Source organism: Pantoea rwandensis, from assembly GCF_002095475.1.
Taxonomy (GTDB): Bacteria; Pseudomonadota; Gammaproteobacteria; order Enterobacterales; family Enterobacteriaceae; genus Pantoea; species Pantoea rwandensis.
Genome location: NZ_MLFR01000005.1, coordinates 115344 through 200415, shown reverse-complemented (window position 1 = coordinate 200415; position 85072 = coordinate 115344). Strand labels below are relative to the sequence as shown.

The 85072-nt window shown below is 52.3% G+C and carries 74 protein-coding genes, 1 pseudogene and 1 riboswitch (1 of these 76 running past the window's edge); of the genes and pseudogenes, 31 read left to right on the top strand and 44 right to left on the bottom strand.

All coding sequences use genetic code 11. The features are described from left to right. Positions 1-362: 362 nt before the first annotated feature. Entirely contained in the window at positions 363-1271 is a 909-nt protein-coding gene (gene gcvA / locus HA51_RS08465; protein ID WP_084934091.1) for a transcriptional regulator GcvA, read from the bottom strand. Positions 1272-1451: 180 nt separating this feature from the next. Here gcvA and HA51_RS08460 point away from each other — a divergent pair, with 180 nt between their 5' ends. The 4 genes from HA51_RS08460 (at position 1452) to HA51_RS08445 (ending at position 5635) form a co-directional block, all read left to right on the top strand. Beyond that, positions 1452-2534 carry a Gfo/Idh/MocA family protein gene (locus HA51_RS08460; protein WP_084934090.1) on the top strand — a complete coding sequence of 361 codons (1083 nt, stop codon included), beginning with the start codon at positions 1452-1454 and terminating at the stop codon, positions 2532-2534. Between the two features lie 320 nt (positions 2535-2854). Then, positions 2855-4045 carry an MFS transporter gene (locus HA51_RS08455; protein ID WP_084934089.1) on the top strand — a complete coding sequence of 397 codons (1191 nt, stop codon included), beginning with the start codon at positions 2855-2857 and terminating at the stop codon, positions 4043-4045. 19 nt (positions 4046-4064) lie between these two features. Beyond that, a complete protein-coding gene (locus HA51_RS08450) occupies positions 4065-4742 on the top strand; it encodes a gamma-glutamylcyclotransferase (protein WP_084934088.1) in 678 nt (225 codons plus the stop codon). An 11-nt stretch (positions 4743-4753) separates the two neighbouring features. Then, complete coding sequence (locus tag HA51_RS08445) at positions 4754-5635, top strand: LysR family transcriptional regulator (RefSeq protein ID WP_084934087.1); 882 nt, start codon at positions 4754-4756, stop codon at positions 5633-5635. A gap of 32 nt (positions 5636-5667) precedes the next feature. On the opposite strand, the gene HA51_RS08440 is transcribed toward HA51_RS08445, so the two are convergent. Then, on the bottom strand, positions 5668-6714 hold the full coding sequence (locus HA51_RS08440; RefSeq protein ID WP_084934086.1) for an SDR family oxidoreductase: 1047 nt from the start codon (positions 6712-6714) through the stop codon (positions 5668-5670). Positions 6715-7045: 331 nt separating this feature from the next. Here HA51_RS08440 and HA51_RS08435 point away from each other — a divergent pair, with 331 nt between their 5' ends. Next, positions 7046-7504 (top strand): Lrp/AsnC family transcriptional regulator, encoded by a 459-nt coding sequence (locus HA51_RS08435; RefSeq protein ID WP_084934085.1) that lies wholly within the window; start codon positions 7046-7048, stop codon positions 7502-7504. Positions 7505-7538: 34 nt separating this feature from the next. On the opposite strand, the gene HA51_RS08430 is transcribed toward HA51_RS08435, so the two are convergent. From HA51_RS08430 to HA51_RS08385, 10 genes and pseudogenes are all read right to left on the bottom strand, one after another. Further along, entirely contained in the window at positions 7539-7829 is a 291-nt protein-coding gene (locus HA51_RS08430; RefSeq protein ID WP_084934084.1) for a hypothetical protein, read from the bottom strand. Next, positions 7826-9172, bottom strand: coding sequence for a branched-chain amino acid transport system II carrier protein (gene brnQ / locus HA51_RS08425; RefSeq protein ID WP_084934083.1), 1347 nt, complete (start codon positions 9170-9172; stop codon positions 7826-7828). The genes HA51_RS08430 and brnQ overlap by 4 nt, the downstream gene beginning before the upstream one ends. Positions 9173-9209: 37 nt before the next feature. Beyond that, the gene (locus HA51_RS08420; protein WP_084934082.1) at positions 9210-9500 is read right to left on the bottom strand and encodes an AzlD family protein; all 291 of its coding nucleotides are present in this window, start codon (positions 9498-9500) and stop codon (positions 9210-9212) included. Further along, positions 9497-10234 carry an AzlC family ABC transporter permease gene (locus HA51_RS08415; protein WP_084934081.1) on the bottom strand — a complete coding sequence of 246 codons (738 nt, stop codon included), beginning with the start codon at positions 10232-10234 and terminating at the stop codon, positions 9497-9499. The genes HA51_RS08420 and HA51_RS08415 overlap by 4 nt, the downstream gene beginning before the upstream one ends. Before the next feature lie 321 nt (positions 10235-10555). Beyond that, positions 10556-11151: pseudogene (locus tag HA51_RS08410) on the bottom strand (recombinase family protein). 567 nt (positions 11152-11718) lie between these two features. Next, positions 11719-12093, bottom strand: a complete 375-nt coding sequence (locus HA51_RS08405) for a DUF6232 family protein (RefSeq protein ID WP_169718776.1) — start codon at positions 12091-12093, stop codon at positions 11719-11721. Between the two features lie 383 nt (positions 12094-12476). Further along, on the bottom strand, positions 12477-13244 hold the full coding sequence (locus HA51_RS08400) for a 3-oxoacyl-ACP reductase (protein WP_084934079.1): 768 nt from the start codon (positions 13242-13244) through the stop codon (positions 12477-12479). Positions 13245-13269: 25 nt separating this feature from the next. Beyond that, entirely contained in the window at positions 13270-14721 is a 1452-nt protein-coding gene (locus HA51_RS08395) for an acyl-CoA reductase (protein WP_084934078.1), read from the bottom strand. Further along, positions 14718-15800 carry a LuxE/PaaK family acyltransferase gene (locus HA51_RS08390; RefSeq protein WP_084934077.1) on the bottom strand — a complete coding sequence of 361 codons (1083 nt, stop codon included), beginning with the start codon at positions 15798-15800 and terminating at the stop codon, positions 14718-14720. The genes HA51_RS08395 and HA51_RS08390 overlap by 4 nt, the downstream gene beginning before the upstream one ends. Before the next feature lie 105 nt (positions 15801-15905). Further along, positions 15906-16033, bottom strand: a riboswitch (TPP riboswitch). An 81-nt stretch (positions 16034-16114) separates the two neighbouring features. Then, positions 16115-18802 carry a cation-transporting P-type ATPase gene (locus HA51_RS08385; RefSeq protein ID WP_084934076.1) on the bottom strand — a complete coding sequence of 896 codons (2688 nt, stop codon included), beginning with the start codon at positions 18800-18802 and terminating at the stop codon, positions 16115-16117. 753 nt (positions 18803-19555) lie between these two features. Between HA51_RS08385 and HA51_RS08380 the strand changes: the two genes are divergently transcribed. The 3 genes from HA51_RS08380 to HA51_RS08370 are packed head-to-tail and all read left to right on the top strand — an operon-like array spanning position 19556 to position 24665. Further along, positions 19556-20641, top strand: a complete 1086-nt coding sequence (locus HA51_RS08380) for an efflux RND transporter periplasmic adaptor subunit (protein ID WP_084934075.1) — start codon at positions 19556-19558, stop codon at positions 20639-20641. Then, positions 20641-23697 carry an efflux RND transporter permease subunit gene (locus HA51_RS08375; RefSeq protein WP_084934074.1) on the top strand — a complete coding sequence of 1019 codons (3057 nt, stop codon included), beginning with the start codon at positions 20641-20643 and terminating at the stop codon, positions 23695-23697. Before HA51_RS08380 ends, HA51_RS08375 begins: the two co-directional genes overlap by 1 nt. 2 nt (positions 23698-23699) lie before the next feature. Further along, a complete protein-coding gene (locus HA51_RS08370; protein WP_084934073.1) occupies positions 23700-24665 on the top strand; it encodes an acyltransferase in 966 nt (321 codons plus the stop codon). Here HA51_RS08370 and HA51_RS08365 read toward each other — a convergent pair. Next, on the bottom strand, positions 24652-26145 hold the full coding sequence (locus HA51_RS08365) for an alpha/beta hydrolase (RefSeq protein WP_084934072.1): 1494 nt from the start codon (positions 26143-26145) through the stop codon (positions 24652-24654). The two genes, HA51_RS08370 and HA51_RS08365, sit on opposite strands and share 14 nt — an antisense overlap. Continuing rightward, positions 26135-26692, bottom strand: a complete 558-nt coding sequence (gene pagP, locus HA51_RS08360; protein WP_084934071.1) for a lipid IV(A) palmitoyltransferase PagP — start codon at positions 26690-26692, stop codon at positions 26135-26137. Before pagP ends, HA51_RS08365 begins: the two co-directional genes overlap by 11 nt. A 296-nt stretch (positions 26693-26988) precedes the next feature. On the opposite strand from pagP, the gene HA51_RS08355 reads away from it, so the two are divergent. The 5 genes from HA51_RS08355 to fhuB all read left to right on the top strand — a co-directional run bounded on the left by HA51_RS08355 (position 26989) and on the right by fhuB (position 33754). Continuing rightward, complete coding sequence (locus tag HA51_RS08355; RefSeq protein ID WP_084934105.1) at positions 26989-27492, top strand: RNA polymerase sigma factor; 504 nt, start codon at positions 26989-26991, stop codon at positions 27490-27492. Continuing rightward, positions 27489-28526, top strand: coding sequence for a FecR family protein (locus HA51_RS08350; RefSeq protein WP_245840199.1), 1038 nt, complete (start codon positions 27489-27491; stop codon positions 28524-28526). Before HA51_RS08355 ends, HA51_RS08350 begins: the two co-directional genes overlap by 4 nt. Positions 28527-28605: 79 nt before the next feature. Further along, complete coding sequence (locus HA51_RS08345; protein WP_084934070.1) at positions 28606-30954, top strand: TonB-dependent siderophore receptor; 2349 nt, start codon at positions 28606-28608, stop codon at positions 30952-30954. Further along, complete coding sequence (locus HA51_RS08340; protein ID WP_084934069.1) at positions 30954-31838, top strand: ABC transporter substrate-binding protein; 885 nt, start codon at positions 30954-30956, stop codon at positions 31836-31838. The genes HA51_RS08345 and HA51_RS08340 overlap by 1 nt, the downstream gene beginning before the upstream one ends. Then, positions 31835-33754 (top strand): Fe(3+)-hydroxamate ABC transporter permease FhuB, encoded by a 1920-nt coding sequence (gene fhuB / locus HA51_RS08335; RefSeq protein ID WP_084934068.1) that lies wholly within the window; start codon positions 31835-31837, stop codon positions 33752-33754. Before HA51_RS08340 ends, fhuB begins: the two co-directional genes overlap by 4 nt. Here the strand turns inward: fhuB and HA51_RS08330 are convergent. Next, the gene (locus HA51_RS08330; RefSeq protein WP_084934103.1) at positions 33747-34754 is read right to left on the bottom strand and encodes a helix-turn-helix domain-containing protein; all 1008 of its coding nucleotides are present in this window, start codon (positions 34752-34754) and stop codon (positions 33747-33749) included. The genes fhuB and HA51_RS08330 overlap by 8 nt on opposite strands. 117 nt (positions 34755-34871) lie before the next feature. On the opposite strand from HA51_RS08330, the gene HA51_RS08325 reads away from it, so the two are divergent. Then, the gene (locus HA51_RS08325; RefSeq protein WP_084934067.1) at positions 34872-36350 is read left to right on the top strand and encodes an MFS transporter; all 1479 of its coding nucleotides are present in this window, start codon (positions 34872-34874) and stop codon (positions 36348-36350) included. Positions 36351-36491: 141 nt separating this feature from the next. Continuing rightward, a complete protein-coding gene (locus HA51_RS08320) occupies positions 36492-38039 on the top strand; it encodes a sensor domain-containing diguanylate cyclase (protein ID WP_342744875.1) in 1548 nt (515 codons plus the stop codon). 54 nt (positions 38040-38093) lie between these two features. On the opposite strand, the gene HA51_RS08315 is transcribed toward HA51_RS08320, so the two are convergent. Together HA51_RS08315 and HA51_RS08310 are read right to left on the bottom strand one after the other, a co-directional pair. Further along, complete coding sequence (locus HA51_RS08315; RefSeq protein WP_158087364.1) at positions 38094-39464, bottom strand: MFS transporter; 1371 nt, start codon at positions 39462-39464, stop codon at positions 38094-38096. A gap of 267 nt (positions 39465-39731) precedes the next feature. Beyond that, positions 39732-40481 carry an IclR family transcriptional regulator gene (locus HA51_RS08310; RefSeq protein WP_084934065.1) on the bottom strand — a complete coding sequence of 250 codons (750 nt, stop codon included), beginning with the start codon at positions 40479-40481 and terminating at the stop codon, positions 39732-39734. A gap of 248 nt (positions 40482-40729) precedes the next feature. Here HA51_RS08310 and HA51_RS08305 point away from each other — a divergent pair, with 248 nt between their 5' ends. Genes HA51_RS08305 through HA51_RS08295 form a run of 4 tightly spaced genes read left to right on the top strand, consistent with a single transcriptional unit; the run spans position 40730 to position 46142 of the window. Continuing rightward, positions 40730-42073 (top strand): NAD(P)/FAD-dependent oxidoreductase, encoded by a 1344-nt coding sequence (locus HA51_RS08305; RefSeq protein WP_084934064.1) that lies wholly within the window; start codon positions 40730-40732, stop codon positions 42071-42073. A gap of 9 nt (positions 42074-42082) precedes the next feature. Continuing rightward, positions 42083-43639, top strand: a complete 1557-nt coding sequence (locus tag HA51_RS08300; protein ID WP_245840198.1) for a hydantoinase/oxoprolinase family protein — start codon at positions 42083-42085, stop codon at positions 43637-43639. Next, on the top strand, positions 43590-44138 hold the full coding sequence (locus tag HA51_RS27500) for a hydantoinase/oxoprolinase family protein (protein WP_245840197.1): 549 nt from the start codon (positions 43590-43592) through the stop codon (positions 44136-44138). The genes HA51_RS08300 and HA51_RS27500 overlap by 50 nt, the downstream gene beginning before the upstream one ends. Before the next feature lie 12 nt (positions 44139-44150). Next, complete coding sequence (locus HA51_RS08295; protein ID WP_084934063.1) at positions 44151-46142, top strand: hydantoinase B/oxoprolinase family protein; 1992 nt, start codon at positions 44151-44153, stop codon at positions 46140-46142. Positions 46143-46197: 55 nt separating this feature from the next. Here HA51_RS08295 and HA51_RS08290 read toward each other — a convergent pair whose 3' ends face one another. Beyond that, complete coding sequence (locus HA51_RS08290) at positions 46198-47598, bottom strand: YfcC family protein (RefSeq protein ID WP_084934101.1); 1401 nt, start codon at positions 47596-47598, stop codon at positions 46198-46200. Continuing rightward, positions 47585-48724 carry a M20 family metallopeptidase gene (locus tag HA51_RS08285; protein ID WP_084934062.1) on the bottom strand — a complete coding sequence of 380 codons (1140 nt, stop codon included), beginning with the start codon at positions 48722-48724 and terminating at the stop codon, positions 47585-47587. The genes HA51_RS08290 and HA51_RS08285 overlap by 14 nt, the downstream gene beginning before the upstream one ends. Before the next feature lie 111 nt (positions 48725-48835). On the opposite strand from HA51_RS08285, the gene HA51_RS08280 reads away from it, so the two are divergent. Then, positions 48836-49759, top strand: a complete 924-nt coding sequence (locus tag HA51_RS08280; RefSeq protein WP_084934061.1) for a LysR family transcriptional regulator — start codon at positions 48836-48838, stop codon at positions 49757-49759. Positions 49760-49878: 119 nt separating this feature from the next. Here HA51_RS08280 and HA51_RS08275 read toward each other — a convergent pair whose 3' ends face one another. Next, positions 49879-50094, bottom strand: a complete 216-nt coding sequence (locus HA51_RS08275) for a hypothetical protein (protein WP_084934060.1) — start codon at positions 50092-50094, stop codon at positions 49879-49881. A 237-nt stretch (positions 50095-50331) separates the two neighbouring features. Between HA51_RS08275 and HA51_RS08270 the strand changes: the two genes are divergently transcribed. Beyond that, positions 50332-50895 carry a YbhB/YbcL family Raf kinase inhibitor-like protein gene (locus HA51_RS08270; RefSeq protein ID WP_084934059.1) on the top strand — a complete coding sequence of 188 codons (564 nt, stop codon included), beginning with the start codon at positions 50332-50334 and terminating at the stop codon, positions 50893-50895. Here HA51_RS08270 and HA51_RS08265 read toward each other — a convergent pair. After that, on the bottom strand, positions 50892-51902 hold the full coding sequence (locus tag HA51_RS08265; protein ID WP_139810655.1) for a helix-turn-helix transcriptional regulator: 1011 nt from the start codon (positions 51900-51902) through the stop codon (positions 50892-50894). The genes HA51_RS08270 and HA51_RS08265 overlap by 4 nt on opposite strands. Positions 51903-51954: 52 nt before the next feature. Between HA51_RS08265 and HA51_RS08260 the strand changes: the two genes are divergently transcribed. Next, positions 51955-52110, top strand: a complete 156-nt coding sequence (locus HA51_RS08260) for a hypothetical protein (RefSeq protein ID WP_211282920.1) — start codon at positions 51955-51957, stop codon at positions 52108-52110. A 39-nt stretch (positions 52111-52149) separates the two neighbouring features. Here the strand turns inward: HA51_RS08260 and HA51_RS08255 are convergent, their stop codons facing one another. Beyond that, complete coding sequence (locus HA51_RS08255; RefSeq protein ID WP_084934100.1) at positions 52150-52890, bottom strand: SDR family NAD(P)-dependent oxidoreductase; 741 nt, start codon at positions 52888-52890, stop codon at positions 52150-52152. Positions 52891-52960: 70 nt separating this feature from the next. Between HA51_RS08255 and HA51_RS08250 the strand changes: the two genes are divergently transcribed. The 3 genes from HA51_RS08250 (at position 52961) to HA51_RS08240 (ending at position 55917) form a co-directional block, all read left to right on the top strand. Then, positions 52961-53881 (top strand): LysR family transcriptional regulator, encoded by a 921-nt coding sequence (locus tag HA51_RS08250; RefSeq protein WP_084934057.1) that lies wholly within the window; start codon positions 52961-52963, stop codon positions 53879-53881. 457 nt (positions 53882-54338) lie between these two features. Further along, complete coding sequence (gene ssp4, locus HA51_RS08245) at positions 54339-55316, top strand: Ssp4 family T6SS effector (RefSeq protein ID WP_084934056.1); 978 nt, start codon at positions 54339-54341, stop codon at positions 55314-55316. Between the two features lie 130 nt (positions 55317-55446). Further along, the gene (locus HA51_RS08240; protein ID WP_245840196.1) at positions 55447-55917 is read left to right on the top strand and encodes a hypothetical protein; all 471 of its coding nucleotides are present in this window, start codon (positions 55447-55449) and stop codon (positions 55915-55917) included. A 251-nt stretch (positions 55918-56168) separates the two neighbouring features. Here HA51_RS08240 and HA51_RS08235 read toward each other — a convergent pair whose 3' ends face one another. From HA51_RS08235 to HA51_RS08205, 7 genes are read right to left on the bottom strand one after another with little or no spacing between them, the layout of a single operon-like run. Then, positions 56169-57131 (bottom strand): oligopeptide/dipeptide ABC transporter ATP-binding protein, encoded by a 963-nt coding sequence (locus HA51_RS08235; protein WP_084934055.1) that lies wholly within the window; start codon positions 57129-57131, stop codon positions 56169-56171. Next, positions 57124-58110, bottom strand: a complete 987-nt coding sequence (locus HA51_RS08230) for an ABC transporter ATP-binding protein (protein WP_084934054.1) — start codon at positions 58108-58110, stop codon at positions 57124-57126. The genes HA51_RS08235 and HA51_RS08230 overlap by 8 nt, the downstream gene beginning before the upstream one ends. Further along, a complete protein-coding gene (gene ddpC / locus HA51_RS08225; protein WP_084934053.1) occupies positions 58110-59003 on the bottom strand; it encodes a D,D-dipeptide ABC transporter permease in 894 nt (297 codons plus the stop codon). The genes HA51_RS08230 and ddpC overlap by 1 nt, the downstream gene beginning before the upstream one ends. Further along, entirely contained in the window at positions 59000-60022 is a 1023-nt protein-coding gene (locus HA51_RS08220) for an ABC transporter permease (protein WP_084934052.1), read from the bottom strand. Before HA51_RS08220 ends, ddpC begins: the two co-directional genes overlap by 4 nt. Before the next feature lie 58 nt (positions 60023-60080). Next, on the bottom strand, positions 60081-61643 hold the full coding sequence (locus tag HA51_RS08215; RefSeq protein WP_425435711.1) for an ABC transporter substrate-binding protein: 1563 nt from the start codon (positions 61641-61643) through the stop codon (positions 60081-60083). Continuing rightward, positions 61640-62224, bottom strand: a complete 585-nt coding sequence (ddpX, locus tag HA51_RS08210) for a D-alanyl-D-alanine dipeptidase (protein WP_084934051.1) — start codon at positions 62222-62224, stop codon at positions 61640-61642. The genes HA51_RS08215 and ddpX overlap by 4 nt, the downstream gene beginning before the upstream one ends. An 18-nt stretch (positions 62225-62242) precedes the next feature. Further along, positions 62243-63109: a MurR/RpiR family transcriptional regulator gene (locus tag HA51_RS08205; RefSeq protein ID WP_084934050.1), complete on the bottom strand. Its 867-nt coding sequence runs from the start codon at positions 63107-63109 to the stop codon at positions 62243-62245. Positions 63110-63680: 571 nt separating this feature from the next. Here HA51_RS08205 and fic point away from each other — a divergent pair. Continuing rightward, complete coding sequence (gene fic / locus HA51_RS08200) at positions 63681-64757, top strand: protein adenylyltransferase Fic (RefSeq protein ID WP_084934049.1); 1077 nt, start codon at positions 63681-63683, stop codon at positions 64755-64757. A 67-nt stretch (positions 64758-64824) separates the two neighbouring features. Here the strand turns inward: fic and HA51_RS08195 are convergent, their stop codons facing one another. From HA51_RS08195 to HA51_RS08165, 8 genes are all read right to left on the bottom strand, one after another. Beyond that, positions 64825-66471: a GMC family oxidoreductase gene (locus HA51_RS08195; protein WP_084934048.1), complete on the bottom strand. Its 1647-nt coding sequence runs from the start codon at positions 66469-66471 to the stop codon at positions 64825-64827. Then, on the bottom strand, positions 66468-66998 hold the full coding sequence (locus HA51_RS08190) for a sugar dehydrogenase complex small subunit (protein WP_084934047.1): 531 nt from the start codon (positions 66996-66998) through the stop codon (positions 66468-66470). Before HA51_RS08190 ends, HA51_RS08195 begins: the two co-directional genes overlap by 4 nt. Continuing rightward, positions 66988-68397, bottom strand: a complete 1410-nt coding sequence (locus tag HA51_RS08185) for a c-type cytochrome (protein ID WP_084934046.1) — start codon at positions 68395-68397, stop codon at positions 66988-66990. Before HA51_RS08185 ends, HA51_RS08190 begins: the two co-directional genes overlap by 11 nt. 116 nt (positions 68398-68513) lie before the next feature. Beyond that, a complete protein-coding gene (locus tag HA51_RS08180) occupies positions 68514-69221 on the bottom strand; it encodes a hypothetical protein (RefSeq protein ID WP_084934045.1) in 708 nt (235 codons plus the stop codon). Between the two features lie 51 nt (positions 69222-69272). Next, complete coding sequence (locus HA51_RS08175; protein WP_245840200.1) at positions 69273-70211, bottom strand: lactonase family protein; 939 nt, start codon at positions 70209-70211, stop codon at positions 69273-69275. Further along, positions 70153-70422, bottom strand: a complete 270-nt coding sequence (locus tag HA51_RS27495) for a hypothetical protein (RefSeq protein WP_245840195.1) — start codon at positions 70420-70422, stop codon at positions 70153-70155. The genes HA51_RS08175 and HA51_RS27495 overlap by 59 nt, the downstream gene beginning before the upstream one ends. Positions 70423-70454: 32 nt before the next feature. Beyond that, on the bottom strand, positions 70455-71093 hold the full coding sequence (gene otnC / locus HA51_RS08170) for a 3-oxo-tetronate 4-phosphate decarboxylase (protein WP_084934044.1): 639 nt from the start codon (positions 71091-71093) through the stop codon (positions 70455-70457). A gap of 10 nt (positions 71094-71103) precedes the next feature. Continuing rightward, positions 71104-72408: an MFS transporter gene (locus HA51_RS08165; RefSeq protein WP_084934043.1), complete on the bottom strand. Its 1305-nt coding sequence runs from the start codon at positions 72406-72408 to the stop codon at positions 71104-71106. Positions 72409-72672: 264 nt separating this feature from the next. On the opposite strand from HA51_RS08165, the gene HA51_RS08160 reads away from it, so the two are divergent. After that, positions 72673-73707, top strand: coding sequence for a LacI family DNA-binding transcriptional regulator (locus HA51_RS08160; RefSeq protein ID WP_084934042.1), 1035 nt, complete (start codon positions 72673-72675; stop codon positions 73705-73707). Here the strand turns inward: HA51_RS08160 and HA51_RS08155 are convergent. Both HA51_RS08155 and HA51_RS08150 read right to left on the bottom strand, forming a co-directional pair. Then, a complete protein-coding gene (locus tag HA51_RS08155; RefSeq protein ID WP_084934041.1) occupies positions 73704-74393 on the bottom strand; it encodes a substrate-binding domain-containing protein in 690 nt (229 codons plus the stop codon). The genes HA51_RS08160 and HA51_RS08155 overlap by 4 nt on opposite strands. A 2-nt stretch (positions 74394-74395) precedes the next feature. Then, entirely contained in the window at positions 74396-75643 is a 1248-nt protein-coding gene (locus HA51_RS08150) for an alpha-hydroxy acid oxidase (RefSeq protein ID WP_084934040.1), read from the bottom strand. 204 nt (positions 75644-75847) lie between these two features. On the opposite strand from HA51_RS08150, the gene HA51_RS08145 reads away from it, so the two are divergent. Genes HA51_RS08145 through HA51_RS08135 form a run of 3 tightly spaced genes read left to right on the top strand, consistent with a single transcriptional unit; the run spans position 75848 to position 78298 of the window. Beyond that, positions 75848-76513: an aspartate/glutamate racemase family protein gene (locus HA51_RS08145; protein WP_084934039.1), complete on the top strand. Its 666-nt coding sequence runs from the start codon at positions 75848-75850 to the stop codon at positions 76511-76513. Then, positions 76507-77796 (top strand): 3-oxo-tetronate kinase, encoded by a 1290-nt coding sequence (otnK, locus tag HA51_RS08140; RefSeq protein WP_084934038.1) that lies wholly within the window; start codon positions 76507-76509, stop codon positions 77794-77796. The genes HA51_RS08145 and otnK overlap by 7 nt, the downstream gene beginning before the upstream one ends. 43 nt (positions 77797-77839) lie before the next feature. Next, positions 77840-78298 (top strand): OsmC family protein, encoded by a 459-nt coding sequence (locus HA51_RS08135; protein ID WP_084934037.1) that lies wholly within the window; start codon positions 77840-77842, stop codon positions 78296-78298. Here HA51_RS08135 and HA51_RS08130 read toward each other — a convergent pair whose 3' ends face one another. From HA51_RS08130 to HA51_RS08110, 4 genes are all read right to left on the bottom strand, one after another. Beyond that, complete coding sequence (locus HA51_RS08130; RefSeq protein ID WP_084934036.1) at positions 78299-79375, bottom strand: diguanylate cyclase; 1077 nt, start codon at positions 79373-79375, stop codon at positions 78299-78301. A 392-nt stretch (positions 79376-79767) separates the two neighbouring features. Then, positions 79768-81603 carry a methyl-accepting chemotaxis protein gene (locus tag HA51_RS08125; RefSeq protein ID WP_084934035.1) on the bottom strand — a complete coding sequence of 612 codons (1836 nt, stop codon included), beginning with the start codon at positions 81601-81603 and terminating at the stop codon, positions 79768-79770. 137 nt (positions 81604-81740) lie between these two features. Beyond that, a complete protein-coding gene (locus HA51_RS08120) occupies positions 81741-82382 on the bottom strand; it encodes an aspartate/glutamate racemase family protein (protein WP_084934034.1) in 642 nt (213 codons plus the stop codon). Between the two features lie 810 nt (positions 82383-83192). Further along, complete coding sequence (locus HA51_RS08110; RefSeq protein ID WP_084934032.1) at positions 83193-84104, bottom strand: LysR family transcriptional regulator; 912 nt, start codon at positions 84102-84104, stop codon at positions 83193-83195. A 111-nt stretch (positions 84105-84215) separates the two neighbouring features. Here HA51_RS08110 and HA51_RS08105 point away from each other — a divergent pair, with 111 nt between their 5' ends. After that, positions 84216-84656: an ester cyclase gene (locus HA51_RS08105; protein WP_084934031.1), complete on the top strand. Its 441-nt coding sequence runs from the start codon at positions 84216-84218 to the stop codon at positions 84654-84656. Between the two features lie 85 nt (positions 84657-84741). Here the strand turns inward: HA51_RS08105 and HA51_RS08100 are convergent, their stop codons facing one another. Next, positions 84742-85072, bottom strand: the 3' portion of a protein-coding gene (locus HA51_RS08100) for a DUF2268 domain-containing putative Zn-dependent protease (RefSeq protein ID WP_084934030.1). Its footprint extends 305 nt past the window's final position; only the last 331 of its 636 coding nucleotides appear in the window; the start codon falls outside the window, past its right edge — the gene reads right to left on this strand; the stop codon is at positions 84742-84744.

The window sequence follows — 85072 nt, the reverse complement described above, 5'->3', positions numbered from 1 at the left end:
GCCAGGAGCGGACATAAGCTGAATGTAAATTAGATGTAATGTGTTTTAGTGGGAACAACGCCATGCCCTATGAACGAACGAAACTATGACATTTAGGTTATGACAATAACACCATGGCATATAGGTGATGACATTAGGCGTTTTCAGGCACGATTTACCCTATGACATTTAGGTATACTTTGATGTCACAGATGGTTCTGGTTAATTCTGTCTGCAACAGCCAAGTTACAAAGCTGACTAAATTCATGCACCATCATTATGATGCCGACCTATCTCTCAGAATTCTCAGACTGTAATGATGTGATGGACGCCCCTTCCGAAGGCTGTCAATGCCATACTTTTTCTATTGTGCTATACATCGTTCAGTAGTTTTCCAGACTCTTCATGAAACTCTTGGCTTCATCATGAATCCAATCCCGGAAGATATTCAGGCGGTCGGAGTTAATCAATGCATGTGGACATATAAACCAGTATGACCAATGGCTGGCGACTTTAATTTGAGTTAATCGAACCAGAGTGCCTTCCTGGATCGCTTGCATCGCCAACGATTGCCTTACAAGTGCAATCCCCTGCCCATCTATCGCCGCCTGGATCTGTTGCGATGCGTCTTTATACAGTACGCCCTTCTGTGGCTCCTCAGCACCGCTAATGCCCGCTTCGAGAAACCAACTTTTCCACATAGCGTAATCATTTCGCAGCAGCTTATGGCTGAGAAGAGATTCAGGATCTTTTGGCAAAGAACCTTGATTGTAAAAAGGAGAGCATACCGGAAAGAAAACGTCATTCATGACCGGTTCAACAAAAAGCTCTGTCGCACCCGTTTCATTAAAACGGATCACCACGTCCACGTCATCGCGACTGAAGTCCGTCATCGTATTGGTCGATTGAATATCCACGTCAATTTCTGGATAGCGATCAATGAAACTTCCGATTCGGCCTAACAGCCAGCGAGAAGCAAAAGAAGGCAAAACACTTATGACTAAGCGCCTTCCTCTTTCTTCCGATCGCAAAAGTTCACTTGCCTCAGAGATTTCAACTAGCGCGGAGCGGATTTGTCGTGCGTAGATTTCTCCCGAAGGGGTTAACGTGACGCGTCTGCCATCTCTTTTGAACAACTGAACGCCCAAATCGGCCTCAAGTGCGCGAATCTGGTGACTGACCGCGCTGTGCGTAACACACAATTCCTCCGCAGCCCGTGAAAAACTGTTGAGACGCGAAGCAACTTCAAAAAACCGTACCGCTCCGAGGTTAGGCAGCTTTTTTATCATCATTTCTTTGTATGACCATATCTAGTCAAATAAAACTAACAATACGTAAAATTATCATCGTTTTTTAATTAATGAAGAATTTTTTAATCTCCTCATCAGCAGGCGTTTATTCACAACTCAATACGATGTGACGGCTAAATCTTTAGATGCTTACGAGAGATATCATTAAAAGGAGTGCTGGGCATGCATAGCAATACAAAATGTCGATGGGGGATTTTAGGAACAGCAAGCATCGCCCGCAAAAACTGGCACGCCATTCTCAACGCAGGAAACGGCAGACTCGTTGCAGTGGCAAGCCGTTTTATCAACAAAGCGGACCATTTTATCCGCGAATGCCAATCATCCGCACCAACCTGTTATGCCGTAGAAGCCGTTGAGGGTTATGAAGCGCTTATCGCCAGAAATGATATTGATGCGCTTTATATTCCACTTCCCACAGCCATTAGAGCTCAGTGGGCTGTCAAGGCAATAGAGGCAGGTAAACATGTGGTTATTGAGAAGCCCTGCGGGCTAAACGCAGACGAATTAAAAGAAATCATTCGGGCGGCGGAACGAGCGGACGTTCAGGTGATGGATGGTGTCATGTTTCAGCATTCGGCGCGTATACAAACCCTACAACGGTTACTTTCTTCTCCAGAATCGCTGGGGGAGGTAAGGCGCATTAACAGCCACTTCAGCTTCATGGGTGATCAAGAATGGATAAAAAATCATAGTCTGGTTGAGCCAGCAGGCTGCCTGGGTGACGTTGGCTGGTACAACATTCGGTTTACCCTTTTTGCAATGAACTATGCCATGCCGGTTAAGGTACGCGGGCGAATGATCTCCCGCTCAGATATCGGTAGCCCTGTGGAATTTGAGGCGGAAATGGTTTTCGGGAATGGCGTAACAGCCTCAATCTATAACGCATTCAACACTGCCCGCCAACAGTGGGCTTGTATCAGCGGTACTCGTGGCCACGTTCACCTGGACGATTTTGTTTTGCCACATTATGGCAACGAAACAAACTTTACCCTTCATCAGGACAGTTTTTCAGGCGATAAATGTTATTTCAATTTAGAAAGGCACAGTCAGAGCTTCCATATACCGGAATACAGCAACAACCACTCGACCTCACAGGAGGCATCTCTTTTCAGAACGTTCGGGGATATTGTAATTTCCGGGAACACTGACACATTCTGGCCAGATGTAGCGTTAAAAACACAAAGGATTATGGATGCTATGCTGCTGTCGGCCAGAACAGATAACGCATACATATCATTAAATTAAAATCATAATAGCCGCTTATTAAAGACAGCATTCGGCGGCTAGCAGGTGCGCGATCCGTTGAGCGGAAACTTGACAATATAAATAAGGATGTCTTTCTGCCAGCCTTCCGGCCGAGGCTGTATGTGAAAAGCACTATGCCGGGTATGAATAAAATTTTGAAATTCATACCCTGAAAATGATGCTTAAAGAAGAGTTTGCTCTGGTTCGAGGTTTAATTCAGATAACTCATAAATAAATTTATACCTAATGAAAATTAGATTATTTTATTTATCATTGATGGTTCTTCAGACTGCAATCCTTACTTATATCAGGAGGCAGTCATGCCATTCGTTATTTATGTGTTCACTATCAGCGCCTTTGCGCTCGGGCTAGCAGAATTTGTCCCCATTGGGCTGACAGATGTAATGGCCCATGGATTAGGCGTAGGCGTTGAGCAGACAGGTGCAGCGGTGACAACCTATGCGCTGGGCGCAACTCTTGCTGCACCGGTGCTGTCTGCGCTCACGGCGGGCTGGAGCCGGAAAAATGTGATGCTGACAACCGCTGTTGTCTTTACTGCCGGTAGTCTGGCGGCAGCGTTTGCGGCCACACTCCCTCAACTCCTTTTTGCCCGCTTTATTGCAGGTCTGGGTCACGGTCTGTTTCTGGCTGCGGCATCAAGCACTGCGGCGCGTCTGGCCGGACCAGGTAAAGCTGGCAGGGCTGTTGCCGTGGTGTTTGGCGGCTTTACGCTGGCAATGGCGATCGGTGTTCCATTGAGTACATGGCTGGGTGGCGTAGTGTCATGGCGTCCGGTTCTTGGGGCTATTGCTGCCTTCGGTGCGCTTGGATTCCTTGGCCTGTTGTTTGGCATGAAAGATCCGGTACGCAGCGTGCCTGGCGAACATGGCGGCTCGGCCATGCAAAATATCAGCATGCTGTTTAACCGTAAGCTGCTCGCCGGTGCACTGGTGACGGTGTTGGCGTACGCAGGTTCGTTTACGGCTTACACCTTTATCGCGCCAATTCTGACTCAGGTGACCGGAGTGACCGGCGCAACGGTGAGTCTGTTTATGCTGGTTTACGGTATCACCGCTGCGGTTGGCAATATTCTGGGTGGGAAACTCACTGACAGCATGGGAGTCAATCGCGCAAATATCCTTATTATCAGCGGCATCGTTGTTGTGGTGCTGGGTATGTGGCTACTGGCATCCTCACCGGTAAGCATGGGTATTCTGGTGGCGTTGCTGGGTATGCTGACCTTTGCCGCAGTGCCGGCGCTGCAAGCCCGCCTGATTGGTGTGGCTGAGCAACATGCACCTCATGCGCATGGCGTTGCAGCTGGCCTGAATATCGCGGGCTTCAACTCCGGTATCGCGCTGGGTTCGGTACTGGGTGGCCTCACCATCACACACGCCGGTATCGTGTACACCGGTATCAGTGGTGCGGTGGTTTCACTGCTCGGCTTGTTGTTGCTGCTTGCACAAATCCGTCGCAGTCACGGCAGTAAATATCAGCAGGCTGAAGCGTAAGTCAGTAAAGGGAGAGAATATGCTTACCCGTGAAAATATGCTTAATGGCGCATTTGTCAGAGCACATGAAACGCTGCTTCCGGCGCATATGCGCTGGGACGCAGAAAAAATACGGGCATCAATGTACTCCACTCTGGAGGAGCGCCCGACGGGCGCTCCTGTCTGGGTCTTTGCCTATGGGTCTTTGATGTGGAATCCCGCGCTGGCGATTGAGGAAATGCAACGGGCCCGGCTGAAAGGATGGCAGCGCAGTTTCTGTATCCGGCTGATATCAGGACGTGCCACCCCTGATGTACCTGGAAGGATGTTATCTCTGGACGAGGGCGGCGTAACCGAAGGGATGGCGTTCAGACTGCCGGAATCGACCCTTATTAATGAGCTGGAAATGGTCTGGACGCGCGAGATGATTACCGGTCTTTACCGTCCAGTCTGGGCCGACGTTTCTCTGGGAAACGGTGAGGAAATACAGGCGCTGGCTTTTGTCTCAGACCGGTTGCATCCGCACTACGAACAGGACAATCTTACAGAGACCGTGGCGACGCGCATCGCGTCCGCTCGCGGTGACATAGGCACCAATGCAGATTATGTCTGGAAACTGCAAGCCACTCTCGGTGCGTGGGGCATACGGGATGATTATGTGAGTGAACTGGCCCTGGCTCTACAGGGAACTCTCGGTAACGACAAATTTCATCAGTAAGGCACTTCCATATGAGTCATCTAACCCATCTTCGGACGTTTCTTGAGGCCTATCGCTCTGGCTCATTTTCCAGAGCGGCAGAGCAGTTGGGTATCACCCAGCCGGCAGCGTCACTGCACATCCAGTCGCTTGAGGCGCTCGTTGGCAAACGCCTTTTCATCAGGCAGGCCAGAGGTGTGTCGGCGACCGAAGCTGCGGATGAGCTGGCACGATCTGTTTCTCCTTTCATTGACGGTCTGGAAGACAAGCTTTCTTCTTTCCGGTCTGGTCCGGTTCGGGGAGGTACAGTAAATCTGGCAGGGCCGCCGGATTTTATTCATTCCCGGCTTGGGGCAGTCATGGCGCCATTGATGAGTGAGGGATACCGCCTGCGGTTTCATACCGGCAATAAACAGCGGATTTACGCATTGCTGCAGGAAGGGAGCGTGGATCTTGCTGTCACCGCATCAATGCCTGATGAACGCCTGTACGGCTATGCACATTTACTGACAGAACGCATGCTGCTGGTGCATGCACCTTCCATGTCAGAGGCGATTGGCCCTGAGCCTGGCGCGGAAAAGCTGGCCTCATTACCGCTTATTGCTTACGACGAGGAACTGCCGCTGATTAGAACGCTGTGGGCCACCCTGTTCCAGAGAGCGCCTGACATGCAGGCCGCATTCACTATTCCGGACCTGCGAATCATCCGCGACCTGGTCTGTAACGGCCACGGATGGACGGTACTGCCGGATTATCACTGTACGGATGACCTGAAAAGCGGACGCCTGGTTTCAGTGACGCCGTCAGAACTGGCCCCAACCAATCACCTGTATCTGGTCTGGAACAAACGTACGTCCAATAACAGCCGGACTGCCTACGTCCGTGATTTTATTCTTAAAGCGTTTCCGCGCTGAGGGCTGGCGGGCAGACTGCCCGCCCCGGTATCTCACGGAATGAAGCCCTGCTCCCGCAGCGCATTCAGTCTGTCAATGAACATTTCTTCGGTATCAGTGCAGTCATTAAACCCGTGCTGACGCGCCTTGATGGTGCTGGTAATGTTATCGAAAGTGTTTTTAAGGATAAAGTCTCCGAACTTCCATGACACGACGTTCTCATAAGAATACGCCTTCAGCCCATGCTCTTTCGTCAGCTTCTCCCACAGAGGTCCCTTGTCAGCCATCATTTCTTCAAGCGACAACGGGAACGGCTCACCGACCGGTATCTCAAAAAATTCCGCGATACGCGGCCAGACCCGGGACCAGCGGAAATAGTCACCGTTAGTGATATTGAAGACTTCCCCATGACAGGACGCCGTCTCGCCTGCCCAGTCGATTGCGCTGGCCAGGATGCGGGTATCGGTCACCTGGTAAAGGACCTCGTAGGCTTCTTTGGAGCCCGGAAATGACATCGGAACACCCTGTGCCTTCGCCATAGTTCCGTATACCGCAATGGCCATCAACAAGTTCATGGGATTGCCCACCGCCATGCCAATGACCGCTTCCGGTCTCAGTGCTGTCCACGACCAGCTCTTTCCTTCAGACTGCTCGCGCAGGAAATCTTCCTGATCGTAATAAAAATTTGGCGGCATATGCCGTGCATCGCTTTCTTTGGCAGGCGATGGGAACGGACCGATATGTGCACCATAGGCTTTGCCACCCTGCATCAGGGTAACATGCTGTAAATGAGGTGCTTTCTCCTCCAGTACTTCGACCAGGTTTTTAAGCATCAGCAGGTTTACCTCTACCTGTTTAGCCGGTGTGGGTTTTTCCTGATAGGCAGCGAAGATCAGATGCGTGGCCGCCGGCACCTGGGCAAGTAACGCCTCGCAGGAGTGCCGGTCTGTGAGATCGACTGGCAAATGTTTAGCCCGGGTCACGAAATCCGGTTCCCGTCGAGACAGAGCTATTAAGTCAACGTCCTGATCTTCAAAATGTCCCAAAACGCCACGACCGATGACACCCACCGCACCGGCAACGATGACAGTCTTTCTCATGTTGTATCCCTCTATAGCAATGTTGATTTAACGAACCTGAAGTGTTGTGACTTACAGTATTTTCGTCAAAGATCTCACGGTGCGTTCTGCGATAAAACATGGCCTAAACCCTGTTATATAGCCTCTCACATGGCCGGTATTAAATAATTTATAGGGGGCATTAAAAGGGTGATGGCGTCTGTAAAAGAGACTTCTTTTTCCCACATTGGCCTGCCGGCAATGATGAAAGCTTGGCCGCTGTGACTGTATGCAGTGGTATAAACGGTCAAAATCGTTTTATTAAGCCCGGGTGCGTATAATGCAGTTTTTCAACTCAGAAACGATGCTCTAAATGTTTAAGCTTGATAAGACCGATCGGGCAATTCTTCGGGAACTGCAGAAGGATGGGCGAATGCCTAATAATCTGCTGGCTGAAAAAGTCAGCCTTTCGCCATCTCCGTGCCTCAGGAGGGTAAAAGCTCTGGAGGATGCCGGTATTATCGATCGTTACGTTGCCGTACTCAGTCCTCAGGCTGTGGGTATGAACCTGACGGTCTTTGTCAGGGTCTGGCTGACAAGTCAGGATGCTGACACCACCGATCATTTCTCCCGGGAGGCCAGCCTGTTACCCGAGGTGATGGAATGCCATCTCATGGTTGGCGATTGTGATTTTCTGCTGCGCGTGATGACGACCGATCTGGCCGCCTATCGACAGTTCCAGACGCGGTATCTGACGCGCATTAAAGGCGTCAAAAGCGTCAAAACAGAGTTGCCAATGCAGACCATCAAACAATCACCGAAATCCCACTGAGTTGAATTAAGCGGGCATTTTTATGCCCGGCTTATTACTCATCGCTGTACCGCTGGATCCGGTAAACTCCCTGCAAACCAGGCGTTCCACATCGCAAAAACAATCCGTTGCGCTTCATTTCAAGTTCGGGCGTGGTCAGGGGCTGGCTGCATATCTCCCGCATCGCCTGCGGAGTCAGCCGGTTTACGTTATCAACGTAGCGCACCTGAGCCAGTGCATCCGGATAACTTCCCCCTACACGCCAGATCAGAAGTTCAAGTACAGCCAAGATCCCCAGCGCTGCTGCTGCAAGGCAGGGATAAATCACCGGGCCGGGCACTTTCACGGCATACCTGCCTTTTCGCACGATCGGCGCTCCTGACGGGCTGTGGTTTTTGCCGGGCCTTTGAGCCGGTCCAGCATAGCGGCCAGTACCATGATGCTGAGTACCGGCAGTATCCAGGCAAGTCCCTGATCATGCAGCGGCATCTGACGGGCCAGGATGAACGGCTTCAAAGTGACACCGGATGCTTCGAGCGCATCAGCCAGTCCGAAAAGAAAGGCAATCAGCGCAGCCGGCCTCACAACGCGAGGTGCAGACTGAAACCACCCACGAATAAAGTAGGTCAGGATAAGAACCACAAATACCGGATAAATTGCGGTCAGGATAGGAACCGACACGGTGATCAGGTGCGTCAGCCCCAGATTGGAAACCAGCATTGCAAATGCGGCAAAAAACCAGACATATGCCCGGTAACTGATAGGCGTAATGCTGCTGAAGTAACCCGCGCAGGCGCAGGTCAGGCCGATAGCAGTGACCATGCAGGCAACCGTTATCAGCACACCAAGGAAAATGTTGCCTGCCGTGCCGTAACTGAAATGCACGTAGGAACTCAGTACCTGGGCACCGTTAGTGGCGTTCTCAATCAGACCGGTACTGCCGGTACCGAGTCGAAACAGGCTGAGATACACCAGGACAAGCCCCGCACCGGCAATCAGACCAGAAAGTACCGCGTAGCGTGTAACCAGCCGTACTGAAGTGATACCCCGCGACTGAATGGCACCCACGATTACCAGTCCGAAAACCAGCGCGGCCAGCGTATCCATCGTCAGATACCCATTCGTTAGTCCCTCCGAGAATGGCGCTGTTGCATAGGCGGATACCGGCTGCTGTGGCTTTCCGGCGGGCAAAATAATGGCCGTTACCGCCAGAATGAGTAGTGCGATAATTTTAACAGGAGAAAGGACTTTCCCTACGGTGTCCAGTAGCCGCCCCGGGTACAGAGAAACCAGTATGACAACGGTGAAATAAGCAATGCTCCACAGCGGCAACCAGCGATCGCTTTCAGTAAAGGGCCTTATCGCCAGCTCGTAAGACACCGAGGCCGTACGCGGTGTGGCAAATAATGGCCCAACACAGAGGTAGCAAATGATGGTCAACAACATACCGCAGTGTCGTCCCACGGGCTTTGTGATGTCCGCCAGTGAGCCTCCGGCCTTTGCCATGGCCATTGCGGTTACTACCGGTAGCCCCACACCGGTCAGCAGAAAGCCTGCCGCCGCGACCCAGACGGATGTACCCGCCTGAAGGCCAATGAAAGGGGGGAATATAATGTTGCCCGCCCCGACGAACAGGGCAAAATTCATAAGGCCAAGTATAAAAATATCTCTGATACGAAAGGTTTTCATTTACTGAATCTTTATGGTGTTTAAAAAATGCACCTGTTCAAAGCAGGTGACGTAATAAAGCCGTAGCAACCACGCTGATTATCACCACGGGCAGGAGCGTTAATCGCATCGCTGCAAGCAGTGATATTGCCAGCGCCAGCAGATCCGCCAGGTTTGTGGTGACGAAATGAGGGGCAATCACGGTAATCAACACGCAGCCGGGGGCTGCTTCCATAACCGCCTCAGTCCGGGAACTGAGCTTTCGGTTTTTTAGAACGAGGTAGCCGGCAATGCGCGTGAAATAAGTCGTCACGGCCATAAGAAGAATGGTCAGAAGAGTGAGGCTCATGAGACTTTCCGGTTCATCAGAAAAATCGCTGCAATGCCGGTTATGGCACCCACAGGCACATACGCAGCGCCGGGAACGAGACGACAGGTCACCCCTGCGCAGATGAGGCTGACCAGCCAAGGCAGCGCTGCGCGATAGCCTTTCCACATCCCCTTCAACAGCACGAAAAACACGGCGGGAAAAGCCATATCAAACCCCCACCGGGTGATATCCCCCAGAACCGGTCCCAGCAACACGCCCAGCCCGGTTGAAAACACCCACGTGAGCCAAAGCGAGAGTGCTGTCCCCGTATAAAAACCCAGGTGAAAAGCTGGGTCATGCCCCCTCTCCCGGCGAACTTTGGCATCGGCGAGTCCCATTGCCCAGCTTTCATCACACATAAAAAAGAGCGCCAGCAGGGCCTTTCCCGGAGAAAGGTGGGATAAGCAGGGCGCAAAGGATGCCCCCATCAGCAGATGCCGGCTATTGACGAGCAGGCTTACCAGCACGATGGTCATGACCTGCGGGGGAGAGGTCCAGAGTGCGAGAGCCGCAAACTCGGAGCCTCCTCCAAAGTTAAGCCCGGTCATGAGCATCAAACTCTGAACGTTAAAGCCTTTCTGAGCAGCCTGCGCCCCAAGAAGAAGGCCAAATGGCAGAAAGCCGAGGACAACCGGTAGCGCTGCAAGGGTGCCACGCCAGGCTTCGGCTGAAAAAGAAGAGGGATACAAAACTTGTGATTCAGTGGTGGACATAAGCATTCTCCGTCAAGGCCGCTTATTTTATGGCTTTTAATCTGGCAACAGATTGCAATTAAATTCATTTAATAATATTTATTGAAATATAATTGCTCATTAATTTATTTTTGGGTTTTTTATTGCGCTTGGCGAAGGTGTGATTTTAGGAGGCTTTTTTTGTACCGGATGCCCTTTTTGGTATTCATATACCGTTGACAAACGATACTGCTATTGCTTGTGAGTTGTATGCCGGTGTTCCCAAAATGGCCAGGAGGCTGTATCGATAGTGCTGAACTTTGTTTTCCCCAGCCAAATGCGAGGAGGCACTGAAGGAGCAACTTAAGGGCGAAAATCAGCTCCTTCCATTACTGCTTTAATTCTGAGAATGGTCTGCCTGGTAGTATTAAATTCTCGGGCGATAGCGCTAATGCTTATTCCTTCGTTAAGCCGTAAGAATACTAATTTCTTTTGTTCGTCATCCAGTACAGGCGGACGACCAAAACGCTTTCCAGAAGCTTTAACCCTGGCGATACCAGCATGGGTACGCTCAAGTAGTAAATCACGCTCAAACTCAGCTACCGCAGAGATAACCTGCATTGTCATTTTTCCGGCAGGGCTGGTGAGGTCCACACCGCCTAAGGCCAGGCAGTGAACGCGTATTTCTGACGTGGCAAGCAGCCCCACGGTCTTCCTAATATCCATGGCGTTACGACCAAGGCGGTCCAGCTTGGTAACGATCAGTACATCGCCATGTTCCATCCGGTCAAACAGACGCATAAACCCCGGGCGTCACCGGCAGCGACGGAACCACTGATATATTCTTCGATCAAACGCTGCGGTTGGATTGAAAATCCGGCCGCTTCGATCTCCCGACGCTGGTTCTCTGTGTTCTGTTCTAAGGTGGACACCCTGCAGTAGGCAAAAACTCGTGACATGATGTTATCTTGCGTACGAAATAGATGTACGTATCATAAGTCATGTACGAAATAAAAAACACTAACTTTCGGACATCCTGATTTTGACATGTACGAAACCGGTCGGTTCAGTATATGGTCAAGAACTTACTTTAATGATTTATTGATGTTGCAATCGTTCAGGTTGGCAGGATTAATAACTCCGGAGTATCTATCAATTTTTTTCATATGCAGATTGATTTGCTCCCCTTAATTAACACAAAATGCTTAGAGCAATGTCCGCAGATCGCTCATAGCGGAAATTACTAATGCAACGGTGAATCAAAATACGGGGAGCAGGTCACCAATTCAATCTGATACTTCTGCACTTTGATATTGACGGCTTCATCCATGTCATCGCTGACATTTCCTTGCGTGCTTAACGAGCTAGATGCACTCAGACAGCAGGACCTCGTAGCGCTGCATTTGAAAGCAATGGCGTTGGAATATTCACAGCGACTGAGACTTATAACTTTCTGTCGCTGTGATAAAGCGAGTTTTCATCTCGTGTTTATTCTGAAAACCTGAATTACTCACCCGGCCGCATAGCTAGCCACGGTGAATAATTGCTTCATTGAGATTATGAATGACCTGGTCAATGTATCCTTTATCGGTGCTGGCTAAAGCCTGAGATTCACCGGAAGAGCTGTTCAGAAAAACGAGGTATTCAGTTTTTAAGGATTTAAACCAAGCGATGCAAGCTAATACGACAAGCACTCCAATTCCTTTGAATAAAAGGGTCGAAGCGGCAAAAACCATCACAACCCCAATCAGACCTACGACGATTGGAGCCGCCTTTGGAGGCTCATTTTGCCCTCTTTTGACGGAAGTTACACCATTCATGGCATAAGTTGTTGTCCCAACGATAAAACGAGAATTACTAATACTAACATTACCGTTTCTGTAGAATTCTATTTCTGACATTTTCAATCCCTTTGTCTGAGTGAAGTCGCACCGAATGAAATAAACGGCAAGACACTGCCTAAACTTTAATTTTTTTTACTAGAGCTTAAGCAAACATCTCGTTTTCAATGATTTTTCTTGTTGTTAACTTCACCCTGGAGGTTAAAATCTCTTCCAGTTTTTGCATGCAAAGCCATGCAGCCGGTGAAAAATTAAAACCTTGAATTTAAGAGTGTTTTAGTAGACGAAAAGGCGTGTTTTTGCGGTTACGGAATGGCTTCGGTCTGAGGGGTTCGGCTGAGGCGCAGTAAAGGGATATGATGTCAGATGTCTTTATAACAATCAGTCACTATGAGCAAAATGTCTACAGTTCGCTCATAGCGAACTAAATACTTACCCCCCCTTCACCCCATCACCAGCCCCCCATCCACATACAGCGTCTGTCCGGTCACAAACTCGCTCCAGTCTGAAGCCAGGAACATGACCGGCCCAGCCACATCTTCTGGTTGGGCAATACGGCGCAAAGGCGTTTGTGCGGTGATAAAGTCGCGCACATCTTCCCGCGTGGCGCGGCTGGCATCGGTGGGATAGACCAATCCCGGCGCAACACAATTGACGCGAATGCCCAGCGGGCCTAACTCCGCTGCTAGCGAACGGCTGAAACCGATCAATGCGGACTTGGCTGTCACGTAATCGTGGTAAGGCACCGAAGGACGGGCCACCAAATCGCTGGAGAGATTCACAATGCTGCCGCGCGCACGTGAACGCATCAGCGGCAATGCAGCCTGACACACGTTGTAGGCTGCACCAACGGCACCTTCAAATTGGCTTTGGTAGCCCTGCCATGAGGTTTCCCAAAAGCGCTGGCGATTTTCGGTATCAAAAACATAAGGGGCAAAAGCATTATTGATCACCGCATCAAGGCGGCCGGTGGTATTGAGAATCTGCTCCATCATTGCGGTAACCTGTTCTGGAGAAGTCACGTCTGCACGTATCGCGAAAGCCGTACCGCCAAGCGCCTCACAGCTTTTCACCACTTCCTCTGCTGCTTGCTCACTGCGCAGATAGTTCACCACCACCAACGCGCCCTCAGCGGCGAAGGCTTTGGCGATAGCCGCCCCAATACCCCGGCTAGCCCCTGTGACCAGCACGGTACGATCAGCAAATTTCATAAAAATCTCCTGTAGTTAAATCCCATCAGTCAGCGTAAGGCGCAAATCTTTCTGCTGCCTCTTCCGCTGCGTATTCGATTTCGGTGAGGGTCACCAGATCCAGCAGGCTAAATCGTCCATCGTGATGCCAGCCTGCCGCCGGTGAAGTCATGTGTCCAAACGCCGTGATGCGGGTCACGCCTACCTGCCCCAGCGCAGAGGAAAGGCGGAACAGCGCCTGTGGTTCGGCAGCCACCGCAGCGGTTTGTAAATAGACTTTTTGCTCAGCCACTAACGCGATGGCCTGCTCTATATCCTCTACGGCCACCACCTTTAACGTACGCCCAAGTGCCGCAGGTACGAGTGGCTCCGGCCTGTCCACGCACACCACTGCCCAGTTCTCGAACGCATCACCGTATAACGTGCGATCGCCTTGCAGTGCGCGGATCTCTTCATTGTTGCGCCAGGCAGCGATGCTGTTCCTTTCCGCCAGAGAGAGTTCACCACGCGGATGTTTGCGCGCCAGAGCCTGCAACTCGTGGGCGAGATACGCCGAAAACTCCTGCGGCGAGACGCGCCCGCCCCGTTCGATGAACAACATTTGCGGCGAGTAGCATCCCGACTGGTCATAGCGCATCACATCGTAAGCAGCTCGCCGCGCCAGTTCGGCCCCTTGCCGGGCATCCAATGCCGAGCGCGCCACCAAACCCACGCTGATTTTATGGCCGTGTGGTAAAAAACGAGTGGTGATGGGGAGCTGCTGCTGAATTGCCGCCAGCGTGGAGTTGCCGCCATAGGCGACGATGGTATCGGGCTGCTTAAACCACACCGATTCAACTGTGGTATCACCGCCTTTCCACCACACCACCGCCAGGCACTCGCCCAGTTGCGGATCGATCTCAGCCAGAAGTCCGGCAAACCACCCCGCCATCAGCGGCTCGGCACCGGGCAATTTGCCAATGGTGCCCGCTTTGACCAGCAAGCCCGAGATCAAACTCCATAACGGCAGTCCCGGCACATTGCCCGCCCAGATGTGCATCAGCAGTTCCGGACCAAACGCCCGCGCAAAACCGCCGTTCGGACGCGGCTGAAAATCATCGAGTATCTGCGCATCATTAAAATCTTCGGCAAGAAAGCGTTTTAACTGCGGCTGGCGGAAGGTTTTCAGATAGCCGGTAAGGCCGCTGCGAATCATTTCACCATCGTACCCGGTGACAATCGGCAGCAGCGTTTCCGCTTTAATACGGAGTGGATGGTTCCGGTCCAGCAGTCGCGCGATCGCTTCATCGACGATGGCAACAATCTTCGCCACGCTAAGCGTACGCAAATAGTGACGCGTATGAGATCGAACATGGTCACTTAATACCGCGATCTGTGCGGCATTGAGATCGGGCACTGCCACCTCGACCTGTTCCCCGTGAGACTGGAAGTGCAGCGTGCGCCACTGCACCTCTGCGGGCGGAATGCAGCCTGGCAAATAACCTGCAAACTCTTTCACTGGGCACCCTGCGCTGCCGCGAGAAACTCAGCCATCGCTAGCGAACACCCTTTGGCATCCGAGCCCGTGACGCGGCCCAGCAGTTGGAAACCACCCTCCACCGCCACGCCCGCATCTTCGGTTAACAGCGCCGAGGCAGAATTAAAGTGAGCCAAATCATGATGCACCAGCACACCAATCTCACCCTCTGGAACCTCTTCTCCAGTAAGTGGATTCACCACCCGCGTGCGGATCCAGTGCGGACCAGATTTCACCGATGGGCACTCAACGTTGCCGTTGTCATAGAACTGGCTGCTCAGTTCGGTCATGCCGTACATGTTGATGCACTGCTCTCGCGGTACGCCCAACGCATGGGTGAGCGCGTTGTAAAAGTCGTCAGCTTCGATCTCGCGTGACTGCCCTTTGAACCCACCGGTATCAAGAATGCGGCTGCCTTCGGGCAAGGCAAAGCGACGCCCCTGACGTTGCAACTCATCCAGCAGGTGCACAAAACTATAACTGGCTCCGAGCAAAGCATAAGGCTCGCCGTTGGCTTCAGCCTGTTCCAACGCCGCGAACAAGCGATCCCAATCCAGTTCATTGTCATTGAGCATCACGGCACTGTCGGCGGTGCCAAAAGTGTGCTTCGCCAACGTCAGGTAATGCGCCAGTGAGGAGTTGGGTAAGGTGGTGTTATCGGGGAATAAGATGCCCATGCGAATCCGCTCGCGGCCCGCCATAAAGCGTTGGCGGAAATTGTGCGTCATCGAACATTTCCATACATCGAGCGTAGGATGATAGCTGCGCCCTTTTACCGTGCCGGTTGTGCCGCTGGTCATAAACACCGCTTCAACGTCTTCAATGTCATGACAACTCAAAGTCAGGTCTTTAAAGGCGCTAATCGGAATCGCGGGAATGGCGCGCCAGTGCTTGACCGTAAAAGGTGTGCGTCCTCGCTGAAGGGCAAAGCGTCGGTAAGAGGGGTTGTGTTCAAACTGATAGGCAAAGATAGCGAGCGCCAGACGGTTAAAATCGTCTTCGGTCGTATTCTGCTGCGGCAGGAAAGTCAGCAACGCATCGATAATAGCGGCTTCGGTCATCTTTGGGTCCACCTGTGGCGAATGTGCGAAGTCTCTCAAACAGGTAAAGCCTGCTGAGGATGGTCTGTCCGCTACAAAGCACAAAGATGGAATCAGGGCGTGATTGCGCCCTATGTCCCGCATCCCTACGCCGGTATTAGCCGGATCAGGTTCGGAGGGTCACTACGTTGCCAGCCACATATCGCCAGCGGGTAGAATCTCAGCCCACTATCTGGGCACCCCTTGGAACAAAAGGCAGTCTAGGGTGTTGCCAGCTTAGGTGTCAAGGGAGTGAAGAAGAGACAGCACCCGCCTGAGCAGGTGCTGTTAACTGACTAGGCCGTTCTGAATTTGCGGGTTAGAGGTTTCTCAATTTCGACAATCAGGAACATGACAAATCCGATGATGAAGGTGATCACCCAATAGCGGAATGGCAGTCCGGTTGTGCCAAACAGCAACTGCATAAACGGCGCATAGATGATCAGCAATTGCAGTACCAGTAGCACGGCGCTGACGATCCAAATGCCTTTATTCATCAGCAGACCTTTGCTTAATGAGAAACCATCGGACACGCGGCAGTTCAACATATAGAACCACTGTGCCGTTACCAGGGTTTGCAGCAACACCGTACGAATAAACTCCGGTGAGTAGCCGCGTGGTTGCAGCCAGGCTTCCAGCACGAAGGCACTGATGGCAATCATCGAACCGACAAAAATCACACGCCAGATCGCAAAGCCATCCATTACGTGCAGTTTAGGATCGCGAGGTGGGCGGCGCATGATGTTTTTCTCACCTTCCTCAAACGCCAGTCCAAATGAAAGCGTGGCCGATGTCGCCATGTTCATCCACAGAATCAATACCGGCGTGAGCGGGATTAAATTCCCCGCGAGTAGCGCGATGATGATCAACAGCCCCTGTGCAAGGTTGGTAGGCATGATGAACAAGATGGTCTTTTTCAGGTTGTCATAAACTCGACGCCCTTCTCGTACGGCGCTGGCGATGGTGGCGAAGTTATCATCCGTTAACACCATATCTGCAGCTTCTTTGGTGACTTCGGTCCCTTTAATGCCCATCGCCACACCGACATCGGCCTGTTTCAAGGCGGGCGCATCGTTTACGCCATCCCCGGTCATGCCTACCACTTCTTTTTTACTTTGCAGCGCCTGCACCAGGCGGAATTTATCTTCGGGGCTGGTGCGCGCAAAGATATCGTAAGCCTGTGCCGCTTCGCTCAGTTGGTGGTCATCCATCACTTCCAATTCACGTCCGGTGATGGCGCTATTGGCATTACCGATACCGAGCATCTGACCAATACTCATCGCGGTTTGTGGATGGTCGCCGGTAATCATTTTGACGCGGATGCCCGCTTGCAGACAGTCGCGGATCGCGGTGATCGCTTCGGGGCGTGGTGGGTCCATCATCCCGGCAATACCCAGCAAGATCACGCCCTGTTGCAGGTCAGTATGGTCCAAAGTAGTTTGTCCTGGCATCGCGGGTTTCCATGCCGCCGCCACCATGCGCAAACCTTCCCGTGCGTACTCTTCGATTTTGGCTTCCCAAAACGGAAGGTCCAGCGGCTGTAAGCCGTTTTCGGTTTGCTGCTGTTGGCAAAGTCTGAACAGCACATCAGGCGCGCCAGTAACCAATACGCGCTCTTCATCACCGACACGGTAAAGCGTCGACATATACTTATATTGCGAATCGAACGGAATTTTACTGCGCATTTCTGTCGTCACTACCGGCAACTGTCCCTTCGCTGCCAGCACTTTCAAGGCACCTTCTGTTGGGCCCCCGGTGATTTTCCATAGCCCGCTCTCGTCCTTGACCAACTGGCTGTCATTGCACAAATCAATGGTGCGTAGATAACGTTCCAGTAACGACCCTTCGGTGACGGTAATCGGCAGCGCATCATCGGTTTTGTGAATCGCCCCGACAGGTTCATAGCTGTCACCTTCGACCCGATAGATGTGGTCGGCAGTAATCACCGCTTTCACCGTCATCTCATTCATGGTCAGGGTACCGGTTTTATCTGAGCAGATAACCGTCATCGCCCCTAACGTTTCGACCGTTGGCAGCTTGCGAATGATCGCCTTCTGCTTCGCCATGGTCTGCACGCCAAGGGAGAGGATGATGGAGATGATGGCCGGTAAGCCTTCGGGAACCGACGCAACGGCCAGACTGATTAAGGAGAGCATCAGCTCCGAAACTGGCATGTCACGGAACAGCAGGCTGAAGACAAACAGCGCGGCCATCATCGCCAGGATGATCAGGAAGATGGCTTTACCCAACTTGTCCATTTGCACCAGCAGCGGCGTACGATGTTTCTCAATGTCGGACATCATCTGGTTGATGTGTCCCAGTTCTGTTTCCCCGCCAGTGGCGACCACCAGCCCCTTACCGCCGCCTGAACTGACGGTGGTGCCGGAGAACAACAGATTGGTGCGATCGCCCAAGGGTAAATCACCGCTTAACGCGTCTGTGATTTTCTCAACGACCGTGGATTCCCCGGTAAGGATGGCCTCTTCCACACGCAGGTTGTGCGCTTCGATAACGCGCAGGTCCGCAGGAATACGGTCCCCGGCGCGAATCACCACCACATCACCTGGCACCAGCGCAGTCGTGGGCAAGGTTTCATGATTGCCCGCGCGGATCACCACCGTCTCACTGGAGAGCATGTTGCGAATACTTTGCAGTGATTTCGCGGCATTGCTCTCCTGAATATGACCAATTAACGCATTGACCACCGCCACGCCTAAAATGACCAGCGTATCGACCCAATGGCCCATCACTGCTGTAAGCAGCGCCGCCGCCAGCAAGACGTAGATTAAAACATCGTTAAAATGAGCCAGAAAACGTAGCCACGCAGGCTTACCGGGTTTTTGCGGCAGCGCATTTTCCCCGTACTGTTGCAAGCGCGCTGCGGCTTCCGCACTGCTGATACCTTCCACTGAACTCTCTGTTTTCGATAGTGTTTCATCGACAGAGAGATGATAGTACGCACTTTCCGATTTACCCGTATTCATCGCTTTCTCCTCAAATCCTGTTTCGGAAATCAAGGCGGTGATATCTCGTTATTAACAGATCCATCCACTTCGAATTCATAGAAAAAACATCGACGCGCTGTTGAGATGATGCCCGTTATAACTTAAAGATATGCAATTAGTGGCTGCCCACAGAAAAGGGGCAGGAATTTAATCTATACGACATAACTATCGATTTGAAAAAATGGACGTTATAAACGTAGCACAGGGTTATTCATCTTATTCACCCCCAAAAAGAAAAACATCAAATCAACAACAGCGAAAACATTAACCCATAGATTAATAAGATATTTCTGATGCGACCATGATATAAATCATAGTGAGTGAACAAAAACACCCGCATTATGCAGCCAGTTTCTAATACTGAAATCGCAGATTAATAGTCCGACAAAGGGAGCATTTGCAGCCTAATATCTTGATAAATGATTAAAATCTATTGAATTCAACAAACTTTACAAATTCTGATTTGTGGGACTATGCTCATTCATAGAAAAAACAACCCCATGAATCTCTCCCAACTTTAAAACCGTGGCGCCGTATGATTGCGGTCAAGGTTAATGGAGGCCGCGATGCCGGACTATAGTCTGCTACGTCTAAGTCTGTATGTTGTGTTAGCGATAATCACCTGTTCTGCGGTAGGGCTATTCACTTACGCGGTGGTTTCTATGTTGGGCGAATAAATTAGCCGCTAATAATAACGCTAAAAATTAAACCGGTATTGCAAAGGGGAACTCTGTGATGCGTTATTTTTCTCTGATTGCCATTGTTATATTAATAACAACGGGTTGCGATCAAAAAAAACAGGAAGTTTCACCGCTACCTAGAATGGTTAAAGTGGTGGAGGTCGTCGCTTCAGGCCAATCTCAACAGCGCATCTTTCCCGCCCGTATTGAATCGGGTGACTCAACCGATTTGTCGTTTAAACGTGGAGGGCAGATCGATGCACTGGAGATCCGTCAAGGTAATGCGGTGACACAAGGGCAAGTGCTGGCTCGCCTGGTGGCACGGGAAGCCCAGCAACGCGTCAATGAGCGACAAACCGCTGCTACTCTGGCGCAACGTCAATTTGCGCGTTTTCAAACTCTTTCAGGCCGGCAGGCGATATCGCAATCTGAAATGGATGTGCAACGTGCTAATCGCGATGCCGCCAATGCTGCGTTACAAATTGCCCGCGAAGAATTAAGTCAGATGACGCTGAGTGCGCCCTTTAGCGGAACCGCCGCGACGGTGAACGTGCGGAATCATCAGGTTGTGGCTGCTGGCCAAACCATCGCGACTTTGACTCGCACCGACTTGCTCGATGTGGTGTTCAACGTACCGGAAAACCTCTTCACCGCGCTGGATATCCGCAACCTGACTTACCGTCCGGTAGTGCGCATCAATACGTTGCCAGACCGTCAATTTGAAGCGACCTACAAAGAGCACACCGGCAGCAGTAGCAGCAATACTCTGACCTGGCAGGTGATTTTAACCATGCCGCGTCCTGCGGATTTTCCTGCCGTTGGCGGAGTGAGCGGGACCGTCACCATTAACCTTGCGAACCTGCCTGCCAACGTCAGTCGTGAGTCGCTGGTGGTGCCGGTCGAGGCGGTGTTCAACCCGGACAATAGCCAACGTAATGAACCGCATGTCTGGGTCGTACAAGGCAGTGGTGATCAATTGCAGTTGGAAGATCGCAAAGTCACGGTCGGCGAAGTCACCGATCAAGGTGTGGTGATCACCGAAGGATTACATGCCGGTGAGCGCGTGGTTGCGGCTGGCGTCAATGAATTGCATGCCCAACAAGCGGTGCGCATCTGGACGCGTGAGCGGGGTCTGTAATGGATATCTCCCGACAGTTTATTGATAACCCGATCCGCGTTTGGCTGGCCATTTTGCTGTTAGGCGTCGGGGGTATTTTTGCACTGCTAAATATTGGTCGGCTAGAAGATCCCGCCTTCACCATTAAAACAGCGGTGGTCGTCACCCAATATCCAGGCGCCTCCGCGCAGCAGGTGGAAGAAGAAGTCACGCTGCCACTGGAAAATGCCCTGCAGCAACTGCCCTATCTGGATAACGTCAGTTCTATTTCTTCTAACGGTTTATCGCAAATCACCGTCAACATTGACTCACGCTACCATTCCAATGAATTACCCCAGATCTGGGATGAACTGCGGCGGCGCGTGGGTGATGCGGCACGCTTTTTCCCTCCGGGCGTGGCGGCGCCGTTCGTTAATGACGATTTTGGCGATGTATTTGGCTTTTTCTTCGCGATTTCCGGTGACAACTTCAGTAACCCCGAGCTGGTGCAATATGCAGAACAGCTGCGGCGCGAACTGGCGCTTGTGCCCGGCGTGGGCAAAGTCACGTTGGGCGGTGTCATTCCGCAGCAAGTTAACGTTGATGTTTCCCTGACGAAAATGGCTGCACGCGGTATCACCTTAACGCAACTCTCCAGCGCGTTGAGCCGTCTGAATGTGGTGTCCAGTGCCGGGGATATCAAATCTGGTACCGAATCAATCCGCCTCCACCCCACAGGAGAGTTTGAGAACATTGATGAGCTGAGCGACCTGTTGGTGAGCCCCATCGGCGCAACAGCCACCACGCGTCTGCGCGATATCGCCACCCTGTCACGCGGGCTGAGTGAATCGCCCACCAGCATCTACCACGCGAGTGGAAAACCCGCCGTCACCATGGGCGTCTCCTTCATTCCTGGTGTCAACGTGATTGATGTCGGTCGCGCGTTGGAAGCCAAACTACAGCAGATGTCGGCGGAAAAACCGGCTGGCATCCAGATCAATATGTTTTATGACCAGGCTGCGGAAGTGGCGCATTCGGTGAATGGCTTTATCACCAACTTCCTGATGGCGTTGGCGATTGTTGTTGGCGTGCTGCTGATCTTTATGGGCGTACGCAGCGGCATTATTATCGCGCTATCGCTGGCACTCAACGTATTAGGTACCCTGCTGATCATGTATCTGTGGGGCATTGAGTTGCAGCGTATCTCGCTAGGTGCGTTGATCATTGCGCTGAGTATGCTGGTCGATAATGCCATCGTGATTGTTGAAGGCGTGCTGATCGCCCGCCAGCAAGGGTCATCGCTGGTCTCGTCGATGAACTTCGTTATCCGCCGCTCCGCCTTTCCGCTGTTAGGCGCGACAATAATCGCGATTCTGGCCTTCGCGCCGATTGGATTGTCGCAGGACTCCACCGGCGAATACTGTAAATCCCTGTTCCAGGTATTACTGATCTCGCTGATGCTCAGTTGGTTCTCGGCGCTCACCATCACGCCGGTGTTGATCAAGTGGTGGTTGTTCAAAGCGGGAACGGATGGCGCCGCACAAACCGACAAGTCACCCTATGACGGCGGTTTTTACCAGCTTTACCAGCGCACCCTGAAAGCGCTACTCAACCAAAAAGTCATTACGCTTTCGGTGATGGCCGTGCTGTTGGCGTTGTCGGTATGGGGCTTTGGTTCGGTACGACAAAACTTCTTCCCCTCCTCCAATACGCCGATCTTCTTTGTCGATCTCTGGCTGCCCTACGGCACGGACATTAAATCGACGGAACAGATGGCCAGCGACATTGAAAAATCGATCACTGGGCAGCAAGGCGTGGTCTCCACGGTGACCACCATTGGTCAGGGAAGCATGCGCTTTATCCTCACCTATAACGGGCAGCGCCAGTACAGCAACTATGCGCAAATTATGGTGCGCATGGACGATCAGCGAAAAATTGCCGCCCTCTCGCGCAACATTGATGCCTATATTGCGCGGCAGTATCCGCAAGTAAATGCCAGTACCAAGCGCGTGATGTTTGGCCCTTCTGGCGGCAGTGCGATTGAGGTGCGTATTAAAGGGCCCGATCCCGACCGTATGCGCATGATAGCCAGCCAGGTCGGCGATATCCTGTCACAAGATCCTGCCACCGATAGCGTGCGCAATGACTGGCAAAACCGCAGTAAAGTGATTCGCCCACAGTTTAACCCTGCATTGGGGCGTGAACTCGGGGTAGATAAGCAGGAAGTTGATAACGCCTTGCAGATGAACTTTACCGGCAGCCGCGTCGGGCTATATCGCGAAGGGGCAGACCTGTTACCAGTCGTCGTGCGCCCACCAGCCAGTGAACGTCAGGATGCTAACCATCTCAACAATGTGCTGGTGTGGAGCCAAAGTCAGCAGCATTACATCCCGCTAAGTAATGTGGTGAGTGGTTTTAAACTGGAGTGGGAAGATCCGTTGATTCTACGCCGTGATCGCAGCCGTGTGCTGACTGTGCAAACCGACCCTAATCCGCTCAGCAGCGATACTTCGGGTGATATTTTGGCGCGCGTGAAACCGCAAATCGATCAGATTCCGCTGCCGCACGGTTACAGCATCGAATGGGGTGGCGACGCGGAAAGCTCCAGCGATGCCCAGGCCGGGGTATTTAGCACCTTGCCACTCGGTTATCTGGTGATGTTTGTGATTACGGTACTGATGTTTAGCTCACTGAAGAATGCTGTCGCTATCTGGCTGACCGTGCCATTGGCGCTAATTGGCGTAACGCCTGGCTTCCTGATCACCGGTATTCCTTTCGGCTTTATGGCGCTGATTGGCTTACTCAGCCTGAGCGGGATGTTAATTCGTAATGGCATTGTGCTGGTTGAGGAAATTGAACAGCAGAAGCAGGCTAAACCGCAGCATGAAGCGATCCTTTACGCCGCCACTTCGCGTTTACGCCCGATTCTGCTCACCGCCTTCACCACTGTTTTAGGCCTGGCGCCGCTATTGCGTGATGTGTTCTTCCAGAGCATGGCGGTGGTGATTATGTTTGGGCTGGGCTTTGCTACGGTACTCACGCTGTTGGTATTACCGGTGATCTACGCCTGCTTCCATCGGCCTAAGACAGCCGCTTAGCCATGAACGTCACTGGGCTGAATGTCATCAAGACCATGGGATGCATGGCAGCGGTGACGTTCTTTACCCTATATAACACTTGGGACCGCTACGATTATGATTACCACTGGATTCTAGCCTTTCTGACCTTTATCTCGACCATTGCCACGCCGTTGTTCTTTGTGGTGGCGGGCATCATGGATGCGCGAGCCGAGCAGGACCTGCGCTGGCAGTTGACGAAAATCAGGAATGTGGTGATCGTTTTTCTCTTCTGGATGACGGTGTATTACCTTTGGGAACCCTACCAGCGCGGCTATCTGATTCAGCCATGGTTTGTGTTTTCCTTCGTGGTTATCTACAGCTTCCACCCACTGATTGCCTGGCTAACACTACACCGTGTCACCTTTGGTTTACTGGTGCTCACCCTGCTCGTATTCTCGTATGGCTACGACTTGCTCGCGGTGCTGTATCCCGATGTCAGCCTCTTCAGGCTGGAGCCGCAATATCGCATCTGGACATGGTTACTGTTTTACCTCACCGGCCAGCTATTATGTGAACCGGTGATCGAGAATTGGCTTAACCGCAAGAGTGTAACGCGCGCGGCCGCGATCTCCCTGCCCTTTATCTATCTGTTCACCTGGCTTTATGAACAACACTTTTTCTTTGCTCTGTTCAAAGCCGATCGAAATGCTTTTCTTCTCACCGGGTCACAAATTTATCTTCTGGTAGTAGTACTGATCGTGGCCGCCAGTCGCGTTCGCTTTCGTCGCAATGTGGTGTTCAAGGAGACGATTCTGTCCACCATCAGCAAGACGATGACGGGGGTGTATATTCTTCACTACTCGGTGTTTGATCTCATCACATCAGTGATCCCCATCAACTCGCTGGCTGCCAAACTGACGCTGCTAGTGGTCACTTTCGCCGCTTCAGTGCTCATTTCGCGGCTGATTCTCGCCAGTTCGCTGCTTAAAAAAGTCATAACCCTTTGAGACACCGTTGCAGATCGGTCTGCTGACTGCAGGCAATACGGGCGTTGATTTGCGCCATCATGTCGTCAAAGAATGGGTTCGAGGTATTGCGCATCAACGTATCCAATCCCACCGTCAGGCTTGAGGTCTCACCGCGTAATGAAATGGTGCCGAGGCTGATGCCATAGCGGTTCTTCTCTATGGGTTCCCGCCCATACAGGGAGTCGGTCAGCGGGAAAGGCACGGCAACATGCGATAGCGAATACATGTCCTGCGGCCATGCCTGATGCAGCGGCTTGACCACTTCTTGGGTTTGATCAGCGGCGACGGTTCGCGCGACGGTGTCATAGGTGGTGGCGGAGGCGTTGGTAATCACCGTGGTGGCATAGTGGCGCGGAGCCGCGGGCAGTAAGGTATTCACCGCTGAATAGAGTGCGGGTCGGAACAACGCTCGCAGGTTTGCTGCTTGGTTTATATCGAAAATCACTAACTGGCTGCTGTTGTCCGGCAGATATTGATAAAGCGCGTTCACCACCGCACGCGTGCTAACGGTGGAATCCAGCACCGACTGGAATGTCAGTACGGGAGGTAAATGGCTTAATTCACCCCGGCGCGAGAGTTGCACAATTTGATCCTGTAATGCCTGGGTTAACAGCCATGACTGGCGCGCTGCACGCACTGGGAAGGAGTTGTATTTAAACGGGTTGTACTCTGGCACGATATTTAGCCAGGCGGCTTTCGCAAAGACCGGGAAAATCGCCGGCCAACCGGCTAATCCAGCAAAACGCGCATACGCCGTGACGCCAATCATCGGTGACAGCAGCACAAGCTGTTGCGGTTTACGCAGCGCATTATCTTGCTGGCTATCCAGCGCATATTTCATCGCTAACGCGCCGCCATTCGAGTAACCCACCAGATGCAAAGGAACCTGCGTGCCCGCCAGCCGCGTGGCTTCGCGCACCGCTAATCTCGTCACCGCCAGCCAGCTTTTCCAGTCCACTTTGGTCAGCGAGCCAGGGGCAGTACCGTGTCCCGGCAGCCTTGGCACCACCGCAACAAAGCCTTGTTGTTGATAAGCCTGCGCCAGATAGCGCACGCTATAAGGCGAGTCGGTTAACCCGTGCAGCAGCACCACAGCACCTTTCACCGTGCCGGTGGGTTTAAGGACAAAAGAACGGTTCCAGTTGGTCTGGAAATTAGCGGGATAAACCTGGCTTTGCGCATAAAAACGGTTGAGCGAGGTTTTCTCCTCATCGCTGAGCTTATCGCTCACCTCGGTTTTCATTTCGCGGAAAATGGCATCTTCCCGAGCAAGGTAATCAGCAAAACTGGCATGATCGATCTGATCTGCCGTCATTTCATCAGCAGACCAGGTATGCCAGCGATGCAACGCGGGGCCTTGTTCGGACTGATAACCGCGTATCAATAAAAACATCACTATCAACGTCAGCAATACCAAAGCGACGCGCTTAACCACCTTAATCAGGGTGTTAGAAACCATAACGGAACCAGGCAAAGAGCACGTTGCCGTTATTGTAAGAACCCGGAATGTAAGTGAACTGCACGTTTAAACGCTTATATCCGGCGGAGAACAACGGCAGGACAATCGGCAGCGGCACATAATTCGCGAAGTCGTCGCGTGCGGTAACGCCTGCTGTCAGTCCTAGCCCCAGGCGGAAATCCCGCGCCTGATCCAGATACCAACCCTTCTCCCAGCCATAACCGATAATTGGCTGCCATTTGTTGTGGGAGTCTTTAAACGCCATCGCATAGAGCGCACTCCAGTCGCCCTCTTCGTTATAACGCGAGACGCCAAGTCCCCCGCCCCATGGCGATTCGTTGTAGTTATCCGTTTTCTCTTTGTCGTAAGCAAAGCGGGCATGCCAACTGATGAAGGGAAGATAGAGGTCGGTATACTGCGGTTGTTCCCAGGTTTGAGAAACGTCCTGCTTAAGCCACTCCCAACCATCACTCAATGTGCCAGTTGCACCAGCGGGAAAGACCAACAGACATAAGGTGACAGACAGAACCTTCAGAATACTTCGCATGGGGCATCCTTCTGCAAAAGCACCGATGATAATCAGCAAGAGAAACAGCCAGCATGATCTGCCTGCCCATTCCGGGCAGCAATTCAGTCAATATTATAGTTGTTTAGCGGAGGTTGAGGGGATTGTGTACTGTTTCGTCATAGGTCCAGGTTAAATAACGTTTCGAATTCACCCCAGCGAGGCTTTTTTTAACAAATACGCTCATCCCATCTTGATAACGATAACGATTTTCATTCAAATACAGGCTGTCACTCTTTCATGCACGTCACAACGTGCGGTTGTGTTGGGAAGCCACCTTGTCAGCGTTCGAGCGTTACTACACGGAATTGTTCCGATTTCTGAGCGGTAAACTGCGGGACAAACACCTCGCTGAAGAGCTCACCCAGGAGACATTCAGCCGCGCCCTGGCTTCCCCGGAACAGATTTCCTCGCATCGCGGTTTGCTCTACCATATCGCCAGAAATCTTTTGGTCGACCGTTATCGCCTACAGAAACAGTATGAACCCTCGCAAGACATTACCACCGATGAGTTGCTGGCTCCGGGCTACGAACAGCCAGATAATCAGCTTGAGAACCAGCAATATATCACTCACATCGTTGCCGCCATTGAATCACTGCCGCCACGTTGCCGGGAAGCGTTTATCCGCCATCGCATTGACGGTCAATCGCAAAGTGAGGTCGCCGCGAGCATGGGGATATCCACCAATATGGTGGAAAAACACATCATTCGCGCCATGCTGGCCTGCCGTGCGAGCCGCGACAGTTGGCGTGAAGAGCAGTCAACAAGGAAGTCACGATGATGCGAAATGACAACCAGACGGTTGCCGAGCAGGCGATCCATTGGCTACTCCGTCAGGAGGAAGGCATGACGCGATCGGAACAAGCAGAGTTTGAACGCTGGTTGCAAGTGCCCGCCCACCAGGCCGAATTTGAAGATCTCGGCGGCCTGTGGCAAGAGACAGCAGCCATCCCTGCCAGTGCAGTTGCAGACCTTCGACCGGTTACACCACGCCGCCGATTGTGGTGGCCTGTCATGGCAGCGTGCACGTTTCTGTTCATGACCGCGATACTTTTCTTCCCATTACGTGATGAACTTGCGTCACCGATTTACAGTGCCAGTTGGCATACCGGACGCGGCGAAATCCGCACCGTTCAGCTTCCTGACGGCAGCACGCTCACACTGGATGCGGGCACAGCGTTGCATGTCCGTTATTTTGCCCACCGTAGAGAAGTGGACATGCCACAAGGACAAGCTTTCTTTCAGATAGCGCATAACCCGAACCAGCCATTTTTGGTGTTGAGCGGGCCAACGCGTGTGACAGTGGTGGGTACCGAATTTAGCGTACGCTATCTACCCCATACCATGAGTGGAGAAGGCAGTGAGGTCGCCGTCAGTTCGGGTGCTGTACGTGTTGGCCCACGTGGAGGCTGGGAAAATCGCTGGTGGCGGGCCATGCAGCATCTACATTTGCCGCAGGCTCAACGTCATATCAGCGTACTGCACGCTTCCCAACGCTCATTAAGCGATGCACAAGGACGCCTGGTTTCACTCTCTACTTTACCTTCCGAAAGCATCGCAGCGTGGCGCGAGGATAGAATCGTGCTGGATAACACGCGGTTGGATATGGCGCTGGCAGAATTTGCTCGCTATCGCGATGTCTCCTTAAGACTCCATTCACCGAGCGTCGCTGCCCTGCGGGTGAGTGGGAGTTTTGATACTGAACGAGTCGATAGCTTTGCCAGCGCACTACCACGTGTATTACCAGTGAAAATAAAAGTAATTAAAAATCAAAAAGTTATAACATCAGGCGCTGCTGAGAATAAAAATAATTAAAATCGACGTCAGGGTTTTAGCCCGCGCGTCGTCTTCAGAAGAGAATGATTATTATTCATCTTAACTCTGGGGATTATAAATGGCTGTTTATTCTGTTTTTCGCACGCTTAGTACGCCGCGTCTCGCGGTGGTGCTGGTGGCCGCTCTACCGGTATCAAGCGTTTACGCAGCGACGTCAATGGTGCTGGCATTGCCCTCACAGCCACTGGCGGCATCACTTAATCAGTTAGCCAGGCAGGCCAACGTTCAGCTGATTGCTGCACCTGCATCTTTAGCTAACAAAACAGCCCCTGCCGTGCAAGGGTCAATGACGTTGCAAAGTGCGCTCGATCAGCTGTTGGCTGGTAGCGGGTTAGCATGGACACAGAATGGGGATACTGTCTCAGTAAAGCCTTCTGATGTGGGTGAAGACACGCTGACTGTAACTCAAAAACTCAATGCCTCATCCGCAGTACCTGAACAAACCAATAGCGCCACAAAAACTGACACACCGCTTCTTGAAGTACCGCAGTCAGTATCCGTCATCACACGCCAACAACTGGACCGCCAGAATGTTCAGAGTGTGACTGAAGCTTTGCGCTATGTCCCTGGTGTGAAAACAGAAACTTATGGTGTTGATCCAAAAGGTTATGACTGGATTTACATTCGTGGATTCAACGCACTGACCACGAATGATTACCGTGATGGGCTGCGCCAGTTAAACAACAGCTATAGCTACTTCCGTACCGAGCCTTACGCGCTCGAACGTATCGATATCGTGCGCGGTCCATCCTCCACACTTTTTGGTCTTGGCGATGCGGGTGGCATTGTTAACCGTGTCAGCAAAATGCCCGACGCGCGCGGTGTGCATGAAGTGGAATTGCAGCTGGGTAATTTCAACCGCCGTCAGGCGCAGTTTGATATCAGCGATAAGCTGGATGAAGACGGCCAGTGGCTATACCGGGTTGTGGGTCTGGCCCGTGACAGCGATACACAATTCCAGTATCGCAATGGGCCGCATGTCGAAGATAATCGACTTTATCTCGCGCCAACGCTGACCTGGCTGCCATCGGCAGATACCAGCCTGACACTTCGTGCCGATTACCTGCGTGATACTTCTGGCGGAACCGTCGCCGTGCTAACCAATCCAGGCAACAAAACCACTGACACGCTGCTGGGCGATTACAGTTACAACCATTTTCGTCAGGAGCAGTACAGTGTGGGCTACGAATTTAGCCAACAACTTTCGGAGAGTATCAAGTTCCGTCAGAACCTACGTTATGGCCAAACGGATACCATCCTGAACAACCTGCTGCCAGGCGATCCGGACTTCACGACGGAGAGCGTTTCACGCAACGCGATTCGATTTGACGAGCACATGAAAGCTTTCAATATCGATAACCAGATGCAGATGGATTTCAACACTGCACAGGTGGCACATACGCTGCTGGCCGGTATCGATTACAGCTGGTTGGATGCAAACGCGAAACGCTTTAGTGCTGTTGCTCCCGCTCTCAGCATCACCAATCCAATATATGGTTTGGATATTTCTGACCCCACTACCGCAGTCAACAACAACGACCAGACCACTGCGCAGTTGGGTGTGTATTTGCAAGATCAGATCCACCTCAGCGATCAGTGGCTATTAACCTTGGGCGGTCGCCATGACGATATCAGCATGCGCACGCAAAACAACCTAAGCGGCAGTACCTCATGGGTGGATAAAGATGCCTGGACCGGCCGCGCTGGTTTAACCTGGCTGGTCGGTAACGGGCTGGCACCCTATATCAGCTATGCCGAATCCTTTGTGCCAAACAGTGGAACGGATAGTCAGAATCGCACCTTCGATCCCAGCAAGGCACATCAGTATGAAGTTGGGGTGAAATATCAGCCTGACAGTAACTTGCTGATGACCTTGGCCGCCTTTGACATCACCAAATCCAATGTCCTGACCAATGAGATCGTTAACGGTTTAGCCACTGGTTACCAGGTCGCTTCAGGCGAAGTGCGTTCACGCGGGATTGAGTGGGAAACACAGGCACAACTGACCACTAATCTCGACGTTCTGGCCTCCTACACCTACACCAATGCCGAAATCACCAAAAGTAACAATGGTGATCAAGGCAAACAGCAGGCCAATGTGCCGAAAAACATGGCGTCTGCTTGGGTGAATTATGGTTTCCATCAAGGCGTACTGGATGGGCTGTTGCTCAGTACTGGCGTTCGCTATATCGGTAGCATGTTCGGAGATAACGCCAATACTATCCCGGTTAAAAATTTCGCGCTGGTGGATGCAGGTGTGAAATATCAGGTGAATAAGACGGTCCAGGTGGGGTTCAACGTACAGAACCTGCTGGATCATCATTATGTGGGAACCTGTGATGGTGACACCAGTTGCTACCCAGGGCAGGAGCGCACCTTCATTGGTTCGTTGAAGCTCAACTTCTGATGGATCACTTCAGCCGTCGTGCCTGCCTGAAAATGCTGGTCATGCTGCCTTTTGCGGCTCGCGCTACGACGTCACATCCCGATCGCCACCGTATCGTGGCGATCAACTGGGCAGCAGCGGAAACGCTGCTTTGCCTGGGGGTTATCCCATTGGCGATTTCCGATAGCCGCTATTTCCGCCGCCGAATTCCACATCCCGTTTTACCCGAGAACGTGCAAGATATTGGGCCCTTCTGGGAGCCCAACATGGAAGTGCTTGATGCACTGCGCCCATCGTTGATCATCAGCGACAGCTTATCGCCGACAGTCATGGCTAAGATGAACAGGATAGCTCCCGTTGAAATCTTTTCTGTTTACGCCACATCCGGTGACCTTTGGCAAGCGCTCTCCGATTGGACAACACAGACCGGAACACGCCTGGATGTTGCGTCTAATGCTATGCGCTGGTTGCAGCAAGCGCAGGTGGAGATGGGGCTTTTTCGCCTGCGATTGACGCATCATTCAACGTTACGCGTGCTCGTCATGTTGCTGGACCAGGATGGCAAATACGCCACGATTTACGGCAAAGGGAGTCTGGCCGATAGCGTCATCCATCAGCTTGGGTTACACAATGCCTGGCAAAAATCGGTAAATGCTGCGCACATTGCTCGCGTGCGTATTGAGGAACTGGCCGATCTCTCCTGCGACTGGCTGTTTTACACCGAATTGCCCACTGCCATGACGCGACTCATGCGAACGCGGCAACCCAACGGCTTATGGCGACACTTGCCGATCATTGCAGCAGGGAGAGTGACGCGACTCGAACACTTTTTCCCTTTCGGCGGCCAGGCAACCGCCCTCGGATTAGCAGCTGAACTCACCGCTGCGCTGGAAGCGACACCATGAAACCGATTTCCGCGTTCGCCTTCGCGGGCATCTGCTTAATCACTGCGGTAGTCGTGACTGCCGGGAACTACTCTACGCTACTGACACGCTATCCATTACCTTTCGCCACACTGCTGCTGGAGCAAAGCTTTTGGCCACGCATCGTCATCAGCCTGGTGTGCGGAGCAGGTCTGGCATTAGCGGGTTTGCTGTTTCAACGGGTGTTACAGAACCCGCTGGCTGAGCCAGGCACACTAGGGATAGCAGCAGGCGCGAATCTGTCCATGTCGGCCGCGCTGGTATTCGCGCCAAACCTGCTGGTCATGGGGCTGCCGCTGCTGGCATTAATAGGTTCAGCCATCGCTATTTTTATTCTGGTCGCACTCACCGCGCGACAAGGTTTTGTACCATTAAGCGTCATTCTGGTGGGAATGGTGATAAGCCTGTACGGCAATTCGCTAAACACATTATTGGTGCTGTTCAACCACGACTATTTAAGTGATCTGTTTAGCTGGCAGGCAGGAACGTTAACGCAAAGCGGCTGGAGAAGTAGTGAACTCCTTTCCATTACGCTGATTCTCGCGCTGCTCGCTGCTCTACTGCTACGCCGACCCTTGACGGTAATGGGATTATCCGATCAGCATGCCAATGCGTTAGGGATGTCAGTGCGGCAGTTGCGCATCATGGCATTGGGGGTGGCGATAGTACTAAGCGCGATGATCACCAGCCAAGTCGGAATGATCAGTTTTATTGGCCTGGCAGCGCCAGCCATCATTAAAGCCTGCGGATTACGGCGCTTCTCACAACAATTGATAGCCACCGTTCTGGCTGGCGCACTATTGTTGCTATTGGTTGATCAACTCGCTTTACGTTATTCCCCCGCCGCAGGCGATATTCCAGCAGGTGCTGTCACCTCACTGCTGGGCGCCCCCTTAATACTCATCCTGTTATTACGCCAACGTGCGGTTAGTCCACCGCAAATACCAAGGGGTATCAGCGCACAGCCCACTTTTACCTCCCTCCAATTGAGCATGTTACTGTTGCTGGTGTTGCTGGTAGTCCCTGCGTCACTCTGGTTCAATCGTGAGCCGTCACACGCCATGACATTACATTTGTTAGCCTGGCGTTGGCCAAGGGTGATCGGTGCACTTTGTGCGGGCATGATGCTGGCCTGTGCCGGAGTGTTGATCCAACGCTTGACTAATAATGTCATGGCAAGCCCAGAGTTAACGGGCATCAGCAGCGGAGCCGCGCTCGCAATAATTCTGACGACAGTGCTCACCCATGAACCGTTAGCCTCTCTGTTGCCAGCCGCGATTGCAGGTAGCGTCATTGCCATGATGCTGCTCTTTCTGTTTGGTGCCCGCAGCCAGTTCAATCCAGAAAAAATGGTCCTGATCGGTCTAAGCTTTACCAGTCTCGCCAGCTCGCTCACGATGATCCTGATGTTGAGTGGTGATCCCCGCGCCTTGATGCTACTAAACTGGAGTACCGGCTCTACGGCCAATATTGATGAAGAAATGGCAATTGGCGCGCTCTGCATCGCCGCCATTCTGTGCCCTTTAGCGCTACTGATGCAGCGCTGGTTAATGTTGTTAGGCTTGGGCCAACTGACAGCTCAGTCAATGGGTATCAACTTACGACGCAGCAACTTGTTGATCCTACTGCTTGCTTCCTTATTGACCGCCGCAGGAACGCTGCTGGTTGGGCCACTAAGCTTCATAGGTTTGTTGGCACCACAGTGCGCGAGGAGTTTGGGTGCCCATGCCTTGCGCCAGCAACTTTGCGCCGCCGCACTTCTCGGTGGGTTATTAATGGTGCTGGCCGACTGGCTGGGACGTAACATTTCTTGGCCTTGGCCAATTTCTGCAGGATTGTTAACCGCGTTTATTGGCGCACCGTGGTTCTTATGGCAACAACGAAAAAGATCTAACTGACCATCAATCTTTGGGCATTGAATGCCTTACGCCATTTTGTCGGTGAGGTGTGCAACCGCTGTCTGAAATGATGACGTAACGTCTCAGGAGAACCGAAGCCCGACTGTTCTGCCACCTGCTCGATGCTCAGCCTTTCGTTCTCCAGCAGAGCACAAGCTTTTTCGAGGCGGATACCGAGCATCCACTCTCCCGGTGAAGTCCCGGTGGCGGTATGAAATCGACGGATGAAGGTGCGGCGGCTCATGCCAACTTGCTGTGCCAACGCTTCAATCACCATCGGGGTAGTGAGGTGAGTTCGCAAATCATCCAGCAGCGGGGCGAGGCTTTTAGTTTGGCGCAGTGGCACAGGTTGTTGGATCCACTGGGCCTGGCTACCTTCGCGCAGCGGCGGCGTCACCATTCGACGAGCGGTACGATTGGCCACCTCAATGCCATAGTCACGACGGATAAGATGCAGGCAGAGATCGACACCCGCCGCGCCACCTGCGGAGGTGATCACACTGCCCTCATCGACATAAATCATGCCATGTTCAACCTGCACTTCAGGAAATCTCTGCGCCAGAATTTGCGTGCTGTTCCAGTGCGCCGTCGCACGTTTCCCATTGAGTAGTCCTGCCTCGCCCAGTACAAAACTCCCCGCGCAGATGGAGACAATGCGTGAACCGTTTTGGTGAGCGCGTTGCAACGCAATAATGAGCTGTTCTGATGCGGGCTCATACACACTGCGCCAGCCGGGAATCACAATGGTGCCAGCGTCTTCAAGCATTTCCAGCCCCCCATCGACCACCAGGCGAACGCCCCCCTGTGCGCCAAACACGCCCTCCTCCACAGAGGCCACGCTTAAATCATACAGCGGCTCACCGAGCACCTCATCGACACGTCCAAAGGCTTCCACCGCAATACCGAATTCAAAGGTACAGAGGCATTCATAGGCCAATAGCACCAGCCGCCTGTTTTTTGGCGCGACAGCGTGAGCCCGAAGGGAATCAGTGATATGCATGGGAACCTTATTGAGGATGTTGGCACGATCTTGACGATATATGGCATGCGCATCGATTTCCACCTTTGCCCCAATCTTTCATGCTGGCTCCCTCTTAACGTTGTACAGGGATTGAGTATGAAGAATATGTTAGCACTGCTGGCGGTATGTTTGGCCGCGTTAATGTCGGGGCTAGAAATCTCCAGCGTGCCGGTGATTTTACCCGTGCTGGAAAAGGAGATGCAGGCCAATTTCCGTGAGTTGCAATGGATCATGAATGCTTACACCCTCGCCTGCACTGCGGTATTGATGGCCACCGGGACACTGGCGGATAACTATGGCCGTAAACGGATTTTCATCATCAGCATTATTGGCTTTGGCTTGACCTCGGTGATGTGTGGGCTGGCCGGCAGTACCTTGTGGCTGATTGTCGGACGTTTCTTGCAAGGATTAAGCGGTGGCGCGATGTTGACCTGCTTGATCGCGATACTCTCGTCGCAGTTTCCGCAGGGAAAAGCGCGCAGCCGAGCCTTTGCCGCATGGGGCATTACCTTTGGGTTTGGCCTGGGCTTTGGTCCCATCATCGGCGGGATGCTGGTGGCGTGGTTTAGCTGGCAATGGGTATTCTTGGTGCATGGCGCTATTGCGTTACTCACCCTCTTTCTGGCGTTGAGAAACGTGGTTGAGTCTCACGATCATGAAGCCAAACAGATCGATGTGGGCGGTTTGGTTACCCTAACGGTCAGCGTGGTCGGGGTGACCTATCTCATCACCCAGGGTGGCTATCTCGGCTGGAGCAGCTTACAGGCCCGCCTTATCATGCTACTGATTTTACTCAGCACAACGCTGTTTATCGGTATCGAGCAGCGTCATCCGCATCCGATGTTCGATTTCTCCGTGTTCCGCATTCGTCCTTTTTCTGGTGCACTGATGGGCTCGATTGGCATGAACTTTAGCTTTTGGCCATTGATGATCTATCTGCCCGTTTATTATCAAAGCGGTCTCGGTTATAGCAGCATGGCAACCGGTATGGCCCTGCTTGCCTACACTTTGCCAACCTTATTGATGCCGCCGATCGGTGAAAAGCTGGTGCTGCGTTTTGGCGCGGCGCGCGTCATACCGCTGGGGTTGATGACAATAGGCTTGGGTTTTGTGCTAATGAAATACGCAGTGGATTATCATTTTAGTCTCCTGCCGGGTGCGCTGTTGGCCGGGACGGCGCTCGGACTGACCAATACGCCCGTCACCAACACCACCACCAGTGCTGTCACGCCTAACCGCGTGGGAATGGCCTCTGGAATTGATATCAGCGCTCGCCTGATCTCGCTGGCCATCAATATTGCGCTAATGGGAAGTTTGCTGGTGACCGGTGTCTCAGCCAGCTTACAACGGCTAATGCCGACACTTGTTGATAGCTACAGAATGGCAGAACAGATTGCGGGGGGGAGTCAGGTTTCGCTGAACCCTGAAGTGGCCGCGCAGGTATTAACCGAGGGGTTTTCAGGTGTACTGACCTACGGCGCAACGGGTGTTGGTTGCCTGGCGCTGGCAAGCTATCTCTTATTTCATCTGCACCCTAAAAAGAATAACAGCAAGGTCGTGCCATGTTCTGATTAATGCAGCGATGGCTGACTAAACACCAAGGCGGGTTAAGAAACACAGAATAAATTATCCTTTATTCGCTTATTACTGTGTCTGGTTTCTAGTAATATTGGTCTTAATTCGGCCCACTTTGTCAGCCATCTAATAAGAGTGTCAATGCGTAAACGTGTTATCTCAGAGAGTAAGCCACGTCTGTTAACCACATCGCTGGGCAGAAGCATGAGCGTATTTTTATTGCTGATCAGCTTGCTGGTTATCGGCATTAATACGTGGTCACTTTGGCACTCCTGGCGGTTGGATATCACTGAAAAAGAAGAGGACGCACGCAACCTCTCGCTGTCGCTGGCGAAACAAGCTGAGGACGCTTTTCTACAGGTGGATATTACCCTGGCAGATGCGGTAAGGCAGTTGCGGCAAAACGGTAACGAATTTGCCGCAAGCCCCATGTTCCTTCATCAGATAAAAGATCAGCAGAGCAAATTGCCTCAGCTGCATGGGTTGTTTGTTTACGATACGGCAGGTCACTGGGTCGCTTCATCGGGCAACTTTGTGCCGACCAACGCCAGTAATGCCGACCGCGATTATTTTATCTGGCATCGCACCCATACCAGCATGGATATTCATATTAGCCATGTGATTCGCAGTCGTTCCACCGGTGACCTGGTGATACCGGTATCGGTGCGTCTTAATGATAGCGCCGGTAACTTCGCAGGCGTTGCGTTGGCGACGGTGAAAGTGGACTATTTCAGACAGTATTACAGCTATTACACGCTGGGCGAAAAGGATGTATTGGGCCTGATTCTGGCGGATGCGACTGCACTCTATATTCGCCCTTTCCCGGATAGTTTTATTGGCCGAACCCTCTCTGCCAGCCCGTTATTCAAAAGCGAACTCAAAGCCAGCTCCAGCGGCAGCGCCACGTGGCAATCGACGCTAGATGGCGTTGAACGCGTCTTCGGCTATGCACGCCTTGAACGCTATCCACTGATCGTCACCGCAGGCTATGACCGTAGCCGCCTGCTGATGGAATGGATGAGCGCGAATCTGACTAATGTCCTGCTCAACATCATGCTGCTTTTTACCATTTCTGGGATGGGCATCTTTGTTTTGCGTCAGGTCGGAACCAATGTGCGAAATCAGGTTGAGCTTACGCATGTACGTGACGAACTCACCACGATAAACCATACCTTGCAGTCACTCGCTTTGGTTGACGGCTTGACCGGGCTCGCCAACCGTCGCCAGTTCGATGGGCTGCTGGAGCAGGCGCTGTTACGTTCGGAAAAGACCGGAGACCCCCTCTCGCTGGTGATGATCGATATCGATTTCTTCAAGCGTTATAACGATACCTATGGACACGTGGCGGGTGACGAGTGCTTGCAGGATGTGAGCCTGGCGTTGAAAGATAGCGTGCATTATCACGGTGATGTTGTGGCGCGTTATGGCGGCGAAGAGTTCGCGATTATCCTGCCCTGTACCTCGCTTTTGGAAGCGCAAAAAGTGGCTGAACGCGCGGTCAAATTCGTTGCAGAAACGGGTATCGCTCACGAAAGTTCGGATATCGCGGCGGGCGTTGTAACCATCAGTGCAGGTTACAGCACCCTGACGTCAACCGGTAAACCTGGTGAGGCAGAACAATTAAAACAAGACGCTGATAGCGCTTTATACCTGGCAAAACGCAGCGGCCGAGATAAATCAATGCCATAAACAGAATAAGGGACTCGCCACGTCCCTTATTCTGCTCAACCTCTTCGGGTTATTTCACTGGCTTTTACTGGTGCTTTCGACACGTTGTTGCAACGGTATAGAATTCCCTGCACCGACGGTATGCGTCACCGTTTTGGGTGAGTATTTAAACCATAAGCCAATCGAAATAAAGGACATTATTGCCACCGCCGCGACGTAGTAAACCAACGTAAAAGCACTGCCTGACCAGCCAATCAACGCCGCGCCAATCAGTGGAGCCGTTCCACCAAACAACGCCGTCCCAGTGTTATACGCCATCGCCCCTGCAGAGGCGCGCATGTCTGCCGGGAACATATCCACCAGACTGATCGTCATGCCGCTGGTGACCATCGGGAAAATCATCACGGGCACGACTGCCGCGATAATGGCACTGTTCAGCGTGCCATGCTCGGCATAGGTAAAGGCAAAAAACATCGCCGGGATCACCAACACGCAGCCCAGCATTAACCAGCGTTTACGGCCCACGACATCGCTAAGATAGCCATGCAATAGCGTGCTAAAAATCAATACGAACTGGGAGACCAGTACTGCTATCGCCGCATCGGGTTTTGCCAAACCAACAAAGGTGGTGAGGTAAGTCGCGAAGAAGCCGAGTATCAAATAGTTTGGCAGCGTATGACTCATCAATATCGATATAAAGATCAGCATGTTTTTCCACTGTGAGCGGATCACTTCACCCATGGTCGGTGGGCGCAAGTCTTTCTCCAGACGCGCACGCTCAACCGCGCGAAATTCTGGACTCTCATCCAGCTTACGACGAATCAATAACCCCACTAAACCCAGTGGGAAGCCGATAGCAAACAGCACGCGCCAACCCCACACTTCCATCTGAGCGGTAGTGATCCACGACGATAACAGCGTGTAGAGGCCCACCGCGATCACGGTGCCGATATACGCACCAATCGGGGAAAATGAAGCCCTAAATGCCCGGCGTTTCTGGTCACTGTTCTCGACGATATAGTCGGTGGCCGTTGCATATTCACCGCCGGCAAAGAAGCCCTGAATCAATCGACACACCACCAGCAACACCGTCGCTGTGGTTCCAGCCTGTGCGTAAGTCGGTAACAATGCGGTTAACCCCGTCACCACACTCATCCCGGTAATGGTAATCATCAAAACCGTTCTTCTCCCCCATCGGTCACCCGCCAGTCCAAGCACGATCCCGCCAATCGGGCGCACCAGAAAACTGGATGCGTAAAGCAACAGTACGGAGAGTAAGGCGGTGAGTGGCGCATCCTGCGGGAAGAATATTCGTGAAATCACACTGGCCAACAGGCCATAGAGCGCAAAGTCGAGAAACTCGACCAGATTGCCAGCAACAGCACCGATAAGCGTTTTCCGTTGCATCTCGGGTGTCACCACAGGAAGCGTGGCAGAAGTTGTCATGATTAACCCCATCTTCACCGCATAACAGCACGGTCAGTTGAACGCGAGTCAGAATGATCAAGTCATTCCATATTACGGTATGGCATTCCGATAATTACGTTAATCGAGTAAAAATTAGACGTCAATATGCGGGTGAGAGGATTTAGCTATGGGTCACACGGCCGTTTGTCGAGCTGACAAAAGAGAGAGGAGTGCAGGATAAACCAATAAATATCATTATTTTATAACGCGATAACAACCCAACTACGCTGTCATCGCGTCATGCTATTAGCCTCTGGCATTTCTCTGGAAGCCAATGGCCTGTGCGGCTTTCATCGTCAGTGTCCCCCATTCCGCAATCTTGTCTTCGCGGTAGCGGGAATCGGGCATTGAGATACAAATACTGGCAACCGGCTGATGCGCGGCATCAAAAATAGGTGCCCCTATCGCGAAAATGCCAGAGCGATAATATCCACGGTTAATGGAGTATCCTCTCTCGCGCACCTGCGCCAGTTCATCGCGAAGTTTATCGGCGTCAGTGATGGTGGCGGGGTTAAACGCGCTCAATTCTCCGTTGAGAATCTTTTCAAGCTGGATGTCTGGCAGGAAGGCCAGGATTGACATACCGTTTGCCGTGGAATGAATGGGGGCGATATCGCCGATAGGACTGACCGCCCGGACAGGATGCGGGCTTTCTAAGCGATCAATCACCACTACCGCTCCATTGCCGTCATACACTGAGACATACACCGTTTCCTGAGTGAGATCGCGCAACTCTGCCATCGGTTCCTGAACGGCGGCGGCCAGACCTCCTCCTGCCAATTCAATCGGTCGCACACTCAGCACGCGAGGACTCACCGTCCAGCGCGGCATGTCCCCTTCGATAAGACGCAGCCAACCTGCTTCGTGAAAAGTCCACAGGATACGCTGCGCCGTTGTCTTAGGCATGGACATGATTTTGGCCAACTCACCCACGCTAACAGGCTGCTTCTCAGCCACCATTTCCAACACTTTCAGACTCTTAATCAGGCTCTGCATTGTTTCACCCTTTTGACTGACTAATCTCAATGTCCCCTATTGCTGTGCCGTAATATGGCACAGCCTGCCATCTGCTGCCCGGCGTTTTCATCCGCAGTGACCACATTTCACGCTCAGTGCTTAATTTTTACACTTGCAGCAGCGGCGAAATCATGCCAAGTTATTTTGGTGGAATGGCATTCCTTATTGTGGAACGGCTAACTTTTCAGCCGATGCGATGAATACGTTCGTTTTTACGAGGCATTGCGATGACGGGCAATCAGGCGATTTTTACTGAGGATTTTAAAGCGTCACCCTATTGGTGGGATCAATGGCAGCCACAAGATGCGTCACCTGCCGATGTCCCGCGCCAATCGGAGTACGTAATTATTGGGGCTGGCTATGCAGGGCTGTGCTGCGCATTGACTCTGGCACAGCATGGCAAGCAGGTGGTGGTTATAGAAGCGGGTTTGCCCGGCGAAGGGGCCAGCACGCTGAGTGGCGGCCAAGTGACAGGTGGCATCAACGTGGGCAAAACCATGTCTTCGAAAAAAGCCATCAGGCAGAACAATGAACAACACAAACAACAGATGCTGCTTGAGGCAGCCAACGGTTACCGCTTTCTAGAGGATCTGATCGCACAGCACCATATCGCCTGTGATTATCGGCAAACAGGTCGCCTCGCCGCCGCGTGGATCCCGCAACATCTGGAAAGCTGGAAAAAGCGCCTACCCTTGCTTAACCAAGTCAGCCAGATACAGGCAAGAATCCTGACGCGCGAGGAGCTGCGGGCAGAACTGGATAGCCCGGCCTATCACGGTGGCGTGTTGATTGAACGTGCCGGCCTGCTCAACCCCGCACGCTATTACGCGGGTTTATTGAGTACGGTTCGTGCAGCAGGCGTGGTGATCTGCAGTCGTTCCCCCGTCAGCCAAATTCAAAAACAGGGTGCACAATACCAGGTTATCTCTGAACGCGGCACGGTGAGCGCACGGCAGGTGATCATTGCCACCAATGGCTACACTGGCCCAGAGATGGCGCATCTACGTTCACGCATTGTTCCTGTCACCAGTCATCAAATTGCCACCGAAGCGCTCCCTGCCGAACTGCGACAAACGCTGATACCCAATCAGCGCGGCGTCGCGGAAACCCAGCGCGTGACGCACTATTTTCGTTACTCGCCAGATGGCTCTCGGTTGTTGTTTGGTGGCCGCGCTCGTTTTTATGCCCTTGATCGTCAACAGTCTGCGCGGGTTTTACATCAACACCTGACGCAACGTTTTCCCCAGTTACGCGATATCAAAATCAGCCATAGCTGGGGCGGCAAAGTCGCCGTGACGCTGGATTATCTGCCTCATATTGGCCAGACACCGCAAGGTTGCTTCTATGCCGTGGGCTGTAACGGCAGCGGGGTCACCATGATGAGTTGGCTCGGCCACCGTTTGGCTCGCCACTTAATCGAAGCCACACCGCTCAACACCAGTCCATATGGGGTGTCACCACTGCCAGGCCACCCGCTCTATACCGGCAATACCTGGTTTATGCCACTGCTCGGCAGCTATTACCAAGTGCGCGATCGCTTGGATAAATCCGCACATTCTGAAACGCATTAAGGGGGAAGTATGGGATTACGCATTGGTGTCGATATCGGCGGCTCTTTTACCGACTTCGCTGTATTTAATGAGGAATCAGGCATGTTACATAGCCTGAAGGTCTTTTCACGGCCCGATGATCCAGGCCAGGAAGTGTTGCATGGCATCGGGGAGTTGGTGAAGCGCTACGCGATTAATCCCGCTGATATCCACTACTTCACCCACGGCACCACGGTTGGCGTCAATGCCGTAGTGCAGAAAAAAGGGGCCAAGCTAGGCCTGATTACCAATCGCTACTTTGAAGATGTGCTGGCGCTCGGTAGGTTAAAAACCCCCGATATGTATAGCCTGCACTCGCTGCGCCCAGAGCCTTTGGTAGCACGTGAAAATGTGTTTGGCATTGATGGTCGCCTTGATGCGACAGGAAAAGAGCTGACTCCCTTAGATAAACAGAGCGTCCTCAGCGCGATCAGCAGCCTGCGCGAAGCGGGTTGTGAAGGCGTGGTCATCGCACTGTTGCATGCTTATCGCAACCCCGATCATGAAAAGCAGGTACAGGCGCTGATCGAAACCGAAATGCCAGGGTTTTTCGTCTGCTGTTCCAGTGATGTCTGGCCGACTATCCGCGAGTTTGAACGTACACAGACCGCCGTGATCGGTGCCTATGTTCAGCCACGCGTCTCACATTATTTGGGCGCTCTGCAACATGCCCTCGAAGAGGCGGGCGTCGGTGCAGAGCTCAAAGTCACTAAATCCAACGGTGGCGTGATGAGCGCCGAGAGTGGAAAAGCCGAATGCGTGCAGATGATCCTCTCGGGGACGGCGTCAGGCGTAATGGGGGCCGCTTGGGTAGCAAGACAGTGTGGACGTGAAAACGTGATGAGCCTGGACATAGGCGGCACCACCGCAGACGTCGCGCTGATCGTCAATGGCGAGGCCCAATATGATACCGGTGAATACATCGGTGATTATCAAATTCATATCCCTTCCGTCTCGGTGACGTCAATTGGTGATGGCGGCGGTTCGGTCGCACGCGTTGATGAATTTGGCGTGCTCAAGGTTGGGCCGGAAAGTGCCGGATCGACCCCAGGCCCCGTCTGCTATGGGCGCGGCGGCACACAACCGACCATCACCGATGCCTACGTGGCTCTCGGCATTCTGGGTCAGGCCAAACTGGGTTACAACGCGGTCAATGTGGATGTCGCGGCGGCAAAAGCAGCGATAGGCACTCTGGCCGACAAGCTAGGCCAATCGATTGAATCCACTGCGGAATCGATCATTAACGTCTCGGTTTCTGGCATGTACGCCGGTATTAGCCGTTTGGTTTCGCGCTTTGGTATTGATCCGCGAGCCTTTTCATTAATGCCGTTTGGCGGTGCTGGCCCAATGATGGCGTGCTACCTCGCGCGCGCAATGCATATGCGCGAAGTTTTGGTGCCGTTGACGCCTGGCGTGTTGAGTGCCTTGGGCGGATTAGTGGCGGATGTAAAAAAACGACTTTGTGCGCATCATCTACCGCGACTTGACGGCAGAGAGCTTGCCGCAACTCGAAGCCGAATATCAGCAGCTCGCTCAAAAAGCACGTGAATGGTTGAGCCATGAAGTGAGCGATGCCCATCAGGGCCAGTTCAGCCTGTCAGCGGAAATGCGCTATAAGGGCCAGTCTTTCGAGATTGAAACCCCGTTACAGCACGAAGATTTGGCTAAGGGCAACCTTGCGCAACTGCGTGAGGCATTCCATGCGCAGCACACCCATCTTTATGCGTACAGCGATCGAGATGCACAGATTCAGGTGGTGTCATTGCGCCTTGTGGTCAGCATGCCGACACCCAAACCGCAACTGGAACCTTTACCCTGCTCCGATGCGCCCCCTGTACCTTCAGAACATATTGATGTGTGGATGTCTGGTCGCTATCTCACCGTTCCACTGTATCAGCGTGACCAATTAGCGGGCGGCCAGCTATTTAGCGGTCCGGCAGTCATCACCCAATCTGATACCACTGTGGCCGTGTTACCCGGCTTCAATGCGCAAGTTGATCCTTTGGGCAACCTGATCCTTACCGACCTCACCCACACAGCAAAATAAAGGAGTCGCGACATGGCTTTTGATAATTCTGGTCTGCAAATTCTGGCCAACTACTGTGTGGCAGCGGCAGAAAGTATGGCTCACACCTTGGTCCGCACCGCGCACTCAACCTTTGTCAAAGAGACTGAGGATTTCTCCTGCGCGTTACTGACGCCCGAAGGCCTGGCATTTGCCTCACCAAAAACGTTGGGTGCCACCTGGTATATCGGTCTCGATTACGGCCCGGTGCTGGGTATGATCGAGGACTATCGCCCCGGCGATGTGGCGATGACCAACGACGCTTACAGTGGCAACGTTGCGACACACAGCCCGGATATGGTGATGTGGAAACCGGTGTTCTGGCACGGCAAGCTGGTGTGTTTTGTCGGCGGTCATATTCACAACACCGATGTCGGTGGTGCCGTGCCGGCCTCGCTCTCTCGTACCCTGACAGAGATTCATCAGGAGGGGATTCGCATACCGCCGACGAAGATTGTGCGTGAGGGCGTTTTGGATGAAGCACTGCTGACGCTGATTAAGACCAACGTGCGCGCACCTGAACAGAATATCGGCGACCTGCATGCACAACTGGCGATGCTGGCCAACGGCGAAAAGCGCGTGCATGAGATGATTGCGCACTTTGGTGTCGAAGATTTTCAACAAGGTATGGTGGCATTACTCGATTATGCCGCGCAGCAGGCGGAACGCATTCTGGAAAGCGTGCCTGACGGTGACTATTTCTTTGCGGAATACGCTGACGAAGACAGTGTGAATGGCAAACCCATGCGCGTCGCCATGACGCTGAAAATTCGCGGTGGCCGCGCCATTCTTGACTATACGGGCAGCGATCCGCAGTTACTTTCATCACTGAATATGCCGACCGGTGGCATGACGCGACACGCTCTGGCGCTGGTTGGTTATCACTACGTTCTCTACACCCTCAATCCCGACATTCTGCTTAACGCGGGCCTGGATCGTGTGGTTGAGTGTGTTCTGCCCGAAGGCAGCGTGATGAATGCCGTTTACCCGGCGGCGGTGGGTATGCGCAGCCTCACCTGTAAGTTAACCCATGTTTTGACCTTTGGCGCATTCTCGCAGGCGGTGCCCGATCGCCTGCCTGCCTGCGCGGCATGTGGTCTGGCGATCCTCAACGTTAAAACCACTAACACCGCAGGACGTCCGGTGATTGCCTCCATCGGTCCCGTTGGGGGCGGTGCTGGGGGTATGCCTTTCGGAGACGGTGAAGAAGGTTCTGGCGCTAATGTTGCCTTCCTGCGAAATACGCCGGTAGAAATCAACGAGGCGGAAGTCCCTATACGCATTACTCGTTACTGTCTGGTGCCGGATTCTGGCGGCGCAGGCAAGTATCGCGGTGGTTCCGGTCTGATGATGGAGTTTCAGGTCTTTGCACCGGACACGACGGTGACAGCACGCAACCGTGACCGCACGCACTTTGCCTCTTGGGGAGTGCTGGGAGGACAAGCAGGCAGCAACGCCATTTTCGTGAAGAACCCTGATAGCGCCTCGCCTGAAATGCTCGGCAACAGCGACGTGATCCGCTGTCAGGCCGGGGACGTTATACGCCTGACGGGCGCAGGGGGTGGCGGCTACGGTTCACCGCTGGATCGCGATCCGCAACAGGTTTTAGCCGATGTGAGAAGAGGTTACGTCTCATCGCAACGTGCGGAACAAGACTATGGTGTGGTGATCCGTCACGGTGAGCTGGACAGCACAGCAACCGAGAAAAAACGTGATGAGTTGGCTAACAAAGTCGCGCCCGTGGAACACTTCGATTTTGGTCCATGGCGCACGCGATTTGAACAGAGCTGGACGCCAGAACGCTATCTGGCACTGACTGACATTCTCACCAGCGTACCGGTGATATGGCGTTTCCATATTAAACATCGTCTGTTCGACGCCCTTACCGCCGCTGAAGATCAAGGGCAAGCCACGCCCGGCGGCGCGCTAATCTATCAGCTATTTGATGGTTTGAGAGAAGAATATCGGGAGTTCTTACAAGGCTGATATTTCGATGAAATAAGGGATGCTGAGCACAGCATCCCTTTCTTATTCTGAGGTGTTAGAACGGACCCCAGTTAATCGCCACGCCGATAAGTAAGGTAATAATGCAAATCGCAAACCAAATTGCGATCACGGGTGCCACAAACTTCACCCATTTACCAAAGGAGATGTTGGCTGTGGCCAACGCCGCCATCAGCACGCCTGAGGTTGGGCTAATCGAGTTCACTATCCCCTCGCCTAACAGCACCGTTTGCACGGTGACTTGACGAGTCAGCCCGAGGTTATCACCCAGTGGGGAGAAAATGGGAATCAGCAGCGCTGACTCACCAGAACCTGATGAAATGCCGAAGTGCATCAGGGCAGCACTGATAAACATGCCCACCGCGGCAAAAGCAGGAGAAAACGGGGCCAGCAGCTCGGAGAGGAATCCGACAATCGGATCGAGAATATTCCCCTGCTGCAGCACCACAGAGATTGCACCCGCCATCCCGACAATAAAGCCGCCTTTCACCAACTGGGAGCAACCGGTCAGGAAGGTGTTGGCAATGGCTGAACCTGACATACGACCAATCAGACCGACGAGGATCGACAAGATAATGAACATTGCCGACATCTCATTGGTTGCCCAATGCAGTTGTACCGTACCCACCATGAAAATCAGCAGCGTGACGGCACAGGTTGCCAGAATCAATTTATGGCGACCGGTAATCGCTGATGCTGATGTGGTTTCAACCGGAACCTCAGCGCGCACCTGTCCATTTTTGCGCATCTTTTTAACGGAAATAATCAGGTAGATCGCCACCGTCAGCACAAACAGCAGATTGGTAATACCGCGCAGCAACATACCGGAAAACAGTGGCAACTGAGCGAGGTGCTGCGTCAATCCAGTAGTGGCCGGACCTAAAAATGCGACGTTAAAGCCCGCCGCACAGGTCAGATAGATCAGCGCCATACCAATAACCGGCGGAAGACCTAACGAGCGCGCCACCAGCAGGCCGATGGGTACAAAGGCAACCACAGAGTTTTGCACCACACCCGTACTGCCCAAGATGGCAAAGATCACGGCAAAAATCAGGATCAAGCGCGTGTCACTGATTTTCGTGCTGCGTGAAAGGGAGTTAAGCGCGGTAGCAATCGCGCCCGTCGATTCAATCACCGCCAGCAAACCGCCGGTAAACAGAATCAGGAAAATAATCGGAGCGGCTTTTATCACGCCCTCGACGATGGCCATGAAGATCTCGCCTGGATAGACACCAGAACGCGCCACGGTATGCAGACTGCCCTTCACCGCAAAGGTCACGCCATTGCGTGTTTCATGGTCAAACTTGCCAGCGGGGATAATCCAGGTGGCAATCGCCGCCAAGACCAAAATGATAAACAGCAACAGATACGGGCTCTGCTCTCTCTTTGGCGCGGTTGGCTGGCTGGTGGTGTTTTTCTCAACGTTAACCTGTGACATCTGCATCCCCCAACATCAAGCCCGCGACCAGTGCCGCGCGAGACGGGATATCTGCGATCAGGATATGTTCATGGCGTGCATGAATCCCTGCGCCAGTCGCGCCTAAACCGTCTAAGGTTGGAATGCCCAATGCAGCCGTAAAGTTACCATCACTGCCGCCGCCAACCGATTGCCCTTCAACGCTGAAACCGATCTGCTGAGCAACTGCTTGAGCACGTTGCAGCAACACCAGCGACTCGGCGCTCTGACGCATCGGCGGACGGGATTGCGCGCCCGTGATATCCAACTTAATGCCTGCCAAACAAGGCGTTATTTGCATAATCGCAGTGTGAATACGTTGCGCTTCTTCTTCGCTGGTTACGCGGGTATCAATGCCCAGTACCGCTTTATCCGCCACTACATTGATTCGATTACCCCCCTGCGCGATCCCGACGTTAACCGTGGTGCCTCGCTGAGGATCATTCAAACCGTGTAAAAACAGCACCTGGTGGGCCATCTCCTGCACCGCACTGATCCCCTCTTCGGGATTATTGCCAGCATGTGCGGCAAAGCCAGTGATGGTGACCTGATATTGGCCGGTGCCCTTACGAGCCACTTTCAGCGCACCGCTGCCCGCGACGGCTGGCTCGACGACCAGCACCTGTGAGGAGCCCATTGCATGTTGGGATAACCAATCACTGGAGCTTGGGCTACCGACTTCTTCGTCACTGCCACACAGGAAGACAATACGTTTCCCTGCCAACAGATTGTGTTCTTTTAAAGCACGCGCCGCCCAGATGGCCTGTACCAGCCCGGCCTTCATATCCAGCACTCCTGGTCCGTAAAGCTTGCCATCCTCTTCACGGATCGCCAGTTCACCCTCATCCCAGACGGTATCGAAATGCCCCAGCACTACCGTCTGCTCACTGCCTGAACCCAGTGTGAATTTTAGATGGTTGCCGTAGCGTTCCTGTTGATCCACTTCTGCTTCAACACCGAGACGTTTTGCGATGAGCGCACGCAATACGTCGCCACAGCGATCCACTGCGGCTTTATTCATTGACGGGGATTCCGCTGCCACCAACGTCTTGATGTCTGACAAAATTTCATCTGAATGTTGCTGCAAAAAACTTATTATATTTTTCATTAAGTCTGTCCTCACTAAGTGAACCTCCGAGTATGAGGATAAAAAAGGGCATAAAAAATGGGTACAAAGCGCTATTATTGTTGACCTGAGATCAACAGATAACGAAAACCTATGTCAATGCTGCTCTATCCCGATAAATCCATAAGATACTTATATGAAGTCGGTATCCACGGTGGAATACGTCGCGCTGCTGAGGCGTTAGATGTCGATCCTGCGGCCATCAGCCGCCAGCTGTCCCAACTGGCGCGTGATATGCAGTTGCCACTGTTGGAACGACGCGGGCGCAATGTGGTTCTGACCGAAGCGGGTAAGTTACTGGCAGAGGATTACGCGCAGACCCATCAACGTAGAAGCCATCTGGAAAGGCGTTTGAAGGATCTGCGCCACAAGCGCGGTGGTTCGATAACCCTGCGCGTTGGGCAAGGTATCGTGGATGAAGTGGTGAAGTCTGTGTTGCAGCCGTTCTCGCAGAATTACCCGGAAGTGTTCATCGAAATTCTGTCGGGTGATATGCAAACCACGGTCAGCTTGATTACCCGTGGTGAAGTGGATATGGCGGTGGGATTCGGCCCAGTTGGGCCACCCGGTGTGAAGTGCTTCAGCTTTGCGCGTGGGCCGATCTGCGCCATCGTGCGCCGTGAACATCCCATTGCGCAGCATGAGCAGGTTGAGATCGCTGAGCTGGCAAATTATCCCCTGATTGGCATGGATAAAGAGTTCGGCATTCAGAGCTATATGAACGTGATGTTCAATCAGGAGGGTTTAGTGTTTAGCCCGGCGTATAGCTGTAATCTGTTTACCAGCGCGATTGCGCTGAGCGAGGCAGGAATGGGCATAGCCTTTATGACCGCTAAGGTGGTAGGAGACACGCTGGCTTCACGAGGGTTAGTCGCCGTGCCTATTCACCATCGCATTGCCCGTGAAAGCCAAGGCTACATTCTTCGTAGCACCGACCATCGCCTTACCCCAGCGGCACAACACTTGTGGCAGCTGTTGTGCCAGTTTTTTGAGCGAACGGCGACGGTGATAATTTGAAACTCGACAATTGCTCTTCTTCAGAAAAGCCAAGCTGAATTGAGTTAATACTCGAATAGGCATGCACTAAGCTGTATAGCTGCTGGTTTAAGGCTAAACCAGCAGCGCAGGGCTACCTGTTACTTTTGCTGCTGTTTAGCCTCAGCTTCTTTTTGCTTCTTGGCCATTTGATGACCGACCGCACAGCCAGCGACCGCGCCCATCACGGCATGATGTGCAACATGTCCAGCCGCAGCACCCACCACCGCTCCCTTCAGACATCCTTCTGCCTGAGCCTGGCTGCTAAATGCTAAAAGCAACCCTACCGTTACAGCAACAATCGACAGGTTTTTCATTAAACTAACTTTCCGAACAATATAGAAGACGAATAAGTTACCGTTTAAATGGAATGAATTCGTGCCTATTTTATGGCGGCAGAACAGAGTTTACGGGCTGTTTAACCTCCGTTGCTGATTCCCTCTGTTGCAACACTGCAATTCCCGTTTTGGAGGAGAGAATGACGGAAACGGGCGCGCAGAACGAGCGCCGCATTGCATACCATGCGACGTATCACTCAGCCATGGAAGCTCCCTATGAACACAAAATTCAACACTATCACCGGCATTGCTGCTTTCTGTTTCGCAGGCGCAGTGCACGCCAGTGCAGTTTTCACTCTCAGCAGCCCACAAATTACCCAGCCTCATTTCGCTCAGGACCAACTTTCGAGCTCAGCGTATGGATTCGGCTGTGAGGGCAACAACCGCTCTCCAAAGTTGATGTGGTCAAACCCGCCCGCTGGCACCCAGAGCTACGCGCTTCAGGTTTACGATCGTGATGCCCCGACCGGACTTGGCTGGGTGCATTGGCAAGTGGTGAACATTCCAGCAAGTTCAGTGAGTTTGGTGGGAGGAATAACGCCTGATAATAAAGGGCTTCCGGGGTCGGCTATCCAGACACGAACGGATTTTGGCGTGCCTGGCTATGCGGGTGCGTGCCCACCAGCGGGGCAAACGCATCATTACATCATCACGCTGACCGCGTTGAAAGTGGCCAAACTCGCGAATATCACGGCTGACTCGACACCCGCGATGGTGGGATACAATGTGAATGCCAATGCTCTGGGCACTGCACATATTGATGTCTACCAGTCACGTTAATTTGTTGCTGCTTGCTGCGAGGCAATGAGCTGCGTTCGAACCTGGCCCGGATTAAAACCAAAGCGCAGACGGAACCGCGTAGAAAATTTTGATGGGCTTTCGTATCCAACGTCATACGCGATTTGTGAAATGGCCCGATCGGTTACCTGCAATAACGTCAACGCATGGCACATACGCACATCAGCCAGAAGCTGCTGAAAGGCAGCGTTTTCAGCGCTTAATTTTCGGCGCAGCGTTGACTCAGACATGGCAAGAGAATGGGCGACCTCTTCGGCCGTCCACTCTTTCGCTATTTCAGAAGCAATCATTCGTCTTACTTTCTGTGTCAGCTTTTCCACTCGGTTAAGGCGTAAAACAATGCCATGCTCTTCCAGCCAGAGCATCACCTCTTCCAGACGCTTCTCTGCCACTTTATCGGATATTCCAGCATGATCTTTGATGGCAGCTACCGCATGATAAAACGCATCAATGAAACCATGGCTTAAGCTTGAGATCGCCATTGCCCTTGCGTCAGAACCGTCAATGATATGGTTGGGGAAGCTCAACCAGTCGGCTTCGTAACCTTCAGCGGGCGTGGCCGGAAGATTTGTGACATCGAGTCGGGTATCGGCACTGACAAGCAGTGCATCACCGGCGTTGAGATGATATTCGTGCCCGTTATACCCCACCTGCTTACTGCCACGACGAATCAATATCAGCGCTGTCTCATCCAGCGAAAGACCCGATGTCAGCAATGCCTGGGATTGAAACACCTTTGCGGTACTGCCAATGCCCATACGGGTGGATATTGTTCTACTGGTCATCCGGCGATCCTTGCTAGTCTCTGAACTCTTTATAAAATCTATAGGTTTTTGGTATTCATGACGACATCCTTTTCCGAGCAACGCAGCATGCCCGTTATGGCGGTGGCGGCAGTCCACCCCAATGGCCACGTTATTTGCCCGCGCCTGCTCAACGGCTGTGTTTAAGTTCAGATCCTGATAAAGACGCCACCATTGATCGGGCAAAGAAGACGTCGCCCGGCTATCCAGTGAATAGGCAGTGTGATGTTGGACGCTGGTGTTTGGACATAGCCTGGCCGATCAAATCAACGGTCAGTTGCAGGCGGGCTTTTTAGTGGCGGGTTTCGACGAGGTGTTTCATCCCCATCCTCGGTTTCTGATTGAACGCTATATGCCAACGTTTATGGCGACTTACGCAAGTAAGCCGATGTAAAGCAAGCGTGCCCTACTGCGATGCGGGGCACGCAATACTTCAAAACACCATGCCGCCGGCAACATCAATGGTACTGCCGGTAATCCAGCCTGCATCCTCACCGATCGCGAAAGCTACCGCAGCCGCGATATCACGCGGATAACCTGCACGACCCAGCGGCGTTTTCTCAACAAAGTGATCGAGGAATGGCTGTACCATCTCGGTGTTGCCCTCGGTTAGCGTCAACCCTGGCGCAATTCCCACCACACGGATTTGTCGCTCACCCAGCGCTAACGCCAGTGAACGCGTCAGCACATCCACTGCACCCTTCGTGGCGCAATAAACCTGTGCCACCGGACTGGGGCTTTTGCTGACACCGGAACTGATGTTCACAATCACGCCACCTGCCGACATCACTTTTGCCGCCGCCTGCGTGGTGAGCAGTAAACCGCGAACATTTAAATTGAAATGCGCATCAATGGATTCAGCGCTAATGGTTTCGAGGGTATCCATGCGGTAGATACCGGCGTTATTGATTAACACATCCAGGCGACCGTATTTCGCGACCGCCGCCTCAATCAGCGGTGCAATCTGCTGCGGCTGAGCGAGATCGGCCTGAAACGCGATGGCCTGCCCGCCTGCCGCAACAATAGTATCGACAACACGCTGGGCAGCTGCGCTGTTGCTGGCGTAATTCACCACCACTTTGGCGCCCTCTTCACCAAGACGCAGCGCGATGCCTGCACCGATACCGCTGGATGCTCCGGTGACGATAACCACCTTGCCGTTAATATCTTTCATGCCTTTCTCCTGTTTGGCTGAGAAAGCCATGTTAATCTCTGTATTAAACGGATAAAGCGGCGTAATCGACATGACTTATGAAGCAGAACTTAATAATTTCGCCATCGCACCAGAGCTGCTACCGGCCTTAGTCAACTTTACCCGTGTGGCACATCACGGCAATTTCAGCCGCGCGGCAGCGGAACTGGGAATCTCGCCGTCGGCGTTATCTCAGTCAGTGCGTAAGCTGGAGGAGCGGCTGGATATGCGTTTACTGCGCCGCTCAACGCGCCATGTCAGCCTGACCGAGTTAGGCGAGGGACTCCTTGCAGAGATCGTACCCGCACTGAATGTCATCAACACCGCGTTTGTCAGCGCCAGCGAGTCACGCGACACGCCATCCGGCATCTTGCGATTGAACGTCTCGCGCTCTGCGGCGGAGATTGTGGTGTTGCCGCACCTCGCCGCGTTCAATAAACAGTATCCCGACGTCATCATTGATATGCACTGCAGCAATGATTTAACCGACAGCATTGCCGGAGGGTTTGATGCCGGAATCCGCTTGGGAGAGAGCCTCGATTTGGATCGCATTGCCATGCGCATGGGCGGTCCACAACGCATCGCGACTTTTGCCGCCCCTATTTACTTGCAAGAGCATGCAGCGCCCATTACCCCGGCAGATCTGTTACAGCATCAGTGCGTCACGGTTCGGTTAGCGAAAGGACTTTATCAGTGGGAGTTCGAGCAGGATGGCTCGCGCTTCGATGTAGAGACTCGCAATACGGTCATTACTAATGACGGGGACTTGCTGGTGGATGTGGTGCGGCAGGGTCTAGGAGTGGGTTGTGCGTTTGAAGCATCGGTACAGCAGGATTTCGCAAAAGGCACGTTAGTGCCGCTGCTGGAAGCTTGGTGGCCGACGTATTCGGCTTTCTATATTTACTACGATAGTCGGTTGCATATTCCTTCGAAGTTGAGGGCATTTTTGGGGTTTATGAAGGGGCGGTTTTAGGGGGGTGAGAATGCTTGCTTTCGCCACTGTCTGACCTGAGAATATGTTAAAAATATATTTATATCATTTAGTATGACAGGTTGAAAAAACTGTACCCAACTCCCAACCTATAATTATGTTAAATACAGCATATACTCTTGACTCTTTATGCTTCAATTACAGGTTGAGACTAAATTCACCAGACGGTGCTGACTGCACGGTTATAGTTCAACGTCTTGGAACCGATATTTACACGAACACGTAAATCATCTCCTGAAAGCACATGAAGACATCAACACGCCAAAAAACTTCGGTGCAGAAATTTTGGAAATTAGCTGTTATTATCCCAGTCTTTAGTTAGGAATTTTGTTTCACAGCCATGGGCAACTCATTCGGATTATTCTTAATCTCGTACTGTGTTAAGCAATTTACTTTTAATATCTAAATAATATAAAAACATTGACGATGGAGCGACTCAATGACCATTTCCAGCCAACTATCTGGTAACCATCTTCCCGATTACAGTACTGCTCGAGGCCTTGGTATGGCCTCTGGCGATGACTTTGACTTTACGTCGCTGGCCAATCAACTCGACTGTATGCGTAGTTTTAACCAAGTCGGCATCATTTATTCGGACGGCCCGCGCCAATGGTTAGTGCGTCCCTCGCGGCGAATAGCTACACATAATCAAAGCACGGTCAGCCATGTCATTGTTACAAAAGTTAATTCTCAATCCACTTATATTGCTTCCAAAGCCATGAATGCGGCGATCCAAGCTCCTTCGCTTGCGAATGAAATCACCTCGACGGCCATTTCATGTGGCGCCGCAGTGGTCACAGGTGTACTGGCACTGGGTGCCGGTGCTGCTGTACCCCTGACTGCAGGAGCATCAGGCGTGGTAGCTGCGATCATTACCGCCGGAACAGTCGCCACCGTAGCGCAATGTGTTATTGGATTGGGGCGCATCTCTTTGATCGCGACTAATAATAATGAAGTTGTCACTTGGCTTGATAGCGAATCTTGGTATGTCACAACCAGCACAGCACTGGATGTTCTCTCACTTGCCGGCGCCGGGGCTGGATTAAAAAGCACCCTTGAGACCTACAAACTGATGAAAGGCGCAACTTCATCTGGCGTGACAAACTGGCTTAAAGGTTTAAGCCGGGCCGAACGAAAACGTATTACCGAGGAAATTATCCGCGCGCAAAATCCGGGAATATCCAATAGCGGTATAAAAGCCGCAATGAACGTAGGATTTTATCCCAAGCGTTATCCTTCAGAAGCGCTACAAACGGCATTACAGCGTGAATTGACGGCTGCTTTCTTAAATACGTCTGCGTTTGCTGGCAGCGCGTTGACAGGAACGATACGCAATCCGGGTAATATTAAAACCTCCGGGAAATATATAATTGGTTTAATACAGTCATTTTCCTTACAGGAAGTAATGGGTAGATGATGAAAAATATAGAGAGAACTCTTGCATTAAGTGCTGTTGTAGCAAAAAAATAACAACAAACGATCCTGATAGGCTTGAAAAATTAAAAGATCGTTTAAAGGATCGGCTCGAACTACCCGCAGGCTGGCATATGGTCGGGTTACCGCTTATCTCTAGCATGATCCTCGCAGTTTTGAGTTTCGCCTTTCCACAGCCTTTTATCTGGCTGGCGCTTTTCAATTGGCTAGACTTGCCGAAGTACGCCGTGATGGCTGCTATTGTTCCTGCCTCATTGCTCTATAGCTTGATTACCGTTACGGCGATGGTATTCATTTCACGAGGTTTTTTGTTAGCGATAAAAATTTATCTCGGAATGCTTTTCCTGACGGTACTGATCGCGGCTGCTTTCTTTCTGACAGCGTTTATCCCGGCATTATTCGGTGCCGAACGTCATATGTGGTTCGTTATCAGCTCGCTTTTGGGATTAATTTTCAGTGGCTTTAGTGTGAAATGTATTAATAGCGACATGTTTTTCCGCACCAATGCGCTGTATTTACACAACAGAGTCTGGCGCAAGCAACTGAATATTCAGCGCCAGATCCTATCGGCTGTAAAGCGATGAAGTATAGAAATTATGCGTGCTAATGGTATAGATGCCGGTGTGTAAATCAGCGGGTAGTCGGTCAGAGGAACTACTGCACAGGTTGTGTCAATACGGGCACTCGTATTGCTGCTGGGGCAATTGAAGCGACAGTTCTCACTTTTTTGCCCCATTATCTATCACGATCTGTCGGTAATAGACGCTAACATTTATCGCTTGGCAGTCATTGATCGGGGTGGTTTTGTTCGGATACACGCTAGGTGAAATCGCTTTTACTGCTTCGCAATATCCCTACACCCATTGCCAACCCGCCAACATCTAACCCCCACACCGCTCCCCAACTCCCTTAGCTCCTGCGGCTGTTCGCAGCCCGCTCCGGCATACGGACAGCGCTCGCGGAAATAACACCCTTGCGGCAATTTCCGATTCCCCGGCAACTCGGTATTCCCTGGCGCACCCTCCAGCTCAGCGCCAATACGCGGTACGGACTCCATTAGCAACTGCGTGTAAGGATGCTTTGGCGAATCCAGCACCTGTTTTGCTTCACCCAATTCAACAATCTGCCCTAAGTACATTACCGCGACGCGGTCGCTCATATGGCGCACCACCGACACATTGTGTGATATCAGCACATAGGTGAGATTCCGCTGCCGCTGTAGTTCCACCAGCAAATTTAGAATTTGTGCCTGCACGGAGATGTCCAGTGCGGAAGTCGGTTCATCCAGCACCATGATGTCAGGCTGGCCAGACAGGGCGCGGGCAATGGCGATACGTTGACGCTGCCCACCCGAGAACGCATGCGGCGGGCGGTCGAGATATTCCGGGCGAATACCGACCTGTGCGGCCAGTGAGGCCGCTAATGCACGCCGCTCTTTTTCCGAAGTGCGTGACTGAATCCATACAGGTTCGGTGATCGAGCGCCAAACCGGCAAACGAGGATCAAGCGAAGAGAGCGGGTCTTGGAACACCATCTGCATCCCACGTCCGAGCCATGAATTGGACGAGCGCGCTAATTCAAGCTGGCCGGTGCTGGGTTTGAGCATGCCCATCAGCAGCTTGGCTAAGGTACTTTTCCCACAGCCGGATTCACCCACAATGCCCAGCGTCTCACCGCGCTCCACGCGCAAATCCAGGCCATTCAGCGCATGGACTTGCTCCGTCACCTTGCCGCGCCAGTTGGTTTTGGCTGGGAAATTGACGTGTACATTATTCAGTTCAAGCAGTGCTTCAGACATGAGCGCGCTCCTGTTGCGGATACCAACAAGCCACCTGCCGATTGGCCCGGCCTTCGGTGTGTAGTTCTGGAGTGATACCGCAGGCTTCCCCCGCCGCAAAACAGCGTTCACGGAAGGCACAACCTGTCGGCAGTTTGGCAAGATTAGGCACCGTGCCGGGAATAGAAGTCAGTTCAGAACGCGGTTCACTTCCGTCCGGCGAGCAGGCCAACAGCCCCACAGAATAGGGATGATAAGGAGTCGTCAGCACGGTATCGGTGGTTCCACTCTCAATTACCGTACCGGCATACATGACGTAAAGGCGGTCGCACAGTTGCGAGACCACTGCCATATCGTGGCTGATAAACAACACCGCCGTGCCCGTTGCGCGCGCCTTCTGTTTGAGCAAGCGCAGCACTTGACGCTGCACGGTGACATCCAGAGCCGTGGTTGGCTCATCGGCAATGAGCAAGTCCGGCTCGCACGAGAAAGCCAATGCGATCATTACTCGCTGGCGCATCCCACCGGATAACTCAAAGGGATAGCGTTCCAGCACACTTTGCGGGTCGGCGATCTGCATATCACTCAGCAATTCAATCGCCCGTGCTTTAGCCTGTTTGGTCGATAGAGGTTGATGCTGACGAATCACATCCACCATCTGTTTACCAATCCGACGAGTTGGATTCAGGGCGGTCATCGGCTCCTGAAAAATCATCGCCACCTTTTTCCCCCGCAGTTTGCGCATCTCCGCTTCGCTAGCACTCAGCACGTCTTTGCCCAGCACCTCAAGGGACCCGCCATTAATTTTGTAGCTGTCGTGTGCAATCAGGCGCATTGCCAGCATGGCCGTGACGGATTTTCCGGAACCTGACTCCCCCACCACACCCACGATTTCGCCGCGATTGATGTGCATAGAGACACCATTCAACACCTTCACTTCCCCCTGAAATACGGGAAAGCTCAACCGCAGGTTCTCAATAGAGAGGATTCTGTCGCTCATCAGTTACGCCCTCCAGCTTTCGGGTCGAGCAGATCCTGCACACCGTCTCCAAACAGATTGAACCCCACTGCCGTAATCAAAATTGCGGCACCGGGGAAGGTGCAATACCACCACTGATCAAGCACATAGTTGCGCCCCACGGCGACCATCGCGCCCCATTCAGCGGTCGGTTGCTGAGCGCCCAAGCCAATAAACCCTAAGGTCGCGGCCATCAGGATGGCACTGCCAATATCCAGCGAGGCTTGCACCACCAAAGGCGGTAACGCGTTGCGCAGAATATGCCAGCTAATCAGATGCCAGCGCGAAGCACCAAAGGTGCGCGAGGCTTCAACAAAGGTATGCTGCTTCACCACCAGCGTTTGTCCACGCGCCAGACGCACATAAAAAGGAATACGCACGATGGCAATCGCTAACATGGCGTTGAACAGGCTCGGTCCCAGTGCAGCGGCTAGCGCCATGGTCAGCACCAGCGACGGGATCGACAGCATGATGTCCATCAAACGCATGATCACGGCATCGCTGCGCCCGCCTAAAACGCCTGACAAGCATCCGAGTAATGAACCGCTCACGCCCGCCAGCAGCACTACGGCCAGCCCTGCCGCGACAGATTGTTGCGAGCCGATGATCACGCGGCTAAACAAATCGCGTCCCACTTCATCGGTGCCAAACCAGTGTGCCGCACTCGGTGCCTGTAAACGTTCGGCCAGATTGATGGCGTTGGGGTCTTGCGGTATCAGCAAAGGAGCAAAAATCATCAACAGCAACATCACCACAATAATGGCACCGCCGATCACGGTTAACGGGCTTTTGCTAATCATCCAGCATCGGCGCTTCCAGGCCAGAAGCCCGGGGCGAGTGCGGGTCGTTACCGCGTGTTCCTGTGTCAGCATCATTTTTCAGCTCCCCTGCCCATACGCGGATCTATCCAAAGGTAAAGCAAATCAACAAACAGGTTCACCAGCACGTAAGCGAAGGACACCACGATGGCGAACCCCATCACCGCCGGGAAATCCAGTGCCTGAATGGAAGAAACCACATAAGCACCCATGCCCGGCCAGGCAAAGACGGTTTCCGTCAGCACCGCCCCATACAGCAGATCGCCTAACGCCAGTCCTAATACGGTAACGGAGGGGATCAATGCGTTGGGTAAGGCGTAGCGCACCACGATGGTGAACTTACTCAAGCCGCTGGCGAGCGCGGTGCGGACATAGTCTTCGCTCAATTGTTCCAGCATTGCCGAACGGATTTGGCGCGCAACGATGCCTAAATGCACAAAGGCGAGCGTGGTCGCGGGCAGAATTAAGTGCGTCAGCGCGTTGAAAAACACCTCCAGATCGCCGCTGAGCAAGGAGTCAATCAGGTAGAAGCCGGTCACCCGCGCCGGTGGGTCCAGCCAATCGTCGAGGCGACCGCCACCGGGCAGCAAATTAAGTTTGCCGTAGAACAACACAATCACGCCCAAACCTAACCAGAACGCCGGAGTGGAAATGCCGGTCAGCGCCAGCAGCCGCACCAGATGGTCAAGCCAACGATTTTTATACACAGCAGACAACACGCCGAGCGGCACACCGACCACCAGCGCAATTAATAGCGCGCAAAAAGCCAGTTCAAGCGTGGCGGGGAAAAAGTTTTTTAAATCTTCCAGCACCGGTCGGCCAGTACGAATAGAGACGCCTAGATCGCCATGCAAAAGTTGTTCGACATAGCGAATAAACTGCTGCCACAGCGGCAAATCCAATCCCAGTTGCTGACGGATGTGCTGAACAATCTCATCACTGGCGCGATCGCCCGCCAGTAACCGTGCCGGATCACCAGGAATAAGGTGCGAAATGATAAAGGTGATCACGCAAACCCCCGCGACCACCAATATCAGTCCCCAGCTACGCTGTCTGATTAAACTCCAGAAGCTCATATTGCCTGCCTTAGCAGGGCCAGAATTGGCCCTGCTGATTAAGGATGAAAATCGATGGCTATTTGCTCATCTCGGAAATATTAAAGATCTGTTCGAGCATCGGGTTAAAGACGTAACCCTTCACCGCTTTATTCATGCCAACCTGGTAGTTCTTCTGGAATAAATAGACGTACGCAGCTTCATCGATGACCACTTTCTGCGCCTGTTGATAGTATTTCGTGCGCTCCGCCTGATCCGGTGTAGACACAGCCTGCTTCAGCAAACTATCCACTTGCGGATTAGCATAGAACGAGCGGTTACCTGGCAGCCCTTTTTTGTCGGACTCAAACCAATAGTTCATAAACATGTAGGGATCGGCAAAGTCCGGGCTCCAGTTGCCGATGGCGATGTCATAATCCCCTTTGCCAATGCGTTCACGCATGGTGGCGTTAGCCAGCTTCTCCAGTTTTACATTGATGCCCAGCGTCTGAAGGTTGGCCTGCATGGATAAGGCAATCGGCTCCCAGTTAGGGTCATTGTCCGAGTAGAGGAATGACAGGGTTTTCGGCTTGTCGGCGACTTTATCGAAAGCTTCTTTCGCTTTGGACAAATCTAAGCTGTATTGCATCGCACCTGCGTCATAACCCCACATACCTTCTGGGATTGGCCCACGCATTTGCTTGCCGTTCCCGCCCAGAATGCCGGAAACCATGCCTTTGTAATCCGTGGCCCAAGACACCGCACGACGCAGGTCAGGCTGATTGAGCGGGGCCTTGCTGTTGTTCAGATAGAGGTAAGTCACGCGTAACGCGGGATAGTCGTAAACGGCGACGTCTCCCTGCTTCTTCAACGCGGCAAACTGGTCCACCGGCAGTGAGTCAGCAATGTCCACATCACCCTTCTCTAGCTGTAGGCGGCGCGCAGAACTTTCGCTGATGATTTTGACGGAAACGCGCTTAAAAGCGGGTTTGCTACCGGCAAAATGAGGGTTCGGCACCAGCACCAGTTGCTGGCCCTTCTGCCAACGTTGCAGCATATAAGCCCCTGAACCCGCGGTGTGTTCGGCCAGATAGGCGCGTGCATCATCGGAAGCATGGGCTTTCAACACAGCGGGATTGATGATTGAGGCACCATCATTCGCCAGCGTATAAAGGAAAGGAGCAAACGGCGAATCGAGCGTAAAGCGCACGGTTTGCGGGTCCACGGCGTCGATTTTCAAACCGGCTGGGAACGCTTCTGACGGGCCCTGCTTAATGCGCATCAAGCGTTCAAACGAGAGTTTTACTGCATCCGCTGTGACGGGTGTTCCGTCATCAAAAGAGGCTCCTTTGCGAAGTTTAAAGGTCCACACTTTTCCTCCGTCCTCACTCTGCCAGCTGTCGGCCAGATCACCTTCAACATCGGTGGCACCTTTGCCGTTTTCGGTTTTGTACTTCACCAGGCGTTGGTATGCCGGATAGGTCACGGTCCAGTCGTTGTTATCGATGGTCACTGCCGGATCCAGCGTTTGCGGATCGGCGGCCTTACCAATCACTAGCATGTCTTTCGGTACGGCGGACCATGCGGGTGCACTCAGGGTTGTCACTGCTGCTGCAATCAAAAGAGAGAAAAAGCCCTTTGAGGCGGTGAACTTCATTTTCATGGTAATACTCCGTCAGTCTTTGCTGGGGAAATACAAGTGAAAACATCGTCAATAAGCGGATAAGCCGCCGCTCCCGGCAATTCAAAATGCCACCACTCCGTCGTGATTCCGCAGAAACCGCCACCGAACATCACGGCATTGAGTAGCAGTCGATTACGCTGAAAAGTGGCTTCCAGTGAGGGGTGGTAGGGATGAGACAGTTCGTTCATCTCATCAAAGCCGGTTCCCATATCCACCACGTTGCCGTCGCTGTCGATCAGTGTGACGTCAATCGCGGTCCCACGGCTGTGATTGGAGCCTTGGGAAAGCGGAACGACGTAATCCTGATTGGGACAGGCAAGCCAGAGCAGCGCCTGGGCTTGTTGTGGGCGATAAGCATCCAGCACCAGCAGCGTGAAACCCGCCACCCGCGCAATTTCAATGCTCTTCTCCAGCGCTTTGGCGGCATCTGCGTGAAGCAGACAGCGCGCAACGCTGTAAATTGGCTGACCGGTAATGTTGTCAGCGGTGGCATATTTCATATCGATACGGAGCTGAGGAAATTTTTCAGCGAGGTCGATAAGAGGCGTTTCCTGAATCATGTCTTAATCCCTATTCGATTAGCGTTCAAACTGGCCGAATTCCTGCTGCAATGCGCGGTTCTGCGCAAGGCGAGCCGACAGCTGCGGCCCAAGCCGTTCAACCACGGCAGAGAGCAACAAGTTAAACAGGCAACTCACCGGTGCGAGTGAGTCCCAAAAATTCCCGGTATCGGTTTTGACCTGGAGCAAATCCAACGCGTAGTCTCGCGCCCACGGACACCAGATATCAGTCACTAACGCCATGGGAAGCTGACGTTCGCTCGCCACTCGACAAAATTGGCGCGCCGCCGTGGAGTAGGCGCGCGTGTCCGTCAGTACCACATAGGGTTTTTCATATTCAGAGTTAAGTGATTCCAGCCAACTGCCTGAACTCCCATCCGCATAGGTCACACGTGGACGCAAATATTCGAGATGGCTGAAGAAGGTATGCGCAATACCGCGTGTGGATTGAATGCCCAGGATGATCACCGCATCGGCTTCAGCAATCTGCTGGCTGACCTGAGCAAAGGCGTCTGTTTGTGCCAGTTGATAGACGTGGCGGATCGCATCCAGCTCCATCTGCAATGACTGATTTGCCCGGTCAGGTAGCGACTGTTGTTGCGACCACGAATCCAGGCGATCAATCACACCCCAGTGTTTGTAAGGTGTATTGGGTAACTCACGCAGAATATTTTTGACGTCCTCAAGATTGCGAAATCCCAGTTTGCGCAAATAGCGTCCAACCGTAATCCCGCTGGTTCCGGTGGCCTGCGCGATGCTGTCAGCGGTTTCAAAAGGGATCTGTTCCCGATTGCTCAACAACCAGGAACTCACCCGCTTTTCGCTGGGCGTCTGGTTGCTGTAAGCCGCTTCGATAGTTTTAAAAAAATCGGTTTTCGCATTCATAGTGGATTCATGTTATTTGGCTGTCATTGCACTGAGTTTTGACACACAACTAACAAAGCAGGATGTGTGCCATGTTTGAGAATTTCTAAAATTCAAAAATTATTCAGTTAGATAGCTAAAATGCAGGGCGAAAAGATGAGATGCCTGAAGACGTTGAAGTGCAATATGTGTGCAACACTAATGACATCCGCATTACATCAGTGCAACGACGAGTTGTACGATTTTTGACACAGATCGGGATTTCTCAGCAGGAGGCAGGGACGTATATGTAAACCGATGCAAATGGCATAACCCTGCGTCGATGTGTTTATGGTATCGACACGCTTTGGTGATATGTCGATAAAATCGGATTTTTAAACATATAGCTGTGACATGTTTATGGCATCGACACGTTTTGACGATATGTCGATAAAATGGGATTTTTTAAACATATAGCTGTGACATGTTTATGGCATCGACACGTTTTGGCGATATGTCGATAAAATCGGTTTTTATAAACATATGGCCGTGACATGTTTATGGCATCGACATATTATGACCATATGTCGATAAAACCGGGTTTTTTAAACATATGGTCTGGAATCCTGAAGTCCCCTATAACGCATTGCCGTTACTCCCGCCTGACCTCGAAAAAATTGAGACTCGCAGGGTTTTAAAAGCTTGTATCACTGCTCGGGCAGCGGTGGCTGAACTCAAAACCGCCGGGGAACTGATTCCTGACCAAGGCCTACTGATTAACATCCTCCCCATGTTGGAAGCGAAGGATTCATCGCGCATTGAAAACATAGTGACCACCAGCGATCAGCTTTTCCAATATGCCGATCATGAAGAGAATGCGGATCCTGCAACGAAAGAGGCACTGCGCTACAGGACAGCTCTTTTCGAAGGATTTACGCATCTTGATGCTTACCCACTGTGCACCAATACTGCGATCGCGCTATGCACCAAACTGCGCGCGGTTCAAAGTGATATTCGCAAAACACCAGGAACGGTGTTGCGCGATCAGCATAATAATACTGTCTACACGCCCCCAGTGGGTGAAGCAGATATTCGCGACTTGATGGCAAACTGGGAACGCTTCATTCATGCCGAAGATGATATCGATCCACTGGTGAAAATGGCCATTTCGCATTACCAGTTCGAGTGCATTCACCCGTTTCCTGACGGAAATGGTCGGACTGGACGCATCCTAAACATTCTGTATTTAATCCAAACCGAGTTGCTCTCACTTCCCATTCTGTATCTTTCAAGGTTCATTCTGGAAAACCGAGACGATTATTACACCTTGCTGCGCGGTGTCACTGCCCAAGGGGAATGGGAGGCATGGATTTTGTTCATGTTGGAAGCCGTGCAAAATACAGCAATCTGGACAACCCAGAAAATAAGTATTGTTCGTGCACTGATCACCGAGGTGGCGGCATATGTTCGACAGGCGTTGCCAAAGATTTATTCCCACGAATTGATACAGGTTCTCTTTGCGCAACCCTACTGCCGCATTGAAAACTTGGTTGAAAGTGGCATCGCCAAACGCCAAACGGCCTCCACTTATTTGAAGCAGTTAGTCGAGATTGGCGTGTTGGAAGAGAAAAGTTACGGGCGCGAGAAGCTGTATATGAATACGCGACTGCTACAGGAACTGAATCAGTAAGCAGATAACAAACAGCCGGGTAGGTTGCCCGGCTGTTTATCTTAGGTGAATATCTTCTTGACGCCTTTTATGAGTGCTTACCCATGGTTTGCAGCATATGCTCCGCCAGTCTCAGGCTCAGCGCTGCACCCGTTAAGGTTGGATTCATGCAAGAGGCAGAAGGCATTACGCTCGTACCGGCGATCCACATATTTGGATGGTCGTGGGTACGGCAGTTGCTGTCTACCACCGAGGTTTTTGCATCTTCCCCCATGATCGTGGTGCCCATAATGTGCTGGCGATCCTGGAACTTGGTATCAATAGACAGGATTTCTGCGTTTAGCAATTCCGCAAACTTGTGGAAATCCTTGATGCCCTCTTCTTTACCCGCATGCCAGTAATCGGTCACGCTGTAGTAAATTTCCGGCAGTGGAATACCAATCGCATCTTTCTTGGTTTTGCTCGGCATAACGCGGTTTTCTGGCAGCGGCAAGGTTTCAAAATCAATCGCAAAATTGAGTGAACGTGCAGACTGACGGCGAATCTCTGCGTCCAGTTTCGATCCCAACACCCCTTTTTCAATCAACGAAGCAGCATAGTCCGCGGTAGGGACAGTGTTGCGGACTTTGATTTTATAACTCGGGAAATCTTTGCGGAACGCGCCATCACGATTGTTGAGATAGACCAAGAGTTCTGTAGGTCCCTGCCCTGGCCAGACATCTTCAGACATCATCACATTCATGCTGATACCCGTATGCCCCATCAAATTGCGCCCGACCTGATCGGAAGAGTTGGCAATACCATTAGGGTATTTTTCAGAGGTAGACATCAGCAACAGTTTCGGTGATTCAATGCCGTAAGCGGCAAGAACAAAATAGTTGGCGGTAAGATGATGCTCCGATCCGTCCGGCTTTTTGTACCACACACCGGTGATGTTGCCATCCTCGCCCGCTTCAATACGGTACACCACCGCATTATCCAGCAGCGTTGCGCCCAGTTTTTCCGCCTCATCAATGTGCATTGAACCGTCATACTTCGCGGCAATGGGGCAAACCGGGTTGCAGTTGTTATTACCGCCACACTTAGGGCGCTTACCCCAGGGTTTTGTCGCACGGCCATTGGGTTCCAGCACCGGGTTGTATCCCCCTTTACCCAACATCTCCGTCAGGCGATCGAACATATAGCTGGTAGGCAAGCCGGGCATCGGGAAGGGTGTCGAACGTGGCGGCCAGGCTTTACCACCTTGACCACTCTCATCCTGGCCATCCATGCCTGAAACGCCCAACTCATGTTCCGCTTTGCCATACCAAGATTCCAGCTCATCGTAAGCAAAGGGCCAATCACGCCCGCGTCCGTAAAGAGTGTTTAATTTGAAATCATTAGGGATCATACGCCACAGCGCGGAACCGAAGTGCCAGGTGGTTCCGCCCACCACACGCAGGTATTTAGTGGGGTATTTAACCGGGCCAACCTGTTGTAAATAATCACCGTAAGTTGACGGAATATGCGGCGGGTTAGGATAAGGCGATCCCACTCCCTGCAACTTGATGTTGGTAAGTGACATTTTGAACGGAGAATTACGGAAGCGTTCGACGATCTCCTGGCGTGAAACGCGCGGACCCGCCTCAAGAATGATCACCGACTTGCCCGCTTTTGCCATTTGGGTGGCGACCAGACCACCCATAACGCCGGATCCAATAATGATCACATCGGCATCGACCTTTTTAGCACTCATGCGCTTTCTCCTGTTGTTGCCACTTTACCTGGTTGTGTCACAGCCCAATAGAACGGACCTCCGCCGTACGTCGGTACCACGAGAATGTCTCTGGTAGGGAGGTACATCAGCGCATCGGCGTAGGCGATCAGTTCCAGGTCACTGCCTGTTCCAACGACACCCGTATACCAGGCAGAAATCACCGTTTTTGCTGTCTGCCAGTCCGCGTTATCCGCGCTGAATGCGGCAAGGAAATCGTCGACATGTGCAAAGGTATGCTGCTGCAATAGCGTATGCAGGCTGCTCAGCTTTTGCGGAAACTGCGCATCATGACGAACCAAGGCGCTGAAATAGCGCTGCCCCAAAATGGGACCAACAGGACGACTGACCAGGAAAGCGGACACATCAAGGAAGGCGTTGTCTGCCATTTGTTCGGCAGCCAGTGCACGTGCAGGGAACAGTGAATTGCACATCGCGCCAAGGGATAAGATACCCATCCCCTGCAATAAGCGACGGCGAGAAATTCGGGGGGTGGAATTATGCGCCATGCTTTTTACCTCTGCGCGAACGAGAAATCAGAAGCACCAAGAGAATGATGATGACCGCCGCTGCACTGCCCCATACTGCAGGCTGAGCCAAACGGGCAATCAGCGGACGTTCGCCACCCTCACGCACGGTTTTAACCTGCTGCGGTGTCACCGTGAGCTGGGCATTACCGAAGTTTTTCAGCACATAATTGCTGACATCTGCGATTTGTTGATCGGTCAGACGATCGGTAAACAGAGCATCCGGGCCGAATCCAGGCATATCAATATCCTGCCCGTTGACCTGGCGATGCACGCCGTAGACGATGGTGGCGATGAGGTTATCCGCCTGTGGTGCGCCTGTTGCCGTGTTGTGGAACAGTGAAGGATAAAGTTTATTGCCCGAGCCATCAGGCTGATGACAGTTGGCGCAGGTGCTGCCGTAGATTTTCCAGCCTTCATCAGGATGGCTCACCGCGCGAAGTGCGGCTTCATCTGTCGCAGGTTTACCTAACGATTCGCGTGATGCGCCAGAAGACTGGCCCACAGCAGGGATCTGACGCAAATACGCCACCATAGCTGCGATGTCATCGTCATTGAGATACTGCAAACTGTGTTCAACCGCTTCAGCCATAGGGCCCGCGGCCTGTGCTTTGCCCGCAACATGCCCCGTTTTCAGGTATTGCGCGATCTCTTCATCGCTCCAGTTGCCGATGCCCGAATGTTTGTCCGGTGTGATATTGGGTGCAAACCAGCTACCCAAACTTCCCCCGCTCAATGCCTGGTCATTCACTTGTCCCATCAGTGAATTACGCGGTGTATGGCAGGTATCACAGTGAGCCAATGCATTGACTAAATAATCGCCGCGATTAACCTGCTCAGATTTGTCTTGTGCGGGAATAAACACCTTATTATCTGCAAATAAAGTATTCCATAACGCCATACTTAAACGAATATTAAACGGAAAAGGCAGATCGGTGGCCGGTGGGCGATGATCGCTGACTTTCACTCCGTGCATAAAATAAGCATACAGCGCATGTATATCTGCATCGGTTATTTTTGCGTAAGAGGTATAAGGCATCGCAGGATAAAGATGCTGTCCTTGTTTGTTTATCCCTTCACGTACTGCCTTAGCAAAGTCTTCTTCGGTGTAATCTCCAATCCCTGCTGTTTTAGAGGGGGTGATATTACTGGCAACGATATTTCCTAGCGGCGAAGAAATAACATATCCGCCTGACATTTCATCACCATGGTTGGGTGGCGTGTGGCATGCACCACAATCCGCCGCAATAGCCAGATATTTCCCTTTCGCGATAAGTGATGCAGCATCAGGCGCATTTTCAGCATGGGCTAAAAATGTCGTCGACAACAGTAAACTCAACGCGAAAGGTAGACAACGCGGTCTCACCTTTCTTGCCTTCATAATAATTGTTTCCGGTTAATAATAATTATATGGTGTTAAATAGAAAAACATTCCCGCAACAAAGTTACGGGAATGCAGAATATCAAATGTTTTTGATTTACAAAATACAAACAGTGCTATAACAGTTCATAATCATTAAAGATGATATTTTCGCCACTGGCCGCCGTAATATCGACTTTACCAGGCTCGGTTAAAAAAGCATCTCCCGGATGAACCCATAGCTCTTTCACTCGATTCGGATGCTTGTCGTCAGCAAGTAATATCCGCCCTTCGGTGAAGAAGACGCGAACGCCCGGCCCATGCTGGGTATATTCGCCACTGCTCTCGCCGGGTTTCAGGGTAACCTTCCACCCTTTGACGGTTTTCTTGTCTAATACTTGTTGGAACGCTTCACCCGCTGGACGATTGGCACCGCCAAAATGTTGGGGGCCAGGAATATTAATTTCAAACGCGACTTGATGATTAACATTCGTACCGGTATTGGTGACTTTATCTGTATCAGATTTACCCTGATGTTCACCAAATTTAACATTGCCGGTTTTCATCTCAGTATTATTAACCGGTTTATCGGGATATTCGATTTTTACCGGACTGCCTTCGATATGTGTATTGACATAGTCCAAATGTTGTTCATGAAACAACGTTGACTCGCCGGGCTGGATTAATACCCGCATGACCGTCACATATTTATTTTCCAAAATAACATGGTGCAGAGGTTCCAAATCAGTAGCCACAACTTTTTCAGCTGCCTGAGCTTGCAGACTGGCAGTAAAGATTGCGGTGCACATCAAGGTACTGGTGATCGTTTTGCGAACAATAGACATTACGACTCCTGTTAAAATAACGAATAGCAGATGACATTAAGCGAGTGATATTCACTCAACAATCGTCACCCAATTTGCACCCTTCCCGGTTGGCGCTCGCTCAAGCAAATTAAGCTTTCCGCTTGCCGGGTTAATCGCGTAGAGCGCCACCTGTGTTGATTTCTGTCCTGATTCGATTAAGAAATGGCCTGAGTTATCAATAGCAAATCCACGGGGCTGCGCTTCCGTTTTGGTACTATTAATGAAGCTTAAATGACCATCGTCCGGTGAAATATGGAAAGCGGTAATATTGCTGCTGGTGCGCTCGGTGGAATAAAGGAAGCGTCCGTCTGGGGTAATATGAATATCAGCCTGCCATAAACGCGGTTTTTCTGACTTTGGCAGATCATCATCGCCAGTCAGTGGACGCGCCTCGCCGCGCTGCATGGTGCGGGCAATCGCCGGGTCGAGTGAGGGTGTCGCTTCATGTTCGTTCAGCGTGCCATCTTTATTCAGCGTCAAGCGCGAGATGTTGCCTGCCATCTCGGTTAATAAATAGAGATTCTGCTCGCCCTGCCCGTCCGGTTTCGGTGCGAAAGCAAAATGGCGCGGCCCGGTTGCAGCTTCTCGCTGAATGTTCACAAAAGCCGGCGTATTGGCTGTCACTTTGCCGCTTTGACTGTCAAAACGGTACTGCAACATCTGGTCTGCGCCCAGCAATGGCACATAGAGATAGTGGTTGCTGGGGTCAGTCTGGATCGAGTGAGCACGCTTGCCGGTGTGAACCACCTGGACAGGTGCGCTTTCCACTTTTCCATCATTGGCGATGCGGTTAATACTGAACAAATCACCGCCGTACGAAGATGACAAGAGGAAACGCCCCGTCTTATCCAGCGCAATATAGGCCATCGCTTCCGGCAACGGAGTATCGGCAAAATGACTTAGCGTGCCATCAGAGGCGATATGCCAACTCGATACGTGATAAGGCTGACTGCGTACCGAGACATACAGCGTTTTTTTTGTCCTTCGACACCACCATTGGCATACTCTTCAACCCGGTTTGATATTCACCAATGGGGCTGAGCGTCTGCTTGGCTTTATTCAGCGTATAGGCGGTTACTGTACCGCTGTCACCGTTTGATACGTAGACGAATGCCGTCTCTTGCGCCATGACCGTTGAAGCGCAGAGCATCATGCCTGCTGCAATTAGCGTTTTTTTCATTATTTATCTCTTTTGTAGGGTACAGCCTGTGACTACCAGCGTGTTTTAAAGTGCTCGCACAGCTCCAACACTGCGCTTTCCGGTAATGCCGCCGGTTTCGTTGTGCAGTTGAGCCAAAGACGTGCCGTTTCTTCTAACTCTTCCAGAGAGAAACTGGCCGACGAAACCGAAGTTCCCCAGATCACCGGACCTAAGCGCTCAAGCATCACGCCGCGCACATCGTTCGCCAATGCAGCGACCTGCTCCGCCACTTCGGCATGGCCCGGGCGACGGTAAGCGATCAACGGGATACGCCCCACTTTCATCACCTGGTAAGGTGTTAACGGTGGCAGAATGCTATCGCGCTGCCAGACGCCAGCCAGCGTCAGCTGTACCAGATGAGTGGAATGGGTATGAACCACGCCTTGCGCCTCAGGATTGCGGTCATAAATCTGACGATGCAGAAGCAGCGTTTTTGAGGGCTTATCACCTGAAACCCACTCACCATCACGATTAACCTTGGCAATACGCGAAGGCTGCAAGTGTCCCAGGCAGGCATCGGTTGGCGTAATCAACCAACCATCTTCCAGACGGGCGCTGATATTACCGGCGGTGCCAGTGGTGTAGCCGCGATTGAAAAGATCTGCGCCGACCTGGCAAATCTCTTCACGTAAAGATTGTTCGTTTTGCATCACGCTCTCCTTATTTGGCTGTCGCAACGACGGGGTTTTTACGAGTGGGAGTAATCGGAAGTGGCTCTAACTTGCCGAGGACAAACATGAAGGTCAGCGCACCCACCACGCAGATGCCCCCCGCCACCAGCAGCGGTACGACAAATGAACCGTGACTCAGGCTCAGCATCAAGCCGGTAAAGGAGGCCGTCACAATACCTGCGAGGTTGCCAGCAAAGTTCTGGATACCGCCCAGTGTCGCTACGTAGTTACTGGCAGGTGCCACATCAGCAGGCAGTGTCCAGATGTTGGCGGCAGTGAAAGCAAGGCCCGCATAGGTAATGGAGAACAGCGTCAAGATCACCGTGATGCTGTCGGTAAACGCCGCGAACGCAATCACCGATGACAGCAGCATGCCGAATACCAGACAGGTTTTGCGTGCGGTAGTCAGACTAAAGCCTTTGCGGTAAAGCGCATCCGAGGTCACGCCGCCCAGTAAACTTCCCGGGATCCCCATCAAGGCCGGGATGGCACCCAGCGTGCCCAGCTCCTTCAGCGAGAAACCGTGGGCCACGGTCAGGTAAGTCGGGAACCAGGTGACAAAGAAGTAAGTGGCAAAATTCATGCAGAAGAAACCAATCATCATGCCCCACACGTTGCGGTGGCGGAACAATGACCACAAATCGACCTTTGCATTGCCCTCAAGTACCGGCGCGGCACGATCCTCGAGCAGGTTTTGTCGCTCGGTTTCGTCGAGTCCTTTCATCTCTTCCGGCTCGCGGTAGAACACCAGCCAGATAACCACCCACACCAGACCTAATGCGCCGGTAACAACGAATGACGTTTCCCAATCCCAGGTACTGATAAGCCAAGCCACCAATGGCAAGGCCAGCGCACTGCCCGCGCGTGGGCCCGCATCGAAGATGCCACTCGCGGTTGCTCGCTGTTTTTTTGGAAACCAGCTGTAAACCACTTTGACACAGCCGGGGTTACCTCCCGCTTCACCGATACCCAGCGCCAAACGCGCGGCGAACAACGAGGTAAATCCTTTACCGAATGAAGTGAACACCGTAAACAGCGACCACCAGCCCACTGCCAGTGCCAAGCCGGCACGGGCACCTAAACGGTCGATCAGACGCCCGGCCGGAATCTGCATCAATGCATATGTCCAGAAGAATGCCCCCAGCACCAGCCCCATACTGGTGTCATCCAGTCCCAAATCCGCTTTGATGTGCGGCGCCGCGATGGCAAGGTTGATGCGGTCGATGTAATTGATGGCGATGGCAAAAAAACAGAACACGATCATCAACCAGCGAATTCGTGGATATCTGCGCATGGTGAATTCCTTTATGATTTATTTGTAAGTAACAGAGGTTCTGCGGCGTATCGGGCTGCAGGGCCAACGTAGTGGTTAAAATGCGGAGCAACTCGTCACAAATCGGTTAATAAATCGTGAGCGGGTGACCCCAACCTGATAACATGTCGTCAAAAGTAAGCGATTACAAAATACAGTCAAGCCAAAAGTAAGCGCTTTCAAAACTGATTGTGAGTTGCCTGTGATTTTTGTGGGCAAGCTCACTCTTTCTGCAGGAGTGACTTGATGAGTGAGAAACAAAATGGATCTGGCCGCGTATCACTGGAAGATGTTGCGCGTCTCGCTGGCGTCTCAACGGCCACGGTGTCACGCGTTTTAAACGGGAGCAGCACAGTCAAAGTCGCCCGTCGTGAGGCGGTAGAAAAGGCGTGTGAAGAGTTAGGCTATGTGATTAACCGCGCTGCGCGAACCCTGGCTTCTCGCCGCAGCATGACGATTGGTGCCGTGGTCCCTACCCTCGCCACAGAAACCTTTTCTCGCCCGCTGGCCGCGTTTCAGCAGTTAATTCATGAGGCGGGCTATACGTTGCTGTTGGCCAATTCCAACTTCGACCCGGATACTGAGCTTAAAGAAGTGAACAAGCTGATTGAGTACGGCATTGATGGCTTGATGCTGGTGGGCCATACCCACCACCCCAAACTTTGGGAAAGGATTCAGCAGCAAGAGATAGCCTGTGTGCAGACCTTCTCACTGGATCATGAGAAGCCTTGCGTCGGCTATGATAGCGAAGGCGCCGCTGAGACGATTGCCAATCATCTGTTAGCTCTGGGTCACCAACGTTTCGCGGTGATCGTCGGCACCCCGCCGTCAAACGACCGCGTCTCGGAGCGTCTGAAAGGGACGCGGCGCGCACTGGAGAGCCACGGACTGGCATTACCGGATAGCCACCTGATTGATAACGCTTTCAGCATGAATGACGCACGTAAAGCGGTGTTTCGCCTGCTGGATGGGCCGCAGCCGCCCACAGCCATCATCTGCGGTAATGACCTGCTGGCGTTTGGCGCCATGCGCGCCGCGAGCGAACGCTACCTGCGTATTCCGAATGATATTTCCATCGTGGGCTTTAACGATTACGAATATGCCGAGCACCTTGAGCATCCGTTGACCACGATGCGCGTTGACCTGGCTTCAATAGGCGAACACGCCGCGCAGTTCCTGTTAAACACGCTCAATAGCCTGCCAGCACAGACACATACGGTGATCCAAACAGAGTTAATTGTTCGGGGCAGCACCGGTTCTGTGCCCCGACAAGAGCGTTAATCGCGGCGTAACATACCGAACTGGTTGAAGACCTGCGTGACGGACGGGGTTTTCAGCCATGCAAGAAAGGCAGCCGCCTCTTTAGGATAGGTTGCCTCTTGCAGCAGCGCAGCGGAAAGCGAGATGGGTTGCTGAGTGCCCGGCGGCAATGGCCCCACAATATCAATGCCTTGCACCATCAGCAGTTCACTGATCTGCTGTACCGCGATATCCGCCTTGCCATTGATCAGTTGCTCGGCAGTAAATCCGGCCGGAATCACCGTTCCGCGTTGACGTAAAGTCTCATCGATATTCAACTGCTTAATCAGCCGTGAAAACCATTGACCACTGGCCCCTGCTTCTGACCATGACACCGAACGTGCGGCCACCAGGCTGTCGATTAAATGCTCCCGGCTGCTGATATCCGGTTTTGGCGCGCCAGACTTCACCGCAATGCCAATGGGAGAATCCACCACTTCAACCCGGCTATTGGCATCCACGAAGCGATCTTCAATGAGTCGATCGACCGTTTCGACCGTGGCAATGATCGCCTCGGCTTTGGCTCCTTGCCGTATTTCTTGTTCAATGAGGGTGCTGGGGTGCCAGCGTATTGCCAACCGATGGTCGGGTTGCAGGCTTTGCCACTGTTTTAACAGCACTTCAAAAGGCGCGCTTAACGCAAGCGCGCTGTAGATGGTTAACTCCATGCTTAATCCTCACGGGCAAACAGGGGTGCGCGGCGCAAGAACGCAGCATTCAGTTGATCAGGCCGGGTGACGCCGAGCAGCGCCATATCGCGATCAATTTCATCACGCAGGATATGCATAGCATGCTCAATACCCGCTTGTGCACCGATAACCGATCCGTACAGGAAAGGCCGACCTAAGAAGACAAAGTCAGCGCCTAGCGCCATCGCTTTCATGACATCGGTGCCACGACGGATGCCGCTGTCGATGATCACCTTCATATTGCCTTTGGCAGCCGCAATCTCCGGCAAGGAATGCAATGGCGGGATGGTGTAATCCAATTGGCGGCCCCCATGATTCGAGAGAATCACGGCATCTGCGCCTAAATCACGCGCGATAAAGGCATCTTCAGGCGACATCAATCCTTTAACCACCAAATTGCCTTTCCATTTTTTACGGATAGCTTCCACATGCGTCCAGCTCAACTTGTCACGTGCGTTGGTGTTTCGCACCTTGTTGGACATCATCGGTGGACCGCGCTCAGCATCGGTATTTTCAAAGTGCGGTGCGCCATGACGGAGATAGGTTTGCGCCACGGTGCCCAATAGCCAGCGTGGACTGATAGCGCTCTGCCACATGACTTTCGGGGTGATTTTGATGGGCATACTAAAGCCGCTGCGGGTGTTGTGCTCACGGTTGCCCAACATTGGGGTATCTCCCGTCACCACCAGCGTTTTGTAACCCGCACGCTCGACTCGATCGAGCAGGCGGTCAATACGTGGCTGGTCCCCCGCGAGATAAGCCTGGAACCAGGCATCAGGGTTTGCGGCAATAATATCTTCCAGGGGAATCAAGGATGACGCACTGAGTATCATTGGCACATTCTTAGCACGCGCGGCTTTGGCCAGCATCAGGTCAGCCCGGTAGCTCACAAAGGAGGCTCCTCCGAGTGGGGCGACGCCAAAGGGGAGCGACCAGTTATGCCCGAGCAGCTCAACATGTTGATCGCGCCCCGAGACATCACGGAACATGCGCGGAACGAAGTGATATTGCTGATAAGCCTCATGGGCAGCCGCAAGCCCCCTTCCTGTTTCAACTCCTCCCTTAACATATTGAAAAATCATATTCGGCAAGCGCTTACGCGCGTGGCGTTCAAAATCCTCTAAGGCCAGAAGGTCGCGAAAATGACGCGGCAAAGTGTTGACCGGACGCGTCTGCGCTTCCGGTTTTTGTACGATGTTGATAGCAGTGGTCTCTCCACGAGTCGTCATAGCGCGTTCTCACATTTAAAAAGTAAGCGTTATCAAAATTGCTTATGGCCAAAAATTTTCTGTTTTATATCCTGACAGACGCTCAGATTTTTTATGTGATCATCATCACCATATCAAGCAAAATGTAAGCCCTTACATTTTAATTTTTATCTGAGTATGGTGTTCTGTAGTACATCGAGCCTATGGCAGCTAACGGAGATAAACATGAGCCAACGAATCGTTTTACTGCATGCCACCCCAGTCGCCATGCCGCCTATTCAGCAAGCTTTCAAAGACGTATGGCCAGAGTCGGAAATCGTGAATTTGCTGGATGATGGTTTGACAATTGACCGAGCGAAAACCGAGCAATTAACCCCTGAGCTCATCGAACGCTTTGTCGCGCTCGGGCACTATGCCTACGCCATGCAAGCACAAGGCATTTTAGTCACCTGTTCAGCATTTGGCCCGGCAATAGAACAACTGGCCGCAGACCTGCCAATCCCCGTACTGAAGCCGAACGAAGCAATGTTTGAATCCGCGCTTCAGTCAGGCAAACATATTGGCATGTTGGCGACATTCGGCCCTTCTCTGGTCACCATGTGCGATGAGTTTGATCACTATGCGGCTCAGTGCGGTTCTGACGCTAAACTGGAAACCCTGTTGGTACCCGATGCGATCGATTTACTGCGCCAGGGTGATGTTGCCAGCCATAATCGGTTGGTGGCCGAATATGCCCCTCAACTAAGCCACTGTGATGCGATTATGCTCGCGCACTTTTCTACCTCGCAAGCTGCTGAAGCCGTCCGGGAGCGCGTGTCAGTGCCCGTCCTGACCGCACCGCATGCTGCAGTGAAAAAATTGCGCGCCGCGCTGGGAGAAACATCATGCTGATTGGCGTTATTGCTGATGATTTTACCGGTGCCAGTGATATTGCAGTGACACTCTCCAAGGGGTTAACCGGTGAAGGCGGATTGCGCACGACGCAATATCTTGGCGTGCCTGAGCACCCTGCTGCTCCAACTGTTGAAGCGGGAGTGATTGCGCTCAAATCGAGGTCTATACCCGCAGCCGATGCCGTTGAGCAGTCGCTGGCAGCCTGTGAGTGGTTACTCGATCAGGGCTGCACACAGATTATATTCAAGTATTGTTCAACTTTTGATTCCACTGCCGCGGGCAATATCGGCCCGGTACTGGATGCACTCACCGCGCGCTTGCAGGCAAAAAAGGTCATTGTCTGTCCGGCCTTCCCCACCATGGGACGTACGGTTTATCAGGGCAATTTGTTCGTCCACGACCGTCCGTTGAATGAGTCAGGCATGGAGCATCATCCCATCACACCGATGAAAGATGCGGATATTCGTCGCTTATTAGCGCAACAAGCTGTCACGCCTGTTGGCCATATTGCCTGGCAGCACGTGGCTCAGGGCAGCGAGCCACTTCGTCAGCAATTTGAGAATGATGATGAGGTGAAATTAGTGGTTGTAGATGCGTTAAGCGACCACGATCTCACCATTATTGGTATAGCAGCGGCTGGATTGCCCCTGATCAGCGGGGGTTCTGGCATTGCATTAGCGTTACCGCACAACTTTATTAAAGCGGGTCTGGCTCAAGGTGGGAGCCAGGAACATCCTGCGGTGGACGGGTTAAGTGCGATTTTGGTTGGCAGCTGTTCTGGCGCCACACGCGGCCAAATAGAAGCCCATCAGCAGCATTCCGCGGTGTTAGCGCTGGACATCCAGCAGGTGATGCAAAACAACATCACTGCCGAGGATATTGTGCAGTTTATTCTTGATCATCAGGCAGACTGCCCACTGGTTTACTCATCCGGCGATCCACTTAGCGTGAAAAAAGCGCAGGAACAATATGGTCAACAGCGTATTTCACAGCGTCTCGATCAACTCTTCGGTGATGCTGCGCGCAAACTGGTTTATGAAGCAGGCATTCGGCGGTTAGTGGTTGGCGGTGGAGAAACGTCAGGTGCGGTGGTCAGTGCTCTGAACCTTGGCTCACTGGAGGTGGGGAATGAGATCGATCCTGGCGTTCCCGCCTTGTTTAGTCGTTCAACTCAGCCACTGGCGCTAGCACTCAAGTCAGGCAATTTTGGCAGAAGAGATTTCTTTCAACATGCATTGAACACATTAAGTGGCGATAATCATCTTGATAAAATAGAGTGAGTTATCCCACTTATAATTACGTGACATGTTGAGGAACAGAGGTATGGCCAAGGAACACCATTATCAGGTTACCGTGCGCTGGACTGGCAATCGCGGTACAGGCACGTCTTCTTATACGGCTTACGATCGTAACGGTGAGATGCTGGCAGATGGCAAACCCACGATGCCTTTGAGCGCCGACCCGGCATTTCGTGGCGATGCTACGCGCTGGAATCCTGAGGAACTTCTGTTAGCCTCCGCCTCTGCGTGTCACAAATTGTGGTATCTGCATTTATGCGCCGATGCGGGCATCATCATTGAAGCTTATGAGGATGCCGCTGAGGGGACCATGCAAGAAGGCGCGCGAGGACGTTTCACTCAAATCACACTGAAACCGCACATTACGTTGCGCGATCCGGCAGATGCGGACCGCGCAAGCGCGCTTCATCATCAGGCTCATGAAGCCTGTTACATCGCCAATTCACTCAACTTCCCGGTGGATTGCGAACCCACCTTCGAATAATTACGCCGCGCCGGCCAGCGGGGGTTGCCACAGACGCACCCCGTTGCGCCCGGCGCGTTTCACTTCGTATAACGCCTCATCTGCATGGCGTAACCAGTGGCGCAGTGACTCCGCGCCGGAAGCTGACGCAATCCCGATACTCACGGAACAATGAAAATCTGCGGATGCAGGTAAACGTACCTGCGCAATTTTGTCCTTGAGTTGCTCGGCCAGCGCCACCACGGTTTCATCGGTGGCGTGATGGACAATCACGCACAGTTCATCACCACCAAAACGTGCCGGAATGTCCTGTAATCCCACCACTTTGCGCAGCAGAGCGGAGATCTCTGCCAGCAAAAAATCGCCCGCTTCATGACCCCAGGTATCATTGACGGACTTGAAATAATCAAGATCCATCAGCAACAGATACCCGGTGCTATCACCTCGACGGGTGCTGAGGAACTCACTCTCCAGACGTCGTTCAAACAAGCGTCTGTTAGGAATTTCCAAGCCGGGGTCCATCAACGCGATGCGTTCCAGCTCGCGGTTTCGTTTACGCAAATGCCAGGTCAGATTGTACGAGGTGACACTCAATACCAGCATATAACAGGTCGCCAGCGGCAGCGTCAGCCACACCGTCTGGGTGCTAAACGACAGATTTACCCCGGCGCCATCCACTAGCCAAACCAAAATGAACGCGCAGAGAAAGGCCTGCATGGCAGCGATAAGCTGGGCCGCACCACCCGCCGCATAGCGGTCCGAGGCCAATACCGCCATGATCACAAATGAGGGAAGTGGGCTAAGTGCCATTAGCGCGACCCAAATGCCGCCAAACGCGGCATCCAGCGTCAGGTTATGCCGTTCAGTACCGGTAGGGTCTTCAGCGCGCAGGGCTCGGCGATAAGCGAGCCACGGCCAGATAAATGCATTCACGAATAACAGGGCGCTAAACGCCGCGCCACGATGCATCTCCATCAATACGGAGAGGATCGGGAAGAAACATAAAATTGTGCCGAGCTGTCGCATGATAAACATACGACGCACGAAGCGTTCTGAACGACGCTTCAGGTGGCTATCATCAGGCGAGTAATAATTCATTCATAGGAGAAATCTGACAGACAAGAAATGCAGTGTAACGGGAAAAAGGGAGGGTGGATCGGATTATTTTAAGAATATTTACCTTGCGCTTAGAAATTAGCGAAAAAAATTTCGATGCTATCAATAAACAAATGCAGGAGTGCCTAGATGGTACTGATTTTATTGATAATTTGCGTTAAGTTCATAACCTTATCGATAATTCAACAAGGTGATTATTAATCGTAAGCCATTACATTAATTAGTATTTATTAAAGACTAATTCAAATTTCACTGCGTCAACACCTTACCCATCTCAAGATAAATCAGGACCACTATCAGCCGACGCCAGTAGCACTATGCTAAATCGTAAAAAGGGACCTCAAATGAGATCCCTTTTTGGCAATCTATGAGATTTAGCGCCCTACTCCCTGCAGACGGAACTGCGCCACCAGTCGCTCCAGCATCATCGCTTGCTCTTCCAGCGAATTCGCCGAATGCGAGGAGGCACTGACCAACGTGGCGTTTTGCTGGGTGGTGGTGTCCAATTCACCGACGGCTCGCGCAATCTGTTCAATACCACGGCTTTGCTCATCCGAGGCTGCTGAAATCTCCTCCATAATCTCATTCACGCGCGCGATGCTGCCGAGAATTTGATCCATGGTTTCACCCGCACGTGCCACTTGTTGATGGCCGTTGCTGATGCGGCTGACAGATTCGCTGATCAGCTGTTCGATATCTTTTGCTGCACCGGCACTGCGTTGCGCCAGATTGCGCACTTCACTCGCTACCACGGCAAAGCCGCGCCCCTGCTCACCGGCACGCGCGGCTTCTACTGCGGCGTTGAGGGCAAGGATATTGGTCTGGAAAGCAATACTGTTAATGACGGCAGTGATGTCAGCAATTTTCTTCGAGCTATCAGAGATTTCACCCATAGTGCTGACCACGTCACGCACCGCTTTACCGCCCTGATTGGCGTTGTGCGAGGCTTCGGCCGCAATCTGGCTGGCTTGACGGGCGTTCTCAGCGTTGTTTTTCACGGTAGCGGTTAACTGCTCCATGCTTGCCGCTGTTTCAACGACGGCCGCCGCCTGCTGCTCAGTGCGCGATGACAAATCGAGGTTACCCTGATTAATCTCGCTGGCTGCTTGCGACACACTGCTGACACTACTCAGTACGTCACCGATCATACTGCGCAAACGGTCGTTCATACGGCCCATGGCCGATGTCAGCTTGCCCAATTCGTCGTGGCGGTCCGTGGTGAATTGCGAACTGAGATCGCCGCTGGCAATACGCTCCGCCAGTTCAAGGTTATGGAATACCGGACGCGTGATTTGGCGGATGATGTACCACGCCACCAGCACACCGAATAGAATCGCCAGGCCACCAATCAACAGGGATAAGGTCGCTGAACCGTTAGCTAACTCGTCGTTGCGTTCCTTCACAATGCTGATGATCTTTTTGATCACCGCACTGCTCTTGTCTCCTGCCACTTTTACCGTGTCTTCTGAGCTACGCAGTTGACCATAGCTGTCTGCCGCTTGCAGGCTGAGATCTTTAAAGCGTTCAGTGTCCTGCCACAGTGCAGTAAAGCCGCCTTGCTGTTCCGGTGGCAGCTGAGCCAACAACGCTTTCATGCCCTGATCCGCTTGCTGGAAGTGGATTTGCAGCGTATTGCGCAAGGTGTCGGTGACATTAAAGCGCAGCGCCCAGGCTTCTTCGCGCACATTGCTGATGGCAAACAGCTGCTCGTAAATCTGGTTGGTGAGTTCGGGATTAGTGACCGGGGTGCGGATCAGCTGAGTGTAACGTGAGGTCATATCCTGCTGGCTCAACGAATCAAGCTGGGCACGCAGGCTGCTGAGTTGCTGAGTGGCTTGCGTCATCGCGCCGATGCTGTTTTGGAAACTGGCAAGGTGGGTATCCAGTTCATCCACTAAGGCGCGTGAGTTGTCAGTCCAGGAGAGCTGTTGAGCTTCGCGGTTCAACTGCTGGGCATGGGTAACGTAATCAGCCATCACTTTGCCCGATTTATCATCGCCATACAGATACTTGAGGCGGTTTATTTTGGCCTGAAATACCTCAATATTGATGTCATAAATTAGGTTGGTTTTCTGGTAAATGTCGTGAATAGCCGTGAAGCGCTGCACGCTGATTCCGGTAGCCAACGCCACCAACAGCAACACAATGCCAAATCCTGCTGACAATTTTCGGGTGATGCGCACATTACGTAAACGGGATACCAGCCCCATGTTCCCTCTCCTGCAAATGTTGTTTTTGTAAATTCTGGTAAGGGAGTTATCGGAGCGAAGCGGGATTTGTTTATCGCGGAGATCACAAAAAAGCGATTACAGGATGTTATGCGCCGCCGGGTGGTGGCGCGAGCAGGTTATCGCGCGGATTGTGGGGCTAGCTGGCTGATAAACAGGCCTGCTGCACTCACCGCATCCACCGCCACTTTCCCCAGCTGCTGGCGGATACTGTCACCCAGCGCGATGGTAGAAAAACCCGTGCAGGAGAAAGCGATCACCTCGATGCCCTCGCGATAGAGAGTATCAGCGCAGGCCAAGGCGCTGGCGCGACCTTCTGCACTTAACAGATCAGTGGTGTTCAGCACCCCTTCCGGACGCGCATAACGCACGGATTCACCCAGCAGCTGGCGGAAAGGCGCAGGAGCCGCCGCACCAATTCCCATTACCGCCACAGGGCGTTTAAGCATGCGAGCAATACTTGCCGAGGCCGAACCGGCGCTGATGACGGGAATCGATACGGCATCGCGCAGTACCGCCAGGCCTGGATCGGCAGCGCAGCTGAGAAACAGCGCATTGCAGCCGTCGGCCTCCAGCTGCTGACCGAGCGCGACGATCTTTGGCACCGCCAGTGCTTCACTGGCGTCATCGAAAATGCCTTTGTGCTGATCGGGGATAGCACGGCTTATCGAGTTGATCCCGTATTCTTGATGAATCAGCCGACCATGTTCTTCGACAAAGTGCTGATCTGAATGGGTTAATACGCGGATTATCCCCAGCATGGCTGTTACTCCTGGTCTGATGTTAAAGGATTTGCAAAGCGGCGGAAGGCCAACTGCGGTCTGTTTTGATTATTTACAGTAAAGTGGCAGGTTTAAGCATTAACGGCAATTATTGCTTTTAGTAACTATTAAGACGGCACATCTCTCTATTTAAAATCAATAAAACAACCTCAAGGAATGCATAAAATTACAACCTAAAAAACCATGCAATATATGCCAGCATTGCGAACACCTAAGAAGCCACAAATTAACCAAAAACATCAACAAAAAATCATTGAATAAAAATGATGATGGTGCTAGCTTCTAAAATTATATTTTATTACTGTTTTAAAAAAGGATACCCATGCCCTCTAATACATATTTAATTATCAGAAAGGACATCTCACTTTACGCTCATGAAATGAATTTTTTTGGAAAAACTTGCAACACGAACATGTTGCAGAATGGTCCTTCCTAACTGCACTTGGCTGTTGGGGAGTAACCAACCAACACTTTCAATTCTTTGCCTTTATTATTGCAATATCATTTTTTACAGGAAAACTACTCAAGTCACCCAAGAATCGATCCTTCAATAAAATTGAAAAAAACATTCTTATGAAAATAAACGAATCAACATTAAATGACACTGAAAAAACAAAGCTTAAATCTCGAATCTTAAACATTAAAAAATTCAGAAGCTTTAGGTATTCTCCATTCGTAATAAAAAGAAACTGGCGATTTCTTTTAGGATACCTTTTTTTAATGAGTTCATTTATATTTAACATACTTAATTAGTAGCAACCAATCTTAAAACTTACAATGCCTGAGAAGTCAAATCGTGTTTCCCACGTCTTTAATCAGTTGGCGTAACCACTGATGCGCCGCACTGTCCTGCGTTCTGCGATGCCAAAGCAAATCAAAAGGAATAGAGGGCAGCGCCAATGGCGGTTCAAACATGATGATGTCACCTTGTCTGGCTGAAGTGGTGCCCACGCGGCGCAGCACTGTTGCCACATAATCCGTTCCCGGCAAGAGTGCAGGCACGGTAAACATGGTGGGCAGCGTCAGACTGATGGTACGAGCCAGACCTTGCTCACGCAGTTGCTGGTCCACCAAACCGTAATGGTTGCCTTCCGGTGACACTAAGATGTGGCGCATCGAGAGAAATGCCTGTAGGTCCATACCCTTACGCGCGACTTTATGATCTCGCCCCACGAGCGTCACAAAGTCATCACGTAACAGTGGTTGGGAAAGAATGCGATTCTCTGCTTTGGTCGGTGGCACACCGACGGCAATATCAATCTTTCCCGCATCGAGTAGTGCAACAACTTCATCACGATCAATAAAATAACGCACATGAACGGTGCAATTTGGTGCCACTGCCGCCAGCTTTTTGGTTAATGCTGGTAGCAGCACATGCATCGGATACTCCGTTAACCCTAGGGTAAAACTGCGCTGCTTGGCGGTGGGATCAAAGACTTCCGCAGGCTTCATTAAATGACGCACCTGCCCTAACGCATTGGCCACCGGTATCGCAATCTCCTGCGCTTTCGCCGTGGGTAATAGCCCTTCCGCGCTGCGGATAAACAGCGGATCGTCGAAGACACGACGCAAACGAGAGAGTGCAGCACTCATCGCCGGTTGACTCACGCCAGCCAGCGCAGCAGCTTTAGTGACGTTGCGTTCCAGCATCAAGGCATTGAATGCCACCAGCAAGTTGAGATCGAACCCTTCAAAATTCATATTTTGTATAGTACTTTATACCAATCATTTGTTGGATTGATAGTGTCAGATTCAGGAATACTGCACAAGCCGGTGAGATGCACCGTTAACTAATCCAATAAGGGCTCGAACATGTCTGCGACACAACCACTCAACCAACGTCTGCAAACTGAACGCACTGCGGTGGAAAACCTCTATCGTGCTTTTAGTGACAAGAACCCCGATCTACTGGATCTGGCGGTTACACAAGATTGGGATGACATCCCACTGGCGCCAGGCCAAGGTCCGGGACCAGAAGGATTTAAACCTTTGCTGGCAAGCTTTATCGCCGCGTTCCCGGATATCAACATCATCGTGCACGACATGCTACAGGAGCCTGGAAAGATTGCCGTGCGCGCTGAAATTACCGGTACGCACCAAGGTGAGTTTATGGGGATTGCGCCAACTGGCCGTCGCATTAGTGTGCGCCTGCATGAGTTTCACTTACTCAACGGCGAGCGCGTGACCACCACTTGGCATATGGAAGATTGGATGGCTTTATTCCAACAAATTGGCCAGTTCCCGGCACAGTGAAGTCGGAACAATAATATCGGCAGTATGCAATATGCATGGTTGCAGTTGAATGCTAACTGCGCATATGCATGGTTGCAGTTGAATGCTAACTGCGCACAAGATACGCCTGAAATTGAGATGCATCTTCGCCAGATAATCGAGCCGCGTTTTGATTCGGATGGTCACGCAAATAGGCTGCTATCAACGCAAAGCCGAGTGAATATCCGCACCAGCGCGGCATGTCACCCGAGCCAAAGAACCAGGCATTATGGTCGTACCAGTGTTGTGACCACTGTTCTAAAGCCCGGTTGATAAACGGGCTGAGCATCGCGCTCTCCAACGTTTCCCATGGCTCGGGTTCGCCGCCACACACATCCAATGAGAAGTGACCCGCCAAACCCTCAGACACCAGCGCTTCGCCTAATGTACGTCCGTAC

Excerpts from the sequence above, each read along its gene's own strand:
- gcvA (WP_084934091.1), bottom strand. The coding sequence starts at position 1,271 with ATGATGATAAAAAAGCTGCCTAACCTCGGAGCGGTACGGTTTTTTGAA.
- HA51_RS08460 (WP_084934090.1), top strand. The coding sequence starts at position 1,452 with ATGCATAGCAATACAAAATGTCGATGGGGGATTTTAGGAACAGCAAGC.
- HA51_RS08455 (WP_084934089.1), top strand. The coding sequence starts at position 2,855 with ATGCCATTCGTTATTTATGTGTTCACTATCAGCGCCTTTGCGCTCGGG.
- HA51_RS08450 (WP_084934088.1), top strand. The coding sequence starts at position 4,065 with ATGCTTACCCGTGAAAATATGCTTAATGGCGCATTTGTCAGAGCACAT.
- HA51_RS08445 (WP_084934087.1), top strand. The coding sequence starts at position 4,754 with ATGAGTCATCTAACCCATCTTCGGACGTTTCTTGAGGCCTATCGCTCT.
- HA51_RS08440 (WP_084934086.1), bottom strand. The coding sequence starts at position 6,714 with ATGAGAAAGACTGTCATCGTTGCCGGTGCGGTGGGTGTCATCGGTCGT.
- HA51_RS08435 (WP_084934085.1), top strand. The coding sequence starts at position 7,046 with ATGTTTAAGCTTGATAAGACCGATCGGGCAATTCTTCGGGAACTGCAG.
- brnQ (WP_084934083.1), bottom strand. The coding sequence starts at position 9,172 with ATGAAAACCTTTCGTATCAGAGATATTTTTATACTTGGCCTTATGAAT.
- HA51_RS08420 (WP_084934082.1), bottom strand. The coding sequence starts at position 9,500 with ATGAGCCTCACTCTTCTGACCATTCTTCTTATGGCCGTGACGACTTAT.
- HA51_RS08415 (WP_084934081.1), bottom strand. The coding sequence starts at position 10,234 with ATGTCCACCACTGAATCACAAGTTTTGTATCCCTCTTCTTTTTCAGCC.
- HA51_RS08405 (WP_169718776.1), bottom strand. The coding sequence starts at position 12,093 with ATGTCAGAAATAGAATTCTACAGAAACGGTAATGTTAGTATTAGTAAT.
- HA51_RS08400 (WP_084934079.1), bottom strand. The coding sequence starts at position 13,244 with ATGAAATTTGCTGATCGTACCGTGCTGGTCACAGGGGCTAGCCGGGGT.
- HA51_RS08390 (WP_084934077.1), bottom strand. The coding sequence starts at position 15,800 with ATGACCGAAGCCGCTATTATCGATGCGTTGCTGACTTTCCTGCCGCAG.
- HA51_RS08385 (WP_084934076.1), bottom strand. The coding sequence starts at position 18,802 with ATGAATACGGGTAAATCGGAAAGTGCGTACTATCATCTCTCTGTCGAT.
- HA51_RS08375 (WP_084934074.1), top strand. The coding sequence starts at position 20,641 with ATGGATATCTCCCGACAGTTTATTGATAACCCGATCCGCGTTTGGCTG.
- HA51_RS08370 (WP_084934073.1), top strand. The coding sequence starts at position 23,700 with ATGAACGTCACTGGGCTGAATGTCATCAAGACCATGGGATGCATGGCA.
- HA51_RS08365 (WP_084934072.1), bottom strand. The coding sequence starts at position 26,145 with ATGGTTTCTAACACCCTGATTAAGGTGGTTAAGCGCGTCGCTTTGGTA.
- pagP (WP_084934071.1), bottom strand. The coding sequence starts at position 26,692 with ATGCGAAGTATTCTGAAGGTTCTGTCTGTCACCTTATGTCTGTTGGTC.
- HA51_RS08350 (WP_245840199.1), top strand. The coding sequence starts at position 27,489 with ATGATGCGAAATGACAACCAGACGGTTGCCGAGCAGGCGATCCATTGG.
- HA51_RS08345 (WP_084934070.1), top strand. The coding sequence starts at position 28,606 with ATGGCTGTTTATTCTGTTTTTCGCACGCTTAGTACGCCGCGTCTCGCG.
- HA51_RS08340 (WP_084934069.1), top strand. The coding sequence starts at position 30,954 with ATGGATCACTTCAGCCGTCGTGCCTGCCTGAAAATGCTGGTCATGCTG.
- fhuB (WP_084934068.1), top strand. The coding sequence starts at position 31,835 with ATGAAACCGATTTCCGCGTTCGCCTTCGCGGGCATCTGCTTAATCACT.
- HA51_RS08330 (WP_084934103.1), bottom strand. The coding sequence starts at position 34,754 with ATGCATATCACTGATTCCCTTCGGGCTCACGCTGTCGCGCCAAAAAAC.
- HA51_RS08325 (WP_084934067.1), top strand. The coding sequence starts at position 34,872 with ATGAAGAATATGTTAGCACTGCTGGCGGTATGTTTGGCCGCGTTAATG.
- HA51_RS08320 (WP_342744875.1), top strand. The coding sequence starts at position 36,492 with ATGCGTAAACGTGTTATCTCAGAGAGTAAGCCACGTCTGTTAACCACA.
- HA51_RS08315 (WP_158087364.1), bottom strand. The coding sequence starts at position 39,464 with ATGACAACTTCTGCCACGCTTCCTGTGGTGACACCCGAGATGCAACGG.
- HA51_RS08310 (WP_084934065.1), bottom strand. The coding sequence starts at position 40,481 with ATGCAGAGCCTGATTAAGAGTCTGAAAGTGTTGGAAATGGTGGCTGAG.
- HA51_RS08305 (WP_084934064.1), top strand. The coding sequence starts at position 40,730 with ATGACGGGCAATCAGGCGATTTTTACTGAGGATTTTAAAGCGTCACCC.
- HA51_RS08300 (WP_245840198.1), top strand. The coding sequence starts at position 42,083 with ATGGGATTACGCATTGGTGTCGATATCGGCGGCTCTTTTACCGACTTC.
- HA51_RS08295 (WP_084934063.1), top strand. The coding sequence starts at position 44,151 with ATGGCTTTTGATAATTCTGGTCTGCAAATTCTGGCCAACTACTGTGTG.
- HA51_RS08290 (WP_084934101.1), bottom strand. The coding sequence starts at position 47,598 with ATGTCACAGGTTAACGTTGAGAAAAACACCACCAGCCAGCCAACCGCG.
- HA51_RS08285 (WP_084934062.1), bottom strand. The coding sequence starts at position 48,724 with ATGAAAAATATAATAAGTTTTTTGCAGCAACATTCAGATGAAATTTTG.
- HA51_RS08280 (WP_084934061.1), top strand. The coding sequence starts at position 48,836 with ATGTCAATGCTGCTCTATCCCGATAAATCCATAAGATACTTATATGAA.
- HA51_RS08275 (WP_084934060.1), bottom strand. The coding sequence starts at position 50,094 with ATGAAAAACCTGTCGATTGTTGCTGTAACGGTAGGGTTGCTTTTAGCA.
- HA51_RS08270 (WP_084934059.1), top strand. The coding sequence starts at position 50,332 with ATGAACACAAAATTCAACACTATCACCGGCATTGCTGCTTTCTGTTTC.
- HA51_RS08255 (WP_084934100.1), bottom strand. The coding sequence starts at position 52,890 with ATGAAAGATATTAACGGCAAGGTGGTTATCGTCACCGGAGCATCCAGC.
- HA51_RS08250 (WP_084934057.1), top strand. The coding sequence starts at position 52,961 with ATGACTTATGAAGCAGAACTTAATAATTTCGCCATCGCACCAGAGCTG.
- ssp4 (WP_084934056.1), top strand. The coding sequence starts at position 54,339 with ATGACCATTTCCAGCCAACTATCTGGTAACCATCTTCCCGATTACAGT.
- HA51_RS08240 (WP_245840196.1), top strand. The coding sequence starts at position 55,447 with ATGGTCGGGTTACCGCTTATCTCTAGCATGATCCTCGCAGTTTTGAGT.
- HA51_RS08235 (WP_084934055.1), bottom strand. The coding sequence starts at position 57,131 with ATGTCTGAAGCACTGCTTGAACTGAATAATGTACACGTCAATTTCCCA.
- HA51_RS08230 (WP_084934054.1), bottom strand. The coding sequence starts at position 58,110 with ATGAGCGACAGAATCCTCTCTATTGAGAACCTGCGGTTGAGCTTTCCC.
- ddpC (WP_084934053.1), bottom strand. The coding sequence starts at position 59,003 with ATGATGCTGACACAGGAACACGCGGTAACGACCCGCACTCGCCCCGGG.
- HA51_RS08220 (WP_084934052.1), bottom strand. The coding sequence starts at position 60,022 with ATGAGCTTCTGGAGTTTAATCAGACAGCGTAGCTGGGGACTGATATTG.
- HA51_RS08215 (WP_425435711.1), bottom strand. The coding sequence starts at position 61,643 with ATGAAAATGAAGTTCACCGCCTCAAAGGGCTTTTTCTCTCTTTTGATT.
- ddpX (WP_084934051.1), bottom strand. The coding sequence starts at position 62,224 with ATGATTCAGGAAACGCCTCTTATCGACCTCGCTGAAAAATTTCCTCAG.
- HA51_RS08205 (WP_084934050.1), bottom strand. The coding sequence starts at position 63,109 with ATGAATGCGAAAACCGATTTTTTTAAAACTATCGAAGCGGCTTACAGC.
- fic (WP_084934049.1), top strand. The coding sequence starts at position 63,681 with ATGGTCTGGAATCCTGAAGTCCCCTATAACGCATTGCCGTTACTCCCG.
- HA51_RS08195 (WP_084934048.1), bottom strand. The coding sequence starts at position 66,471 with ATGAGTGCTAAAAAGGTCGATGCCGATGTGATCATTATTGGATCCGGC.
- HA51_RS08190 (WP_084934047.1), bottom strand. The coding sequence starts at position 66,998 with ATGGCGCATAATTCCACCCCCCGAATTTCTCGCCGTCGCTTATTGCAG.
- HA51_RS08185 (WP_084934046.1), bottom strand. The coding sequence starts at position 68,397 with ATGAAGGCAAGAAAGGTGAGACCGCGTTGTCTACCTTTCGCGTTGAGT.
- HA51_RS08180 (WP_084934045.1), bottom strand. The coding sequence starts at position 69,221 with ATGTCTATTGTTCGCAAAACGATCACCAGTACCTTGATGTGCACCGCA.
- HA51_RS27495 (WP_245840195.1), bottom strand. The coding sequence starts at position 70,422 with ATGAAAAAAACGCTAATTGCAGCAGGCATGATGCTCTGCGCTTCAACG.
- otnC (WP_084934044.1), bottom strand. The coding sequence starts at position 71,093 with ATGCAAAACGAACAATCTTTACGTGAAGAGATTTGCCAGGTCGGCGCA.
- HA51_RS08165 (WP_084934043.1), bottom strand. The coding sequence starts at position 72,408 with ATGCGCAGATATCCACGAATTCGCTGGTTGATGATCGTGTTCTGTTTT.
- HA51_RS08160 (WP_084934042.1), top strand. The coding sequence starts at position 72,673 with ATGAGTGAGAAACAAAATGGATCTGGCCGCGTATCACTGGAAGATGTT.
- HA51_RS08155 (WP_084934041.1), bottom strand. The coding sequence starts at position 74,393 with ATGGAGTTAACCATCTACAGCGCGCTTGCGTTAAGCGCGCCTTTTGAA.
- HA51_RS08150 (WP_084934040.1), bottom strand. The coding sequence starts at position 75,643 with ATGACGACTCGTGGAGAGACCACTGCTATCAACATCGTACAAAAACCG.
- HA51_RS08145 (WP_084934039.1), top strand. The coding sequence starts at position 75,848 with ATGAGCCAACGAATCGTTTTACTGCATGCCACCCCAGTCGCCATGCCG.
- otnK (WP_084934038.1), top strand. The coding sequence starts at position 76,507 with ATGCTGATTGGCGTTATTGCTGATGATTTTACCGGTGCCAGTGATATT.
- HA51_RS08135 (WP_084934037.1), top strand. The coding sequence starts at position 77,840 with ATGGCCAAGGAACACCATTATCAGGTTACCGTGCGCTGGACTGGCAAT.
- HA51_RS08130 (WP_084934036.1), bottom strand. The coding sequence starts at position 79,375 with ATGAATTATTACTCGCCTGATGATAGCCACCTGAAGCGTCGTTCAGAA.
- HA51_RS08125 (WP_084934035.1), bottom strand. The coding sequence starts at position 81,603 with ATGGGGCTGGTATCCCGTTTACGTAATGTGCGCATCACCCGAAAATTG.
- HA51_RS08120 (WP_084934034.1), bottom strand. The coding sequence starts at position 82,382 with ATGCTGGGGATAATCCGCGTATTAACCCATTCAGATCAGCACTTTGTC.
- HA51_RS08110 (WP_084934032.1), bottom strand. The coding sequence starts at position 84,104 with ATGAATTTTGAAGGGTTCGATCTCAACTTGCTGGTGGCATTCAATGCC.
- HA51_RS08105 (WP_084934031.1), top strand. The coding sequence starts at position 84,216 with ATGTCTGCGACACAACCACTCAACCAACGTCTGCAAACTGAACGCACT.